This is a genomic window from Flavobacterium terrigena (assembly GCF_900108955.1).
GTDB lineage: Bacteria > Bacteroidota > Bacteroidia > Flavobacteriales > Flavobacteriaceae > Flavobacterium > Flavobacterium terrigena.
Genome location: NZ_FNYA01000007.1, coordinates 1 through 115,343 on the forward strand (window position 1 = coordinate 1; position 115,343 = coordinate 115,343).

Consider the following 115,343-nt stretch of genomic DNA (forward strand, 5'->3'; position numbering starts at 1 on the left):
GGGTGCAAAAGTAGAACCTTTTTTTTAATTACCAAAACTTTTTGAAACTTTTTTTTGAGAAAATTTTCATCCCGTTTTAATCAATCATTATTTGTAAGAACTCCCTCTCTTGCGGGGTGCAAAGATAACATCTTTATATTTTAATTTCCAAATCTTTTTTTATCTTTTTTCAAAAATATTTTTTCCGATTTGCTTATCATTATATAAAGAACTTCTCTCTCATTGCGGGTGCAAAACTAGCACTTTAATTCGAAATTCCTAACATAAACTTAATCTTTTTTTAAAGTATTTTGTTATCTTTTGTTTTACAGGAAGTTACAATCATCGATTTATTTTGCAGTTTATCGTTTACTTGGGGTTTTGGCGGTTGGTAGTCGTGATTTAAAGGAATGATGGTGTTTGAAATTATGTGGATTCTTTGAAAAATAGCTTGTCTTTCTTTGTTTTTCTGTTGCTACACTCTTTGTGAATCACTAAATTTCTTCTGAAAACAGGTTTCTAGCCCTGATAGGAGCGGCATCCTTTTATTTAATTCTTCAAAATTAAATAAAAGATATAGCAGATAGCAGGAAATAGCTTCTGAAAAATCACACCTATATATATAATAGTAGAAATATAATGTTTCAAATAAAAAACGGCTGATGTAACAAAACATCAACCGTATATATTATAGTGTAAAAAAACAGAATAAATTTCTAATCGAACTTCAACGCTTTGATTGGAGAAATTTTTGTGATTAGATAAGATGGAATTAACAATACCAGCACACATATTAATATAGTACCGATATTTAATAATAATATGTGTAGTAAATTTATATCTACAGGCGCTGAAGAGACATAATAACTTTCGGGATTCAGTTTAATGATTTCAAACTTCTTTTGTAATACCAATAATAAGATGGCGATTCCGTTACCCCAAAGTAATCCTCTTGAAATTAAATGAGCAGCATTATAAAGGAATATTTTACGTACCGACCAATTGCTCGCGCCCAATGCTTTTAACATACCTATTAATTGGGTGCGTTCTAATATTAAAACCAATAAAGCGACTACCATATTTATGGTTGCCACACCTATCATTATAATAAGGATGACCAAAATATTGAAATCGAAAAGTTTTAGCCATTCGAAAACACTGAAATACTTTTCAGAAATAGATGCACTATTAAATGTAGGCGGAATGGTTTTGTAAATTTCTTCAGCACGTTCATCTAGTTTAGAGAAATCGTCGATGAAAATTTCATAGGCTCCAATTTGGTTTGGCTGCCATTTATTGATTCGTTGTAAATGTTCTATGTTACCTATTATATAAGAGGAATCGAATTCTTGAAATCCAGAATTATAAATTCCGGCAATTTTAAACTTTCGCATACTTGGCAATTTGCCTTGCGTTTTCATAAAAAAGGTATTGAAAGAACTTCCGACTTTCAATTTTAATCGGTTTGCTAAAAACTGAGAAATCAATACTTCGTTAATATCACCTTCTTTATAGGTCGGGATTTTCCCTTCCACCAAAAACTCTTTTAAGTTTTTCCATTGATAAGAAGCATCGACACCTTTGAAAATAATTCCTTCTACATCTGTTTCAGTTCTTATTAATGCGCCTTTTGTAATTATGGGTTGCACATGTGTGATGAAACTGTTCTTTTTAAGTTGGGAAACTGGTAATAATTTTGAATCAATAGGTTCCGCTGTAACTTGGGATTGGTTGTCGTCGAAGTTGGAAACAATCACATGACCATTGAATGCAGAAATTTTTTCACGAATTTTTTCTTGCAAGCCAACACCTGTTGCCACAGACATAATCATCATAAGAATGCTTAAGGCAATAGCTAAAATTGCAATTTTTATAATTGGAGAAGAAACACTACTTTTATAACTTTTAGAAACAATAAGTCGTTTCGCAATAAAATATTCTAAATTCAAAATATACTTTTATATGAAATGAGCATAAGATTTAATTGGTCGCAAACACCATTGATGATATGCGAATAACATATGACAAATAAAAAACAAAAATTATAGACATATGACATTTGAGTTCAAAAATACGTTTTTATTTATTTCTACACTATTAATTTTAGTTGGATGTTCTACAACTAAAAACAATACAAGTGCAACTATTAATAACACGACCCAAACTACTAGTACACTTCCAAAAGCTGGAAAGTTTAAAACTGGTGCTGAAAACTATAACGCATACTTACCTTTATTAGCCAATAAGAAAGTTGGAATTGTTACGAATCCGACTGGAATAGTTGAAAATAAAAAACATCTGGTTGATTTCTTATTGGAAAAACAAATCAATCTTCAAAAAATATATGCTCCTGAACATGGTTTTAGAGGAATTGCCGATGCAGGTGAAATGATTAAAGACGGAAAAGATAGTAAAACGAACTTACCCATTATTTCCCTTTACGGAAACAACAAAAAACCAAAACCTGAGCAATTAGCTGATATTGATGTAATAATTTTCGACATTCAAGATGTGGGTGCGAGATTTTACACCTATATCTCTACGTTACATTATGTGATGGAAGCTTGCGCAGAAAACAACATTGAGCTAATAGTTTTAGATCGGCCGAATCCTAATGGAACTATTGTTGATGGTCCGATTTTAGAAATGGAACATAAAAGTTTTGTGGGCATGCACCCTATTCCCGTTTTACACGGAATGACAATTGGTGAATATGCCAAAATGATTAATGGTGAAAAATGGTTGACCCATTCGACAAGCTCAGGGCAAGCTATTCAATGTAAGTTGAAAGTTATTCCTTGTCAGCATTACAAAAGAGATATGGTTTATAGCTTACCTGTGAAGCCATCTCCTAATTTACCAAATGATCAAGCAATCAATTTATATGCGAGTTTGTGCTTTTTTGAAGGTACGAATGTAAGCGTAGGACGTGGAACTGAAAAACAATTTCAGATTTATGGCTCTCCTTTTTTAACTAATTTCAATTTTAGCTTCACTCCTATTTCTAATTTTGGCGCGAAAGATCCGATGCATAAAGATGTGTTGTGTACTGGAGAAGACTTAACCAAAATTGAAAAAGTAAAACGTTTAGAATTGAAATGGTTGTTGAAAGCCTATTCGGATACTTCTGATAAAGCGGTTTTCTTTAATGATTTTTTTACCAAATTGGCTGGAACTAAAAAACTACAAGAACAAATTGTTAGTGGAGTTTCAGAAAAAGAAATTAGAAAAAGCTGGGAAACTGGTTTGAATAGTTTTAAGGAAATGAGAAAAAAGTATCTTATATACTAATATCTTGTCCGAATTGTAGCGTATATCCGTTATTATCATAAATAGCGAATTCGCGCATTCCCCATGGGAAGTCGTCCATTTCATAACAGATTTTACATTTGTCTTTTAAATTGTTCCAAAGTTCTTCCACTTGGTCCACATTTATATAAAACGAACCAGTGAAAATTGGCTTTTCAAAAACCATATGTTCATTTGGAACTGCCATCATAATTTCGGCTTCCTCTTTATATAATGAGGCCCAGTTCCAATCTTTATTATATTCTCCACAAATAAAACCTAAAGTGTTTACATAAAACTCGATGGTTTCTTCCAGTTTATCGGTCCAAATCATTGGTCTGATGGGTTGAAATTTTGCCATAATTTATAATTTAAAGAACAATTTTTAATTTCATTTTTTCTACAATATTAAAAGCTGCTGGACAAATTGCTACGTTTAGCAAAGTTAAATCGGTAATTTGATTGAACTTTTTCCTGTCGGTGTGCGGAAATTCTCTACAAGCTTTCGGACGAACATCGTAAATAAAACATTTATTATCTGAATCTAAAAATGTACACGGAACCGATTTTAATACATAATCATTGTCTTCATCTATACGTAAAAACTGATTGATAAATTGTTGTGGTTTTTGTTTTAGATGTTTTGAAATTCGTTCGACATCGGCATCAGTAAATAATGGACCAGTTGTTTTACAGCAATTCGCGCATTCTAAACAATCGGTTTTCTTAAATTCGGCATCATGTAAATCTTGCATCACATAATCTAAATTTTTAGGCACACGTTTTTTTAGCTTATCGAAATATTTTTTGTTTTCAATATGCGTATCTTTGGCTAGTTTTTGAATTTCGTTTAATGCTGGTTTTAACATGTCGTATCAGAATGAACTGCAAAGCTACGATTTTGAATGCTGATTTAAGAATAACGAATGTTGAATTTTGAAATATAAAAAATGAAAGACCTTTTCGGAAAAGCTATATTAGATTACCAAACCGATAATACTCCTGAAGATTTAATTACGGAAACTTCTATTTCTGAAGCGGATGAAATGAGCGTTGCGTATTTATTTCGCACTTATAACGAAATGCCAAAGTTGGAACAAAAAGCGTTACAACTAGCAAAAGGTAAAGTTTTAGACGTGGGTTGTGGCGCTGGAAGTCATGCTTTAGAATTACAAAACGAAAGAAAATTAGAGGTTACTGCCATTGATATTTCTGAAAATGCTGTGAAAGCGTGTCAACTTCGTGGGATAAATAATGTGAAAGTTGAAAATATTTTAGATTTAGATACCGAAACCAAATATGATACGATTTTACTTTTAATGAATGGAACTGGAATTTTCGGAACTTTGAATGAAACGGCGAAATATTTGCAGAAATTAAAATCGTTATTAAATGAAGGTGGCCAAATTCTAATTGATTCTTCTGATTTAATTTATATGTTTGACCAGGATGAAGATGGTGCATATAGTATTCCTGCAGATGGCTATTATGGCGAATTGACTTTTAATGTTCAATATAAAGGAGAAACTGATGATACTTTCCCGTGGTTGTATTTAGACTACAACACACTTCAAAATGCAGCAATTGCAAATGGATTACAATGTGAATTAATTACTGAAGGTGAACATTTTGATTATTTAGCCAAGCTTTCAATTTAGAAACAATAAAAAAATCCAAATTCCAATGCAATAGATTGAAATTTGGATTTTTTATATTTGGTATATTTAGCTTTATTGTTTCATGTATTTTTGAACAATTGCTTGAAGCTCATCTTGTCCCCATTGAGATCCGATTGCCATAGATTTCTCCATTAGCAATCCAGTATTTGAAGACATTTTTTTTCCAATTGGTGTTTCATAGAATTTCAATAAATCTTTAATGTCTTGATGTGTGTATATTTCCATATAAACAACAGCTAATTTATCATACAATTTAGGTAAAGTAGCGTCAAAATCTTTAGAAAAAGCTGCCTGGCTTTCTTCAGGAATCATATTAAAAATTTGCTTTTTAGCAGAATCCATTGATCCATTCGCTCCAGATTTTTCAATTAATTTCATTACATCAGCTTTAAAAGCCTCATTTTGAGAAAACGAGAACTGAATTGAAAAAACAAGTGCGGCAATAATAAAAATCTTTTTCATTTTAAGGTATATTTAAATATTTATGTGTTTGTAAAGATACTCTCCATTTTGGATTATTCATTACATAGTCTACAATTAGTGGTGTCATTTCTTCTTTTTTACTCCATTCTGGTTGTAAAAATAAAATGGCATTTTTATTGGTTTTTTCTGCTTGTTCTTCAGCAAAAATGAAATCGTGTTTGTTATGAATGATAACTTTTAATTCGTTTGCAATGGCATAAGCAGATTCTACTGGCAATTTATTTTTCTTTGGAGACAAACAAAACCAATCCCAAGTTCCGGTTACGTCATAAGCACCAGAAGTTTCAATATGAACATGCAATCCAGCATTTTTCAATTGCTTTGTAATTGGGTTCATATCCCAAGTTAAGGGTTCACCACCAGTAATCACAATTGTTTTTGCGTATTTTTTTGCATTAGTAACAATGGTTTCAACAGAAGTTGGTGGATGCAAGTCAGCATTCCAGCTTTCTTTAACGTCACACCAATGGCAACCTACATCACAACCACCTACTCTAATGAAGTATGCAGCAGTTCCTGTGTGGTAACCTTCGCCTTGAATGGTGTAAAACTCTTCCATTAACGGAAGCATTTCGCCTTTGTTCACTAATATTTGAGTTTCTTTATTAAGCATATTTTATTTATTGGATGCAAAGGTAAGTATTTTTGTTTTGACACGAAGACACGAAGACACAAAGTTTTTTTTAAAACTGATTGCGTTGATTTGATTCTTGGAGTTGAGTTTGTACTTGATTAGCCCAGATTGCAATGGTAGCTTGTTTGAAATAAATGAGATAAAAACTTTTTTGGAAGAAGCGACCCACGGAAGCTTATTTCAAAATTTAGTTTTTACTTATTTAGGAGAACAACTATAATGGAAAGCTGGAAATGGCTTCAAACAAAAAAACCGATAACTTTCGCTATCGGTTTTTAAATTTTTATAGTTTTATTATTTATTTAAAGCGTTTAAAGATTCTCTAACGAAAGTATCGTTTGGATTAATCTCAGCTGCTTTTTTGAAATTTTCGATTGCTTTTGCTTTATCAGTTGTTGCATAATTTGCTCCAATGAAAGAATATGTTTCAAAAAGATTTTCTTTAACAGCAGGCTTTGAAAGCTCAGCATCACCTTTAGCAATAACTGTTTTTACATAACCTTCATAATCTAAAACCGCTTGCGCATTAGATTCTTTTGTCCCAATTACTCTGTTCAATTGTCCTTTGTAGAAATAAACATCTGCAACATTTGGAGATGCTTTAATTGCTTCAGCATACGCATTGTTTGCTTTTGCAAATTCAGCAGTTAAAGCTGCTTTTTGTGCTGCAGTTTTACTTTCCGCATAATACAAAATTGAATTTCCTAACAAATAGTTATCACGTGCATAACTTTTAGAGTTTGTGTTTTTAACTGCTAATTCAAATAATTTAGAAGCTTCTAAATACGCTTTTCCTGAATATAATTTAATACCAATTTCAGTAAATTCAGAATTTAAATTTGGATTTAATTCAGCAGCTTTAGTTAAATCTGCAATTGCTTCATTAAATTTGGCTTGATTCGTAACGATTCCTTTATCGTCCATAGAAGTTGCTAATTTAGCTTTTGCCAAATATAAATAGTCTTTACCGTTAATTTTTTTAGCATCAGCTTTAGACATGTAATCATTTAAAGATTTAATTGCTCCTTCTGGGTTTCCATTTTCAGAATATGCATATCCTAAATATTTATACACTTTTGGATTTACTTTATCTACTTTTTGAATAGCTAAAGCTTCTGTTTCTAATTCTTTCCATTTTTTAGATAAAATTAAGAAGTCGGCATATTTTATTCTTGCATCAGTAGAAACATCAGTTAAGCTCATGTATTTTTTATAGTCTTCTAAAGCTGCAGCAATTTTCTCCTCGAAAAGAGATTTTTTTGCATAAGCCCAAGCTAAGTTTGTTTCTGCTTTTTCTCTGTAAGCTGGACCATAACCTGGATTTGCTGCAAGAATATCATTGAATGCTTTCATTGCTTCCGGGAAAGCTTGAGCATTTCTAGTAATTACAGCCAATTGCATTGGTGCTTTTAATAATGTTTTGTCTAACTCACCCGCAGATCTGTAAGCAACGAATGCATCATTTACATTTCTATTTGCAACGAAAGCATCACCTAAAGCCACTTGAGCTAAAGCTGATTTTGGATCACTAGCAACAGCTGCTTTTGCAGCAACTAATGCTTTTGAATTATCAGGTGTAGCTGCTTTTAAGTAAGCTTGAGAAATAAAAATTTGCTCCTCAGTATTTTTCTTTTTGGCAAATGCTAATGCATTCGTAAAATGAGATTCTGCTGCAGATTTATTACCATCTAATAATTCTAACTGACCTAAACCAATTAAATTTAAATGTCCTGCATCTTTTGCAGTTTTACCTTTTTCAAAATACACTCTTGCAGAATCTTGTTTTTCTAAAGCAATGTACACTTGACCTAAATAAAAGTAATTTTTACCTTTATCTGGTGAAGAGGCAACCATAGATTTTAATGATTTTCTGGCATCAGAAAATTTTTCTGCATCGATTGTTTTTTTAACCTGCTCGATATCTTGAGCGTTTACTACTAGTGTAGTAAAAATAGTGGCAAAACTTGATAAAATAACTGTTTTCATTTCTACTTTTTTATTTCTTTTTATTATTTTTTACTATTCTGATTTCTCGTGTTGGAATTTTAACAGGCACTAATCCTGATTTAAGAATAATGCGTTGTCCAACTTCGCTTTTTATAAACGAAGCAAATCCCATGCCTAAACCTGTTCTTCCTTGATAATTTAACAAATAAATTTTTCTTACGAACGGATACTCCTGTGTTTCAATGTATTCCTGTGTTGGCTTTACAGCATTTTCAATTGTTGAACCAACGGCTAAAACATTTACTTTTTTAACGGTACTTTCTAATTCCAGCGATGGGTTCAACAACCAATTTACGCCTACAAAACCAATTGAATTACTATTTTCGGAAACAAATTTAATAACTTCTAAGTTATTTTTAAGTGCTGTCACACTTTTTGGTAAAGATTTAACACCTGCTTTATTCATTAAGTAACTTAAAGCGCTTGAGTTTTCATTATCAAAAACAAATTGATAGTCTGTTTTTTTGCCTTTTAATATTTCGAAGATTTCAGAAGTAGTAATAGCAACTTTTGAATTGGTTTGATTTACTATTAGTGCAATGGCATCAGAACCAAAAGGTGTATTTTTTCCAATTACATCTCTGTCTTTCAAAGTCTTTTCTTGGGTTGGAGTTAATTCGTGAGATAAAACGGCAATATCAATTTTTCTTTGAAGTAATAAATTCACAATATCTGAATCAGATTGAGGAATAAGCTTTATATCGGCTTTTTGATATTTATTTTCGAAAACCAATTCTTGATCTTCCACAATTGGCAATAACGATTCATCTACATAAATATCCGCTTTACCTTTTACGTAAGATTCGTCTTCAGTTGCGTTTTCCGATTTTTTACAAGCGAAAACTACTAAAAGAAGTACAACAAATATGGAAATTATTTTTTTCATGTCAGTCTTTTTTATTTATATCTGATTCAATTTCAGGTTCAATTTGTAAAGCAACAGGTAATATAAAATACGTTCTAACTTTTCTCCCGTTTTATTCGCTAGGAATCCAATTTTCTATACTTTTCAAATATCTGATTACATTTTGACCTAATCCAACACTCGATGGTGTTTCTTCTAAAATTTGAAAATCAGAAAGACTTCCATCTTGATTTACTACAAACTTTACTTTAGTTCTATATACTCCTGCAACTTCAACTTCTGGAACTATCATATTTGAAGATAATTGTGTGTAGAACTTCTTAATTCCTCCTATTGGCTCAGCTTTTTTCTCAACCAAAGTAGTATTACTATCTGCAACAATTGGCGCTTCTTTTGGCGCTGTACTATTCTGCCCAAAACCAAATGCGAAACTTAAAAAGAATATAACTAGAAAAGTTTTTTTCATATTACTCATCCTCTTTTTTAATTAATCTGTAAAATCTAAAGCTAGCATACAATACTAATAAACCACCCATTGTTCTTCTTCCTGTAGTAGTAATTTCTAATGGAAAGTCATCCCAGAAGGCAACTAAATAGGCTAAAAGCAAATAAAAACAAAATATTAAAAGCCCTAAAATAAACAGAAATCGCTGTTTGGGCGATTTCTGTTTTAAATTATTTAACCAATTCATATTATTCTGAAGCAGTAATTTGAATTGAAATAGGTAATGTATAGTATTGTTTTACACTTCTACCATTATATATACCTGGAGTCCATTTTGGAGATTTTGATAAAATTCTTGTTGCTTCTTTTCCTAAACCTAAACCGGCTGGACTTTCTTTAACAATTACAATATCTCTAATTGAACCATCATCCCATACTACGAATTTCGCAATAACTGTACCCGTTGTAGTTTCATCTACTTCTGGTAAACGGAATGAACTTCCAACTTGTTTTCTAAAAGCATTCATTCCACCAGGAGGTGAAGCTTGAACTTGTACAGATGTAAAAATTGCATTATAATCTGTATCATCTCCTTTTTGATCTTCTTCTGCTTGCTCTCCTTCTTTTTGTTTTTGAGCAGTAGCATCACCTTTTACATCATCAGAACCCGTTTTTTTATCTTTGAATTCGTCAGTTGGAGGAATTTCTTTATCTGTAGTTTTTTTAGCAACTACAACAGGAGGAACATTTTTAACAATGTCAACAACAGATTTTACCTTTTCGATAGGAATCTCTTTTTTAATTTCCTCAAGAATTTTCTTTTCCTCTTTTTTAAGTGGTGTATTAACTTTTTTAAGTTCCACTTTAGTGATTTTCTCTTCTACTTTTTCTTTACTTTTCATAGAAAGATACAAAGCAACAACCAATCCAATGAAAAATATAGAAGATAAAATTAAAGCTAAAACTGTTCTTTTAGAACTGTTAGTTCTTAATTCGTATGCACCATAACTTTTATTACGTCCTTCGAATATATTGTCTATTAAGCTAGCTTCGCTAAGGTTTGCGTTTACACTCATTTTTTATATTTAAAGTTATGTTATTTTATCTTTTTATCTTCAAGCATTTTGATATCGCCTGGAGTTACATCTACAATAGAGTATGAACGTGGCTTAATAATAGCCATTTCATCTAGTATATCAACAACATTTTTATAATTAGCAGATTTACTTGCTTTTATAAGAACTGTTAATCCTTCTTTATTTGGATCATCCACATGTTCTAACACATATTTGTTATGTGATAAAATTGCTTTTCTAATTCCTTTTCCACCATAATTTTCCAATTTTGGCTTTCCGTTAATTTCAGCATCAACATAAGGAGCATCCGTCAATCCAATATAATAAACCAATTTATCATTTTTACCCAAAACCACTGTTAGTGTTCTCCAAGCTGGAGCTTCAGGTGGAGTTGAATTTGGATCCGGCTTGTCATTATCTGGTAAAGACAAATCCATAGATTGTGGCTTAGACAATGTGGTTGTTAGGATAAAGAAAGTAATTAACAAGAAAGCTAAATCTACCATCGCTGTTAAATCAACTCCTGGATTCGATTTTTTACTTCTTACTTTACCGCCTTTACCGCCACCGCCACCGGTATTTAATTCTGCCATGTTATATTTTTATTTTAATTAAAAATCTTCACTTCTTAATGAAGTTACTAAATAAAAATTATTCACGTTTTGCTTTTGAAGAATATCAAATACTCTTTTTACAACTGGATATTTTTCTTTAGAACCACCTTTTATAGCAACTTCAATTTCTTTTAATTTTTCTACACCTCTACCTTGTTGTTCCAAGATAACCGCTTCACTTGCATAAAAAACCCAATCAGACAATTCGTTTTCAGAAATATCTCCTGCATAAGGAATTCCAGACTGTGTACCAGGTCTATTTCTTTGAGCATTTGGAAGCGCTAACAAAGACTTTAGTTGCTCTAAAGGCACACCAAATGAATCTAACAAAGAAAATTCATTTATTTCTTGAGGAGTAAAAGCAATATCATACTTTAAAGACATAGCTTCTAATGCTGCAATTCTGGTTTCTCTATCAGACATTCCTAAATATACTGCACTATCACCAATAGTAATAGTCAATAAATTTCTTTCTGGCAATTTTGCTTTAACGGTTGACGCAGGCGTATCTACTGGCTTTGGCTCAGGTACTTTTGCTGTTGCTGTCATAATAAAAAAGGACAATAACAAAAACGCAACGTCACACATGGCCGTCATGTCGATTCTTGTGCTTTTTTTAGATGTTTTTATATTTGCCATTTTACTTTATTTTAACTTTATAATTTATTTTTATGAAATCTTAGTTTCCTCCTTTAGCTCTTTTGTAAGCTTGAGAAATTGCGAAACCAGCTTCGTCAATAAAATAAGTTAATGTGTCAATTTTAGAAGTAAAATAGTTGTATGAAATAACCGCTAAAGTAGAAGTTGAAATACCAGTTGCAGTATTAATTAAGGCCTCAGAAATACCATTTGCTAATTCTGCTTGGTCTGGAGTACCTTCAGCTAATCCAGCGAATGCTTTAATCATACCAGATACTGTTCCTAATAATCCTAATAATGTACCAATAGATACTAAAGTAGAAATAATAGTTAAGTGTTTTTCTAACATTGGCATTTCTAATGAAGTTGCTTGTTCTACTTCCTTATTAATATTTTCAGTAGCTGTATCAACATCTAAACCGTCTTTTTTAACTTGCTCTGATTTTAATAAACCTGCTTTGATTACGTTTGCAACAGAACCTTCTTGAGTATCACATGCTGTAATTGCTCCTTGAACATCTCCACTTTTAATTTGAGATAATACATCTTTTACGAAGTTATCTAAATTTCCATTTCCAGCTGCTTTTTTCAAAACGATGAATCTTTCTACAGAAAAAACAATAGTCATTAATAATAATCCCATTAACACAGGAACGATGTATCCTCCTTTATAAACCATACCTAAGTAATTTCCTGGTAAAGGTTGTCCAGCTGGATCATTTTTAACGAAGTTTGCTGGTGCACCCATTACAAAATTCCATAATAAAGCTCCAATAACTATACAAATTACAATAGTTAAAGCTGCAAAAACACTACTCCCTTTGCTTCCTTTGTTCTCTACAGAAACGTTTAAATCCTGTTCCATTTTTTAAAATTTTAAGTTTGAATTGATTAATTATTTGATTTCAATTTTATTTTGATAGTCGCAAATTTATGTGAATTAGAATTTAAAAAAAAACTAATTTAATAAAAATTACATTTCAGGTTTGAAAATATGCAACAATCGTACCAAAAAACGAATATATTGAAATTATATTTAAAATTAACCACATTTGATTATTAATAATTCAATAAAAAAACATTATTTATCCCTTTTTAAATGTTAAGAAAATGTAAAGTCTTACAAAATTTGTTTTTGTTACATAAAATTTCATTGTTTTTAAAAAAAAATTCATCTTTGTATAAACAAAACTCATCAAAATGTCAAAAGAAAACTTTATTTCAGCATTACAAACCGGCTATACATCAAAAGGAGACTACATAACTCTTGGTGCTGGAATGTTAGATGGCGAAACTATTGCCGAAACGCCAATAAATATTCCTTTAAAAACATTAAACCGTCACGGATTAATTGCTGGTGCTACTGGAACTGGAAAAACCAAAACCATTCAAGTTTTATCTGAACAATTAGCTGCAAAAGGAATTCCGGTTTTAATGATGGATATTAAAGGTGATTTTTCTGGAATTGCACAATCTGGCGAAGAAAAAAGTTTTATAACAGAACGACATGCAAAACTAAATATCCCATTTTCACCAAAAGGATTTTCTACAGAATTATTAACGCTTTCTGAACAAGATGGTGTTCGATTGCGTGCAACGGTTTCCGAATTTGGCCCAGTTTTGTTTTCTCGAATTTTAGATTTAAACGACACACAAGCTGGAGTCATTTCAGTAATCTTTAAATATTGTGATGACAACAAAATGCCATTACTAGATTTAAAGGATATTAAAAAGGTAATGAATTATATTACTGAAGAAGGTAAAGATGAAATTTCGGAATCGTATGGAAAAATCTCAACAGCAACTACAGGAACGATTCTTAGAAAAATTATTGAATTAGAACAACAAGGCGCTGATATCTTTTTCGGAGAAACCTCTTTTGAAATTGATGATTTAATGCGAATTGATGAAGACGGAAAGGGTTACATTAATATAGTACGATTAAACGATATTCAGGATAAACCAAAGTTGTTCTCTACTTTTATGTTGAATTTATTAGCTGAAATTTACAACCAAATGCCAGAAAAAGGCGATGTAGAACAACCTGAATTGGTTATTTTTATTGATGAAGCACACCTTATATTTAATGAAGCTAGCAAAACGTTACTAGACCAAATTGAAACCATTATAAAATTAATTCGTTCAAAAGGTGTTGGAGTTTATTTCATTACACAAAACCCAATGGATATTCCGAGAGGTGTTTTGGCACAATTAGGATTGAAAATTCAACATGCCTTACGTGCTTTTACAGCGAATGACCGACAAGCCATCAATCAAACAGCTGATAATTATCCAACTTCTGAATTTTACAAGACAGAGGAGTTATTAACGTCATTAGGAATTGGTGAAGCTTTAGTTACAGCTTTAAACGAAAAAGGAATTCCAACGCCATTGGCAGCAACGATGATGCGCGCACCAGAAAGCAGAATGGACATTTTAACAGATGCTGAAATTGATACAATTAATTCGAAATCAAAATTAGTTAAAAAATATGCTGAAGAAATTGACAGAGAAAGTGCTTATGAAATCTTAACTAAAAAAATTGAAGAGATTTCTGCTGAAGTTGCCGAAGTGGAAGAAGAAAAACAAGAAAGTAAAGAACCTAGCACGGCTTCTGTAATTGGAAAATCAGTAGTAAAAGTAGTAACAAGTGCTAGCTTTATTCGTGGTGCATTTAGTGTTTTAATGAGAGTTTTAAAAGGGAAATAAAAAAATGAATAAAATTTACGTTTTAGCACTATTAATAGCCTCTACAAGTTTTAGTCAAATAACAAAACGTGTGTTATTTTTAGGAAACAGCTATACAGGAGTAAACGACTTACCTGGCTTAACACAACAAGTTACAGCTTCAACTGGTAATACTTTAATTATTGATAGTAACACGCCTGGCGGTTATACTTTTCAAGGACATTCTACTAACACCACATCATTACAAAAAATACAACAAGGCAACTGGGATTTTGTTGTTTTACAAGAACAAAGTCAGATTCCGTCGTTCCCGATAACTTATGTGACGGCAAATTGTTATCCATTTGCAACATCATTAAACAATACTATTTTACAAAATAATCCATGTGCAGAAACTGTTTTTTATATGACTTGGGGAAGACAAAATGGTGATAGCGAAAACTGTGCTGATTACCCACCAGTTTGCACTTATGAAGGAATGGACAACTTACTGAGTGAGCGTTATATTGAAATGGCCAATTCAAACAATGCAATTATAAGTCCAGTTGGCGCCGTTTGGAGACATTTACGAACCAATAACCCAACCTTAAATTTATATTCTGGTGATGAAAGTCATCCGTCTTTAGCGGGTTCTTATGTTGCAGCTTGTACATTTAATACCGTGTTATTTAGAAGTAATCCTCAATTAATTACTTTTAATTCTTCATTATCAGTAGCTGATGCAGATATAATAAAAAACGCTGTAAAAACAGTTGTTTATAATAATTTAAGCATATGGAATGTTGGAGATTTTGACACAACAGCATCATTTACTTCCAACTTAATTAACAATTTACAATTTCAGTTTACTAACACCTCAACATGCGGAACTTCTTATTTATGGGATTTTGGAGACGGCACAACCTCAACTGATACGAATCCAACACATACTTATTCTACAATCGATAATTTCAATGTTATATTAACAGTAACAAATTGTGGCGTAACCAAACAAACGAATCAATATATTAATTTATTAAGTATAGATGAGTTTGAAAGTAATCGTTTTGGCATCTATCCGAATCCAGTAACCGATTTTTTAAAAATAAAAACTAAAGACGAAACATTTTCGATTGAAATTTACAATTCCATTTCTCAATTAATTTTTCAAGATGAAAATATAAATGAAATTGATGTTTCTAAATATAATTCGGGAATTTATTTTATTAAAATTACAGAAAATTTAAAAACAGAAACGTATCAATTTATCAAAAACTAATTATAAAAATTAAAAAAGGCATTAAGCTTTTAGCAATTCTAGAATTTTATTTTCTACTTTTTCTGAGTTCCAATTTTCAACAATGTTTTCCATTTTCAACACTTCTTGCATAATTTCATTTTGCCTGTCGCCAATTGCTAATGCTTCCGCATAGGGTTGATGACTAAATGTTACACGAGAATATAATGGGACCCAAAGTTCTGGGTGTTTATCTGAAAACCATTTTTCAATTTTCTTTTGAAGCAAGAAATTGGCATCTGCAGTTTTAGAACTCATTTCTAAGAAATTTCTATACGAAAGTTCTGCGATAGCATCTGCATTTGGTTTTCTTGAATTTTCATAATCATTAAGCAAGTTTGCCCAATCGTCGCCATATTGTTCCATCATTTGTTCCAACACAGTAATATCTTCAAATCCGGCATTCATTCCATGTCCATAAAAAGGAACAATCGCGTGGCAAGCATCACCAATTAAGGCCACTTTATCGCTAAAAGTCCATGGAAAACATTTCATAGTTACTAAATAACTGGTTGGATTTTTAAAGAAATCTTCCACTAAATTTGGAATAACAGCTTCTGTATCTGGAAAATGATTTGCGAAAAAATCTACTAATTGTTCTTTCGTTTTTAAAGATTCGAAAGAGTTTTCACCATCGTGTGGCATGAATAAAGTACAAGTAAAACTTCCATCTAAATTTGCTAAAGCCATTAGCATGAAATTACCACGAGGCCAAATATGTAAAGAGTTTTTATCTAATTTATGAGTGCCGTCAGCGTTAGCAGGAATATTTAATTCTTTATAACCAATATTTAAAAATTCTTGAGAATAATTAAACATGCTTTGACGTTGCATTTTGTGTCGAATTCTAGAAAACGCTCCATCTGCACCAAAAGTTAAATCATAATCACGAGTTTTCCATTCTCCTCTTTCCGATTCACCAATTGAAATGGTAGCTGTAGTTAAATCTACATCCCAAACTTTTTCTTCAAAGAAAAATTCCACACCTGCTTTTTCAGCAAGGTCAACCATTTTTCTATTTAATAATCCTCTAGAAAGCGAATAAATAACTTCGCCATCTTTACCGTAAAATTGCTCATTAACGGTATCTACACCAGTATGAATCGCACGTTTTTCTACAGGAATACCAATACCTAAAACTTCTTCGTCTAAGCCCACATCACGTAATGCTTTTACGCCTCTGTCGGACAATACTAAATTAATAGAACGTCCTGTGAAATTAATCTTTCTTATATCTGGACTTCTATCGTAAACATGAACAGTATGACCTCTCTTTTTTAGATATATTGCTAATAAAGTTCCGACTAAACCAGAACCTACAACCGCAATTTTTTTAGGATTTTGCATGAATTTTACTTAATAAATAAGATTACAAAAATAAGGTTTATTCCTTAATTTAAAGTAATTATTACATTTTAATCGTTACCAAAACTTTATGAAAACAAAAAAAGCGCATGATTAAAAGTAAACCATGCGCTTTTTTTTATAATATTCTTTATTCTTTTTTCTTTTCGTCAATTATAGCTCCAGTTCCGGCACCAACTCCGGCACCAGCTAAACCTCCAATAATAGCACCTGTTCCTTTTTTCTTACTTACAATTGCTCCAGTTGCAGCACCTACACCAGCACCAATTAAAGCACCTTTAGCAGCATTACTCATACCTTTTCTTTTTGGAGCAGCTTGTGTAGTTGTATTGTTAACTACGACTGTTTTTGAATTTTGAACAGCTTCTTTTTCTTCATTAACTCTAGTTAATTCTGCTTGCATTGAATCTACAACTCTTTGTTGTTCCATTGCTGTTTTCATAGAATCGATACTAGCTTGTTTCGCCTTTTCAATTTCTTCTTTATTTTGAAATTGGCATGAAACAAGTAATAGACTGAATAATAATACACATGCGTTTTTCATAAAAAAGGGTTTAAAAATTAATATCTAACAAAGTAACGAAAAATTAACGCAATACGGTTTATATAATTCTTTAATAAAGTATTAGAATTTCAATTTTTGACCAACATCTAACTTTTGCGATTTTGCTAAAATTCCACACATATGGAATAACATTCTCGCACCCACATTTCCATCCCAATCGTCGTTTTCACCTGGAGCTACTTCTACTAAATCGAAACCTATGATTTCTTTACCCGAATTGGCTAACAAATTAAACAAATACGTTGCTTGTTCAAAAGAAAAACCACCTGGAACTGGAGTCCCTGTATTTGGACAATACCATGGATACATTCCGTCGATATCAAATGATATGGTAACTTTTTGTGGTAATTGAGATATAATTTCTTCACATTGTTGTTTCCAAGTTTGACCTTCAAAAGCTTTTGCTTTCATATCAGAATCTGTATGAACGACTACTCTACCTTTTGAATCTTTCACAACATCTACTTCTTGTTCACAGAAATCTCTAATTCCAACTTGAACAATTTTTGAAACTTGTGGAAGTTGCAAAGTGTTATACATAATTGAAGCGTGTGAATAGGTAAATCCTTCGTAGGCAATACGTAAATCCATATGTGCATCTAAATGTAGAATTCCGAAACTTTCGTGTTGTGTAGCTAATGCTTCATAATATCCAAGCGGTGTACTATGATCCCCACCTAAAAGAGCTACTTTCTTACCTTTATTTTGCCAGTATAAAACTTTGTCTTTTACTTCTGTATGCAAAGTTCTACACGCCTTATTTATTTTATGTAAGTCTTCTTGTAATGCAGGAAATGTTTCTAAATCCTCACCATTTTCCAAAGTCTCAATAATTGGTTGTGCTAAGTCTTTATACTTTTCTGAATTTTTCGCCCATTGTTCTGGTGCTTCATCCATATAAATTCCAAGTTTCCATAATTCTGGAAAATCTTGGTGTAATAAATCTACTTGAAAAGACGCATCAAAAACTGCATCTGGACCTTCAGATGCTCCAGCTCCATAACTTACAGTTACTTCCCATGGCACAGGAATGATAATAATTTCTGATTCTTCTGCTGTAAATGGTAATCCAAAAATGGTTGCGTCTGCCAAACCAGGTTGTGATGGATCGAAATTTTCTATTTTTTGTTGTTTGTTCATCTTGTTTATTTCTAAAACACAAAGGTAATTTATTTCATAAAAAAAGCCGAATAAAATTCGGCTTTAGTATATAGTATAATCTTAAAATTATTGTTTAATAATTTTTTGAGACATTTTTGAATTTACAAAGTATAATGTATATACACCATTTGCTAAGCTAGAAATATTAATTACCGATTCATTTGCAATTAATGAACGTTGTAATACTTTTTGTCCTAACATATTGTACATTTCAATTTCTTCATTTTCGATATTATCACCTTTTATAGTAATTGTCGTATTTGCTGGATTAGGATAAACGATGAAATTATTTTTCACCACTTCATCAACACCTAAATTAGCTTCAACGATTAAATTAAAACCACAATTTACTGAAGTTCCACTAGTGGCAGTCATTGTAACAGGATATGTCCCAGGAGCAAGTACAGCTCCAACAGCTGGACTTTGAGACACAACCGCAGTACATGTTTGACTAATAGCATTCGACAAACTTGTAAAACTAGGAACAACATAAGTATTGCCTGCACCTGCAGTTACTGTTTGATCAGAAGGACAACAAATTTTAAGTGGCACTGCAGACATTGTGTAACCTGCAGCAGTATACTTATCAGTCATTGCTTTAACTTCAACACAAGTATAGCACATATTAATTGCAGCTTGTCTAACAGCAATTGCAGCATTTTGTTGATTTGTAGAACTATTTGTTAATGCTAATCCCTCTAAAAATGCTCTATCCATTTTTTCACGACCTATAACATCCCAAATTTTCATATTAACTGTTGACCAAATTTGACCATCAGTATGAATACTACCAGTTAAACCACCTGGATAAAGCGCCGCAGAATTAGTTGTTCTTCCTCCCCAGCAAGGATTATGACCATCCCAACTGAACATATAATGATAAGCAGCATCAGCTGGAGTCCATTGATTTAAGGCTCTACTATGAGATTGTGCCCAATAATCACCAGAACCTTCACTTAATCCATTTACTTGAGATAATGAACCTCCAGTTAACCAATCATGTAAACCATGTCCTAATTCATGCCAAATAACATCTCCATCTTCTCCATCATCTACACAACCTTCTCCAAAAGTTAAGGTTCCGTTAGTATAGTATGAATTATCATCTCCATTAACTCCAGAAGGGTCAAACCATAAAACACCTGCATGTGAGGCTGCAACATTTTGAACACAATTTACACCAAGAGTTTGATTGATATATCTTAAACTATTATCTGTATGATAAAATACATTAGCCGCCTCAAAACCATCTTGATTACGAGTAAACGAAAAATTATTAGTTGCTTGTGTAAATAAACCTTTATTTGGATTTTCTAAGTTTTTAATTTCAACAAAAGAGCTTTTCAATTTGAATGTTCCAGCTACGTTATCAACTTCGGGTAAATTAACTAATGTTCTTTGTCCATTTAATTCAGCAGTATCTGTATCGTCAGCTCCGTCCACATAGTTTCCACCATAAGCAACATGAGCAGAAGAAAGAGGATCTGATAAAAACACCATTGCCGTTCCTGGTTGAAAAGCTAAAGTAGAACTAGCTTCTTTTGGCATAAAGTATTTTTGATTATTTGAAGTTTTTTCTGAATGTTTATGTGTATTAGTACATTCGGCACCACAATAAATTGCAATATCTTTCACACTTAACACATTTCCATTTTGAGCATCAATAAAAACTTCCCAGCTACCACTCTTTTCTTCAAAACTAGTTACAGTTCTATAAACTAATTGAGTTGTAGCTAATTTATTGTAAACAAATAATTTTGATTCTTGAAAAGTAACCATTCCTGAAACTCCGATTTCTTTATCTGAGATTAAAACAGCATTTTCTTTAGTTATTTGAGGAATAGTATTTATTTGAACTATCTCTTTTGTAATATTATGGTCTCCAAAAGAAACTTGACCATTAGGGTTGAAATGTACAACAATTTCAGTATCAAATACTGGAACGTTATTGACCATTTGTTGGAAACGTAAAGTTTCTCCAGATATACTTTTACGTACAAAACGTAAATTAATATCTGAATCAGAACTAATTTTCAATTCTTTTAAATTGGCTTTAATCCAATTTCTTGCTTCTTGCTCTCTTTCTGATGTTTGGCCAAAAGCAAAAATCGATATAAAAAGCAACATAATAAAAAGTAGGTTTTTTTTCATTTTTAGTAGTTTTGAGTGATTAATGTAACAAAATTATTAAAAAATGTGTAAAAACCTAACTTTAAGTCATTTATTTTGAATTATTTAATATTCCTTGCTTCAAAAATTGTTTAAAATTATTGTCATCACGAATTTATATTGTATGATAAAAATCATATAATATGATTTTTAAAATATTCAAATTTGTGAATTAAATTTTGAATTAAATGACAACTCAGAACACTCATACTTTTCACATCCCTGTTATGGGATTAGCATACACTATTGATAGTCCGATACGAGTGGCGCATTACGGAATTTCTTCAGTAGTTTCTATTACCGATGATGAAGTTATTGAAAAAATGCGCGCATTTTACAGCGAAAAATTCAGTATTCCGTATCAAGAAATTACACAAAAATTTCACGATTATAGAGCCGAAAGAATTACTCACTATTTGAATTTGATGGACACTATTGTGAAAGAAAAATTCGAAAACTTTAAAAACGAATTAGCCGAGAGTAAAACCTCTTTAGAAAACTATATTGGAATACTACCTAACAAATCTGATCTTAAAAAAGGATTACAAAGTTTTATTGAAGAAGGCATTACATTAAAAGAAACTATTAAAAACTATTTAGAACACCATCTTTCTTCTGGTGAAATTGATGTCAATATTATGACTAAAGTTGACAAGGACAATTTTAATAAAAAGGAACAATTACCTGTCGAATTTAATGATGCACATGCAGCACTTCGTGGTTTTGCCAAAAGCAATTTAAGTTCATCAGTTGTGCTTTCAGCAGGAATGAATCCTAGATTGTATAGTTATTTTGAAAATTTCAAAGACTTTTTCCCTGATTTTAATTCTCACTTGAAAAAGAAAATTATTTTAAAAGTAAGCGATTTTCGTTCTGCAATGATTCAAGGAAATTTTTTAGCAAAAAAAGGACTTTGGGTTTCGGAATACAGAATAGAATCTGGTTTAAATTGTGGCGGACATGCCTTTGCAACCGACGGTTTTCTTTTAGGTCCGATTTTACAAGAATTTAAAGAGAAGAAGGAACAATTAATTCAATCCGCACATGAATTATTGGTTAAAGCTTTAAAACAAAAAGAAATGTTTACTCCTGAAAAACCAATGGAATTAAAAATTACCGCCCAAGGCGGAGTTGGAACATCTGAAGAGCATGAATTTTTACTTCAACAATACAACTTAGATGCAATTGGCTGGGGTTCTCCTTTTTTATTAGTTCCTGAAGCAACTTCAGTGGATAATGAAACCCGAGCTTTATTAGCAAATGCAAAAGAAAATGATTTTTATTTAAGTAATATTTCTCCACTTGGTGTACCGTTTAATTCTGTTAGAGGAACTTCAAACGAATTTTGGAAACAAAAAAGAATTGACGAAAACAACGCTGGAAGTTCTTGTCCGAAACGATTATTGGCTTTGAGCAAAGAACATGACGATAAAGGCTTGTGTATGGCTTCAAAAAAATATCAAGATATTAAATTGCAAGAATTAGAAGTTATTAAAAATGAAATTTTAGAAACAGAATTTGAAAAATCAAAAGCTAAAATTACTGATAAAGCCTGCCTTTGTGTTGGTTTGGTAAATGCGGCTTATTTAGAAAACAACATCAAGATAAAAGGGCAGCAACAAGGAATTGTAATTTGTCCTGGGCCGAATTTAGCGTATTTCGACAAAGAAATTTCATTAAACAATATGGTGAAGCATATTTATGGAAATACAAATATAATGACAGATACAAATCGACCAAATGTATTTGTGAAAGAATTAAAAATGTATGTAGATTATTTGAAAAATGAAATTTCTGATTATAGTACTGAAATTTCCGCAGGACAAATTAAAAAATGGAATTCGTTTAAAAACAATTTATTAGAAGGAATTAATTACTATCAAGATTTATTTTCGAACATCGATTTCTTTAAAAATGAGAAAACTCAAATTCAAAAACAAATTGAGCAATATCAACTGCAATTGAATGAAATAGAAATTCCAACTTTAGTTTTGGCATAAAATTAAAAACCAGACAACTAATAATAATTTGTCTGGTTTTTTTTTGTTTTATTTTGTTTTATTTTGATAAAATTCCTTGCTTCAAAATTTGTCCAAAATTATAAATATCTTCGAAAGAAGTATAAAATGGAACTGGAGCTAAACGAATCACATTTGGTTCACGCCAATCTGTAATTACACCGTTTTGCATCAGATATGTAAACAATTCTTTACCTTGCCCATGTAAATAAACAGAAAGCTGACATCCTCTTTCTTCTTGATTTGATGGTGTGATTACTTCAAATTCGGTGCCATCAATTTCTTTATCAATTTCGTGAAGCACGAATTCTAAATAAGAAGTAATTACATTTCTTTTTGCAATTAATTTATCCATTCCTACTTCAGCAAACATTTCCACTGTTGCTAAATAGGGCGCTAAAGTTAAAATAGGTAAATTACTTACTTGCCAACCGTTTGCTCCTTCAACTGCATCAAAATTGGGTTCCATTAAGAAACGACGTTCTTTATTATGTCCGTACCAACCTGCAAAACGATTTAAATCTTTATTTGTATGATGTTTTTCGTGAACAAAATATCCTGAAGCATTTCCTGGTCCTGAGTTCATGTATTTATAACTACACCAAGCGGCAAAATCTACTTGCCAATCGTGTAAATTTAATTCGATATTTCCAGCAGCATGAGCTAGATCCCAACCCACAATCGCACCAGCTTTATGTCCGGCTGCCGTAATCGTTTTCATATCAAAAACTTGACCCGTATAATAATTTACACCACCAATAAAAACAAGTGCTAACTCGTCACCTAATTCTTCAATTTTCGCTAAAATATCTTCTTGTCTGGTTGTTAATTCACCATCTCTTCTTTTGATTTCAACAATAGCATCTTCTGGAGCAAAACCGTGAAATTTCACTTGACTTTGCAACATATATTGATCAGATGGAAATGCTTTTTCTTCACATAAAATTTTGATTCTTTTCCCTTTAGGTTGATAGAAAGAAACTAACAATAAGTGTAAATTTACCGTAAGCGTGTTCATCACACCCACTTCAGAAGCTTTTGCTCCAACTAATTTAGATAATGGATTACAAAATCTTTCGTGGTAATCCCACCAAGGTTTTTCAGAATAAAAATGACCTTCAACTGCCATATTAGCCCAGTCATCCATTACTTCATCTACATATTTTTTGGTAATTTTTGGCTGTAATCCTAAAGAGTTTCCTGTAAAATAAATTACATCTTTATTATTATGTTGCGGAAAATAGAATTCGTTTTTATAATTTTTTAATTCATCTTGAGCATCTAAGCTTTGAGCGAATTCTTTAGTATTTAAAAAGTTCATTGTTGTTAATTTAGTAGCGTAAAAGTAGAAAAAAATTAAGACATAAAAAAACCCAACAAAATGTTAGGTTTAGTTATTATTGTTAAATCTGATCTCGTTAAAAAACGAGACAGATTATAGAATTAACATCGCATCTCCGTAAGAGTAGAAATTATATTTTTCTTTAATAGCAATATCATATGCTTTTTTCATTAAATCGTGACCACAAAATGCTGAAACCATCATTAATAAAGTCGATTTTGGTGTGTGGAAATTTGAAACCATCGCATCAGCTAAACTAAAATCGTATGGTGGATAAATGAATTTATTTGTCCAACCTGTATATGGATTTAAAGTTCTCATTGAAGAAACTGTACTTTCCATGGCACGCATTGAAGTAGTACCAATACAACATACTTTTCTTTTCTTAGCTCTTGCTCCGTTGATGATATCACATGCTTCTTGTGTTACTACCATTTCTTCAGAATCCATTTTATGCTTAGATAAATCTTCAACTTCAACTGGATTAAAAGTTCCTAAACCAACATGTAATGTTACTTCTGCAAAGTTGATTCCTTTAATTTCTAAACGTTTCATTAAATGTTTAGAGAAGTGTAAACCAGCAGTTGGAGCTGCAACAGCACCTTCTTCTTTTGCATAAATAGTTTGGTAACGCTCAGCATCTTCTGGAGTTACTTCACGGTTGATGAATTTAGGGATTGGAGTTTCTCCTAATTCGATTAATTTTTCTCTAAATTCTTCGTAAGAACCGTCATATAAAAAACGTAAAGTTCTACCACGAGAAGTTGTATTATCAATAACTTCAGCAACTAATGAATCGTCATCACCAAAGTATAATTTATTTCCAATTCTGATTTTACGAGCTGGATCTACTAAAACATCCCATAAACGTTGCTCAGCATTTAATTCTCTTAATAAGAAAACTTCAATTCTTGCTCCTGTTTTTTCTTTATTACCGTATAAACGTGCTGGAAAAACTTTCGTGTTATTTAACACCATTACATCTCCATCATCGAAATAATCGATAATATCTTTAAACATTTTATGTTCTATTTCACCCGTTTTTCTATGTACAACCATCAAACGAGATTCGTCTCTGTTTTCTGAAGGAAATTCTGCTAATAATTCTTCTGGCAAGTTAAACTGGAAGTGAGATAATTTCATATGTAGATTTTTATTGTTTTTTAATTGTCATATGGTATCGCTTTTTTTTAAAGGAGTTTGTTTGAAACAAACTTTCAGTTAACGGCGATTTCATATAAATATATTAAGATTAATGAATTAAGCATGAAGACAAAGCCATGCTTAAATCGATTGCAAATATACGATTGTGAGATAGGCGTTGTCAAGTAAAAACGTATTTATTTTCGAATAAGCCACAAGAACGGGATGTCGCGAAGTAATTTTTTGTGAATTATTTAAGAGATTTTACAAAAATGACTATAATCTTCAATTTATAAAGCTATAAGTCAATTAGGTTTTTGTTTAAAAAACAAAAAAAATCCCGATAAATCGGGATTAGTTTAATTATTTTCTGTCTTCAAATTTTACGAAGTCTCTTAAAGGATGACCTGTATAAACTTGTCTTGGACGACCGATTGGTTCTTTGTTCACACGCATTTCTTTCCATTGTGCAATCCAACCTGGAAGACGACCAATTGCGAATAATACGGTAAACATATCAGTAGGAATTCCTAATGCGCGGTAAATAATACCAGAATAGAAATCTACGTTTGGATATAATTTTCTTTCTACGAAATAAGGATCAACTAAAGCGGCTTCTTCTAATCTTTTTGCGATAGCTAAGATTGGATCGTTCACCCCTAATTCAGCTAAAACTTCATCAGCTGCTTTTTTGATGATTTTCGCTCTTGGATCGAAATTTTTGTATACTCTATGTCCGAATCCCATTAAACGGAATTCATCATTTTTATCTTTTGCTTTTGCTAAATATTTGTCTGCATCTCCACCATCTTTTTGGATAGCTTCTAACATTTCCAATACTGCTTGATTTGCACCACCGTGTAATGGCCCCCAAAGTGCAGAAACTCCTGCAGAGATTGAAGCAAATAAACCAGCATGAGAAGAACCCACCATACGAACTGTAGATGTAGAACAGTTTTGTTCGTGATCTGCGTGTAAGATGAATAATTTATCTAATGCAGCTACAACTACTGGATTTGTAGCATAAGGTCCTGTAGGCAATTTAAACATTAATTGCATAAAGTTTTCTACATAACCAATTGTGTTATCATAATAATTCAAAGGATAACCCATGCTTTTTCTGTACGTCCAAGTTGCTAAAACAAGGAATTTACCCATTGTTTTACAGATACCTTCATACATTTCTTTTTCATTTTCAACATTTAAAACTTTTGGATTAAATGCTGTAAGTGCACTTGTTAACGCTGACAAAACGCCCATTGGGTGAGCCGTTTTTGGAAAACCATCAATGATGTTTTTCATTTCTTCGTTAACTAAAGTATATTTACGAATATTTTTTTCGAAATCTGCTAATTGTTCTTTTGTAGGTAATTCACCAAAGATAACTAAGTAAGAAACTTCTAAAAAATCTGCTTTATCAGCTAAATCTTCAATTGAATAACCACGATATCTTAAAATTCCTTCTTCTCCATCTAGGAAAGTGATGTCACTTTTACAAACTCCAGAGTTTTTATATCCTGGATCGTAAGTTATTGCTCCTGTTAAATCTCTTAATTTACTAATATCAATAGCTGTTTCATTTTCGCTTCCAACCATAACAGGAAGTTCGAATTTATTGCCATCAATTTCTATAATTGCATTTTTCGACATGATAATATATATGTTTTTTGTAAGTATAATTATGTTTGTTGCGAATTTAATAATTAATTCTTGAATTTTAAAATTAATATATAGATAAATTGCACAATAGGTATATATAAAATCTATTATCCTCATTTAAAACAAAAACACCCTTACCAAAATGAATCAGCAAAGGTGTTTTAAAAATAAACCAAGTAAAAATTATTCTCTAATCACTTTTTGGAAATTAGCTCCTTTATCAGTGATTATTTTCAACAAATAAACTCCGTGATTATACCTTGACAAGTCAACAGTAGCGTTAACATCATTATAGAACCCCGTTTCCAACAATCTTCCTTGCACATCGTAAACATGAATATTTTTGATATTTGAAGTTGCAGAAACATTAATTTTATCTTTTGTAGGATTTGGAAAAAGAGCGATAGAATTATCCAAAACAAAATCACCACTAGCTAACGATTGGAAAACCGTAGATTCTAAATTGGTTTGAATTGGCGCATTATAATCGAAATATATTTTAGCATTTTTCACTACTAAATCTCCCGTTACAAGATTATTTTTAGATTTTACTTTCAATAAAATATTTCCATGTCCACCACTTGAAAGCGCAATGTTTTCAAAAATAATTTCTACTACATTACCCGTTACTTTTACATATGAATTGTGTGATGTATTTAATAATCGTAATGAATTTACATCGAAATCAGCAGCGTTAACATCAACTCTAACAACAATATTTTCAGCTTCATAATTTCCTGTATTCTCGAAATTTATAGCATAATGTAAATACTCACCAATTAGTGAAGGCGACACTACATTTCCTTCTAAACAAGAAATATCATTTGGATCGAAAGCTCCAACAACTGTTTGATTTAATAAAAAGGTATTATCAGAAGTTGATTCATCACCTGCCATTGGCAAAATTGAAGTTGTAAACTGTAAGCCATCACCAATATTAACAGGAGGCGTATCTGTTGGCGTATTAATACTAAATGTTACCAGAATACTTCTGTTTTCAAATGGTAATAAATTTGTGTAACTCCAAGACAAACCACCCGAATTGATACTTGTTGGTACCACAGAAGCTGACACATAATCCATTACATTTTCGTTATAGAAGAAATTAACTCCATAAGCTTGAGATAGCGTTTGATTTCCTTTATTTTTATATACAATTTTGTAAACTGCATCAAAACCTGGACGAGCTGGCACTACTGGAAATACTACAATTTCTAAATCTGGATGAGTTCCAACAGGTGAAATACAAAAATCTTGAGTTGTTACTGTATTATTACTTGTTCCAAATGCAATATTTGCTGAAGCTGGAGAAATAGAAAACCAATTTGTATTTTCCATATTAGGAGTTATTGCAAAACTACCAGCATCCGTATAAAACTTATAATTTCCTGAATTGTTCGTAAAAGTTGAACCTTGATTTATACCGTTAGTAATATCAATTTTAATATTAGGCTGTGGTAAATCTGTAACTTCACAACCATTTCCATTTCCATCATAAGTTATTGAACCTTCTATAGTATTGTAGTTTCCACCTGGATTGAAAGAACAATAAGAGTTTAGTACTGAATTTGGAGTTGCAGTAAAATCACTAAAAACATCATTATCTTCCACACAAATGAACTGTGGTGTGTTATTCATATTCGCTGAAAAAAAGCTTATATTAGAATTATAAAATCCGTTTTTTAAATTCACTACATTCAAATTCAAATTGTTATTTAAAGCAATATCTAATTCATTATCATTCGGTAAATTATTTGGTTCCGTTTGAAAGGCAACACTCGATAAATCTACATTTGTTAAGTTATTATTTTGAGCCTTTATTCTATATAATAACGGCAAATTAATTAATTGAAGATTCGTTAATTGATTAAAACCAATTTCTAATGTTCTAAAAAAGTTTTTATTGCTAATTTGAAAATTAGTTAAATTATTATACACCAAATAAAGAAATTCTATATTATTGTTATTGTTAAAATTCACTGAACTCAATTGATTATTTCTCGCTTGAACACTTTCCAACTTAGCACAATCATTAGTATTCAAATTTGTCAACATATTATAACTACAATCAAGTATTTTTAGAGAAGATGCATTAGACAAATTTAAAGATGTCATATTATTGTAGGAACAATAAAAATTTTCTAACTTTTCAAAAACCCCAATACTAATAGAATTTAATTGATTATACTTACAATTCAACAAAACTAAATTCTTAAAATATTCTAATCCTTGTAAGCTCTGAATACCACCATTTGAAGACGAACTAAAACCACTTATATTTAAATGAACAATTTCATTTGCTTCTGAAAACTGTATTTCACCATCTAAATTTGTATCTATTTTTGTATATATATTCCAAGTTGCAGTACTATTTGGATTTACATTAGAGGCCATTGAATTGCTCTCATTTGCAGCTAGTAGTTTAGCCTTCAAGTTTTGATCTGTAAAATTTATTATTCCATCTGTTTCAACATAAAGTTTAAACCTTTCTACCGAAGCACAATTATAATATACAACATCTGGTCTTGCATATATATATTGAGGATTACTTGTATTCGTATAAGCCGTTGGGTTTAAAATTGGATTTACATTATTATTTGCATCAGATTCCGTTAGAAAATAAGAAAACGTTATATTTAAACCATTTGCCTGAAAAGAACTCGTTAAATTGAATACCGCTACGTTATCATTAGGAGTTTCATAAACCGTTAAATCTTTAAAAATAAAATTACTAGAAGTAAGTGTTGGAATCAAATACAAATATGTAAATCCAAAATTTTGGAGATTTTGATTTTCAAAAACTCTAACTTGAACATAACCTGGAGTACCCTTCACATAGTTAGTCGGGTTTTGAATTGAATTGACTGCATTTAAACAATCATCATAATCTTCGTAATAAGAAACCGAATATTGTGCCGGATCTAAACTTCCAAGAATTTCAGAATTTTTCGATGTTAAATCAAAAACGCCAAGATTTCCACTATTACAAGAACTCAAATCTGTAGGCTGATTTATTGTCAATTGCGCATTGGCAAACAAAGAAAACAGTAGTAGTAAATAGATAATTTTTTTCATAATTGTATTTTTTTTAGTTGTTTAGTTGTTTGGTTAGTATATTTTGTAATCGTTCTTTTTTTCTTTGCGAAATGGGTAAATGCGAATCGTCTTGCATTATAACATAACCGCCATCTTTTTTGATATAAGATTTCAAATAATTTAAATTAATTAAATGCGATTGGTGAATGCGTTCAAAACCATGTTCTGACAATAATTCTTCATATTCTTTTAAGGTTTTTGATATTAATACGGGTTTCGCATTTTTAATAAAAAACTTAGTATAATTATCTTCACTTTCACATCTTATAATATCGTTAACTTCAAACAGATGTATTCCATCAGAATTAGACAAAGCAATTCGTTTAAAATTATCTACTTTTTTTCTAATGTTTTCAAGTAGTAAATCGATATGCGAAAAACTATTATTCTTTTCAATCTCGGCATTAATCTTCGCTATTACTTTTTGTAAATCATCTGGATCAACAGGTTTTAGTAAAAAATCTAATGCACTAAATCGGAATGCTTTAATAGCGTATTGTTCGTGAGCCGTTATAAAAACAATATTGGTTTTAATTTCTCCATTCTTTTGTTTTAGTTTTTCTAGAATATCAAAACCAGTACCATCATTTAACTGAATATCTAAAAAAACAACTTGTGGCATTAGTGCATTAAGAATTTCATAGCCCGATTCTACGCTATCCGCTTCGCCCATAATTTTAATATTTGGCGCAAATCTTTCAAGCAAGGCTTTCATACCAATTCTTAAATTTTCATCATCGTCAATTAATACAGCTGTAATCATTTTAAATACTATTTATATATTGTAATGGCAATTGCAAAATTACTTTTGTTCCTGAAACCTCATTATTTTCATTAACTTCTTCAATTTTTATAGATGCACGTTTAGCGGTTGACGACGCAATTCTTTCTAAACGTTTCTTTATAATATCAATTGCCATTGATTTATGTGCCAAAACTGAATTTTCTTTATTTATTTTAGATTGATTAATTCCAATTCCATTATCTTGAATGGTGCATAAAAGCGATTCGTTTTGAATGGAGAAAGAAATAGAAATTTTCCCTTTATCTTTTTTAGGAATAACACCGTGAATAATGGCATTTTCAACAAAAGGCTGCAATAAAAGCGGCGGCAAAACCACATCGTCTTCAATGTCTTTACTTTTAACTATGGAGAAAATAAATTTATCATTAAAACGCAATTGTTCTAATTCTAGATAATTTTGCAAACTTTCTATTTCTTTATCGATTGGAATTAGTGATTCTTTCGAATATTCTAATGTTAATCGCATTAACTTTGAAAATTTCGCCAAGTATTTTATGGCAGAATCGGTTCCGTTTTGAACAATAAAGCTAGAAATCGAACCCAAACAATTGAATACAAAATGCGGATTCATTTGTAAGTGCAAGGCTTTTTGTTCGTATTCGGCTAATTCTTTTTGCAGCGTTAATGTTTTCTTTAGTTGATTTCTATTGTAGATTAGAAAAACGATTCCGAAAAGCAACAGTAAAATCAAAACTATAAAACCAGCTTTTAATTTGAAATTTTTAGTTTCTTCTTTTAATATTAATTCCTTTTTTTCGTTTTCTTCTTTTTGAACTAATTCTTTTTTATCAAATTCGTAGTTCATTGATAGTTCAACCGACTTTCTAATATTTTCTTCATTAATTAAACTGTCTTTAGTTGAAGTATATTTTTGCAGATAATTAAATGCTAAAGAGGTATTTCCTTTTTTACTATAAATATCACTTAACATTTTTTGACATTTCATTACTAACTCCAAAACATTTAATTCTGTTCCTAATTGCAATGATTTATTGATATTTAATAAGGCTTGATCGAAGTTATTCGCATCGTAATACAATTCTCCCAAATAGAAATAAGTATCAGACTTTCCGAATTTATCATCAATTTCACTAAACGCTTCAAGTGCTTTTTCCCAACTTTGGATTGCTTCAGTATTCTTTTTCTGCTTTTTAAAGAAAAGTCCTTTATTGTTATACCATTCACCTAAAGCGCGAGGATTTGGATATTTTTCTAAACTTGTTTTCGCTAAGTTATAATACGATTGCGCTTTGTCGGTATTGTTTTGATTTAAATAAATATTAGCGATATTGGTTTGAGTAATGGCAATATTCTCGTCTTTTAACGACAATTGAATTTTTTCTGCTTTACTAAAAAACTCCAATGCTTTAAAATCAGATTTTTCCGATTTATAAATCACACCAATGTTATTATATAATTTTGAGCAACGTAAATAATCTTTAAGTTTCTCGTAAATCTTAACCGATTTTAAGTAATAATGTAAAGCTTTAGAATAATTACTTTGTTCAGATAAAACGATTCCGATACTTCCATACGCTTTGGCCAAACCTAAATCGATATCTTTTTGGGTATTTGGAGTTGGAATTTCTTTTTCAAAAAGTTCTTGTGCCTTTTGAAAATGATCTAAAGCAAGTTTATAATCGCCTTCAATAATTTTTGAATTTCCAATATTTAAAAGTGCATTTCCTTCTGCAACTTTGAAATTTATTTTTTTGGCTAGTACTAATGCTTCATTTCCATAAAAAAACATTTTTTTAGCATCACTAACTTTATAATTATCAGATAATAAATTTAAAGTCGTTACTTTATCAATATCATTATTTGTTTTCTTAAGCTCAAGTAACAAACTATCAATTGTTTTATTTTGAGCAAATAAAGTAACTGAAGTAAAAAGTAAAAGGTAAATGATAGTAGTTTTTCTCATCTTAAATTTATTGTGAAACAAATATAAGATATCCTTTAAGAAAATATTTACTAAATGAGTATTCGGCGGGTTACAATTAGAATTTGAAGAAATAAGAAATTTTGCAATTATTTTATTTTTTTAGAAAAATCAACTTCGCCATTTAAAGCTTTAGTTTGTTTATAAAATTCTATACCTAAAAGATGCCAAACAACAACTCCGTTTACATTATAGTTTAGCTTAGAATTATCTTCCGATAGATTAGTTTCAATAGAAATAGTTTCCCATCTTGTACCACTTTCAAAACCAAATCTGTGAACTTCAGAATCAGTAATTGAAAATCTATTTTCTTTAGAATTAAATTCACTGCGAATTTTTAAATCGAATGAATTTGCAAATGTCTCTTCAATAGTAAAATGACTAACGTCATATGCCTGTTTTAAAACTTTCTCTTTAACATTTACAAAGCCATCAACATTCTTCCTATTATAATTCAAAATAGATAAAATTCCTAAAACAAAAATTCCAGATGCAAAATAACTAACATTATCTTTAATCAACTTGAATGCTCTAACACAGACATAGAAAAAATAAAATAATAGAATAATATTAAAAGCACCCCAAATTATTTGAAACATGATATCGTTTTTTTATGAAGCGTAAATTTAAGTTGAAAATTCTTATAAATAATTAAGAAAGACAAAAAAAACACCTGATAAGTATTAAAACCTATCAGGTGCATTATAAATTTATAACATTCTGAAACAAGTCCGGAATAACAAATATGTTTTACTTCACTTTAAAGGCATTTGCACCTGGAAAGTAAGCTACTTCGTTTAATTCTTCTTCAATACGTAATAATTGATTGTATTTTGCCATACGATCTGAACGAGAAGCTGAACCAGTTTTAATTTGTCCGCAGTTTAATGCGACAGCTAAATCAGCAATAGTATTATCTTCTGTTTCTCCAGAACGGTGAGACATTACTGAAGTATAACCTGCATTATGTGCCATATTTACCGCTGCAATCGTTTCAGATAAAGTTCCGATTTGGTTTACTTTAATTAAGATTGAGTTTGCAATTCCTTCGTTAATTCCACGAGATAATCTATCTACGTTTGTTACGAATAAATCGTCACCCACTAATTGTACTTTGTTTCCGATTTTCTCAGTTAAGTATTTCCAACCTTTCCAATCGTCTTCGTACATTCCGTCTTCGATAGAAATAATTGGGTATTTTGCTGTTAATTCAGCTAAATAATCTGCTTGTTCTTCTGAAGTTCTGATTTTTCCACCAGCACCTTCAAATTTAGAATAATCGTATTTTCCGTCTACATAAAATTCCGAAGCAGCACAATCTAAAGCAATCATGATATCATCACCAAAAGTGTAACCTGCATTCGTAACAGCCAATTTTATAGAATCTAACGCATCTTCAGTTCCACCAGCTAAGTTTGGTGCAAAACCACCTTCATCACCTACAGCAGTAGATAAATTACGATCGTGTAATACTTTTTTCAAGTTATGGAAAATTTCAGTTCCCATTTGCATTGCATGAGTAAAAGAAGTGGCTTTTACAGGCATAATCATAAATTCTTGAAACGCAATTGGCGCATCTGAATGTGAACCTCCATTGATAATATTCATCATTGGAACTGGTAATGTATTCGCAGAAACTCCACCAACATAACGATATAAAGGCATTCCTAATTCGTTAGCAGCCGCTTTCGCAACAGCTAAAGAAACCCCTAAAATTGCATTAGCTCCTAAGTTAGATTTATTTGGCGTGCCATCTAACTCAATCATCATTTTATCGATAGCATTTTGCTCGAAAACAGACATTCCAACTAATTCTGAAGCAATAGTAGAATTTACATTTTCAACCGCTTTTAAAACACCTTTACCCATGAAGGCTTTTCCACCATCACGTAATTCAACAGCTTCATGTTCTCCAGTTGAAGCTCCAGATGGAACTGCTGCTCTACCTAAAATGCCGTTTTCTGTAATTACATCAACTTCAACTGTTGGATTTCCTCTTGAATCTAATATTTGTCTTGCGTGAACTTTAATTATTATGCTCATATTTTATATTTTTAATTATCTCTATTATCTTTTTTAACAAAGTTAAATATATTTATTTTTAATGTCTGATTTAGCTTAAAACTTATAAACTGTAATGTTCTAGTTTTTTGAAGTTTTTATATTTTCAATAAATTCATCAAATAAATAGCTAGAATCGTGTGGTCCTGGACTTGCTTCTGGGTGATATTGCACTGAAAAACAATTTTTAGATTTCATTCTCATTCCTGCAACTGTTCCATCATTTAAATGTACGTGGGTTAATTCGAAATCTGGATGACTTTCTAATTGTTCTTTATTTACAGCAAATCCATGGTTTTGAGAAGTAATTTCACCTTTACCAGTTACTAAATTTTTAACAGGGTGATTGATTCCTCTGTGTCCGTTGAACATTTTGTATGTAGAAATTCCGTTTGCTAAAGCAATTACTTGGTGTCCTAAACAAATTCCAAATAAAGGTTTATTTTCTGCTAAAATATTTCTTGCTACTTCTTGAGCAGAAAATAATGGATCTGGGTCACCAGGTCCGTTTGATAAGAAATACCCATCAGGATTGAAAGCTTTCATATCTTCGAAAGTGGCATTGAAAGGATATACTTTGATGTAGCAATCGCGTTTTGCTAAGTTTCTTAAGATATTCGTTTTTATACCTAAATCTAAAGCAGCGATTTTATATGTTGCATTTTCATTTCCGAAGAAATAAGGTTCTTTAGTTGAAACTACCGAAGCTAAATCAAGACCTTCCATATCTGGAGCTTGGTTCAATTTAATTTTCAAATCTTCAACAGAAGTACCATCTGTAGAAATAATCGCGTTCATCGCTCCATTATCTCTAATATAACTTACTAATGCACGTGTATCAACATCAGAAATCACTATTAGATTTTGTCTTTCAAAATACTCATATAAACTTTCAGAAGCATCTTCACGAGAAAAATTCATACTGAAGTTTTTACATACTAATCCAGAAATTTTCACACCATCTGATTCTACTTCATTTGTGTTTACACCATAGTTTCCAATATGTGCATTGGTAGTCACCATAATTTGTCCGTAATATGACGGATCAGTAAATATTTCTTGATAACCAGTTGTTCCTGTATTAAAGGCAATTTCACCAAAAGTTGTTCCTGAAATTCCAATTGATTTCCCATGGAAAATAGTTCCATCTTTTAGAAGAAGAATAGCTTGTTGTTTGTCGTTGTATTTCATTAGTTGTTGTAGTTTTTAAATAAGAAGTAAAACAAGACTTCTTATTAATTGTATTTTTGATTTTGCAAAATTACGTTATAGTAATTATAAAAAAAAAGGATAAACAAAAATTTGTTTATCCTTTTTTATATTTAAATCAATTGATTCATAATTATTCAGCAGCATCTGTAGTATCAGTTGACTCAGCAGCTGGAGCTTCTCCAGTTGTTTCATCAGCCTTTTTAGACTTACCTCTACGAGTAGACGCTTTTTTAACTTCTTTTTTAGCAGTTGAATAAATTGTGTTGAAATCTACTAATTCAATCATAGCCATATCAGCGTTATCCCCTAAACGGTTTCCTAACTTGATGATACGAGTATAACCTCCTGGACGATCTCCAACTTTGTCAGCTACTTCTCTGAACAATTCAGTAACAGCATACTTACTTCTTAAGTAAGAAAAACAAATACGTCTGTTGTGAGTTGTATCTTCTTTTGATTTTGTTACTAGCGGCTCAATAAATTGTTTTAAAGCTTTAGCTTTAGCAACAGTTGTATTGATACGTTTGTGCTCAATAAGTGAACATGCCATGTTAGCAAGCATTGCTTTTCTATGACCTGTTTGTCTACTTAAATGATTGAATTTTTTTCCGTGTCTCATGACATTTTTATTTTAAACTTCATCTTGCATCAATCCGCTATGGAGAGCAAAATATGAAGCAATTATTCTTTATCTAACTTGTATTTTGCTAAGTCCATTCCGAAAGTAAGGTTTTTATTCGCCACTAACTCATCTAATTCAGTTAATGATTTTTTACCGAAGTTACGGAACTTCATTAAGTCGTTTTTATTGAAAGAAACTAAGTCTCCAAGTGTATCAACTTCAGCAGCTTTTAAGCAATTTAAAGCTCTTACTGATAAGTCCATATCAACTAATTTAGTTTTCAATAGTTGTCTCATGTGTAATGATTCCTCATCGTAAGACTCAGTTTGAGCAATTTCATCAGCCTCAAGAGTGATTCTTTCGTCAGAAAACAACATAAAATGATGAATCAACGTTTTAGCAGCTTCTGTCAATGCATCTTTTGGATTAATTGAACCGTCAGTCTTAATTTCGAAAACTAATTTTTCGTAATCTGTTTTTTGTTCAACACGGAAGTTTTCAATTGAATACTTCACATTTTTTACAGGCGTATAAATAGAGTCTGTAAAAATTGTTCCAATAGGAGCATTTGGTTTTTTATTTTCTTCAGCAGGAACATATCCTCTACCCTTTTCGATAGAAAGTTCCATGTTGATAGTTGTTTTGCTATCTAAGTTACAAATTACTAAGTCTGGGTTTAAAACTTGAAAACCAGAAATAAATTTTTGGAAATCACCAGCTGTAATTTGATCTTTACCAGAAAGTGAGATTGAAACTGATTCGTTATCAATATCTTCAATTTGACGTTTAAAACGCACTTGTTTAAGATTTAAGATAATTTCAGTTACATCTTCTACTACACCAGAAATTGTTGAAAATTCATGTTCAACCCCTTCGATTCTTACAGATGTAATAGCAAAACCTTCTAATGCAGAAAGTAGAACTCTTCTTAAAGCGTTACCAACTGTTAATCCATAACCAGGTTCTAAAGGTCTAAATTCGAATTTACCTTCAAAATCGGTAGAATCGATCATGATAACTTTATCGGGCTTTTGAAAATTAAATATTGCCATATCTTCGACTAATGTCAATTATTATTTGTTATACAACTCTACGATTAGTTGCTCTTTAATATTTTCTGGTATTTGAAGTCTTTGAGGAACTGTTACAAACGTACCTTGTTTAGTATCGTTGTTAAAAGTAATCCACTCATATACAGAAGAATTGTTTGCTAAAGAACGTTCAATAGCTTCAAGAGATTTAGATTTTTCACGAACTGCAACTACATCACCTGGTTTTAAGTGGTAAGATGGTACATTTACCAATTCACCATTTACAGTAACGTGTCTGTGAGAAACGATTTGACGCGCACCTCTACGAGTAGGAGCAATTCCCATTCTGTAAACTACGTTGTCTAAACGAGCTTCACAAAGTTGTAACAAGATTTCACCTGTTACACCTGAAGCAGCAGATGCTTTTTCAAATAAATTTCTGAATTGACGCTCTAAAATACCATAAGTATATTTAGCTTTTTGCTTTTCCATTAACTGGACAGCATATTCAGATTTTTTTCCTCTTCTTTTTGCCAAACCATGTTGACCAGGAGGATAATTTCTTCTTTCGAATGCTTTATCTTCTCCGAAAATTGCTTCACCAAACTTACGGGCGATTCTTGTTTTTGGACCAGTATATCTTGCCATTTTACAAATTTTAATTTAAGGTAGGGATTATGAATTAAGGTCTTTCCTTCGATAATCTAAATTCCTACCTTTGTTTTATACTAATTGTTATACTCTTCTTCTTTTTGGAGGACGACATCCATTGTGTGGCATCGGAGTAACATCGATAATCTCAGTTACTTCAATTCCGCTGTTATGGATAGATCTGATAGCAGATTCTCTACCGTTCCCTGGACCTTTTACGTAAACTTTTACTTTTTTAAGTCCAGCTTCAAGAGCTACTTTTCCACAATCTTCAGCAGCCATTTGGGCAGCGTACGGAGTGTTCTTTTTAGAACCTCTGAAACCCATCTTACCAGCTGATGACCAAGAAATAACTTCACCTTTTTTGTTTGTTAACGAAATGATGATGTTGTTAAAAGTAGCGCTAATATGTGCTTCTCCAGAAGACTCAACGATAACTTTACGTTTTTTTGCAGTTGCCTTAGCCATATTATTTACTATTTAGTTGCTTTTTTCTTGTTAGCAACAGTTTTTCTTTTACCTTTTCTTGTTCTCGAGTTGTTTTTCGTTCTTTGACCTCTTAAAGGTAATCCAGCTCTATGACGGATTCCTCTTTGACATCCAATATCCATTAAACGTTTGATGTTTAATGTAATTTCAGAACGTAATTCACCTTCGATTTTAAATGATGAAACCGCTTCACGAATTGCTCCGATCTCGTCATCATTCCAATCAAGTACTTTTTTATCTTGGCTTACTTTGGCTTTTTCTAAAACCTCAATAGCTCTACTTCTACCCATACCAAAAATGTATGTTAAAGCGATAACTCCTCTTTTGTTTTTTGGGATATCAACCCCTGCTATTCTTGCCATAATTATCCTTGTCTTTGTTTAAATCTAGGATTCTTTTTGTTAATAACGTATAATCTACCTTTTCTACGCACGATAATACATTCTGCGCTTCTTTTTTTAACTGATGCTCTTACTTTCATTGTAAATTGCTTTATGCTATATGCTTTATGCTTTAAGCGTATTGCTTACTACATATTGCCTATTGCTTATTTAATATCTATAAGTAATTCTAGCTTTAGACAAATCGTAAGGACTCATTTCAAGTTTAACCTTGTCTCCTGGTAACAACTTAATGTAATGCATACGCATTTTACCTGAGATATGAGCAATTACTACATGTCCGTTTTCTAATTCAACTCGAAACATTGCATTAGATAATGCTTCTACAATGCTTCCGTCTTGTTCTATTGCTGATTGTTTTGCCATAATTAATTAAGCGACAGCTTTTCTATTTTTACCACTTTTCATTAAACCATCATAATGTTTGTTTAACAAGTATGAATTGATTTGTTGAATCGTATCGATTGCAACTCCGACCATAATGATTAACGAAGTACCTCCATAAAAATATGCCCATGCCCCTTGAACGTCTAATAAACCATGAATAACTGCAGGGAACACTGCGATTAATGCTAAGAATAATGAACCCGGGAAGGTAATTAAAGACATTAACTTGTCTAAGAAATCGCCTGTTTCTGCTCCTGGCTTAATACCTGGAATGAAACCACCACTTCTCTTTAAGTCGTCTGCCATTTTATTTGTTGGTACCGTAATGGCGGTGTAAAAATACGTAAAAATTACAATTAATAAAGCAAAAACTACATTATATACTAAACCGAATGGATCCTTAAACATATTTGAAATGCTTAAAGCCGTGTCAGACTTAGATAATCCAGCTAGTGCAGCAGGTATAAACATAATTGCTTGCGCAAAAATAATTGGCATAACACCTGCAGAATTTAACTTTAATGGGATAAATTGTCTATTATCATCCATTGAATCCGATTCAAAATCACCAGAAACTGATCTTCTTGCGTATTGAACCTGAACTTTTCTCAAAGCCATTACTAATAATATTGTAGCTATAATTACTAATAACCAAATAATTACTTCGATAATGATTTTCATCGGTCCACCTTTTGTCATAGCAGATGCGAATTCTTGCATGAATGCTTCTGGCATTCTAGCTAAAATTCCAACCATAATCAATAAAGATATTCCGTTACCAATTCCTTTTTCTGTAATTCTTTCTCCTAACCACATTGCGAAAATTGTTCCCGAAACGATGATTAATACTGACCCGAATAAAGGGAAGAAAGTAAAGAAATCAGGATTTACAAATGCTTCAGCAGGTAAGGTTTGTTTTAAATTAAAAATATAACCTGGCCCTTGAACCAATGTAATTGCAATAGTTAACCAACGTGTAATTTGGTTAATAGTTTTTCTACCACTTTCACCATCTTTTTGTAATTTCTGTAAATAAGGAATAGCAATTCCCATTAACTGAACTACAATCGATGCAGAGATGTAAGGCATGATTCCTAATGCGAAGATTGAAGCTTCCGAAAAAGCACCACCTGTAAACACATTAATTAACCAACCAATACCACCTTCAGTTTGATTAGATAAACTTTGCAATTTAGTTGAATCAATACCTGGTAATGTTACTTGTGAACCGAAACGGTACACAAGTAAGATTCCAAGAGTAACTAAAATTTTATTTTTTAGTTCTTCTATTTTCCAAACATTGACAAATGATTCTATAAATTTCTTCATAGTGATGATGATTAAAGAATTACCACTTCTCCTCCAGCAGCTTCGATAGCAGCTTTTGCAGTAGCAGTAAATTTGTGAGCACTAACTTTTAATTTTGCTTTTAGCTCACCTCTTCCTAAAATCTTTACTAAGCTATTTTTTGTAGCTAAACGTGTATCAACAAATACTGTAAAATCTACAGCTTCAGTGATCACACCGTTTTCTACTAAACCTTGTAATGTATCAAGATTTATACCTTGATATTCTACTCTATTGATGTTTTTGAAACCAAATTTTGGTACTCTTCGTTGAAGAGGCATTTGACCTCCTTCAAAACCAATTTTCTTTGAATAACCAGAACGTGATTTGGCTCCTTTGTGACCTCTTGTCGAAGTACCACCTTTACCAGAACCTTCACCTCTACCTACTCTTTTGTTTTGGTTGTGAACAGAACCTTCTGCTGGCTGTAAGTTACTTAAATTCATAACATGTATATTGTTATTTAGTTTCTTCTACAGAAACTAAGTGTTTAACTTTATTTACCATTCCAAGGACAGCAGGACTTGCATCGTGCTCAACAACTTGACCCATTTTTCTAATACCAAGAGCAATTAATGTTCTTTTTTGGTCTAGTGGACAGTTGATTTTACTTCTAACTTGTTTTACTAAAATTTTCATATCTCCTTGATTTATCCTTTAAATACTTTATCTAAAGATACTCCTCTTTGTTTTGCAACAGTAAGAGCACTTCTCATTTGTAATAAAGCATCGAAAGTTGCTTTAACTACGTTGTGAGGATTTGATGACCCTTGAGATTTAGATAATACATCGTGTACACCAACTGATTCTAATACCGCACGTACAGCACCACCAGCGATAACTCCGGTACCGTGTGAAGCTGGCATTAAGAATACTCTAGCACCACCAAATTTACCTTTTTGCTCATGAGGAACAGATTGTCCACTTAAAGGAATTTTTACTAAATTTTTCTTAGCATCTTCTACTGCTTTCGCAATTGCTTCAGAAACATCTTTAGATTTTCCTAAACCGTGACCTACTACTCCATTTTCATCTCCAACTACAACAATAGCAGAAAAACCAAAAGCTCTACCACCTTTAGTAACTTTAGTAACACGATTAACACTTACCAAACGGTCTTTTAATTCAAGACCTGCTGGTTTCACTAATTCTACGTTTTTATAATTTTGATACATACCTTAGAATTTAAGTCCCGCTTCTCTAGCTCCTTCAGCTAACGATTTTACACGTCCATGGTATAAGTTTCCACCTCTATCAAAAGTGATAGTTGAAACACCAGCTTTAAGCGCTTTTTCAGCGATCAATTTACCAACTGCACTTGCAGTTTCGATTTTAGTACCTGTAGCTACTCCTTTATCTCTCGATGAAGCAGAAACTATAGTAACACCGTTTACGTCATCTATGATTTGCGCATAGATTTCTTTATTACTTCTAAAAACAGAAAGTCTAGGTTGAGCAGCAGTTCCGCTTACAGTCTTTCTGATTCTGAACTGTATTCTTTGTCTTCTTTCAGATTTTGTTAATGACATAACTTTATATTTTAAGCTGATTTACCTGCTTTTCTTCTTACTTCCTCACCAACAAACTTAACACCTTTTCCTTTGTACGGCTCAGGTTTACGGAAAGCTCTGATTTTAGCAGCAACCTGTCCTAATAATTGTTTGTCAAATGAAGTTAATTTCACTATCGGGTTTTTACCTTTTTCCGAGATCGTTTCAACATTTACTTCAGATACTACTTCTAGTACGATATTGTGTGAGAAACCTAAAGCTAAATCTAATTTTTGCCCTTGGTTTGAAGCTCTATATCCTACTCCAACTAATTCTAATTGTTTTGTGAAACCTTCTGCTACTCCAGTAATCATGTTATTGATTAATGAACGATATAGTCCGTGTTTCGCTCTCTCATTCTTATGATCTGTTGCACGCTCAACGATAACATTGTTATCTTCAATTTTGATCGTTACATCAGAATATTCCTGAGTAAGCTCGCCTAATTTTCCTTTTACTGTAACTACAGCGTCTTTCACTTCTACAGTTACTCCTGCTGGAATTGCAATTGGATTTTTACCTATTCTTGACATCTTATATGGTCTTTAAAATTAGTATACGTAACAAATTACTTCACCACCTACATTTAATTGCTTAGCCATTTTACCTGTCATAACTCCTTTAGAAGTTGACACGATAGCAATACCTAAACCATTTAAAATTCTTGGGATGTTAGTAGAACTTGCGTACTTACGTAAACCTGGTTTACTAATTCTTTGGATATCTTTAATTACTGACTCTTTAGTATCTTTATCATACTTCAAAGCGATTTTGATTGTACCTTGAACAGTAGAATCATCAAACTTGTAACTTAAGATATATCCTTGATCGAATAAAATCTTTGTGATTTCTTTTTTCAAGTTAGAAGCAGGAATTTCAACCACTTTGTGGTTTACTCTAGCTGCATTTCTTACTCTTGTAAGATAATCTGCAATTGGATCTGTATACATATGTATAAATTTGCGATTATGGTTTTCAGGAAGCACTCGCTTCCTGAACCTTTAATCAATTAAAAATTATTTTTGGTTTGCAAAAGTAATAACTTTTTGCGAGATTACCAAGAAGCTTTTTTAACTCCTGGGATTAACCCTTGATTAGCCATTTCACGGAATGTTACACGTGAAAGACCAAATTGACGCATGTAACCTCTTGGTCTACCAGTTAATTTACAACGATTGTGTAAACGAATTGGCGAAGCGTTTTTAGGTAATTTTTGTAATGCTTCATAATCTCCGGCTTTTTTCAAAGCTTTTCTTTTTTCAGCATACTTATCTACAACAGCTTGTCTTTTAACCTCACGGGCTTTCATTGATTCTTTAGCCATAACTTAGTTCTTTTTGAAAGGTAAACCTAATTCAGTTAATAATGATTTTGCTTCTTTATCTGTTTCAGCAGATGTAACAAAAGTAATATCCATCCCTGAAATTTTGTTTACTTTATCAATATCAATTTCTGGGAAAATGATTTGCTCAAGTACACCTAAGTTATAATTACCTCTTCCATCAAATCCAGTAGATTTAATTCCACCAAAATCTCTTACACGTGGTAAAGATGAAGTAATAAGTCTATCTAAAAACTCATACATTCTTTCTCCACGTAAAGTTACTTTAGCACCAATTGGCATACCTTTTCTTAGTTTGAATGAAGCAACGTCTTTCTTAGAAATAGTAGCTACAGCTTTTTGACCAGTAATTTTAGTTAACTCTTCAACAGCGTAATCTACTAATTTTTTGTCAGACACAGCAGCACCAACACCACGGCTAATAACAATTTTTTCCAATTTTGGAACTTGCATTACATTTTTGTAACCAAATTCTTCTTTCAAAGCAGCAACTATTCTGCTTTTATATTCTTCCTTTAGTCTTGGTAAGTATCCCATAACTATATAACTTGATTAGATTTTTTTGAAAATCTTACTTTTGTTTCCCCATCCATTCTAAAACCTACTTTAGAAGTCTCTTTAGTTTTAGAGTCAACTAACGCTAAGTTAGAAATATGAATTGGAGCTTCTTTTTTCACGATTCCACCTTGTGGGCTTTTTGCACTTGGCTTCGTATGTTTTGAAACCATGTTTAATCCTTCCACTACAGCTTTGTTTTTATCGCGAATAACACGTAAAACTTTACCTTCTTGTCCTTTATGATCACCAGCATTAACTCTTACTAGGTCTCCTGATTTTATTTTAATTTTCATCATTTCTTTGAGAATTAAAGCACCTCAGGTGCTAATGATACAATTTTCATGAATTGTTTTTCACGAAGTTCTCTAGCTACTGGACCAAAAACACGAGTACCTCTCATTTCACCACCTGCATTTAATAACACACATGCGTTGTCATCAAATCTAATGTATGAACCATCGGCTCTTCTCACTTCTTTTTTGGTACGTATTACAACTGCAGTTGATACAGATCCTTTTTTAACATTACTGTTAGGAGCTGCGTCTTTGATTGAAACTACAATTTTATCACCTACAGATGCGTAACGACGTTTCGTTCCACCTAGAACACGGATAGTTAAAACTTCTTTTGCTCCCGTGTTATCTGCTACTTTTAATCTTGATTCTTGTTGTACCATAATTACTTAGCTCTTTCAATGATTTCAACTAATCTCCAACATTTAGTTTTACTTAAAGGACGCGTTTCGCTAATTCTTACAGTATCACCAATATTACAGTTGTTTGTTTCGTCGTGTGCAACATATTTCTTAGTTTTTAACACGAACTTACCATACATAGGGTGTTTTACTCTTTTTGTTTCAGAAACAACGATAGATTTCTCCATTTTGTTACTAGTAACAACACCAACTCTTTCTTTTCTTAAATTTCTTTTTTCCATCTTTCAGCAGAATACAATTATTGTAACTCTCTTTTAGTAATTTCAGTTGCAATTCTTGCCACTGATCTTCTTAATGTTCTCATTTGAAGCGGATTCTCGATTGGAGAAATAGCATGAGCCATTTTAAGGTCGTTATACGTTTTCTTTAACTGAACAAGCTTAGCTTGTAAGTCAGCTGCAGATAGATTATTTATTTCAGATTGTTTCATAATTAATTTTTATTATGCTTCGAAATCTCTAGCAACGATAAACTTAGTTTTTACAGGAAGTTTTTGTGCTGCAAGACGTAAAGCCTCTTTAGCTACTGAGATAGGCACTCCACCTACTTCAAACATAATTTTTCCTGGTTTTACAACAGCAGCCCAATATTCGACTGCCCCTTTTCCTTTACCCATACGTACCTCAAGTGGTTTCTTTGTAATAGGCTTGTCTGGAAATATTTTAATCCATAATTGACCCTCTCTTTTCATGTAACGTGTTGCAGCAATACGAGATGCTTCAATTTGACGAGATGTGATGAAAGATGAATCTAAAGATTTAATACCAAACATACCGTTTGAAAGGATGTGCCCTCTTTGAGAGTTACCTTTCATTCTACCCTTTTGTACCTTACGATATTTTGTTCTTTTAGGTTGTAACATTTTGTCTTTTATTTAAAAAATTACTTTCTTTTGCGTGGGTTTGGTTTTCCTTTACTAGCTGGAGCAGATCCTGTAGATTTTGGACCTTTTTTGTCCATACCTACTAACGGAGAAAGATCTCTCTTACCATAAACTTCACCTTTCATTATCCATACCTTGATTCCCATTCTACCATAAGTAGTATGTGCTTCAGATAATGCATAATCAATATCAGCTCTGAAAGTTGATAATGGAATTCTTCCTTCTTTGAAGCCTTCTGAACGCGCCATCTCTGCACCATTTAAACGACCAGAAATAAGAACCTTGATTCCTTCTGCATTCATTCTCATAGCAGCTGCGATAGCCATCTTGATTGCTCTTCTGTAAGAAATACGACTTTCGATTTGACGAGCGATAGAGTTACCGACTAAGTAAGCATCTAATTCAGGTCTTTTGATTTCGAAAATGTTGATTTGAATTTCCTTATCAGTAATTTTCTTAAGTTCTTCTTTTAACTTGTCTACCTCTTGTCCACCTTTTCCGATAATGATACCAGGTCTAGCAGTAGTGATAGTAACGGTTACAAGTTTTAAAGTTCTCTCGATAATTATTTTTGATACACTAGCTTTCGTTAAACGCGCATGGATATACTTTCTGATTTTGTAATCTTCGGCGATTTTATCACCGTAATCATTTCCACCATACCAGTTTGAGTCCCATCCTCTGATGATACCAAGTCTGTTTCCAATTGGATTTGTCTTTTGTCCCATACTGTTAATTAATTACTTTGTGTGTTATTGATAGCTCCTAAAACCACTGTTACGTGATTAGAACGTTTTCTAATTCTGTGTGCTCTACCTTGAGGCGCAGGACGTAATCTTTTTAACATCATACCACCATCAACTCTAATCTCTTTAATAAATAAGCCAGCATCTTCCATACTAGATCCTTCATTTTTAGCTGACCAGTTTGCAATGGCAGATAAAACTAATTTCTCTAATTTTTTTGAAGCTTCTTTTGGACTGAATCTTAATATATTAAGAGCATTTTCTACCTTCTGACCTCTTACTTGATCCGCAACTAAGCGCATTTTTCTTGGTGAAGAAGGGCAGTTATTTAATTTAGCAAACGCAATCTGCTTGTTAGCTTCTTTTCTTGCGTCAGCTGCTTCTCTTTTACGAACTCCCATGACTTCTTATTTTTTACCTTTATTTTTTGCACCCGCGTGACCTCTAAAAGATCTTGTTGGTGAAAATTCTCCTAATTTATGACCAACCATATTCTCAGTTACATAAACTGGAACGAATTGACGGCCATTGTGAACAGCGATAGTTTGTCCTACAAAATCTGGAATAATCATAGATGCTCTAGACCAAGTCTTCACAACATTTTTATTACCACCTTCTATATTCTCTTGTACTTTCTTTTCTAATTTAAAGTGTACAAATGGTCCTTTTTTTAATGAACGTGCCATATCTTATTATTTCTTTCTACGTTCTACAATATACTTGTTACTCGGGTTAACCTTAGAACGAGTTCTATAACCTTTAGCTGGTAAACCTTTTCTTGAACGTGGATGACCTCCTGAAGAGCGTCCTTCACCACCTCCCATAGGGTGATCAACTGGGTTCATAGCTACTGGTCTTGTTCTAGGTCTTCTTCCTAACCATCTAGTTCTACCTGCTTTTCCAGATACTACTAATTGGTGGTCAGAGTTAGATACTGCTCCAATTGTAGCCGAACAAGTTAACAAGATTAATCTTGTTTCTCCTGATGGCATTTTAATTGTTGCATATTTTCCATCTCTAGCCATTAACTGAGCAAATGTACCTGCCGAACGAGCGATTACCGCACCTTGTCCAGGTCTTAATTCGATACAAGAAATAACTGTTCCTAATGGAATTTTACTTAAAGGTAAAGCATTACCGATTTCTGGAGAAGCATCTTCACCTGAAACTACAGTTTGCCCAACTTGTAAACCATTCTGTGCAATAACGTAAGTTTTTGCTCCATCTGCATAATATAATAATGAGATAAATGCTGAACGGTTTGGATCGTATTCGATTGTTTTAACATTAGCAGGAACTCCAGCTTTTGTTCTTTTGAAATCAATAATACGGTACTTTTGTTTATGACCACCACCTGTATAACGCATGGTCATTTTTCCTTGACTATTTCTACCTCCAGAGTTTTTTTTCGGTGCGATCAATGAACGCTCCGGCTTATCAGTCGTAATAGTGTCAAAGCTATTTACAACTCTAAAACGCTGACCTGGGGTAATAGGTTTTAATTTTCTAACTGACATTGTTGTATATTAGATATTAGTATAAAAATCTATCGATTCTCCTTCTTTAACTTGAACAACTGCTTTTTTGTAAGCATTTGTTTTTCCACTGATTAATCCGCTTTTAGTGTATTTTACACTTCTATCAGCTCTATAGTTCATTGTTCTTACAGCAACAACAGTAATTCCAAATGCAGCTTCAACAGCTTTTTTGATTTGTACTTTGTTTGCAGTTTTTTCAACTATAAAACCAAAACGGTTAAAAACTTCACCATCTTTAGTTAACTTTTCAGTTACAATTGGCTTAATAATAACACTCATGATCTGAATTATTTACTTAAATTAGCTTCTATCGTTTCAATTGAACCTTCTAAAAGAACTAAACTTTTCGCATTTAAAATAGCGTAAGTACTTAATTCAGTAGAGTTTACAACTGAAGTCGTTTTTAAATTACGAGACGACAAATATACATTTTTATTTGCATCACCTAATATAAATAGAGATTTTTTGTTTTCTAACCCTAAAGAACTCAATACGTTAATGAATTTTTTAGTGTTTGGTGTTTCAAATGTAAAATCTTCAACAACAATAATATTTGATTCTTGAGCCTTTAAAGAAAAAGCTGATTTACGAGCTAATCTTTTTAAGTTTTTATTCAATTTGAATGAATAACTTCTAGGTCTTGGACCAAACACAGTACCACCGCCTTTGAATAAAGGTGATTTTTTAGATCCTGCACGAGCAGTACCTGTACCTTTTTGTTTTTTAATTTTACGTGTACTACCTGCAACTTCTGCTCTTTCTTTAGCTTTGTGCGTTCCTTGTCTTTGGTTAGCCAAGTATTGCTTTACATCTAAATAAACAGCATGTTTGTTAGGCTCAATAGCGAAAACTGTATCGTCAAGATTTACTTTACGACCTGTTTCTTTTCCGTTGATATCTAAAACTTTTACTTCCATTACTTCTGAATGATTACATAAGAGTTTTTGCACCCTGGTACACACCCTTTAATTACTAAAAGATTTTTATCAGCAACAACTTTCAATACTTTTAAGTTTTGAACTGTTACATTATCTCCACCCATTCTTCCTGCCATTCTCATTCCTTTGAATACTCTAGAAGGATAAGATGACGCTCCAACAGATCCTGGCGCTCTTAAACGGTTATGTTGACCGTGAGTGGCTTGACCAACCCCACCGAAACCATGACGCTTTACAACACCTTGAAATCCTTTACCTTTTGAAGTTCCAACAACGTCAACAAATTCACCTTCTGTGAATAAGTTTACATCAATTGAATCTCCTAACTTAAACTCCTCATCAAAACCGTGGAATTCAACAACTTTCTTCTTAGCAGCAGTACCAGCTTTCTTGAAGTGACCTTCTTCAGCTTTAACTGTATGCTTTTCAGTTTTGTCATCGAAACCTAATTGAAGGGCTTCATACCCGTCAACTGCATTGGTTCTGACTTGGGTAACAACGCATGGCCCAGCTTCAATAACAGTACATGGAATGTTTTTTCCATTCTCGTCAAAGATGCTAGTCATACCGATTTTTCTTCCGATTAACCCAGACATAAATACATATTAATTAATTAAACATTGATTTTCAGCACACTTGCTGAATTTTTTCAAGGGTGCAAATATATAAATATTTTATTGTTCTCAAAAATAAATGTTAACTTATTTTCAAAAACAACAAAAATGACATATTTTTTCCCTTGAGGATATAAAAAAACCGAGTAGTATTTCAACTCGGTTTTTATTTATTATGAAATAAAGTTATACTTTAATTTCTACTTCAACACCACTTGGTAATTCTAATTTCATTAACGCATCAATCGTTTTTGAAGAAGAACTATAAATGTCTAGAAGTCTTTTGTATGACATTAATTCAAACTGCTCTCTAGATTTTTTGTTTACGTGTGGAGAACGTAATACTGTAAAAATTCTTTTGTGAGTTGGTAATGGAATTGGACCAGTTACAACAGCACCTGTGCTTTTTACAGTTTTTACAATCTTTTCAGCAGACTTGTCTACCAACATGTGATCGTAAGATTTCAATTTTATTCTGATTTTTTGACTCATTTTCTTAAGAATTAAGCGTTACCTTTTGCTTTTTTAATTACCGCTTCTGATATGTTAGAAGGTGTTTCAGCATAGTGTGAGAACTCCATAGTTGAAGTTGCTCTACCTGAAGACAATGTTCTTAATGTAGTAACATAACCGAACATTTCTGATAATGGCACATCTGCTTTGATAGTTTTAGCTCCGTTTCTGTCACCCATGTCATTCACCTGACCTCTACGACGGTTAATATCACCAACGATATCTCCCATGTTTTCTTCTGGCGTAATAACTTCCATTTTCATGATAGGCTCTAAAACGATAGCTCCAGCAGCTTTAGCTACTTCTCTATAACCCATTCTTGCAGCTAATTCGAAAGAAAGAGCATCAGAATCCACTGGATGGAAAGATCCATCCAATAAAGTTACCTTTAAACTATCTACTTGATAACCAGCCAAAGGACCTGTTTTCATAGCTTCACGGAAACCTTTTTCAACAGAAGGGATATATTCTTTAGGAACGTTACCACCTTTAACTTCATTAACAAATTGTAATCCTACAGGAACTTTACCGTCTACTTCATCAGCAGGCTCTAATCTAAATACGATATCACCGAATTTACCACGACCTCCAGATTGTTTCTTGTAAGTTTCTCTATGTGTAGCTGTTTTTGTGAAAGCTTCTTTGTATTCAACTTGAGGCTCACCTTGGTTAACTTCAACTTTGAATTCACGCTTCATTCTATCAACAAGAATATCTAAGTGTAACTCACCCATTCCTGAAATAATAGTTTGACCTGAAGCTTCATCAGTTCTCACTGTAAATGTTGGATCTTCTTCAGCTAATTTAGCTAAAGCCATACCCATTTTATCAACGTCTGCTTTAGTTTTTGGTTCGATAGCGATACCAATTACCGGCGCAGGGAATTTCATTGACTCAAGAATGATTGGGTGTTTTTCATCACACAATGTATCTCCGGTTTTGATATCTTTAAAACCAACTGCCGCTCCAATATCTCCAGCCTCAATATATTCGATTGGATTTTGTTTGTTAGCATGCATTTGATAGATACGAGAAATTCTTTCTTTAGAACCTGAACGAGTATTTAAAACATACGAACCTGCATCTAAACGACCAGAATAAGCACGGAAGAAAGCTAAACGACCTACGAATGGGTCAGTAGCAATTTTGAATGCTAAAGCAGCGAATGGCTCTTTAACATCTGGCTTACGTAATATTTTAGTTTGATCTTCTTCTAACAATTCAGCATCATCAGGGTGAATTCCTGTAATACCTTCTTTATCCATTGGAGATGGTAAGTATTTACATACTGCATCTAACATGAATTGAACTCCTTTGTTTTTGAAAGATGAACCAGCAATCATAGGAATGATAGCCATATCCATAGTAGCAGCTCTCAACGCATTGTTGATTTCTTCTTCTGTGATAGAATCTGGATCTTCCATGTACTTATCAAGTAAGTTTTCATCATAATCAGCAACTGCTTCGATAAGAATATCTCTGTATTCTTTTACTTCAGCAACCATATCAGCAGGAATATCAACAATATCAAAAGTTGCACCTTGAGTAGCATCATGCCAAACGATAGCTTGGTTTTTTACTAAATCAACAACACCTTTAAAGTCGTTTTCCTCACCAATTGGCAATGTAATTGCAACTGCATTTGATTTCAACATATCTCTAACTTGTTGACAAACTGCCAAGAAGTTAGAACCTTGACGGTCCATTTTGTTTACGAATCCCATTCTTGGAACTCTATATTGATCAGCTAATCTCCAGTTAGTTTCAGATTGTGGCTCAACACCATCAACTGCACTAAATAAGAAAACTAAACCATCCAATACACGTAAAGATCTATTTACCTCTACAGTAAAGTCAACGTGTCCAGGAGTATCAATAATATTAAAGTGGTAAGCTTGCGAAGTTGGCAATACTTTACCTTGTTCTGTTGGGAAATTCCATTCACAAGTAGTAGCAGCAGAAGTAATTGTAATACCTCTTTCTTGCTCTTGTGCCATCCAGTCCATTGTTGCAGCACCATCATGTACTTCACCAATTTTGTGTGATTTTCCTGTATAGAACAATATACGTTCTGTAGTTGTAGTCTTACCAGCATCAATGTGCGCGGCAATACCAATATTTCTCGTGAATTTTAAATCTCTAGCCATTTCTGTACGAATTAAAATCTAAAGTGAGAGAATGCTTTATTAGCATCTGCCATCTTGTGAGTATCCATTCTTTTCTTAACGGCAGCACCTTCTTCTTTTGCTGCTGCTAAAATCTCTGCTGCTAATTTACCAGCCATAGATTTTTCATTTCTTCTTCTAGTGTAAAGAATTAACCATTTAATTGCCATAGATACTTTTCTATCTGGGCGAATTTGCATTGGAATTTGGAATGTAGCTCCACCCACTCTACGTGAACGAACCTCTACGTGAGGCATAACGTTTGTTAATGCGTCTTTCCAAATTTCTAATGCTGATTTCTCTGCATCTTGTTTTTTTGTCTCAACTATATCTAAAGCATCATAAAATACTTTAAAAGCAACTGATTTTTTACCATCCCACATTAAGTTGTTTACGAAACGTGTTACCAACTGATCGTTGAATTTTGGATCTGGCAAAAGAGGTCTTTTTTTGGCCTGTCTTTTTCTCATGTCTTTTCTTTAAAAGTGTTAAATAATTACTTTTTAGCTGCTTCTTTAGGGCGTTTTGTACCGTATTTAGATCTACGTTGTGTTCTGTCTTTAACACCTGCTGTGTCTAAAGCACCACGCACAATGTGGTATCTAACTCCTGGTAAATCTTTTACCCTTCCACCTCTAACTAATACTATCGAGTGCTCTTGTAAATTATGCCCCTCTCCAGGAATGTATGCATTTACTTCGTTTCCGTTTGTTAAACGAACCCTAGCAACCTTTCTCATCGCTGAGTTTGGTTTTTTTGGAGTCGTAGTGTAAACACGAGTACATACACCTCTTCTTTGAGGACATGAATCTAAAGCCGCCGATTTACTCTTCTTAGTTATTTTGGTTCTTCCTGTTCTAACTAACTGCTGAATTGTTGGCATAATTAAATTTTAATTAAACTTGTTTATTGTTACCTTATTTTAAGGGATGCAAAGGTAGAAAATATTTTTTATTATCCAAACTCTATTATATTTATTTTTAATTTTCTAACTTTTTGATAACCAATTTATTGAAAATCTCCTTCGTGAAAGATTATTTTACTATCCAACAACAAAATAAATTCAAGAAAAATTGCGTTATATTTGGGCTATGAAATACTTGATATTCTTATTTTTATTTTCACCTTATATATATAGTCAGCAGTTTTATTTAAAAATTGAAGGAAGTTCTTCAACTGAAAATAAAATTATTGACAGCATTGGCTATATAAAAATTCATAAAGAAATCAAGAACTTATTAGAAACTCAAAATAATTTCAATCAGAATTTATTAAAAATAGGTTTTTTGGAAAACGAACTACTCGAAACCAAAAAAACTAACGACAGTAGTTTTACTTTCAAATACAGCTTAGGAAGTTTAACTCGAAATATCAAAATTAAAACCGACAGTTTATCAAAAGATGTAAAAGAAGTTTTGAACTTAAAACCTTCAGAAATAATACCACTTTCAAACTTAGAAAACTACATCAATGAAAAATTGAATATTCTGGAAAAGAAAGGTTTCGCACAATCGAAAATCAAATTAGATAATTTCAACAAAACCAACAACCAATTTCAAGCCGACTTAATTATAGAATTAAATCAAGTCAGAAAAATAAACAATTTAGTCTTTCAAGGTTACAGCCAATTTCCAGTCGGAATTAAAAAAGTGTTCTTGAGAAAATACCGATCGAAACCTTTCAATAAAGATGTAATTAAAAAAATTCATTCCGATTTTAATTCTTTACCTTTTGTAACTCAAATTAAATATCCAGAAGTTCTACTTACCATTGATTCTACAAAAGTGTATCTGTATTTAGAAAAAAGAAAAAACAATAGTTTCGATGGGTTTTTAGGTTTTGGAAACAATGAAGAAACTCAAAAATTACAATTCAATGGGTATTTAGATTTGAATTTATACAACAATTTGAATTCTGGTGAACGCTTCAATTTGTATTGGAAAAACGATGGAAACAAACAAAGCACCTTTAATGTAAATTTGGATTTGGCATATGTTTTCCAAAGTCCGCTAGCTTTAAAATCGAATTTAAGGATTTTCAAACAAGACACTATTTTCCAAAATAGTAGTTTCGATTTCGATTTGGGCTACATGATTAATTACAACACTAAAGCTTTTATTGGCTATAAAGACAACGTTTCCGAAGCCATTCAAAAAAACCCTTCTTCTTTTGTGAAAGATTTGAAATCGACTTTCTACACAGTTTCTTTCGAACATAAAAAAGTAGATTTTGACGACTCCATGTTTCCAGATAAATTTTCTGTTTTCACGAAATTTGGAACTGGAAACAGAACGGCAAGTTCCATAAAAACCAATCAGTTTTTTGCGCAATTTCAATTCCAGCAACTGCTCGAACTCAACAAAAAAAATTACATTCATTTAAAAAACGACACCTATTTTCTGCAAAGTGGCGATTATTACACGAATGAATTGTACCGCTTTGGAGGGATTCAATCGATTCGAGGTTTTAACGAAAATAGCTTACAAGGAAATGTGTTTAGCGGAATTTTTGCCGAATACCGTTATGTAGCTTCATCCAACTTGTACTTTTACACTATTACTGATTACGGTTATTACCAAGACAAGGCAAATAACAGCAAAGATCAACTTTATGGTTTAGGTTTCGGATTTGGATTATTAAGCAATGGCGGATTATTTAATTTAGTCTATGCGAATGGAAATGCAGGAAACCAAACCATCAAACTTTCTAATTCAATCGTACAAATTAGTTTTAAGACTTATTTTTAGACAAACTAATAAAAAAATAATCATACATTTGCACCTATGAAAAACGACAATCAGATTTTTGGAATTAGAGCCATTATTGAAGCTATACATTCAGGCGCAGTTATAGACAAAGTATTTATTCAGAAAGAAGCTCAGGGCGACTTAATGAAAGACTTAATGAAAGCTATAAAAGCGAATAATGTCAATTTTAGTTATGTTCCTGTTGAAAAACTGAATCGTTTTACTTCGTTAAATCATCAAGGTGCAGTGGCAACTATTTCGCCAATTGCGTTTCATGATTTAGATACTTTAATTGAGCAAACTTTAGAAAGTGGCAAAACACCTTTATTTTTAGTTTTAGATCAATTATCTGACGCAAGAAATTTTGGCGCGATTATCAGAACTGCAGAATGTGTAGGTGTAAACGGAATTATTGTTCAAAAACAAGGTTCAGCTCCTGTAAATGGTGACACTGTAAAAACAAGTGCTGGTGCTGTATTTAATATTCCGATTTGTAAAGTAGATCATATTAAAGATGCCGTTTTTCATTTACAAAGTTGCGATATCAAAACAGTTGCTGCGACAGAAAAAACAGAACATACTATTTACGACATCGACTTCAAAGTTCCTGTAGCAATTATTATGGGTAATGAAGAGCGCGGCGTGAATCCTTCAGTTTTAAAAGTGGTTGACGAAAAAGCAAAATTACCAATGTACGGAACTATTGAATCTTTAAATGTTTCTGTAGCTTGTGGTGCTTTCCTATACGAAGTAGTAAGACAAAGACTACTTTAATTCTCAATTTACCGATTTTCAATTCGTCAATTAATGAATGAAATAAAGAAACTTATTTTTTTATTATTTGCAATCTTTCTATTTTGCTATTTTTTTTATTTATTAGACTCCAATGAAATTTTAGAAATCAAACACGATGGTTTAAAATCTTTTGTATACTTTGGAATAATTATCTTCAGTTTCTTTTCTATACTTTTTGCTTTTTTATCCTTTGAAGGAATTAAATTAAAAGTCTTGTTTTCATTTATTCCCATAATTGCATTTATTCAAATTTTGAATTTCGGAATTATAAACACTTTACTTAATGCTTCATCATGGAAAACTCAAACTATAGTTTATCAAAACAAATTTGATGACAGTAAGAAAGTTGAATTTCAAATGTTGGATATTGGCTTTGCTGGCTATGACAAAAGAACTGTTGAAGTAAATTATATTACTGATTGGTTTTTTATTTCAAAAAATAAAGGAATTTACAATTCTGATTGGAAAAAAATCAACAAAGAAGTAAACGAATTAGAATTAGAATATTGATTACTTCATTTTCAAATACTCATAAATCACTCTAATTGAAGATTTAAAATACGAATCGACTTCTGTTTCTTCAATTATTTCAGGTTCAGGAGGTTCTGGTTTTGGTGGGTTGATAAAATTTCCATTTTCATCAAATTGTTTAAAGAAAGGTTTATCAGAAGGATCAAAATCTGGATGTTCCCAATCGTAAAAAATAGGTTTTTCAAACTGAGGTGTTTTTATAAAAATCCCCATCGTTAAACCCGTTACAAATCCAGCAAAATGCCCTTCCCAAGAAACGTTTCCTTTTAAAGTTTCGGCATTGGGAAACATATACCAAATAATTCCACCATACAATAATACAATAGTTAAAGACAAAGCAACCAATCGGTAATATTTGGATAAAATCCCTTTGAAGAAAATAAAACTCACTAAACAATATACCAAGCTGCTCGCACCAATATGATAAGAATTTCTACCAATTAACCACGTACCAATTCCAGAAAATAAAATTCCTAAAATCAAAACTTTCCAGAACTGTTGTCTGTAAAAATATTTTAGTGCCATTATCAAAAAGAAAATCGGAATGGAGTTATTCAGCAAATGTTTAAAACTTCCGTGAATGAAAACATGCAATGGAACACCTCGTAAACCTTTTAGAGTTTTGGGTAAAATTCCGTACTCATGCATTTCTGGAAAATAATGTAAGCCTGCATAAAAACAAACCCACATTACCATCACAAAAAGCAATGGGAAAAGAAATACCGAAGGCGAAAAATAAAAATTATTATCTATAGATGATTTTATCATACAGCATAAAAGTCAAAAATGAAGCCAAAGTAAAAGGTATGAAATTTTGGCATATCATATTAAAATTAAAAAAGATTGTTTGAAAAGATTTCATTGTTTAAATTTGCTTTATGACAACACCTTTAGCAGAAAGAATTCGCCCGAAAACATTATCGGAATACATTAGTCAATCACATTTGGTTGGTGAAAACGGCTCGTTAACACAACAGATTGCGAAAGGAATTATTCCAAGTTTAATTTTATGGGGACCACCTGGAACCGGTAAAACAACCTTGGCACAAATTATGGCACAAGAAAGCAAACGCCCATTTTACGAGTTGAGTGCGATTAATTCTGGTGTAAAAGACATTCGTGATGTCATAGAAAAAGCCAAACAAAGTGGCGGATTATTCACTGCTAAAAACCCGATTTTATTTATTGATGAGATTCACCGTTTTAGTAAATCGCAACAAGATTCCCTTTTAGCAGCGGTGGAAAAAGGCTGGGTAACATTAATTGGTGCTACAACCGAAAATCCGAGTTTTGAAGTCATCCCTGCACTTTTGTCAAGATGTCAGGTTTATGTTTTAAATGCGTTTACTAAAGAAGATTTAGAAAACATTTTACATAGAGCAATTGCATCTGACGATTATCTGAAAAGCAAAAAAATAGAATTAAAAGAAACCGAAGCTTTATTACGATTATCGGGTGGTGATGGAAGAAAATTACTAAATGTTTTCGAATTAGTTGTTAATGCAACTGAAAGTGATACGATTGAAATTACGAATGAAAAAGTCATGCAATTGGTTCAGAAAAACACGGTGTTGTATGACAAAACGGGTGAACAACATTATGATATTGTTTCGGCATTTATAAAATCGATTCGCGGAAGCGATCCAAATGGCGCTGTGTATTGGTTAGCTCGAATGATTGAAGGTGGTGAAGACGTAAAATTTATCGCTCGTAGGATGTTAATTTTATCTAGTGAAGATATTGGAAATGCCAATCCAACTGCGTTTATAATGGCAAATAATGCTTTTCAAGCGGTAAGTACAATTGGTTATCCAGAAAGCAGAATTATCTTAAGTCAATGTGCGATTTATTTGGCAACTTCAGCAAAAAGTAATGCCAGTTATATGGCTATTGGAAAAGCTCAACAAGTGGTAAAACAAACTGGTGATTTACCCGTTCCGATTCATTTACGAAATGCACCAACAAAATTAATGAAAGAATTGGGTTATGGAGAAGAATATAAATATTCTCACGATTTTGCGAATAATTTTGCTGAACAAGAATTTTTACCAACAGATATTTCTGAAACGACTTTTTTCGAACCCGGCGAAAATGCAAGAGAAAGAGAAATTCGTCAGTTTTTAAAAAACAGATGGAAGAATAAATACGGGTATTAGTTAAATGAAAACTCTTCAATCATATAATTATCACCTATATAATATTCAAATATTCCTTTATTTCCTGTTTTTGTAAAAACACCAGTTGCATTTTCTCTACTTGCAATAAAAATTACAGGGTTTTTGGTTTTTTGCATACTCAAAAGCACTAAGCCATTAGAATCTCTTACTTCAGTAACATGAAATCCATTAAAAACTTCTTTGAAACTGCAATTTAAATAGGTTTTGAATTCTGAAACTTTTGGTGTTTCAATAATTTCTGGAGGTGTTTCAATAACTACTTCTTTCTTTTGAATTAGAGAAGCTTTATATTTTTTTATTTCCGGACTTAACAACTTTACACATTCCATAAAACCTGTTTGAATATCTTTTTCTCGACTTTTAACTTCAGCAGATTCAAACAATAAATTATTCTGACAATCTTTAATTTGAAGCTTTATTTTAGTCAACAACAAATTACTATTATCAACCAAAATACCAGTTAAAGCATTACATCTATTTTGTGCAATTTCCATTGGTAAAATCTCATCATCAAAATAAACTTGGTAATTATTTGAAGTCAAAATAGCTTTCAACATATTATTGATATTATAAGAATTCTTCTCATTCTGAAAATCGTACTTACTAGAAATAAGAATAATTTGCTTTTTTTGAGCAAACGATACAATCGAAAATAAAGCAATTAGCAAAAATGAGATTTTCTTCATTATAATATATTTTTTAACTGAGTTAATTTTTGAATTTGAATGATTTCTTCATGGGAAACATGTTCATTTGCTGGATTAAAATAAACAGCTTTCATACCGAAATTGATAGCACCTAAAACATCTGCTTCGATACTATCACCAATCATAATACTTTGATTTTTTGAAGCATTAGCTAACGATAAAGCATATTGAAAAATATTTTCATGTGGTTTTTTATGACCCGCTAATTCCGAATTGGTAATAGTAATAAAATATTTATCCAAATTACTTTTTTGCAATTTCACTTCTTGTACAAATGAAAATCCGTTAGTAATAATATGCAATTTATAGTTGTCTTTTAAATATTCTAACGTTTCAATTGTACCATCAATCAAATGATTATTGGTAGTTAAATAAGCAATAAATAAATTGGAAATGGTATTAATTTGCTCTAAAGATATTGGATAATCAATTGCTTCAAAAGCATCTTTTAATCGGTTGACACGAAGTGATTCTTGATCAATCTCATTTCTTTCATACAACTTCCAATATGCTACATTTATAGGATTGTAAGTGGTAATAAATTCCTGAGAATCAATTTCAAAATCCAATTCTTCAAATATTTTTTCAAAAGCTAGTGCCGCATTTTTTTCAAAATCCCAAAGCGTGTGATCTAAATCGAAAAATATGTGTTTGATTTCGTTCAAGATTTATCTCCCTTTAACAATTTCGGCATTATCACAATTGTAAATCCAATCTTCTACATCGTCTTCATTTGGACGAAAAGTTCCTTTAATCGTAAGATAAGTATCTGTTTTCAGTTTCGGAGTTGCTCCTTTAAACTTAATTCCCATAATGGTTTCTGGACCCGATTTTCCACAGAAAAAACAAGATGCAAATACATTTTTACTCAACGCATAATTTTTATTATCAATTGGCACAATAAAACCGCTCATTACGATAGTTTTCTTTGCTAATTTTTTCAATTTCGTATTTATAATTGGAAAATCTACTTCGCCATACGACGCGTGTTTTTTCTTCATATATTTAATTTCACCTAACATCTTCCAAGTTAATGTATCGGCTGCAACAAACTTCTTTGAAGAATTATAAGTTACTGCTTCCTTTTGATTTTGAAAACCGAACAAGAAAACGCCTATAAATAAGGCCATCATTATTTTTACTGAATTACGCATTTGCTAATGTTTTTGATATGTTTAATGTATATGCTTTTATGGCAGGAATAAGTGCTGCAATTAATCCGACTAACAATGTTAAACCGAACAAAACGCCTTCTTTTTCCCAAATTATTTCCATCGGATTAAATCCTAATTTAAAATCTGATTCTGATGCTTGAGACAACAAAACTATTCCTACTCTACCCAAAATTGTGCCAAATAAATAACCAACTAAACAAAGTAAAATACTTTCATATAAAACTACCATAAGTAATTGACGTCTTTTGGCTCCGTTTACACGCATTAAAGCAAACTCTGCTTTTCTTTCTTTTAAGGTGTTGAATAAAGCAATGAAAATTGAAATTCCCGAAATTAACATGATTCCGAAAGCTAAATATTTCAAGGCGTTAATTCCAACTCCAAACATATCGAATACTCTGTTCATTTGATACGTTGGTAAAGCCGCTTGCATTTTAGTGTTTTGGGCAATTAATGTTGGCCACATAAACACACCCATTTTATTTTTAAATTCGATTAAAACCGAAGTAATTTCCATATTTGGTTCGTCAATTGTCATATCAGTTTCGTGTTCGTCGTGAACATGACCTTCCTCGCCATGAGCTGGGTTTTCTGCAGTTGCTTCATGTTCGTCATGAACATGTCCGGGTTCACCATGTGCAGGATTTTCAGCTACAGCTTCATCTTCATGATGCACGTGACCTTCTTCTCCGTGAGCAGGATTTTCTGAAACTTCTTCATGTCCTTCTTCATGACTTTCTACGTGATGCATTTGCCAAACTGTTGGAATGTTTGATAAAATTAAATTATCAATTACTTTTCCTGTTTTTGACGCAATTCCAACTACCACATATTCACCGTGTTCATGAACTTCTCCTTCTGCCGCACTTCCGTGAGTTCCCTTGAACCTATCACCTATATTCAAATTCAATTTTTCTGCTACATCTGCGCCAACTACGACTTCGAAATTATGTTCAAACACATTACCTTCAGCCATTGTTGCTTGATATTTTTCTATATAATCTGGTGTTGTCCCTACAATTTTAAAACCTACATAATTATCACCATACGCTAACGGAATCGCTTTTTTAACATACGGATGTTTCATCCAAACTTTTACAGAATCGTAGCTAATATTTCCAGTTGGATCATCTACTTGATAAACAGAAGATAAAACCAATTGCAAAGGACTTCCTTGTGCTCCCAAAACCAAATCTACACCATCTAAATTGCTTTGGTATTTTTCTTCGAATTGTTTTTCAACTAAAATTAAAACTGTTATAATCGCCACTGAAGCCGTTAATAACAAGATGCTTAAAATAGTATTTAATGGCTTAAACCAAATATTTTTCCATGCTAACTTTCCGATCATACCATTGTAATTTGATTGGTGAATTTTTCTTTAATACGACTGTCGTGTGTGACAATAATTAAAGCTGTTTTGTATTCTTTAGATAAGGTTTCTAAAAGTTCAATAACGTTATCTGCATTTTTATCATCTAAACTTGATGTTGGTTCATCAGCTAATAAAACTTTTGGTTCGTTAATTAATGCACGAGCAATAGAAACACGTTGTTGTTGTCCAACACTCAACTGATTTGGCAATTTATGAGCTTGTTCGGAAATGTCTAATTTGTGTAATAATTCCTTAGCTCGTTTAGTGTGCTTTTTTCCAGATGCTAACCAACTTGCCATTTCTAAATTTTCCAAAACAGAAAGCGAAGCAATAAAATGTGATTTCTGAAAAACTACACCAATATTTTTTCCTCTAAACTTATCGGCTTTGCTTCCTTTTAGATGGGTAATTTCTTTATTATCAATCATAATTTCACCAGAATTGGGTTGCAATAATCCGGCTAAAATATGTAAGTAAGTCGTTTTTCCTTTACCAGAATTTCCTGTAACCAAAATCGTATTTCCAGCCTGACAAAATAAATCGGGCATTATGAAAGTCTGATCTTTGTTATAAGAAAACGTAATGTTTTTTGTGCTTATCATTTCTCTTTATATTATGTTGCAAGATAACAATATTGCCTAAGATTGAAAATCTATTAACAAAATTTTTAATTTTCTGAAATTAAGCGAATTTAGAATTCATAATCTTCTACTTGCAAACCTTTTTCTTCGTCATGATAAATCGCTAACGAACCATCAATAAAATCGAAATGAATAAAATTTTCGTTTCTATTTTCGTAATCAACTACTGTATTTACTGATAATAAAGGCGTTTTTATTTTCTCTTTCCAAATCGTAGCTTCACTAACATTAATTCTTTTTAGAGAAAGTACATCTTGAAACTTAGCAGCCAAAGCTTTTTGTTCTTCTTCAAAATTATAGTTTGCAGAAATGGTATAACCGTTATCTTCTTCATTAATTTTAAAAAAATAAGTGGCCGTTTTATCAAAAACAATTTCGATAGTATCTACAAAAACAAATTTCTCTTCTGGATTTACTAAATTGATCCAAAAATGATAAAATATTGCCGTTATGTTTTGATGTTTTTTTATTTGTGAAACCAATTCTAAATCTTGATTGGTAAATTGATATAATTCGTTCATTTTATTAATCTCTAAAATATATTTGCAAAAGTAGGTTTTCTATTTTTCTTTTTTAAACACATAGGCACATAGTTTCTTTTTTATTTATATTCTGAATAAGAAAATATAGAATTTGTTTCACAAATTAAAACACATAGCAATTGATTTGTTTATTTTTCTTCTTTTATTTTAACTTACTATAAATTTCATTAACAAAAGTTTTTTGACCATCTCTAAATATATTATTTGAATTGAAGTTAATTAAAATTCCTTTTGGCACTTTTAACAAATTCATATAAGTTAAAACTTGAGATTCAAAAACTGGATGCACTTCAACTACAGATTTCAATTCTACAACAATACAATTTTCAACCAATAAATCACATCTAAAATTTGAACTCAACTTTTTATCTCTATAAATTATTGGAATACTTTTTTTGGTTTCAAAATTCAGTTTTCTATACTTTAATTCTTCTTTTAAACATTCATGATAAACGGATTCTAATAAACCTTTCCTTAAAAATTTATGCACTTCAATTGCTGCCCCAATAATATCAAAGCTCAATTCTTCTATATATTCTTTATTCATTTTTCTTTTCTATGTTAACTTTTAAAATTCCAGAACTAATCAAACCTATGTGCCTATGTGTTTTTCAAAAAATCCCGGCATCTCTAAAACTTAAATATCCAAATTCAGTAATAATTATATGATCTTGTACAACAACATCTAAAGTTTGTCCGGCTTGTTTTATTCTTTTGGTAAGAAACAAATCGGATTCACTGGCTTGTAATTTTCCAGAAGGATGATTGTGACATAAAATTATAGAAGTTGCATGATATTCGAAAGCAGTTTTAAAAACCATCCTGTTATCTACAATTGTTCCCGTAATTCCGCCTTTGCTGATTTGCGATTTATGAATCACTTTATTCGAATTATTTAAATACAACACCCAAAATTCTTCGTGTGGTAATTCACCAATAATGGGCTGCATAATTTCGAACGTTTTTTTGCTTGAAGTAATGTGAGGTAATTCGGTAGCGTCTTCTAATCTTCTTCTTCGACCTAATTCTAAAGCAGCAACGATTGTGATGGCTTTTGCTTCGCCAATTCCTTTAAATTGCGTCAATTGATTGATAGAAAGTTTACTGAGTTGATTGAGATTATTATTGGAAGCTGCTAAAATGCGCTGACACAATTGCACAGCACTTTCGTTTCTGGAGCCAGAGCCGATTAATATTGCTAATAATTCGGAATCGGATAAGGTAGATTTACCTTTAAGTTGTAGTTTTTCACGTGGACGATCATCTTCAGCCCACTGATTAATTGGCGTATACATAAAATTTATTTTGGCGTTTATAAAAACCAAATCTAAAATTATTTTTAAATCTTTCAAAATAAAATGGTTAGAAATACGTTTCATTATTAAAATCACATCGCTATGAATTACATTTTAATTTTCGTCTTTTTATTGAGTTTTACTTCTTGCAAAAAACAAGAAAAGCTTTCAGATAACAACATTTTAATTTCTAAAAATCAAGAAATTGCTCCAATTGAAAACCCAACTTCTTTCGCAGAAAAACTATCAAATGCGGCTATTTCAATTATTGATGCAACTGTGGTTTATACTCCAGATTATGTAAAATTAAAATATCCGAATGGCGATGTGCCTGCAAAAACTGGTGTTTGCACAGATGTGATTATTCGTGCGTATAGAAAACTGAATATCGATTTACAGAAAGAAGTTCACGAAGATATGGTGGCAAATTTCACCAAATATCCGAATTTAGAAAAATGGGGTTTGAAAACAACCGACAAAAATATTGATCACAGAAGAGTACCGAATTTGGAAGTTTTCTTTGGTAGAAAAGGAAAACCATTACCAATTTCTCAAAACGCAAGTGATTACAAAACAGGAGAAATTGTAACTTGGATGATTAATGATAAATTACCACATATTGGAATTGTCACACATTTAAAATCGGAAGATGGTAAACGCAATTTAATTGTCCACAATGTTGGTGGCGGACAAGTTTTAGAAGATTGCTTGTTTAGTTATACGATTGTTGGCCATTTTAGTTATGAGAAATAAAAAACAAACCCTCCAAGAGTTCAAAACTCTTGGAGGGTTTAAAATATTAGCAAATTGACTAATCGTTAATTGACTAATTTTTTCACATCATCAAAATTCAATCCGCCATAATTTCCTGAACTCATTAAAAGTAAAGCAGAATTATTAAAATCTTGAGCAAATAAATAATCCTTAAATTCTGTTGAATTTGTATAAATGATTAAATCTTTTCTATTAAATGATTGTGCAATTTGTTCGTAAGAAACTTCATCTAATTGTTTAATTTTTACCGCGTCTGGCGAATAAAATACTACTGCAACATCGGCTGCGTCTAAAGCACCTTCGTATTCTTTTAAGAATTCTGCATTTAAACTACTATACGTGTGCAATTCTAAACAAGCAATTAATTTTCTATCTGGATATTGCGATTTCACAGCTTTTGTAGTCGCAGAAACTTTACTTGGCGAATGTGCAAAATCTTTATAAGCTACTTTATTATTTCCTTCAGCAATTTTTTCTAAACGTTTGCTTGCACCTTTGAAACTCGCAATTGCTTCGTAAAAATCAACTTCATCTACGCCCATACATTGGCAAATCCATTTCGCTCCAGCTAAATTATTTAAATTATGAGCTCCAAAAACCTCAATTGGCATTGGTCCTTCTGGTGTGTCTAATAAAGTTGTTCCGTTTTCTACCGAATAACTTGGTGTTTGATACGCAATTTTACGAATTGGATTCGTAGTTTCTTCAGCAACTTGTTTTACAGTTGGGTCTTCTTCATTATAAATTAAAACTCCACCATTTGTAATTTGTGAAGTGAAAATACTAAATTGTTCTACATAGTTTTCAAACGTTGGAAACACGTTAATATGATCCCAAGCAATTCCTGAAAGTAAAGCAATATTTGGTTGATACAAATGGAATTTTGGTCGTCTATCCATCGGAGATGATAAATATTCGTCACCTTCTAAAACAATAAAATCGTTCGTTTCTGTTAAGTGAACCATCGTATCGAAACCTTCTAATTGTGCGCCAACCATATAATCCACTTCAATATTATGATAATGCATTACGTGTAAAATCATAGAAGTAATTGTTGTTTTTCCGTGCGAACCACCAATAACTACTCGCGTTTTATTTTTAGATTGTTCGTATAAAAATTCTGGATACGAATAAATTTTCAAACCTAATTCCTGAGCTTTCAATAATTCTGGATTATCCGCTTTGGCGTGCATTCCTAAAATAATTGCTTCAATATCTGACGTGATTTTTTCTGGAAACCAACCCATTTCAACAGGCAATAATCCTTTTTTTTCTAATCGAGATTTTGAAGGTTCAAAAATAGCATCATCGCTACCTGTAACTTGATATCCTTTATTGTGTAAGGCTAATGCTAAATTGTGCATGGCTGCTCCGCCAATGGCTATGAAATGTGTTCTCATTGTATGTTGAATTGTTAGGTTGTTAAGTTGTTTTTTCGAAAAACGAATCAACAATTAAACCTTAATATTTACTTTTTAATACTTAATGCTTTTGTTTTGTCTTTTAGTTTATTCAAATATAAATCGTAAAGCTTAGCATACGTTGTTGCCGATTTCCCAATTTGATGCGCTTTTAGTAAATTCACTTCAGCGGCTTTATATCTTTTGTAATATATGTCAATATATCCTTTGGCTAAATAACCGTCAACTTTTGAAATAGCTAAAAGTTCATCGGCGTATTTAGTTCCTTTTTTTTCACTTCCTCCAACAATTCCAGGCAATTCAATATAAAAAATCACTAACGCCCAACGAGTTTCAATGTGTTTTTTATCTAAAGTTGCAGCTGTAAGAAAAGCAGTCTCAATATCGTCAATCATACCAAAAGCAGTAAATTTATTGACTGATTTTGCTTTCATTCCCAGAGCAGCTCCATATTTAAACCAATAATTAGCGCTATTTGGATTTTGGTTTTTTAACATCTTATAATGGTCAATTGCAACATTCCATTTTTTAGAATTCCCAGCAATATCACCTAAATATTCAATTGTTTTTTGATGATTAGGAACAGATTTCAAATAACTTTCAAATAAACCTTTCGCTTCCATATATTTTTTTTCTTTAAATAGCTTTTCAGCTTTCTCAAACAAAGTCTGAGAAAACAAGCATTGGGAAAATAATATAAAAAGAAAAGTGATTTTTTTCATGAGTTTAAAATGTTCCCAAAAATAAGAAAAACAATTAGTTTATTTCAATAAAAAAATCCGTTCTAAATATCAGAACGGATTTTTTTTATATTTATTTAAAAGGATGGCGTTGTTGCCAAACGGCTTCTGGTTCTAAGTTTTTGAAAATTTTACCTAAAAACTTATTGACTACTTTATTTCTGTGGTAAATAAAACCCGACATCATTACAGGCGTCGCTCCTATTGAACTTTTAATTTCTAAAGCCGTTCTTCCGAAAATGATTTTCTTAAATTGATGTGTAATTCCGAATTCGGTCATATTATACAACATATTCAAATACAACATTTTTTCTTTTTGAACATGGTCGTCATAACCTAAAAAATAAGTTTCTAAAACGGTATCATTCAATAAAACAGAATGAAATCCAATTAGTTTATCTTCTAAAAAGTAACCGAAAATTTTAAAACCATTTCCACATTCTTTTTTAAACGTAGAGAAATGATTTTCGGCTAAGAAAAAAGTATTGAAAGGTGCGTTTTTAGCCACGTGATGATACAATTCATTTATTCTTTTTTCATGAAAAACAACTTCTTCAACTTCTAATTCTTTTACTAAAATGCCATCAAATTTTTTGTGAGATCTTTTGTATTGATCTCTGTATTTTTTCGAAAATGAATTATAATAATCTTCAACAGAAAGCCAAGTAGAAGTCAATTCAAAAATCATATTCGGTTGTGTATTGAATTCGTACACATCGGCAAAAGCGTGATTTTTAAATTCGATAGCGCAATCCTGATAAAAATCTTTAAAGGAAACCAAATGAATTTTTATTCCTTTTTGTTTGAAATACGCTACTAATTCCTGAGAACATTGCATCAAAACGGTACTCACTTCTTGAAAATTAATTTCTTTATTGAAAGTGAAACTATTTTGGCCCGTAATCATATTGTTTCCTAGAAACAACGTATGAGAAGCAAAGTTTCTGAAAATAAAATTTCGAATATAGGTTTTAAAACAATTGTCTCTTTCTCCAAAAGATTCTAGCTTATTTAAATCTAAATATTGAGCCAATGACACACCAATTAATTCGGAATTTTCATAAAAACCAATATAAAAGCATTGCATATTAGTTGGAGCAGAAAGTTCCAAAACCTTTAAATACGGAAGTTGTAGAAAATGGTTGGCAGATGCTACTGCGTTCCAATTTTCTGGCAAGTCATTAATCGTATCGAATATTTTTATAGTAATTTTTTCCAAGGCATAAAAAAGTCCTACAAATGTAGGACTTCTATTTTATAATAAAATGTTAATTATTTCCATCCACAAATAATTGCACCCATGATTGTTAATGTTACCATCCAAAATCCGCTTGTAACTAGAATATACTTCCAAGATTTTTGCTCAAACAAACTATTGATGGCTGTGATTGGCATAACAAATAATAATCCAGTGATAAATCCGTGAAGTGCTCCATGTTGAAAACTTCTAAATGCATCCCCGTATTCAGTCATAAAAGCAAAATAAGATGATGCAGGATCAATTTTTGATGGATCGCCACCAATCATTCCCATAGCCCCGAATTGATGAATCACCATTCCTGACAACATGAATGAAATTAAAAATGAATAAACAATAGTCAATCCGAAGATTTTAATCATATTTCCTTGTTGGGCTTTTTCCTCGGTCATTCCGGTTTCGTTCATCCAAATGGTTCCAAAAACTTTCGGATTATACCAAATAAAACCTACAACTAATGATACTAATGTTGCTGCTAAAATTGCGTAAAAGTTAAAATCCATAATAAATAATTTAATTGTTAGTTAAACCAAATATAATAAATTATTTTAAATTACATCAATTAGTGTCCTTCTTGGGTTCTGTATTTACAACATCCGTGAACTTTATCATATTCAGCATCAGTTGCTTTTACGTCTTGCGTATCATGACCTGCTTTTGCAATTGCTTTTTCCACATCTAAAATTGTACATTTGGTTTCATCAATAATTAAATGTAAATCTTGATGATCTGCATGCCATTCTGCACTTTTAACTCCTTTTACAGAATAGGCAGCTTTTTCAATACGTTTTTCGCACATATCACAAACTCCAGAAACGGCAACTTCAACTTTTTTGTTTTTATTCGGTTTGTCTTGTGCGTTTGCATTCATTCCTAAAACGGCGAACAATGCTACTAATACTAATTTTCTCATGCTTTATATTTTTTTAATTATGATTAAGATTTTCTCCTTCTTTATGTTCGTGATTTTCCACTACTTCTTTTTTTGCTTTGATTTTAAAACGTAATCCAGCATAAAACATATTACCAAAAACTGGACCATTAATCATTGTACTATCAAAATATGGACTGTTTGGATTTTCAGATGCAATAATAGCATTTTTCTGTTTAAAGTTTCCTAAGTTTTCTGCACCAACATACATTTCAAAAGTACTTGAAAAAGTTCTAGTAACCTGCGCGTTAATCAATTGATAATTTGGCGAATATGCAGGTAATTGATATTGAGCTGGATTTGCTAACGTACTTGGTAAACGTTGTTCGCCAATCCAGTTGAAAGTGGCATCAAATTTCCATTGTTGCCCTTTATCTAAGATGTGTGTTTCGTAAGCAATATTTGCAAAAAATCTGTTTTTAGCTTGTAAAGGTTTGTCTAATAATCCTGATGCGTAATCGGTTTTAACATTCAAATATTTATAAGCTGTTCTTAAATTCAAATGTTTCATTAAAGTAATATTCCATTCAATTTGGAATGATTCAGCATAACTTTTTCCTTTTAAATTAGAGAAAGTTACTTGTCTCGGGTTTTCCAAATCAACTACAATTTGGTTACTGAAATCTGTTTTATAATAATCCACAACAATTTCATTTTCTTTTCCAAAAAGGAAAAATTTCTGAATTAAACTTGTTCCGTAATTCCAAGCAATTTCTGGATTTAAACCATACAATTTACCGTTTTCATCATTAACAATAACATCTCTAGAACTTGCCAAAACATTGATGTTTTCTACAAAAATATTAGAAGCTCTTTTTCCTCTTCCAGCAGAAAGACGCAAAGTTGTGTTTTTAAACGGATTGTATTTTACGTGAGCTCTTGGCGTGAAAAACAAACCTAATCTATTATGTTTGTCTGCTCTAGCTCCTAAAACGAAGCTGAAATTATTCAAATTATCATAAGAGTATTCAAAAAACGAGCCTATTGAAGTGTCAATTCTGTCGTAATTTCTATTGAAATTAACTTGTAAGTTTTCTTGAAAACCATCGTAATTAAAATTAATTCCTGTAATAAATTTGTGTTTTGTATTGTTGATTATAGAATTGAACATCAAATTTGAAAAGTAACTTTTATGATTAATTTGATGATTGCTAGTTCCAAATTGCGAATTCATTTTATTGTACTGAAAAGCTTGTTGAAGTCCAATACTTTGAAAAGGCATATCTGGAAAAAGGTATCCAATTTTATGTGACAATTCTACTTTATCTGTATTGACATTACTTATCCAAGACAACGGATTTGAAACATCTTGATTTAAAGTTCCACCCGTTTTTTCATCTTTAAAATATTTAATGTTTAAGAATGAAACAATTCCTTTTTCCGTATTATTATATTGCCAACGGTTTAAAATATTGACTTGTTTTCCTAACGGATTGTCTAAAAATCCATCATTATTCATATCGTTTTTAATTGTTCTGGTATTCCCATGCAACAAAACTAAAGAACTTAGTTTATCAGAATATTTATTAGCGAAATGCGTATTCATCTCATATCTTCCATCATTTGAAGCATAAACATTGGCAAAAAACGGATCTTCTTTTTGAGGTTTTAATAACTCATAATTAATTTGCCCTGAAATACTTTCGTATCCGTTAGTGACACTTCCAGCACCTTTTGTAATTTGTATACTTTCTGCCCAAGTTCCTGGAATAAAATTTAAACCAGTCGCTTGTAAAGCACCACGAATAGCTGGAATATTTTCTTCACTCATTAAAATATACGGACTTGTTAATCCAAGCATTTTAATTTGTTTGTTTCCTGTAACGGCATCTGAAAAATTAACATCAATTGACGGATTGGTTTCAAAACTTTCAGATAAATTACAACAAGCAGCCTTTTGTAATTCTCCTTGCGATAAATTTTGAGTATTGGTAACTGCCTTTTGCTTTCTACCTAAAGTCTTTTGATTTTTAACCACTTTAACTGTTTCAATATTACTTTCCACAATGGTTTTTTCTAATTGAATGGTAAAATCTGCAGCGGCACTTTGTTGAATTTCCAATTTCTGAAAACCTTCTTTTTCTAAAATAAGTGAAACGCTTCCATTTCCTTGAATTAGACTAAAAGTACCGCTTTCATCAGAAAAAAAAGTTGAATTCAATTCTGGAATAGTAATTTTCACATTCGAGATAGGATTGTTTTCCTTATCTGTTATTTTTCCTAACACACTACTTTGTGCGAAAGAAAATATTGGTAATAAAACCAATAATAGTATTCTATACATAATTATTTTAATAAAGTTTATAAATTTTAAAATCTAACTCAAAATGAGCCAAGTAAAACTAAAAAACGATAGTAATTATGCGTAAAAAATAAGTTGAGAATAGAGTTTGTAAAATGGCGGCGCATTAGAATCACAGTAGTAATCTAATATTTTTTTGTTTGCAGATAAATCATCAACTTCACTAAAGAAAGAAGGCATTTCATTTTCGAAAGTAACAGCTAAAACATTAAATTGAAATCCTTTTAGAATAGAATAATCAATTTTTTTATCCACTTTAATTTCTTCGTTAGAGCAGCAGCTTTTATCATCTGATTTATCATCAGCTACACAACAAGAATCTTCTTCAGCAGAAGTTGTTACTTTATTTTCTTGATAGACTAAAGATATAGAAGCAATTTGGTCGTGGCAATAATGCAACACCAAACTAGCACTACTATTTACTAATAAAATAAATAATGCTAAGAAAATACTTATATGTCTTTTGAAATTCATTGACGCAAATATATAAAAATATTTATCTAAAATAATGTTAACACTTAAATTTCAATTACTTGATTTAAAATAGGGATTTGACACTCATATTTATAACGCTCTACTATTTTGATTCGTAATGCATCAAGCGCCGAATTTTCACCATGAATTAAAAATATTTTTGTTGGAGGTTTTTCTAATTCGCTAATCCAGTTTAATAAATCATTTTGATCACCATGAGCAGACAATCCTTCAATTGACATAATATTTGCTTGAACTGGATAAAATTTTCCATGAAATTTAATTTCTTTTTCCCCTTCTAATAATCTTCTACCGCGTGTTCCTTCTGCTTGAAAACCAACTAAGATTACAGTATTTTCTGGTTCTGTAATATATTTTTCCAAATACGAAAGTACTCTTCCACCTGTTACCATTCCACTTGCTGCAATAACAACTTTTGGGTTTTCATCATAAATGGCAGCAATTGTATCTTGATAATCAGAAACTAAAGTAAATATATCGCACATTTCTTCGCAATCATTTGCTGTTAATTTATGCCATTTTAAATTATCTCTAAAGATATCTAAAACACTAATTCCCATTGGTGTATCAATAATATATTTGATATTTGGAATACGATCTTGTTTTCTTAATTGCCAAATTAAGTACATCATAGTTTGTACTCTTTCTACCGCGAAACTTGGAATTATCACATTTCCATTTCTTTTAATGGTATTATTAATTATGGATTCTAATTCGAACAAAACATCTTCTTGTGGATGAATTCTGTTTCCATAGGTGCTTTCCATAAAAATAAAATCTGCCTTTTTTGGTTTTACTGGCGGAAACATTAATACATCGTCATCTTGACCAAGATCCCCAGAAAAAACTAAAATTTTATCTTCTACATGTAATTCTAAAGAACAAGCACCTAAAACATGCCCTGCATAAAACAACTTAAACCAACAATTTTCATCCAATTTCACATCTAAATTTGGTTCTACTACTCTAATCATAGGTAGTACTTTTTTAGCTTCTTCTAAAGTATACAAAGGTGTTGCTGGATTGTGTTTAGAATACTTATTTTTATTTGCCATTTCAGCTTCTTCTTCTTGTATTTTCGCACTATCTTGTAAAATCAAACGCGTAATTTCTTTAGTTGGATGCGAACAGAAAATTTTACCATTAAAACCATCGCTTACTAATTTTGGCAACCAACCACAATGATCTAAATGTCCATGTGTAAGAATTACAAAATCAATTGTATTAGGGAGAACTGCTAAAGGTTCTCTATTTAACTCGCGTAAAGCTTTTAAACCTTGAAACATTCCGCAATCTACTAAAATCCTTAACTCATTTGTTTCGATTAGAAATTTAGAACCTGTAACCGTACTTGCTGCGCCTAAAAAATGAATTTTCATAACTATTGTATTTATAATTGATTGGCTTCCGTTAATACTCTTTTTATTCTTATTTTACTTAGCTCTAAATTATCGAGCCAGTTTTTTTCTGCTAATAAATCTTTAACAGTTATTATGTTTGCGACTAACAATTGCTCTTTTTCATTTAAAGTTAGCGTTGTTAGACAAGTAATTGGATAAATTTTTAATCTATCAATAATCTCTCTCAAACCGTTATGTGGAGGATAATCCCAACTTAGCATTTTTAAATTGGAACATTTTGCAAAAGTTAAAGCGTCTTCTGTAAATTTATTATTGGTAACGATTAAACAAAAATCAATAGTTCTGAATTGTCCAAAGAGGTTATATTTTCTGCCCTTCAAATCATTGAATCGAGACAAAATATACATTGGGACTTTCACATCCGTTTTAGCTTCAGTTCCCGAATGAAATTTACATTCAATCATAGTCACTAAATCATCTTTAAAAAGCAACACATCCACTTCATGCGACACACATTTCCCATCAAAAGTTAAATTAATTTGGGTTGTATAGTCTAAAAGTTCATGAATTTTAGAAATATATTTTTCGAAATAAAAACCAGCTGGACCAAGTTCAATCATACTCGATTTAAGATTATACCTTGCCGCATTCGCATTGGAATAATTTTTTAAATATTGAAAAGCGAGTTTGTATATTTTTTTAGAGGAAATTCCGTCATACAATTGAGGCTCTATCTTTTGGAGAATTTCAGATACCTTATAATCCTCAGCTCCTGACTTCTTTAAAGAACGAATTAATTTTTCTTGCTGATAATCAACTTGTTCTCCTGAAAACTTTGTAACTTTCATTTCATAAAACTTTATATAAAGCTACGAAATTTTATTGAACTTTTTTCTGATAATAAAAAGCTGGAACAAACAAAATCAAAAACAAGGGCTGAATTAGAAATCTTCGGATATAAAAAATAAATAAATAGTCGGGATGTGTTGAAAAATTTAAAGACAGAAACAAAGCTGCCATTAAAACAACAAAAAATCCCAGTAATAAAAATGAAGTTAATTTTACGATTGAAATTTCTTTAAATAGTAAATAAATAATGGAAACAGTAATAACACTATTGATTAAATATCTGAAAAACAACCCTATAAATAATTTAAAACCATCAAATTCTGGCAAAGGTTTATTTTGAATTTCTCCGTGAAAAAATTCTAAAAATGGGTCGTAAAATAATTTACTTTCAAACGCTCTTACCAATATTAATGCAATAACTAATACACCAACTGCAACTAAATTTTTCTTGTTACTTATCACGTTTTGCATACGTTGAAAATTTAATTACCCAAACAATCCACAGAGCGAAAACAACTCCATAAATCATCACTGGAAAAACAATATTATGTAAAAACTCTTTGTATTCTGGATATTTATACAATCCGACTGTGAGTAATGCAATTCTGAAAATATTTAATTGAAAAACTAAAGCCGAACCAAACAAAATAAACAAAAAAGTGTTTTTAAACTTCGCAGAAAAAGCAAACACAAAAGATGCGAATAAAATTATCACACTAATCGCATTACAACCTTCAATTATTCTAGCTAAATATTTATCGTAATATAAAACTTTATAAGACGCTTCTAATTCGTGTTTTTTGATGACACAATCTTTACCAAAAAAAACCAATGTATTTTTTGTTTTATTTGCCACAAACTCAGTAATACCGTCTACTTCATTCTTTTCCGCATTAAACTGATTCAAATAGAATTTATAAATCAATGTAAAAACCAAATAGAATAAAATGAACTTTACTAAGAAAAGAAAAAAGGGTTTATGCTGATTTATAGTGTTTTTCAAAATGTGCGATTTTTAACAAAAATATAATTTTTACTGTCGCAATAATACATAAATTTGTAAAAAAATTAAAAAATGCAATTCGAAAACTTAAAACCTCAAGTAACAAGCATTGTAAATAGTGAGATTACTAGAGATGAAAAACTTGCAACTATTTGTCAATTATTGCAAGACAATATTTCATATTACAACTGGGTTGGTTTCTATTTTGCCAATCACGAAGCTAAAACATTACACCTTGGACCATATGTTGGTGCAGAAACAGATCACACTGTAATTCCTTTTGGAAAAGGCATTTGCGGACAAGTAGCAGAAAGTAATGCGAACTTTGTAGTTCCTGATGTTGCGGCTCAAGACAATTATATCGCTTGTAGTTTTACAGTGAAATCGGAAATTGTGGTGCCATTGTTTGTAAATGGTGTAAACATTGGACAAATTGACATTGATAGTCACGTTATTGATCCGTTTACAGAAAAAGACGAACGTTTTTTAGAGTTTGTAAATGAGCAAGTTGCAATACTTTTTTAGAATTGTTTTGGTAGAATAAAAATATATCCCTACTTTTGCACCCGTATTGAGACAATCTCAATCTACATAATAATCATTTAAATAATATTAGCATGTATTTGACTAAAGAAACAAAAGCAGAAATCTTCGCTAAACACGGAGGAAAAGCAGAAAACACAGGTTCAGCAGAAGGACAAATTGCGTTATTCACATTCAGAATTTCTCACTTAACTGAGCACTTGAAAAAAAATCGTCACGATTATAATACTGAAAGATCATTAGTACTTTTAGTAGGTAAAAGAAGAAGTCTTTTAGATTACTTAAAAAAGAAAGATATCTTAAGATACCGTGAGATTATTAAAGAATTAGGAATTAGAAAATAATATACTAAAGGGGCTTTGTGCCCCTTTTTGTTTACAAAAAAAGCACAAAAAGTTTGGTTTTTCATTGGGTTAGACACAACTACAACAACTACACAACAACAAACAACACAACTAACCCTTTGTATAACCTTTGAGAATTAAATTTATGATTCCACAATTATTTGTAGAAAAGATCGATTTAGGTGATGGCAGAAGCATCACAATCGAGACAGGTCGTTTAGCAAAACAAGCTGACGGTTCTGTAGTAGTTAGAATGGGTGATACGATGATCCTTGCAACAGCTGTAGCATCTCGTAACATCAATCCAAGTGTAGATTTTTTACCTTTAACGGTAGATTATCGCGAAAAATTTGCAGCCGCTGGTCGTTTTCCAGGAGGTTTCTTTAAAAGAGAAGCTCGTCCTAGTGATAGCGAAGTATTAACAATGAGATTAGTTGACCGTGTTTTACGTCCACTTTTCCCAGATGATTACCACGCGGAAGTACAAGTTATGATTCAGTTAATGTCTCACGACGAAGAAGTTATGCCTGATTCATTAGCAGGTTTAGCCGCTTCAGCAGCATTAGCCGTTTCAGATATTCCTTTTCACAACTTAATTTCTGAAGTACGTGTTGCACGTATTGATGGAAAATTCGTTATTAACCCAAGTAGAGAAGACTTAGCAAAATCTGACATCGACATGATGATTGGAGCATCTTTGGATTCTGTAGCGATGGTTGAAGGAGAAATGAAAGAAATTTCAGAAGCAGAAATGGTAGAAGCTATCAAGTTTGCTCACGAAGCTATTAAAGTTCAAATTCAAGCGCAATTGCGTTTACAAGCTGCTTTTGGTAAAAAAGAAATTCGTACTTACGAAGGTGAGAAAGAAAATGAAGAAATTTACAAAAAAGTAAAAGCTGCTGCATACGATAAAATTTATAATATCGCTAAAGTTGGTTCAGCTAAGCATGAAAGAAGTGCTGCATTCGCTGAACTAAAAGAAGAAGTTAAAGCTTTATTTACTGAAGAAGAATTAGCTGCTGATGGAGATTTAGTTTCTAAATATTTCTACAAAACAAACAAAGAAGCTGTTCGTAATGTAGTATTAGAATTAGGTGTTCGTTTAGATGGTAGAAAAACAACTGATATCAGACCAATCTGGTGTGAAATTGATTATTTACCAAGAGTTCACGGTTCTTCATTATTTACACGTGGAGAAACTCAAGCTTTAGCTACAGTAACTTTAGGAACTTCAAGAGAAGCAAATCAAATTGATTCTCCATCTGAACAAGGTGAAGAGAAATTCTATTTACATTATAACTTCCCTCCTTTCTCAACTGGAGAAGCAAAACCTTTAAGAGGAACTTCAAGAAGAGAAGTTGGACACGGAAACTTAGCTCAAAGAGCTTTAAAAAATATGATTCCTGCTGATTGTCCTTACACAATTCGTATTGTATCTGAAGTATTAGAATCTAACGGTTCTTCTTCTATGGCTACAGTTTGTGCTGGAACAATGGCATTAATGGATGCTGGAGTTCAAATGGTAAAACCAGTTTCTGGAATTGCTATGGGATTGATTACTGACGGTGAAAAATTTGCTGTATTGTCTGATATTTTAGGTGATGAAGATCACTTAGGAGATATGGACTTTAAAGTAACTGGAACTGCTGACGGTATTACAGCTTGTCAAATGGATATTAAAATTGATGGTTTACGTTACGATATTATGGAGCAAGCTTTAGGGCAAGCACGTGATGGACGTTTACATATTTTAGGAAAATTAACTGAAACTATTGCTGCGCCAAGAGTTGATGTTAAAGCGCATTCTCCAAAAATTATCACAAGAACTATTCCTGGAAACTTTATTGGAGCATTAATTGGACCTGGTGGAAAAGTAATTCAAGAATTACAAAAAGCTACTGGAACAACTATTGTAATCAACGAGGTTGACGAACAAGGTGTAGTTGAAATTTTAGGAACTGACCCAGATGGAATTGCAGCAGTTTTAGCTAAAATTGACTCAATTATCTTCAAACCAACAATGGGTGAGGCTTATGAAGTGAAAGTAATTAAAATGTTAGATTTCGGTGCGGTTGTAGAATATACTGCTGCTCCAGGAAACGAAGTTTTATTACACGTATCTGAATTAGCTTGGGAAAGAACTGAAAATGTTACTGATGTAGTAAACATGGGTGATGTATTTATGGTAAAATACTTAGGTGTTGATCCAAAAACTAGAAAAGAAAAAGTTTCTAGAAAAGCATTAATGCCAAGACCTCCAAGAGAAGAGAAAAAAGATGATGCTCCAAAAGCATAATCTTTAAGAACTCATAAATATTTAAAAAATCCCGATAATGTTAAAGTTATCGGGATTTTTTGCGTTGTAAGAATTTTTATATAATTTCACAAAAAATATAAAAAATGTTACTCCAAAAAAAACTACTACTACTTATTTTGATTTCCAGCTTAAGCTGCTTCTCTCAAAATAAAAATTTCATAAAACACAACGACAGTTTAGTCGGCTTTGAAAATTTAGCTTACAATAATGGACTAGTCTATTACAACAAGTACAAGACAACTTCCAATAACACTTCACAGTTTCTTGAAAACAAATACAGTAATGGAATTTTACAATATAACAATCAAACATATACTGATCTAAGCTTAAAGTATGATGTTTTTGAAGATTTGCTTTTATTTAAACCTGCTTCACAATTGGTTTTAGAAACAAGTTTAATAACCAAACAAGTTGACTATTTTATACTTAAAAACAAAAAATTCAGAAAAATAGAAACTATTTCAAGTGACAAAACAACTAGCTCAGGTTTTTTTGAAGAAGTTGAAATTAATGAAAAGTGTACTTTATACATTAAGCATAAAAAAACATTAAAATCAGATTTTCAATCCGTTAAATTATCATATATTTTTTACGATTATAATGTATACTATATTTTTTACAACAATAAACTTGAAGAAATTTCGTCTAAAAAAAGTATCATTAATTTGTTTCCAACATTAAAAAAAGAAATTAAACAATTTTACAATACAAATCGAAATCAAAGGGAAAACAACATTCAACTTTTTTACCAAAATTTATTTAAAACTATAATTTAATGAAAAATACACTTTTACTATTTTTGTTTATTTTTCAAGTTACAGCTTTTTCTCAAACAAAAAATGATAGCATAACTATTTCTTTTAATAATGAAACCATTTCTCAATCATTAAAAAAATTAGAAGAAAAACAGTCTATATCTTTCTATTATGACACAAAATGGTTAGAATCTGAAAAAAAGACAATTACCGAAAATTTCAATAATTCAAGTTTAGAAAACATTTTAAGTGCATTGTTTGCAAATACTTCATTAAATTATTTTGTAGATAACAACAAAGTAATTTTATCACAGAACAGAATTGTTTATGATTATTTTGTGGACAATTATTTCAAACCTGAAAGTAGCAAAAACACAAATGCTACTGATAATTCGAGTATTCAACAAAAAAACGACATCTCAAATTTTGACAACGATATCATTTATATCGGAAAACAAAAAAGAGGAAATACTTCATCTAAGCACACATTATCTGGTTATATCAAAAACATTGAAACCAACGAACCGCTAAAGAACGTTAAAATAAAAGTAAACAACAAGAATATTGAAACATCAACTGACGACAATGGTTTTTATAGTTTAGAAGTCCCAACTGGAACACACATAATTGTTGTTCAAACCATAAACGCAAAAGGAAATAATAAAAAAATATTTATCAGTGAAAATGGAACTTTAGATTTCAATATAAGTCAGAAAACTATTGGAATTAAAGAAATTATAATCACTAATAAAATTCAAACAAAAATAAAAACATCAGTTGTTGGTGCCACATCAATTGATTTAGAAAACATGAAAAACGTACCTGTTTTATTAGGTGAACAAGATGTTTTCAAAATTGCAACTATAATGCCTGGAATTAAAACAACAGGTGAAGGTTCTAGCGGATTAAATGTTCGAGGAGGAAATGCAGATCAGAATTTAATTTTAGTAGACGACATCTCATTATATAACCCGTTTCACTTTTTAGGCTTTTTCTCATCTATTAATCCATATAGTTTAAAAAGTGTTACCATTTATAAAGGAAGTATTCCTGTTGAATATGGTGGTCGTTTGTCATCTGTTATAGATTTAAAAACCAAAAAACCAACTAACACAAAATTATCAGGTGAAGGCGGAATTGGCCCAGTTACGAGTAATTTATTTGTAAACGTTCCGGTTGTAAAAAATAAATCTGCAATTATTGCTGGTTTTAGAGCAACGTATTCAGATTGGATTTTAAAAAGCTTAAAAGACGAACAACTTAAAAAAAGTAGTGCATCTTTTTATGATTTTTTCACAAAATACAGTCATGAAATAAACGAAAACAACACCATTAATGCCTCATTATATTATAGTGATGATAAGTTTAAAATAACATCAGATTCATTATTCAACTATAACAATCGTCTTTTAGGAATCAATTGGGAACATAAATTTTCTAAAAAAATGAGTTCTCAATTATTATTGAATAATAGTGACTATAAATATGGCGTTAATTATTCGAACCAAAATGATAATAGGAAGTCGTTTGAATCTGGTTTTAACATTAATGAAAGTAATGCTCAGTTAAAATTTGAAAACAAATTGAATGGTAAATTCACGGTAAATTATGGTTTATCTGCCAAATTATATAAAATAAATCCAGGTTTCTTAAATCCAAAAGAAGCTACAAGTTTAATTGTACCAGTAAACTTAATTAATGAGAAAGCTTTAGAAGCTTCAGCCTATTTAAAAACCGAAGCAAAACTTACTGAAAAACTATTAATAAATGTTGGTGGAAGATATACCACATTTAATTATCTAGGGGAAAATACACAACGAATTTACGAAGAAGGTTTACCAAGAAATGAAGCCACACTTATTGAAACCAAACAATACAAACACAATGAAGTGATAAAACAATATGGCGGATTTGAACCGAGAGTTTCAGCTCGATATATGTTAACTAATAGTTTGTCTACTAAAATTGGTTATGACAAAACATATCAGTACATACATTTATTAAGTACGAACACTACTCAATCGCCAACAGATATATGGAAACTTTCAGATATCAATGTAAAACCACAAATTGGAGAACAATTTTCTATTGGGTTCTATAAAAACTTAAATGAAACTTATGAAATTAGTTTAGAAGGTTATACCAAAAAATCTAAAAACATCTTAGATTATAAAACTGGTGCTAATATTGTTTTAAGTAATAAAATAGAAACTGAATTATTGCAAGGTGAAGGAAAATCGTACGGAGTTGAACTTTTAATTAAGAAAAACATAGGGAAATTAAATGGATGGATTGCTTACACCTATTCTAGAAGTTTCTTAAAACTAGATAGTCAATTTAGAGATGAACGCGTGAATGATGGCGAATATTTTGCATCAAATTTTGACAAACCGCATGACTTTAATTCTGTTTTAAACTACAAAATAACTAAAAGGTATAGTTTTTCATTAAACTTTGTGTACCAAACCGGAAGACCAATTACGTATCCAATTGGAAAATATACTTATGCCAATTCAGAATACACGCTATACAGTGATAGAAATAAATTTAGAATTCCAGATTATTACAGAGTTGACGTAAGTTTCAATATTGAAGGAAGTCATAAAATAAAAAAACTAGCACACAGTTTTTGGAACATTTCAATTTATAATGTATTAGGACGAAACAATCCATATTCTATTTATTTCATATCAAATGACGGACAGGTAAAAGGGTATAAAACATCAATTTTTGCTATTCCAATTCCAACAATAACATATAACTTTAAATTTTAAGGTATGAAAAAAATTAGCTTACTAATAGTGATGATACTTTTGTTTGGTTGTACTGAACCTTATCTTTTACAGACTTCTAATTTTGAAGAAGCTCTTGTTATTGAAGCAACTATAACTAACGAATTAAAAACACAACAAATTAGGCTTACTAAAACGTATCGTTTAGAAGAAAATGGTCCTGAATTTGTTGAAAATGCAAATATTTCTGTAGAAGATGATTTTGGAAATGTCTATAACTTTACTGAAGGCAATGAAGTTTACGAATCGCAAAATCCGTTTCAAGCTATTGCTGGTAGAAGATACAAATTAAGAATTATTGTAAACGGAAAAACATACACTTCAACACCTGAAGTTTTAAGCGCCGTTAATCCAATTCAAAATGTAGAAGTACATGATGTTACTATAGCTGGTGATCGAGGTGCTGAAATAAAAGTAAAATCATTTGATCCTACAGGAAATTCAAAATATTACAGATATGAGTTTGAAGAAACCTATAAAGTAATTGCTCCAAAATGGAAACCAAACACAGTGACAATTAACCCAAATTTCAATGCATTGGGATCGAAAGATTTGATTTTTACACCAAGAACTTATGAAGCGCAAACTTGTTATTCTACATTCAAATCAAATGAATTATTATTACATTCTACTTCAAACTTATCTGAAGATCGTGTAGATTATATGGTACGATTTATTCATGTAACCAATCCAATCATCAAACATAGATACAGCATTTTAGTTAACCAATATGTTCAGAATTTAGAATCATATACGTATTACAGTACTTTAAAAAGTATTTCTGGAAGTGGTAGCATACTTTCTCAAAATCAACCTGGATTTTTCAGAGGAAACATCACTTGCGAATCAAATCCGAATGAAAAAGTGATTGGCTTTTTTGATGTGTCTAGCAAAAGTTCACAAAGAATATTTTTCAACTTTGCAGATGTTTTTCCTGGCACTACAGCTCCAGGATATTTTTACGATTGTTATGATAATTGCGTAGACGAACCTGGCGAATATAATTGTCCTGGAGTTTATAATTTTTGTTTTGAAATTGGTAATCCTAACTCAACATGCGAGGGTGAAAATGTAGAGGCACAATTAAATACTGGTAATTTATTATATTATTCTGGCCCTAACCCAATATACTTAGTTCCACTTCCATGTGGAGATTGCACACAATTCTCTTCTAACGTAGTACCAACATTTTGGCAATGATAAAACATAACTCCAAATTTAAAAGTATGAAAAGAATTAGCTGTCTAATAGTAATGATACTCTTGTTTAGTTGTACTGAACCTTATCTTTTACAGACTTCTAATTTTGAAGAAGCTCTTGTTATTGAGGCAACTATAACTAACGAATTAAAAACACAACAAATTAGACTTACTAAAACGTATCGTTTAGAAGAAAATGGTCCTGAATTTGTTGAAAATGCAAATGTTTCAGTTGAAGATGATTCTGGAAATGTCTATAACTTTATTGAAAGCAATGAAGTTTACGAATCGCAAAATCCGTTTCAAGCAATTGCTGGTAGAAAATACAAATTAAGAATTATTGCAAACGGTAGAACATACACTTCAACACCAGAAGTTTTAAGCGCCATTAATCCAATTCAAAATGTAGAAGTACGTGATGTTACTTTAGCAGGTAATCGAGGGGCAGAAATAAAAGTTAAATCATTTGATCCAACTGGAAATTCAAAATATTACAGATATGAGTTTGAAGAAACCTATAAAATAATTGCTCCAAAATGGAAACCAAACACGGCAACAGTTGATCCAAATTTTAATGCATTGGGATCGAAAGATTTGATTTTTACACCAAGAACTTATGAAGCACAAACCTGTTATTCTACATTCAAATCAAATGAATTATTATTACATTCTACTTCAAACTTATCTGAAGATCGTGTAAATTTCATGGTGCGATTTATTCATGTAACCAATCCAATCATCAAACATAGATATAGTATTTTAGTTAACCAATATGTTCAAAATTTAGAAGCTTATACGTATTATAGCACTTTAAAAAGTATTTCTGGAAGCGGAAGTATCTTATCACAAAGTCAACCTGGTTTTTTTAGAAGTAACATCACTTGCGAATCAAACCCGAATGAAAAAGTGATTGGCTTTTTTGATGTGTCTAGCAAAAGTTCACAAAGAATATTTTTCAACTTTGCAGATGTTTTTCCTGGCACTACAGCTCCAGGATATTTTTACGATTGTTATGATAATTGCGTAGACGAACCTGGCGAATTTAATTGCCCCGGAGCCTACGACTATTGTTTTGCAACTGGAAATGGCACAACATGTGAAGGCTATGACGTAGAGCATCTATTAAATACAGGTTTAAAATTATATTATTCTGGCCCAAACCCAGTAAATTTAGTTCCACTTCCATGTGGAGATTGCACTCAATTTTCATCTAACATAGTACCAACATTTTGGCAATGATAAAACAAACATTAATAATCGTATTTTTCCTTTTCAATTCATCTTTGTTTGCACAACAAGCAAATTCGAATTATAAAACAACACCTATAAAAGAACAGATTGTGCTTCAAACCAATACTGATTTCTACTTATCCGGTGAAAGTATTTTATACAAAACTATAAGTATAAACAATACAACTAAAGAAGCTATTTCATATAGTAAAATTGCTTATGTAGAATTAATTAATGACGAAAACAAGTCCATATTAAAACACAAACAAGTAATTAGTAATGGTATTTCTTATAACGATTTTTTTATTCCAACTAATATTGAAACAGGAAATTATAAAATTATTGCTTATACTAATTTAACACAAAACAATAATGAATATGCTTCTAAAGAAATCTTTATAATAAATCCATATATTTCATTTCCAGAAAAATTCAAGGAAAAAAATAAGACTTCAGAACTTACCAATTTCTCAAATTCAATTCAACAAAATGACATCAATTCTAAAATTGAAACAAGTAAAAAAGAATTTCAAAAAAGAGAAAAAGCTATTATTACAGTTAAAGACAATTTACAAGGTAACTTTGTGTTAAATGTTATTAAAATTGATAGTATTCCAACTCTAAACCACACGAATAATAATTTACTTACTCGAATTGAAAGTTCAAATTTAGATAACACTGAAAATATTGTATCTATTCCTGAAACTAGAGGTGAAATTTTTTCTGGAAAAATAACTTCAAAAAGTGGTTCTGATTTATTAGAAAATAAAAAAATAGCACTATCTATTCCTGGTGAAAATTTCGATTTTAAAATTACAACAACTGACACCAATGGAAATTTTAAATTTCTAATGGAAGGCTTTAATGGTGATGAAGCTTATTTTCAAGTGTACGAAAAAGATAAAGAAAAATACAAAATCGAAATTATTGATAACCCAAGTATAAAAACAAAAAAAACAGAAAGAGACATCCAAATTAATCCAAATTTTGCCGATGCCTTCTTGAAACGTTCTATTGCGAATCAAATTCAAAACATATATTATCACACGAAAAGCGATACTGTTTTTACTTATAAAAAGAATAAACCATTTTATTATGGTAGCGATAAAGAATATTATTTAAAAGATTACAACGTTCAAAACACAATTAAAGAAGTTTTTATTGAAATTGTACCAGAAGTTTACATTAATAAAAAAGATGGAAAACAAGTATTTAATGTAAACGATTATGAAGTTAATAGCAGTGATTTATACTTAAATACTTTAGTTTTAGTTGATGGCTTTTTGTTACAAGATGTTGATGAAATACTAACTTTCGACCCAGCCTTTTTCACAAAAATAAACTTTGTAAATAAAGGATATTTATATAACAAATATTTATTCAATGGCGTGGTTAATTTAACAACGAAAGATTTTAATTATGTTCCAAAAGTGGAGGATGATTATATCATTATGAAAAAATTAGAACGCCCAGAACTTAACAAAAGATATTATGCAATAGATTATTCTAAAAACAATTTTGAGAAAATTCCGGACTATAGATATCAATTATGTTGGGAACCAAATATTACAGAAATTTCACCTCAAAAAACTTTTGAATTTTATACTTCAGATATCTCAGGAAATTACAAAATAACAATTGAAGGAATTACTAAAAATGGCGAACCAATTCTAATGGAAAACTATATCAAAGTAAAATAAAAAAAGAAGCCTTGAAAAAATCAAGGCTTCTTTTTTGTTAAAAAACAAACAAAACTTTTCATATATTTGAGAAACCAAATCAAAAAATTATGAAAACCTACTTAAAACTTTCCCTAAGAGTTTCCCTACTGCTCTTTGGACAAACGATTGCATTTTCACAATCCTACATTCAAGGCTATCAAGATGTTGTGAATCAAGTTTCCCAAACCAACACTACAACAAACCTTACTGACTTTGAAAATTTAGGAATAAAAATCAGAGGAAGCGCCGCCCAAACAAATACTTTAAATTGGTTAAAGAATAAGTATTTAAGTTATGGCTTTACAGCTGGACAAATGGTTGAAGATCCGTTTACATATACTGGTTCAACAGCAGTTTGTAAAAATTTAATTGTAACCAAAACAGGAACTTTATACCCAAACACCTATGTCATTATTTGCGCACATTATGACACCATTAATGGAAATGGAACAAATGACAATGGAAGCGGTACAAACATTTTATTAGAAACTGCACGTCTTTTGCAAAGCATCCCTACTGAATATTCTATAAAATTTATTCATTTTAGTGGTGAAGAAGCTGGTTTATATGGTAGTCAACATTATGTTTCTAACGTAGTGAATGGCACTACTCCAAAATTAGATATAAGATTGGTTTTTAATATCGATCAAGTTGGTGGTGTTGCCGGACAAACCAATAACACTATTACTTGCGAAAGAGACATGAGTAATACGCCATCAACCAACAATGCGGCTTCAAACACTAAAACAAACGAACTAATAAATTGTGTGGAACTATATACAAACTTAAATACTTTATTAGCCAACGCCTATTCTTCAGATTATGTTCCATTTGAAGATAACAATGAAGTTATTACCGGATTTTACGAAACCAATGAATCAAATGTAACACATACCGCAAATGATTTATTGATTAATATGGATCCAACTTACGCGTATAATGTGACAAAAGCTGCCGTTGGTGCCATGCTTCATTTTGCGGTAGCAAATACATCAGTTATGTCTAACGAAACTTTCAATTCAGATAATCAAGTTACGGTTTACCCGAATCCTGCAAAAAATAATTTATTCATCAATAAAGGAACTTTAGATGCTAAAAATTATACTGTAAAAATTGTAGATATTAATGGTAAAACCGTTTCTGAAAAAGAATTTAATAATTCGCAATTAACAGAACAATTTCCAGTTTCGCAATTGTCGTCTGGAATTTATATGTGTGTGGTTTCAACTGAAAGCAAACAAATTTTCAAAAAAATAATTATTGAATAAAAACTTACTTCATAAATACAAAAAACCGCGACTTAAAAACTAAGTTGCGGTTTTTTTGTTTTTAATCTGGCTTACCCATTTTATTAAGATGTCTAAAATGTGAAAACATCATTTCAAATAAGGTTTTATGATGATATGGAAAATTATATTCTTCTGTAGTTTCTTTAATTATCTGGTTAATTTCACTGTAATTGGTATGACAAATATTTGGGAACAAATGATGCGCAGCATGACAATTAGAACCACCACTTAAAAAACGTGCCCAACTTTTATTTGCATCCCAATCACAACTTGTATAAAGTTGGTGAACAGCCCAAGTATGCTCAAGAAACTCACCTTCAGGTTGAGGGTAATCAGCACCATCAAAAAAATGGGTGCCTACTAACATTATTATAAAAACTAAAGATGTAAATGCACTAGCTGTAAAATAAGTTAAAATAATAAAACTCCATGAATAATCAGTAAACAATAGAGGAAACACAAGAACAATTGAAAAATATACTACTTTATACAATACAAATCTTATATATAATTCTGTTTTAGAAACACCTTTTTTCATCCAATGATATTCCTGAGAAAACAAGTAAACCCAATCGCTCATAAAAACGGAATGCAGCAATGTGAACATGTAAACAAAAGGTGCATAATATGCCTGATATCTATGTTTTGGTTTCCAAGGATGAGTTGGACTTAATCGTAAAAATGGATTTTTGTCAATATCAATATCACTTCCTTCCACATTAGCATATAAATGATGAGAACGAATATGTCTTAATCCCCAAAGTAAAGGATCTATACCAACAGTAAGAAAACTAAAGAAATGTAAAACTCCATTCCATTTTTTATTTTTAAATGCCGTATTATGCGAAGCATCATGTCCAAAACTAAAACCAATTAACAATCCAGCAAGTTGAAAAACAACATACAACAACCAAAAATTGATTTTACTTAGCGAATTGAAAAACAATAAACTATAAGAAAAATAACAAACTGCAATCCAAAACACACCTTTAAACCAAAATTTAAAATCACCATGAGACGTTGATTTACCTTCCAGTTTTTCATAAACTCTTTTTCTGAGATGTAAAAAAAATGCTCTTTCTGCTTCCGATTTTTTAAAATACTTTGTTTTCATTTATTGTAATTGGTTTAAAATATGAAATAAAAATCCTGTTTTTCATTTGAATTCGATTAATCACAGCTGAATAGTGAATCAAATCTTTCGCCGTAACTTTTTCTAAATTGTCGGCTATTTTTGCGATTTTAAGTTTGAAGTTCCTCATAATTTATGATTTATTTACACTTCAAAAGTATTTTAATAATCACAAAACAAATTGCAGTAAATAATAATATGTATATTTGGTTTTGCGAAAATCACAAATATGAACCCTCAAGAAATCCTTTTAAAAGAAATCCGACAAATTATTGGAAACGAAACTTCTATAAACGAAGCCATTTCTAATGTGTTACAAATAAGTTATGATGCGTCGCACCGAAGAATTTCGATGAAGAGTAAATTTTCTATTGAAGAAACAGTAGCTTTATGTCAGGAATACGGGATTTCTATGGACAATTTGTTTCAGCAAAATGACAGCTTAATAGTCGAGAAAACAAAAAGTATAAAAACCCAAGCCGATTTTAAAAATTATTTCGAAAAATCAAAACAATTTTTATCCGATTTCAATCCAGCCGAAACGATATTATATTATTCCGCGAAAGACATTCCGATGAATTATACGGTTGCTGGAACTTTGTTTTCTAAATTTAAATTTTTTATTTGGTTCAATTTATTAACAAATAAGACCGCCACACATTTTGAAGATTTTGTATTTGACACGGCTATTTTAAATGACACTTCCGCATTAAAGCAGTTTTTCGAACATTCCAAACGAGTAGAAATTTGGAACGACACCACAATAAATAGTTCTTTACAACAAATTTATTATTTTTTCGAATCGGGATTATTGCAGTATTCAAATGCGAAATTACTACTTCAAGATGTAACTGAAATTATTGATACTATAGAACAAAAATGCCAAACCAATACACCAGATTTTCAATTGTATCATAATGAATTGCTGATTTTAAACAATTCGGTTTTATTTACATCGCATCAAAAATTGAAATTCTTTTTGCCCTATAATGCATTAGGTTATTATGCTACTTCGGACAAAAACGCCTGTTTAGAACAAAAAGAATACATTGCTAATCAGCTTTCCAATTCTAAATCGTTAAACCAATCGGGCAAAAAAGATCAAAAAATATTTTTCAATAAAATGCGTCAAAAAATTGATTTCTATAGTTCGAAAATTGATAATTATGTGGTGGAATAGTTTATTCTTTATGCACATCTTTAAACTTAAACATATCTAATAATCGTTGTTCTTTTTCGTTATTGAAACCACAAGTTGACTTAAATTCTTTTGGATTTTCGTACGTTCCAAATAACATATCCCACCAAACAATATCACCATAATTATTAGTGTGTTTGTCATATTCATGATGAATTCTGTGCATTTCCGGACGTTGAAAAATATAACCAATCCATCTCGGTGTTTTCACATTCGTGTGATAGAAAAATTCACCTAAAGCTGTAAACAAAGTATACACCGCACCAGCTTCCACACTTAAACCTAAAGTTGAAAATACCAAAAGACTACCAATTATAGAATTCACAGTCATTTCTAACGGATGTTTGTAAAACGAAGTAATGACTTCCAAACGTTGCGGACTGTGGTGAATTTGATGAAAACGCGTCCATAGAAAATCAAATTGATGTCTCCATCTGTGCCACCAATAAAAAATAAAAGTGGCAATAAAATAAGCAATTAATCCGCCAAAAAATGGATTTACATGTTCCGATAAATTAAATATTGAATATTGAGAAAGCCAAATTTCCCAAGTATAACCAGCAAGTGTTACTACGCCTAGTTGCAAAAAATTTACGGCTAAAACTCTGATGGTCCAAGTGGGCACTTCGGGTAATTTCCAACCAGGAATCGTTCGTTCCAACAAAAAACAAAACGCGAAAACGATAAAAATAATAGTAAGTGTCATTTCAATTTAGTTTTACAATTAATACTAAATCAAAATTACTAGCAATGCAACTAAAATTGATGCACCTAAGTTAACAAATAACTAAACGATACGTTTTCTAATTCTACTTAACGATTGCGGTTTTACACCAACATAAGAAGCAATAAGATATTGTGGAATTCGTTGCACCAAATCTTTATAATGTTCTAAAAAATAGCGATATCTGTCTTCTGGATTGTATTGATGAACGGTTAAAAGTTGGTTCACCATGATGATAAAACGATGTTCAATAATTATTCTACCGAGTAAATTAGCGTTTTTGGAAACCTTATATAGCTTTTGCAATTCGTCATAATCAATGACTAAAAATTCACAATCTTCTAAAGCTTGAATATTTTGAATAGAAGGTTGTTTTGAAATAAAACTTCCATAATCGGCAACAAACTCACCTTCTTTGGTGAATTCTAAAGTCGCTTCTTCCTCATTCTTAAAAACGAAATAACGCACCAATCCTTTACACAGAAATCCTAATTTTGTATTCACTTCAGTGGATTGCAAAAAGTATTCGTTTTTTTGTAACGAAAAAGGTTTAAATGCCTTTTGAAACAACACTTCTTCATCAGGTTCTAAAGTGGTAATATGTTTTAAGGTTTGTAAAAGTATCTGGAAAGCTTCCATACAAATATATTTTACTACAATACTAGTGAAAAAATAATTAATAGACTCTTTGCTAATTTCGATAACAGAAACCGTTATTTATTTTTCACTTCAAATAAAAAATAACAAAAACCGTTATTTAAATTTCGTTTTAAAAATAAAATAACAAAAGTTGTTGCAAAAAAAATATTTTCTAAAAAATTGCAACAAAAGTTGTTGCAAAAAAAATGAATTGAAAAAATTTGCAACAGAAACGGTACAATTCTTGAGTTGGTAAATTTACTAACTAAACTACTCCATCATGTACACTAGCAAACATACTTACGGCAAAAAAAGCATTACTCCAAAAGCTAAAAAGCTACATCCTTTTATAGATTTAACTGCTATGGTCAATTTATCTTTTCTATTAATGATGTTTTTTATGTTGCAAAGTTTCATGAAGAAACCTTATTCTATGGATCTGCGTTTGCCTCAGCAATATAACGATCCTTATGGCTGGAGTACTGGTGGTTGTGGTGGCGAATGGAAAACGTTTACCATTTTATTAGGCGCAAACAATAAAGTAGTTACTTACATGGGGTTAGTTGATTTTCCAGTTGAAAAGCCAAAAGCATTTACTTCGGGTTCAAAAGCGCTAAGAAATAATATTATTGCGGTTAATGAATATGTAAAAGAACATGTTAATGATCCAAAAAAAGAAGGATTATTTGTCATTATAAAACCTAGTGCAGCTTGTGTGTTTGAAAACTTAGTAGAAACTATGGATGAAATGCATATCAATAAAGTTAGAGGCTTCGTTGTGGATGACCGACTTAACGAATCAGAACAAAAACTATTAGAAAAATAATTTATAGAATTAAATTCAAATTTTTCTAAATTTACAGAAAACTAACCACAATGAAATTAATCACCGACAGAACCATAATTATAAAATCATTAATTGCTGCATTGCTAATTCTAATAATTAAAAACTTTGTTTTCAAATACTTATCATTATACGGACAAGATTTTCACGATCTAATTGAACTATCAGATATTACCATCATTTTCTCAGGTGCTTTTTTCGTTTTCGGATTGTTATTAGCCGCAACAATGAGCGATTTTAAAGAAAGTGAAAGAATTCCGGGTGAAGTCGCATCCAATTTAGAAGCCATAAAAGATTGGATTTATTTAGCTATACGAGCACCAAGAACAGGCACTTCCGATTTATGTAAAGAAGAATTAGATCAACCTCACTTACGCAACGAGTTACTTGGCATGACAGACGGAATTATCGCGTGGATATATTCTAAAGAAAAAGATTCAAACGTAATTTTTCCTTTAATTAGAAAGTCAAATGAAATTGCGTATTACTTCGCAGAACGCGGCGTGGACAAAGAAGCTATAAAAGGGATTCAAGAAAATACCAATGCGATGAGAAAACAACTAACTCGAGCCTACTCTATTTCCCGAAATAATTTTATAAAACCAGCTTACACTTTATTGCAAAGTATCTTGTTTATTGTGATGTCGTTGTTGCTAATTACTAAATTCAAATCTAATTCTGCAGATTATTTAGTTACATCAGCCATTACCTTTTTGTTTTGTTATTTGTATTTATTAATTAGTGGTTTAGATGACCCTTTCGACATTACAAACGATGAAATTGATGTCGATTTAAAACCAATTGATAGGTTAAGACATCGTTTAGATAGCGATTTTTTGGTTTAAATTATTAGGTCTCACCTTTTTCATTTTAGCCACGAATGCACGAATTTTAAAATAAAAATGCTAAAATTTGTTCATCTTCAATGATCCCGATGTATCGGGACCAATTAAATCGAAAATTTAAATAAAAATTAGTGAATTCATGGCGAAAAAAAATATTCAAAATCACGTTAACTGTTAGCAAAAAAAACACTCAATTATGAGTGTTTTCTTATTTTATATCAATTTTTATATCAATAATTTATTTTTTCTTCCTTTCTTCAACAATGGCTATTGTAGTGGAGTTTGGAGTGGGTAAACCTTTCAGTAAAGCGTCAAAAACATGACTCAAATCACCTGGTTCTAATCCTTCTTCATGAGAATGGCAAAAAAAACAGGTGCCTTGAGCGTTGTATTTATCTCCATGTTGTTTATAAGTTTCCATAGTAGAATTTGCCAACTGACTCGTCCCAATTGCCACACCTGCAACACGTAATGAATCTACTTTTGGATTATAACTATATCCGTTTGGTGCTGCTCCGCTATCCGTCCATGTTGCACCAATAAAAATATAATTCTTACGAACATCATTGCCTTTCAATTTAGAAATGATAGCATTATTAATAGCAATAATTTCACTATTTGAAGCTGCCGGCGAAGCATCTTCTGCGTTTGGTTTGACATCAACTGCACTTCCCCAAGGTTTTGTTCTAAGTGTATTACTTGGTGAAATGGTATGTCCTTTTTTTGCTTTTATAGAATCCGAAGCAAAAACCATATGTGAAATATTTGTAGAATCTTTCAGATTAGCATTTAATAACCAATCACCTTTTTCATCCGCTAACACTGTTTCTGTTTTTCCATCTGTAGTAAGATATTGATAAGCAGCATTAGGCGCGTTGCGTTTGTGTTCAAATGTTGCCCAAATCATTTCTGGATGTCCATTTGCGCTACCTACAATATGCATTCCAACTAGTGCTAGTTTTACTTTTCGTTCACCTTTTATCAACCATAACTTATCATTTTGTTTTTTATAAACGGGAATAGTAGCATCAATAATAATAAAGTCTTCTCTATTTTCAAGAGATTCTGCCACTATCCATGATGTTTTAATCTCTATAGCTAATGCATTTGGATTTTTTAAAACCACACCATTTTGTTTGGCAAAATTAAAGATGCTATCTTTTTCGGCTTTTGTAGTTGGAAAAGTAGCTCCAGACATTTTCTTTTGGTTAACGGCATTTAAAAATTCTGCATAAACGTCATTAACCATAGAAATATAATATATTAAATTTCCATTTGCATCCATTAATACATCATCAGTTGCCTGACCTTCTTCACTTACGATTTTTCCAGTTTTGTCAACATTAGCTATTGCTCTTAACAATTGACCAGGTTTATTCGGAATTAAATCTCTTTGCTGATTACTATTTTTAGGCGTTACAGTATAAAATTCAGGAGATTGAAATACAAGATCACCAGCACTATCATCTTTTGAGGTCATCCAAAGAAACATTCTTTCAGACCATTTATAAAAGTCACAATTATTATCGTGTATAAAATCTACACTATTAGCAGGAGTAACTTCTCCATTTTCGGTTACCTCACCACTTTTAAACCAAGTTGCAAAATCCTTATCAGTTAAATCACATAATGGTTTTACATTTTGAGGTAATTTCCCGTTTTCAATAACACAAGAAACAACCAATGCTCCTATTAAAATTACTAAAAATGATTTTTTAAAAATATTTTTTCTCATAATATATAGTTTTTAAGTCTTCAAATTAATTTAGCTGCTTTTTTAAACAAAAAAAGAGGTTAACAATTAAAATGCAACCTCTCGTTTATAATTTAAAATATGCTAAAACATCTAACTGGATAAGGTATTCCCCGCTTCTTCCTCTTAAAGCAACAATGCTGCTTTGAAGCGAGTTTTATGAATCTCCTCCCCAAGAGATTTATTTCCTTTACTAGTTTTAAATTCTAGCCAATCAAATTATTTAATAGTTTTATTTTTTTGAAACTACTGGTACATTTTCAATATGAGTATTTGCATAAGCGAATCCTCCTGTTCCATTCCAAGAACCATCTATAGCTAAATGTGCTTCAAAAGGAATTTCAATTGGCATATCTCCATCTGAATGAATCATTCCTTTTATTGCTACAACTTGAGTAACAGATCCAAAACCTGTTGCATAAATTGTTCCTGTAACTTGTCCACTATAATTTCCGTTTTGGATAGCTTGAGTAACATGCACAGAACCAGTTACTTTGTGTTGAGATGGTACTACAACAAATGAAAAATTAACAACAGGCGCTCCTGACATTCCTACATTTCCTATTGTACCTTGAGCTAAATAAGCTCCTTCTAAATTAGATTGTGTTGACATAATATTTTTTTATATGGTTTTTGTCCTACTCTACTGGCTTTTCGGTTCCGCCTTTTTAATTTAAGAATCTTACTAGTATTAATTCCTGAGGTGAAATTAACTCGAATCATAAAACGATTTTTAAATATTGTGATGAAACAGGTTTTTTGATGTATGAGCAGAGAATTTAACCGGAATAAAAACATTAGTTTAAATGATTCTTTCAATATATCTAATGATTAAACGGATGTCGATTTAAAACCAGTAGACAGCTTAAAAACATCGCTTATAGACTGATTTTACTGTCTAAAAGCTTGACATATCAATAAATTTAACATTTAAAAATATAGTTTATAAATTTTTCTTAAAAGACGGTTTGTCATCCAAATGAATATTCCGTACATCGATTATAAAGTTAAATACCAAAAAGGTTAAAACACATATAATTACCTTTGGATTAGAAATTTAAAGTCAAAATTTGATACAGAAATTTCAACTAAAAAATGTTTAACTAACACATCATTAATCATGAAAAATTTTTTTACACTTTTATTTTTTTGTTGCTTATTTTCAAACTGCTCTGACGACGACCAAGCAACGACGACAACTCCATCAAGTTCATTAGCTACCAGACCAGATGCTAATTCGTCATTTGATGATTCATTCAAAGGGATTTACAAAGGGATAGTAATGGGTGATGTTTCAGGTACTGTATATGTTGACCTACTCAATGACGGCGAAATTTGGGCAAAGCTACGTACCAATAATCATGAAACGTATGTTTTACAAAACATTCCTCTTGAAATAGACAAAAACAGCATACCTTCTCCGTTAAAAAAATTTCGCTTTGCAAATGAAAACATATCATTTGATATGAAAGTAGACGAACTTGGAAATAACATTTCCGTTTCGAATTTAATGTTCTTTTCAGATGAAACTTCAAAAATTTGTCTTACGAAAGAAAGATCAACCTCATTAGTTAAGTGCTATAGCGGTAAATTTATTGGCGACGAAGAATCTGGTGACATTAACTTTACAACTGACGGACAATCAAATGTAAAAGGTTTTTCAAAAAATTTAAACTCAGCAAGTATTACAAGTGTTAGTGGTTATCTAAATGCAACACTTGCAATAGATGGAAAAACAACTCCAACTGAAGACAATCCAAATTATAGCTACTATCAATTAAATGCGAATTTACATATTGGTGAAATTTCAGGATATTTAGAAGGCTACAAATTTGACGGAAAATGGATGGCTGAAGGTAGTGAATTAGGCAGTTGGAATGCGACTAGAATACTATAAAAATAACGTTATTTTATTTAAAATGTTCATTTATTAATTTAGGTGAACATTTTTTTATAAACTTTTGTAACTTTTTACAAACTTCTTACGTATAACAATAAGAACTTTTAAAGTTAGGAGAAAACCCAATGAGACAACTTAAAATAACCAAGCAGGTTACTAATCGTGAAACTGCTTCCCTAGACAAATATTTACAAGAAATTGGTAAGGTAGATTTAATTACTGCCGATGAAGAAGTTGAGTTAGCACAACGTATAAAAGCGGGAGATCAACGCGCTTTAGAAAAATTAACAAAAGCAAATTTACGTTTCGTAGTTTCGGTTGCGAAGCAATATCAAAATCAAGGTTTAACTTTACCCGATTTAATTAATGAAGGAAACTTAGGTTTAATTAAAGCAGCACAACGTTTTGATGAAACTCGTGGTTTCAAATTCATTTCTTATGCAGTATGGTGGATTCGTCAATCGATTCTTCAAGCATTAGCTGAACAATCTCGTATTGTACGTTTACCATTAAACAAAATTGGTTCTATCAATAAAATCAACAAAATGTACGCTTTATTAGAGCAATCTAACGAACGTCCACCAAGTGCTGAGGAAATTGCAAAAGAACTAGATATGACAGTGAATGATGTAAAAGAGTCAATGAAAAACTCTGGTCGTCATTTATCAATGGATGCGCCACTTGTGGAAGGTGAAGATTCTAACTTATATGACGTTTTACGTTCAGGTGAATCTCCAAATCCAGATAGAGAATTAATTCACGAATCTCTTCAAACTGAAATTGAAAGAGCATTAGAAACGTTAACTCCTAGAGAAGCGGATGTAGTTCGTTTGTATTTTGGATTAAGCGACCAACACCCAATGACATTAGAAGAAATTGGAGAAACTTTCGATTTAACTCGTGAGCGTGTGCGTCAAATTAAAGAAAAAGCAATTAGAAGATTGAAACATACTTCTAGAAGTAAAATATTAAAAACGTATTTAGGATAATACGTTTTTATAAAGTAAACAACAGTGTAAACTGTTCGTTTTTTGATTGATGATTGAAACTCCGGCTGATTACCGGAGTTTTGTTTTTTTAGTAAACAAATCTCCAGTCTGTTCGCTTCGCTCGGGTTTCCGGAGTTTTGTTTTTTTAGTAAACAAATCTCCAGTCTGTTCGCTTCGCTCGGGTTTCCGGAGTTTTGTTTTTAAAGAAACTTCAAAATTCATCATTCGTTATTCATCGTTCAACATTTTTTAACTTGGAATATTCAACTTGGAATTTTGAATGTTGAAATATTTTAATTTATTGTACCTTTGCCAAAATAACACAAAAACAAATAATTCGAATATTCAATTTTGAATGTTGAATAACGAATTTTGAATTAACTACTATGACTAAAAACACACTTATTGCGCCATCAGTTTTAGCTGCTGATTTTGCAAACTTACAACGCGACATCGAAATGATTAACAATTCTGAAGCGGATTGGTTTCATATTGATATTATGGATGGCGTTTTTGTGCCAAACATTTCTTTTGGGATGCCAGTTTTACAAGCCATTTCAAAACATGCAACGAAAACTATTGATGTGCATTTAATGATTGTTGATCCAGACAGATACATTTCTACGTTTGCCAAATTAGGTGCTAATGTTTTAACCGTTCATTATGAAGCTTGCAATCATTTACATAGAACACTACAAGCCATAAAAGCGGAAGGTATGAAAGCTGGAGTAGCAATTAATCCTCACACTAGTGTTAAAGTTTTGGAAGATATTATTCAAGACATCGACTTAGTTTGTATTATGAGTGTGAATCCAGGTTTTGGTGGACAAAGCTTTATTGAAAAAACATACGACAAAGTATATCAATTGAAAGAGATGATCAAAAGATGTAAATCGAATACATTGATTGAAATTGATGGTGGTGTAACCAACAAAAACGCAAAACAATTAGTAGATGCTGGCGCAGATGTTTTAGTGGCTGGAAGCTATGTTTTTGGCGCTGAAAACCCAACTGCAACTATTGCCGATCTAAAACAAATTACCAAATAAGTTTATCTTAATTTGAAATAAAAACGGCTTCGTTATAATTCAACATTTCCTTCACTTTTATATAAATTGAAGGAAATTTTTGTTTTAATTCTTCTGGTGATTCGAAAAAGTGTTCCAATAAAACGGCTACAAATTCAAATTGATTTTCGAAAGCATACTGCCGTAAAAACCCGGAATTTAATAATTCTAGTCGTAGACTTTCATCGGAAAATGATAAAAATAAATTTCGAAGTGTTTCATTAAACAACACATGAGTGGGTTTATCGCTTTTTAATGTTGCAAAATGCAAAGCATGTGTAAATTCGTGTAAACCTAAATTCAAATTGTCGTTTTCAATATCAATTCCTTCTTTAAAATCTGACCAAGAAAAAACAACTGTTTTTAATCGCGGATTAAATTCCCCTTTATAATATTCATCGGTGTGCGTAGACAAATAAATATTCGGATAAATAATAATCTGCTGAATTAATCTGTTCAAATAATTTTTCATTCCGAAAGTCAACTGAATATAAACCGCTGCAATAGAAAGTTTCATTTCTCGAGTAATAGAAATATCACGAGTAGAAAATTGTGTTCTCTCAATAAAAGTTGCCACTCTGTGCTCAAAATACACTTTATACTTTGGTTTTAATTTGCGATAAAACCGACTATTATTTCGCAAAATCATTTTATCTGTTTCCGATATTTTTTTATTGAATACATGTCCGAAAACAATCAATGGTTTTTTGAAGTTGCGTTGATAAATAATCTCAACAATATATAACATGATGTAGCAGTAGCCGATAATTATTGGAGACAATAACAAAAACATGACAAAAAATTCGGCAAAAGTATATTCTCTTTCTAGTACAGGAATTTCTTGCATTTTGTAAAAAAGTATTTAAATTTTAAAGTGATTGGTGGTTATGACAAACTTATGAATTTTATTCCGATAATTTAACAAAGTTTTTTTTATAAGAGTTTATTAGTAAATTTGATTATTAACCAATGTTATACATTTCTTCAAGTATATAATTTATAATCAAGATGATAAAATACTTTTTAATCCTATCAACACTTTTAGTTTTAGGGTGTGATAAAACCGTAGAAAAAAAGAAAATTAGCGTTCCAGTAAACAAGGAAAAAGAAGCCTTTTTAAAATCTGCATATTTTGATGAAGCACGAATAAAAAATGACAAATATGAAGTCAAGTCTAATGGCGATTCGAGGTCATATTCTGAACTAGAATTATATTATAGCTACAATAAATCAAAAAAACATGAACTGATTCCTTATTCATTGATTATGGTTGAAAAACATAAAAATTATGATTATTGTGATAATCTTTTTAACAATCTTTTAGAGTTTTATAGTGAAATTGAGCTAAGTGATTTTTATAATGGTGAAAAAAGTAGTTTAATAAAATATCTTAAAAACATTGAGTTGCTCAATAAATACCAACGTGATTATGCTATTTATTTTTTAGAACTTGGCGCAAAAAATAAAAATATAGGCTGCATATCAGATTTAGAAATGATAAACCGTTATGGCTTAGGAGTAAATAAAAATTTAAAGAAAGCAGATTCATTAAAAATAGTTTATGAAAAAATAACAGATTTAGAATCCAAAAACATAAAGTAGTATTTAGCTTTTATAGAATTAACTCCAAAAAAACCTTTGTCAAATTATATCTGACAAAGGTTTTTTTTTATTTTGAGACATGACCTCGACAGGATTGACTTCGTCTATCTGCTTTAAAAATAAAATTAAAACAAAAATTCATTCAAACAAGTTTCTGAATTTTCTTTTTTTTAATTTTATTCATTCGTGACCTCGGCAGGGTTCGAACCTGCAACCAACGGAGCCGAAATCCGTCATTCTATCCAGTTGAACTACGAAGCCATTTGAAGTCTGAAGTTGGAAGTTGGAAGTTGGAAGATTAAACTTCGTACTTCCAGCTTCCTACTTCTAACTTTTAAACTAATAATTTCTTAACAATAGTAGAAATCGTTTTTCCTTCTGCTTGTCCGCCAATTTGTGCTGACGCTAAGCCCATAACTTTTCCCATTGAAGCAATTCCAGATGCACCAGTTTCTGCAATGATTTTAGCAATAATTGCTTCCACTTCAGCTTCTGATAATTGAGCAGGTAAGAATTTCTCGATAACGGCAATTTGAGCTAATTCTGGTTCAGCTAAATCGGCACGGTTTTGTTCTGTAAAAATTGACGCGCTGTCTTTACGCATTTTTACTAATTTTTGTAGAATTTTAATTTCATCAGCTTCAGAAATTTCTTCTTTAGAACCTGAAGCAGTTTGTGCTAATAATATTTCCGATTTGATAGCACGTAAAGCTTCAAGCGCCACAGTATCTTTGGCTCTCATTGCTTCTTTCATACTATCCATAATTTGTGCAGATAAGCTCATATATTTCGATTTTAAGTATTTGAATAAATGTTATGCGAAAGTAATAAAAAATCCCGACTCGTTAATAACAAGTCGGGAGTTAGTTTCTTATAACTTAAAAAATCACATTCAATCTAAACTTCTCATTATGCCTCTATACAACTTAAATATAAAGTACATGATAGCTATGATTAAAATAAACAAAAATGCTTGCCAAAAGATTAATCCATAACTTAAATTTTCTACCGATTGTTCCATAAAATAAAATTGTAATTTAATATTTAATTTTACATATTCACAAAACTAACTAACCCGAAACAACAAATTTTACGGCTTTGCCGTAAAAATGCAAATTAATTAAAAAAATCCCGACTTGTTTAACAAATCGGGATTTAAAGTATTGGTTAGTTTTATTTGAGATTTAATCTACATTGTCATGTAAAAAAGAATTGTTAGAACGCAACTGAATGTCGTCATTACTATCCATTCCTAATGACATACGAGATTGATTATTCTGGTTTGGCATACTCGTTACATCTAATCCTTGACGACGAAAAGCTGGTTCTTTTTCTAAATCGTCAATTCTGTTTGGATTATTAAACTTGTGATTGAAACTTTTTAATTTATTTTTTCTTTCTTCAGCTCTTGATTTTAAAATTTCTTCAATAGACATTTCTACTGGTGAAACTGCATCAAAACTGAAGTTGTTTTCAGAAGTTACATTAGTTGCAACAGTTTGTTTTACTGTGAAATTTACTTCTTCGTCAATTGGTTCTGCTGCTTGTTGAATTGTAGCTGCAGGTTCAAAAGTTTCTTCAATTTCTTCTTCCAATGTATATTTAATAATTCCTTCTTGACCTAATTCTGTTACAGGAAAAAATTGAACTGCTTCATTAACTTTAATCTCTTTTGTTTCTTCGCTTAATTCAAAAACAATTGTATTTTGATTTACTTCTGCTTTTGTTTCGAATAAATCTAATGAAAAGTTGAAATCATCATTTGCTACAACAAATTCTGGTTCAATTACTTCAATTTCTCTAACTGAATTAGAAATAATTTCAAATTCTTGAACTGGTCGAACTGCTTCTACAACCGATGGAGCAACATAAGCGATTGGCTCAATGTGCTGAATAGTTTGCACTGGAATTTCCACTTGGAAAGTTGGTTGTTCCACTACGGCAACTGGTTGTTGAAATTCTGCTGAAACGTTTTCAAAAAACACATCTAAATTTTTAATATAATCCGATGTAGGAATTAAATCTGAAACAGGTGCTTGAACTGCTTGTGGCTGTTCAATTTCGAAATCATTTAATTCAAAAACAATTTTTGCTTCTGTTTCAGCTACCACTTCCTTTGGTGCTTCCACTTCAAAAGTTACGTTATTCACAATTGGCTCATTAACAGAAACAACTGGAGTTGAAACGGTATTTGGCGTTAAATTGTGTTGAATTTTTTGCTCACCATCTAAAGAATGAATAATCTTTTGTGGTTCTGCATTTATAATCTCTTTTTGTTGTTCTATGTTAAATCCTGTTGCAATAACAGTCACCGAAATAGATTCTTCTAGCTTTTCATCTTCACCAATACCCATAATGATGTTGGCGTTATGACCTGCTTCGTTTTGAATGTATTCGTTAATTTCACTAATTTCATCGATAGTAATTTCATCTGAACCAAACGTAATAAGCAACAACACGTTTTTAGCACCAGTAATTTTATTATCATTTAATAATGGAGAATCTAATGCAGATTGGATAGCAACCTTAGCTCTATCCGCACCTGAAGCAACAAAAGATCCCATTATAGCTGTTCCACTATCACTTAAAACTGTTTTAGCATCTTTAAGGTCAATATTCATTGTTAAGTGATTGGTAATCACTTCTGCAATACCTTTAGAAGCTGTAGCTAACACTTCATCGGCTTTTGAGAAACCTGCTTTAAAACCAAGATTCCCGTACACTTCTCTTAATTTGTTATTGTTGATAACAATTAATGAGTCTACTTGTTTTCTTAATCTTTCCACACCTTCCATAGCTTGCTCTGAACGGTTTTTCCCTTCGAACTGAAATGGAATCGTAACAATACCTACTGTTAAAATTCCTCTTTCTTTAGCTAATTGTGCAATTACTGGCGCAGCACCAGTTCCTGTACCACCACCCATTCCGGCAGTAATAAAAACCATTTTAGTATTCGCATCCAGCATTTTTTCAATTTCCTCGATACTTTCTAAAGCTGCTTGTTGCCCGATTTCTGGTTTTGCTCCAGCACCTAAACCTTCAGTAAGACTTACACCTAACTGAATTTTATTTGGTACAGGACTTGTTTGTAATGCCTGAGAATCAGTATTACAAACTACGAAATCCACTCCAATAATTCCTTGTCTAAACATGTGGTTGATGGCATTGCTTCCTCCGCCTCCAACTCCAATAACTTTTATTACGTTAGATTGATTTTTTGGTAAATCAAATGTAATGTTTCCAAATTCGTTGTTGCTCTCCATATATTTGGCTTTTTATTTTTTTGTTATTTGCTACTAATAACTCTTTATTCTACATTGTCTAAAAACTCTTTAATTTTCCCTAAAAGGTTATTAAAGTCGTATTTTTTCTTTCTCTCCTGTGATTCTTTCAATACTGTCGGTGTTGGTGTTGGTTTTAAATCTTCAACAACAACATCTTCAACTGGATTTTCAACAACTGGTTCTGGAGCAATTACCGCAACAGGCTCTGGTGTTTTCATTTCAATAAAAGGGGTTGCACTGTTGGTTTGATTACGTAAACTTTCCATCACTAAACCTACAGAAGTTGCATATAACGGGCTTGATAATTCTTCGCTAGAATTTCCTGCTAAATGCTCGTTCGGATAACCAATTCTGGTATCCATACCGGTAATATATTCTACTAATTGCTTAATGTGTTGTAGTTGCGAACCACCACCTGTTAAAACAATTCCTGCAATTAATTTTTTCTTCGACTCGTCATGTCCGTATAATTTAATTTCAGCATACACTTGCTCAATAATTTCCACTACTCTCGCGTGAATAATTTTTGATAAGTTCTTTAAAGAAATCTCTTTTGGTTCACGACCTCTTAATCCAGGAATAGAAACAATTTCATTGTCTTTATTTTCACCCGGCCATGCAGATCCGAAACGTGTTTTTAATAATTCCGCTTGTTTTTCAATAATTGAACAACCTTCTTTAATATCTTCAGTAATCACATTTCCACCGAAAGGAATTACCGCAGTATGACGAATTACTCCGTTTTTAAACACGGCTAAATCTGTAGTTCCACCACCGATATCGATAAGTGCAACTCCAGCTTCTTTTTCTTCTTCACTTAAAACTGCATCCGAAGAAGCTAAGGGTTCTAAAGTCAATCCTGTTAATTCTAATCCAGCGTTTTTCACACAACGACCTAAATTTCTGATAGACGCTGCTTGACCCACTACGATATGAAAACTAGATTCTACTCTAGCACCATACATACCAACTGGTTCTAAAATTTCCGATTGCCCGTCAATTTTAAATTCTTGTGGTAATGCGTGAATAATTTCTTCACCTGGAAGCATTGATAAATTCTGAACTTGACAAGTTAATTGCTCAATATCATATTCTCCAATTACTTCTTCTGGATTTTTTCTACTGATGTAATCGCTATGTTGAATGCTACGAATGTGTTGTCCGGCAATACCAACTACTACATCATTTATTTTGTAACCTGAATTATTTTCTGCTTCTAAAATTGCTTGTTGAATAGATTGAATAGTTTGCGTGATATTATTTACCACACCTCTATGCACGCCCAAACTCTTAGATTTTCCTACACCTAGAATTTCTAATTTCCCGTACTCATTTTTCTTTCCGATCATTGCCACAATCTTAGTTGTACCAATATCTAATCCTACTCCAATACTTTCTTTGTTCATCATCTATTCTTTATTTTGAACACACTACCTGCTGTGTGAAAATTAAATTTATTGATTTGTACTTCCCAATTAGCGAATCTTTCGATGCGTATTGATAAAAAGCTTTATAATTCTTAAACTTTTTTTCAATTGAAACGGGTTTGCCAAAATTAATTTCGTAATCATATTCTCTAGAAAGCATTGTCATACTCCCGTTTTTCTGAATTGTGATTGCGATGATATTCTTTTTTAAAAAATCATCTTTCTCAATAGCGCTAAAAGTTTCAATGAAACCCTTCTTAAATTCTCCTTCAATATTTCCTTGAACAATAGGAACTCTTGACGAAAAATTATTTGACAATTGAAAAATACTGCCGTTTTTATCTACGTAAAAATTACGGTTTCCGTTAACAACTCTCGCTACAGGGGACTTTTGTAAAACTTTGGTTATTAACACTCCGTCTTCCGAGGTAAAAACCTCCGCGTTCTCGATAAAAGGCTGTCTCTTCAAGACACTTTCCAAATCTTTCAAATCTACTTTTTCTTTTTGGATTGACGAAGTGCCTCCCAAATTTTGTATTAACAAGTTATTAACCATTTCATTTGTTAAAAACATTTTGTTATCGCCCTGAAATTCAACTTGCACCTTGCTTATCTTCCTATTCTCGTTTCTGTTCTGTGTAAAAGAATACAAAAATACCACTAAGAAAAGCATCAATACTAGACGAATATTTTGCCAATTAAACTTTTTCATTTAGCATTTTTTTAATGTCTTTCACCATTTCTCCAATATCACCTGCGCCTATTGTTACGAACACATTAGCATCAGAATCCCTAAAGTTTGTTAATAACTCTTCTTTGGTCACCAAACGCTTATTTGGGTTATTAATTTTATTCAACAACCAAGTTGAATTTACACCTTCCATTGGCAATTCGCGAGCTGGATAAATTTCCAATAAAAGTATCTCATCAAATTGCGATAAACTTTCTGCAAAACCGTCAATAAAATCTTTTGTTCTACTAAATAAGTGTGGTTGAAAACAAGCGATTATTTTTTTGTTTGGATACAATTCTCGAACGGCTTGATGCACGGCATTTATTTCTGTTGGATGATGTGCATAATCATCAATATATACTAATTTTTCTTCTCTAATTTGGAATGAAAAACGACGGCGAACCCCTTTGAAAGTAGCCAATGCGTTACTTATTTTTTCATTTTCTACACCGTAAGATTTCGCCATAGCGAAAGCCAATAAAGCATTCGTTAAATTATGATGTCCAGGCAATCCGAATTTTATATTTTCGATTAGTTCGTCTTTCGTTTTCACATCAAAAACATAAAAACCATTTTCTATTCTGATATTTTGAGCAACGTAATCAGCATCAACATTTACCGCAATTGTATTTCCTTCTAAAGGCAAACCTTTGATGATAAATAAATTTTCTGCTGGCACTTTGTTTGCAAATTCTCTGAACGATTCTTCAATAGCCGCCACATCACCATAAATATCTAAATGATCTGCATCCATTGATGTAACACAAGATAAATTTGGATGTAAATGCAAGAATGAACGATCAAATTCGTCAGCTTCAACTACTGTAACTGTTTTTCCTGAACCAATTAAATTCGTATTATAACCTTCAACAATTCCGCCTAAAAATGCCGTAACATCTACACCGCTTTCATACAAAACATGACCTAAAATACTAGAAGTTGTAGTTTTTCCGTGTGTTCCAGCAACTGCGAAACAGAAAGTATCTTTTGTGATAATACCTAAAACTTCGGCACGTTTTTTAACTGTAAAACCTTCGTTTAGAAAGTAATTCCATTCCGAATGATTTTTAGGAACTGCAGGCGTAATAACCACTAAAGTATTCTCTGTATTTTTAAAACTATCATCAATCAAATTCACATCATCTTCAAAATGAATTTTGATTCCATTTTCTTGTAACTCGGCCGTTAATTGCGTTTCAGTTTTATCGTAACCTGCTACGTTTTTTCCAATGTATTGAAAATAACGCGCCAAAGCACTCATCCCGATTCCTCCGATGCCAATAAAATAGACGTTATGTATTTGATTTAGGTTCATTTTTAAGTCAGTATTTTCGCCATGAAGACGCTAAGTCACTAAGAACTTTATATTATTTTATTAACTTTTTTATTTCTTCTACGATATCTTTTGTAGCATTTGGTAAGGCTAACTTTTTGATATTCTCTATTAAGCTTTCTTGTTTTCCATTGTCTTTTGCTAAAGCTTCAAAAACAAGATTAAATTCTGATTCTAAGTCGGATTCTTTAATCATAACAGCACCACCTTTATCAACAATTGCTTTGGCGTTTTTAGCTTGATGATCATCAGAAACATTTGGCGATGGAATAAAAATAACAGGTTTACCCACGATACATAATTCGGAAACAGAAGAAGCTCCTGAACGAGAAATTACGATATCTGCAGCGGCATAAACCAAATCCATTCTATCAATAAATGCGGTAACTTGAACATTCTCTTTTTCGCTATATTTCGAATAATCAATTAAATAATGTTTTCCACATTGCCAAATAATTTGAAACCCAAGTCCGGTTAAAAAATCTAAATCTTTTTCAATTAATTGATTTAATCTTCTAGCACCTAAACTTCCACCTAAAATTAAAAGTGTTTTTTTATTGGCATCTAAATTAAAATGCGAAATGGCTTCGTCTTTTTTACTGGTAACATCAATTAAATCTTGGCGAACAGGATTTCCTGTTAACACCATTTTATTTTTAGGAAAAAAGCGTTCTAAATTTTCATAAGCCACACAAATGACATTGGCTTTTTTAGCTAATAATTTATTCGTAATTCCAGGAAATGAATTTTGCTCTTGAATTACCGTTGGAATTTTTAACATTGCAGCCACTTTAAGCACAGCTCCACTTGCAAAACCACCAGTCCCGATAACTGCATCTGGTCTGAATTTTTGCAGAATTGAATATGACTTCATCAGACTTGACAAAAGTTTTACTGGAAACATAGCATTTTGAAGCGTTACTTTTCGGTGTAAACCAGAAATCCAAAGCCCTTCAATTTTATAACCTGCTAGTGGTACTTTTTGCATTTCCATTTTATCTTTTGCACCTACAAATAAAAATTCAGCGTCAGGAAATTGCGCTTTCAATTCGTTTGCAATAGCAATTGCTGGATAAATATGTCCACCTGTTCCACCTCCACTAATTATAAATCGTTTTCCCATTACTTTTTATTTAAAACCGCGTTCATTGGGTTTTGCCCATTTACTAAACTATCACCTTCGTTATCCAATTCGTTCTCTTGTTTTAAAGATTCACGAATGGAGTATTTCATATCATTAACTTTCTGTTCTTCTTCTGAAATTGATTCTGTTGCATGTTCTGCATTCATTACAGAAACCTCTCTTTCAATAATTCGTTGTAAAGCCGCTTCTCTATCTTGTAAATCTTTTAAATCGGCAGCAATTTCATCTTCTCTTTTCGTTACACTTAGAATAATTCCTAGCGATAAACATGTCATCCAAACGGAAGTTCCTCCACTACTAATTAACGGCAATGGCTGACCTGTAACTGGAAGCAATTCTACTGCAACACCCATATTAATTAAGGCTTGAATGATTATTGGAAAACCGAGACCAATGATGAGTAATTTTCCAAACATGTTTGTTGTTTTGTTCGCTCGTATTAGAAACCTAAAAAACAACAACATGTAGAAAAAAACTAAAAGATATCCACCAATTAGTCCGTATTCTTCAATGATAATAGCAAAAATAAAATCGGAAGAAGATTGTGGCAAAAAGTTTTTCTGAATACTTTTCCCTGGTCCAACTCCATTAATTTTTCCAACAGCGATAGCAATTTTCGCATTTTCAATTTGGTATTTATCTTCGTCTGGTTTATCCGTTGTAAAATTTTCAATTCGGCTTACCCAAGTATTTACACGGCTAAATGCTTTTTTCTCAGGAAAAGCTTTTGCTAATAAAAAGAATAAGGCTAAAAACGCAAATCCGCTGGCTAATATTATCGCTAAATATTTTAATGGATATTGTCCGATAAATAACAACATACAAACCATTGCAAACATTAATGCTGTAGTTGAAAAGTTGGATGGTAACACACAAACCAAAACAGCGCCAACTGGAATCCAAATTTTCACAAATGAATCTTGAAAAGTATACGTTCCTTCATTCAATTTCGTAAGTGTTCTTGCTACATAAACCATTAACACTGTAAATGCCAATGTTGATGGCTGAAATGATAAATTCACAAAAGGAATAGTTAACCATCGACTCGCATTCGCTCCACCAATTGTTTTCCCTTGTAACAAAGTAAAAAGTAGCGCTGGGATAATTAACCAAATAGCAAAAATGGAATATTTTTTAAATCTTTCGAAAGGTAATTTATGTACAAAATACACGATAACCATTCCGATAGAAAGATGCGTTAAATGCTTCAATAAAAGTTTAAAAGTAGAACCAGTTCCATTTCCAACGGTGTACACTAAATTTGTAGCTGCACTATACACCGGCAAAAAAGAAGCTAAGGCTAGTAAAAAAATTACCGCCCATATTGTTTTGTCTCCTTTAAGATACTTTAGTTTGTTCATTTTTTATTAATTGTTCTCGATACATTCCGAATCATAAATTCATCGAAACACTCGAACTGACGTTTTTATAAATTTTGTACGGCTTGTTTGAACTGACGACCTCTGTCTTCATAATTTTCAAACAAATCAAAACTGGCACAAGCAGGAGAAAGCAGAACTGTATCACCTTTTTCAGCCATTTTACTTGCGATTTTTACTGCTTCAGACATAGAAGTTGTTTCTACAAACATTTCCACTAAACCTTCGAATTTTTCTGCTAACTTTTTATTATCAACCCCTAAACAGATAATTCCTTTAACTTTTTCGCGAACCAAAGCCATTAATTCATCATAATCATTTCCTTTATCAACACCTCCAACAATCCAAACAGTTGGCGTATTCATACTATCTAAAGCAAAGAATGTAGCATTTACATTTGTTGCTTTTGAATCATTAATATACTGAACGTTGTTAATTTTCAATACTTTTTCTAATCTATGCTCTGCACCTTGAAAATTAGTTAAGCTTTCTCTGATAGTCGCTTTTCTAATATTCATTAATTGTGCTACTGTTGTTGCAGCCATAGCGTTCTTAACGTTATGTTTTCCTTCTAAAGCAAGTTGATTGATTGGCATAATAAAATTTTCGTCGTTTAGGTTGATATTGATTTCGTTGTTGTCTGTAATACTTCCGCCTTCATCTAATTTTTTCGTAATTGAAAAAGGCACTTTGTTTGCTTTTATTTTATTGTTGGCTAACCAATTTGTTATGGCTTCGTCATCATCATCGTATATTAAATAATCATCTTCTGTTTGATTCATTGTTACTCTGAACTTTGAATCTATATATAAATTGTAATCGTAATTATATCGGTCTAAATGATCTGGGCTGATATTCGTAATTATGGCAATATCTGGCTTGTAATTTATGATTCCGTCTAACTGAAAACTACTTAATTCTAAGACATAGCAATCGTGCTTATTTTCGGCCACTTGCCAAGCAAAACTTTTACCAATATTTCCTGCTAAGCCTACATTTAAACCACCTTGTTTTAGTAAATGATAGGTTAACAAAGTGGTAGTCGTTTTTCCGTTACTTCCTGTAATTCCGATTGTTGTTGCAGTTGTGAAAGGCGCCGCAAATTCAATTTCTGAAATCACTGGAATCTTTTTTTCAATTAACTTCTGAACAATTGGCGATTTCTCTGGAATACCTGGACTTTTCATTACCACATCGGCATTCAGAATTAATTCTTCTGTATGCTTTTGATCTTCCCAATCAATTTTATTTATCGTAAGAACTTCTTTATAATTTTCTTTAATTTTACCGAAATCAGACACAAAAACATCGTATCCTTTTTTCTTTCCAAGAATAGCGGTTCCTACACCACTTTCTCCTCCGCCTAATACTACTAACCTCATTTTCTATTTACGATTTACGATTAATGATTTACGATTAATGATTTCCATTAACGTAGTTTTAATGATACTAGTGAGAAAATTGCCAAAATAATTGCTACAATCCAGAAACGGGTTACGATTTTACTTTCGTGATATCCTTTTTTCTGGTAATGATGATGTAATGGCGACATTAAGAAAATACGACGCCCTTCACCGAATTTCTTTTTCGTATATTTAAAATAAGCGACTTGTAAAACCACAGAAAAGTTTTCCGCTAAGAAAATTCCACATAAAACAGGAATCATTAATTCTTTACGAACTGCGATGGCGATTACTGCGATAATTCCACCAATAGTTAAACTTCCAGTATCACCCATAAAAACCGTCGCTGGATATGTGTTGTACCACAAGAAACCGATTAATGCTCCTACGAAAGCTGCAATATAAATGGTCATTTCTCCCGAATTTGGGATATACATAATATTCAAATAGTTTGAAAAAATGATGTTACCAGAAACGAATGTAAAAATACCTAAAACCAAAACCGATATGGCTGAAGTTCCTGCGGCTAAACCATCAATACCGTCAGTTAAATTCGCACCATTTGAAACCGCTGTTATAATAAAAATTACAACTGGAATAAAAATTAACCAAGCCCAATTTTTGTAATCGTCACCCATGAATGATAACAATTCAGCATAATCGAAAGTATTATTTTTTACGAATGGAATTGTTGTTTCCATTGATTTCACTTCTTGAGAAGTAGACTTAACAACCGTTTCAATTCCTTGTTTTTTAAGAACCACATCTTCTTTTATTGTTACACTTGGACTGAAATATAAAGTCGCACCAACAATAATTCCTAAACCAATTTGCCCAATAACTTTGAATCTTCCTTTTAAACCATCTTTATCTTTTTTGAAAATTTTGATATAATCATCTAAGAAACCAATACTTCCCATCCAAACCGTAGTTACCAAAAGTAAAATGATGTAAATATTATCCAACTTCGCCAATAATAACACTGGAACTAACGTAGCCAAAATAATAATTAATCCACCCATTGTTGGTGTTCCTGCTTTTTGTACTTGACCATCTAAACCTAACTCACGAACTGTTTCACCAACTTGTTTGTTTCTTAAATAAGCGATGATTCTTTTACCATAAATTGTAGAAATTAGCAACGATAATATAACTGCCATTCCCGAACGGAAAGTGATATATTGAAACAAACCTGCTCCTGGCAAATTGTACGCTTCGTCTAGGTATTTAAAAATGTAGTATAACATAGTCTAATGGTTTATAATTATAGAAAACTGTAAACTGATTACTTTTCTAATTGTTTTAATAATTCTTGTACGATTTGCATGTCATCAAAATCATGACGCACTCCGTTTATTTCTTGATAGGTTTCATGACCTTTTCCTGCAATCAAAATAATATCACCAGGATTTGCCATTTGACACGCTGTTTTTATCGCTTGTTTTCTATCTAAAATTGAAATTGTTTTTTTAAAATTCTGACCTTCCACTCCAGCTTCCATTTCTTCAATAATCGTTTGAGGATTTTCAGTTCTTGGATTGTCTGCTGTAAAAATGGCTTTGTCGCTTAATGAAGCTGCGATGTTTGCCATAATTGGTCTTTTTGTTTTATCTCTATCGCCACCACAACCTACAATTGTAATTAATTGTTCATTTTTAGTACGAATATCTTCAATCGTTTTTAGTACATTTTCTAAAGCATCTGGTGTGTGTGCATAATCTACAATAGCAGTAATTTTAGAATCGGAAATGATAAATTGAAAACGTCCTGAAACACTTTCTAATTCTGATAATAAGCGTAAAGCTTCATTGCTTTCAATTCCTAATTCTAAAGCTACTCCATAAATTGCTAATAAATTGTACGCGTTGAATGAACCGATTAATTTCGTCCAAACCTCATCATTATTAATTTTCAGCACCAATCCTGATAATTGATTTTCTAAAACTTGTGCTTTAAAATCGGCATATGTTTTTAAAGCATACGTTCTTTTTCTGGCAACTGTATTTTGAAGCATTACTACTCCATTTTTATCATCAACATTTGTAATTGCAAAAGCCGATTTTGGTAAATTATCGAAAAATGATTTTTTTACATCTCGGTATTCCGCAAACGTATCATGATAATCTAAATGATCATGCGACAAATTGGTAAACACACCGCCTTCAAAATGTAACGATTCTATTCTCTTTTGGTGAATTCCATGTGAAGAAACTTCCATAAAACAGAATTCGCAACCAACCTCAACCATCTCATCTAAATACTGATTGATTGTTAATGAATCTGGAGTTGTGTGAGTCGCTTTATATTCGGTTTCATCAACCATGATTTTCACGGTAGATAATAAACCAACTTTATAACCTGCTTTTTTGAACATTTGGAACAACAACGAAGCAATTGTAGTTTTTCCGTTCGTTCCGGTAATCCCAATTAATTTTAATTTTTGAGAAGGATTGTTATAATAATTTGCTGCTAAATACGATAAAGCTTGATTTGAATTCTGAACTTTTACGTAAGTGATATTTTCTAATAAAGTGGCTGGTAAATCTTCACAAACCACAACGGAAGCTCCTAACGAAATGGCTTTATCAATAAATTGATGACCATCAGAAAGCGAACCTTTTATAGCTACAAAAACATCGTTATTAGAAACTTTTCTAGAATCAAACTCAATTTTATTAATAGCCAAATCGGTTGAACCGTGAACCGCTTCAATAGTAACTTTATATAATATGTCTTTTAATATGCTCACGATAATTCTATAGTTATAGTTTGATTTTTCTTAAAAACTTCGCCTGGATTAATGGATTGTTTTTTCACTTTTCCAACACCAATAAACTTCACTTTCAATCCTAAATTCTCTAATAATGAAACGGCATCCATTCCTGCCATTCCTTTTACATTTGGAACTTTATTTGTATTTCCTTGCGATTTTTTTTCATACTCAGCATACAAAACGTCTTGCTTTGCATTTTTTAATTTGATGCTTTTAAACTTATTTGTGTTTGGCACATCTGTAAATATTTTTTGTGCGATACGTTTGAAAACTGGTCCAGCCACATCTGCTCCATAATAATTATTTAAAGATGTATTGGGTTTGTGAACCACAATGATGCAAGAATATTTAGGATTGTCAGCAGGGAAATAGCCTACGAAAGAAGAAGCATAATACATGTTCTCTTTTCCTTTGTTGTAATTCACTTGCGCTGTTCCTGTTTTTCCAGCCATTGAAAAATCTTTAGAATACAATTTACTTCCAGTTCCTTTTTTTACCACATTTGCCAAAACTGCTTTCACTTTAGCTAAAGCTTCATCCGAGCACATTTTTTCGTTAATGACTTCAGCTTCGTATTTTTTAATACTTTTATTCCATTCTTTAATTTCTTTAACGAAAATTGGTTTAATCATTTTTCCGTTATTGGCAATTCCGTTGTATAAAGTCAACGTTTGTAAAGGTGTCATAGAAACTCCGTAACCATATGCCATCCAAGGCAAAGAAAGCGCGTTCCAATCATCCGTTCCTGGTTGAGGAATGTATGATTTCCCTTCACCTAACAACTGAATTCCAATTTTTTTATTTAATCCGTAACTGTTTAATCTATCTGTGAATTGTTTTGGATTATTTTTATAATTTTCTTGAATAGCTTGTACTAAAACCGTGTTAGAAGAAACTTCAAAACCACGTGCTAGAGAAATACTTCCGTAGCCACCATCATGAGAATCTTTTACTTTTTTATTTCTGATTGTAATTACTCCACCGTTTGTATTGTATACTTTAGAAGTATCTATTTTTTTATCATCAAGAAGGGCGATTAAATCTAATAATTTGAAAGTTGAACCTGGTTCATGTGATTCGGCAACTGCATAATTCTGCGTTTCATAATACGAACCATCTTCTGCTCTTCCTAAATTTGAAATCGCTTTAACTTCTCCGGTTTTA

121 protein-coding genes and 1 tRNA gene (1 of these 122 running past the window's edge) are annotated in these 115,343 nt (G+C 31.5%); 26 read left to right on the forward strand and 96 right to left on the reverse strand.

The genetic code is table 11. The features are described 5' to 3' along the window. Nucleotides 1–695: 695 nt before the first annotated feature. Nucleotides 696–1,928, reverse strand: coding sequence for an ABC transporter permease (locus BMX42_RS11380; protein WP_091314164.1), 1,233 nt, complete (start codon nt 1,926–1,928; stop codon nt 696–698). Nucleotides 1,929–2,031: 103 nt separating this feature from the next. Between BMX42_RS11380 and BMX42_RS11385 the strand changes: the two genes are divergently transcribed. Further along, nucleotides 2,032–3,270, forward strand: a complete 1,239-nt coding sequence (locus BMX42_RS11385) for an exo-beta-N-acetylmuramidase NamZ family protein (protein ID WP_091314165.1) — start codon at nt 2,032–2,034, stop codon at nt 3,268–3,270. Here BMX42_RS11385 and BMX42_RS11390 read toward each other — a convergent pair. Continuing rightward, a complete protein-coding gene (locus tag BMX42_RS11390; RefSeq protein ID WP_177169166.1) occupies nt 3,260–3,628 on the reverse strand; it encodes a VOC family protein in 369 nt (122 codons plus the stop codon). The two genes, BMX42_RS11385 and BMX42_RS11390, sit on opposite strands and share 11 nt — an antisense overlap. Nucleotides 3,629–3,638: 10 nt before the next feature. Beyond that, on the reverse strand, nt 3,639–4,136 hold the full coding sequence (locus BMX42_RS11395; RefSeq protein ID WP_091314172.1) for a YkgJ family cysteine cluster protein: 498 nt from the start codon (nt 4,134–4,136) through the stop codon (nt 3,639–3,641). 81 nt (nt 4,137–4,217) lie between these two features. On the opposite strand from BMX42_RS11395, the gene BMX42_RS11400 reads away from it, so the two are divergent. Next, nucleotides 4,218–4,925, forward strand: a complete 708-nt coding sequence (locus tag BMX42_RS11400; RefSeq protein WP_091314175.1) for a class I SAM-dependent methyltransferase — start codon at nt 4,218–4,220, stop codon at nt 4,923–4,925. 72 nt (nt 4,926–4,997) lie between these two features. Here the strand turns inward: BMX42_RS11400 and BMX42_RS11405 are convergent, their stop codons facing one another. The 10 genes from BMX42_RS11405 to BMX42_RS11450 form a co-directional block, all read right to left on the reverse strand. Next, on the reverse strand, nt 4,998–5,408 hold the full coding sequence (locus BMX42_RS11405) for a DUF2059 domain-containing protein (RefSeq protein WP_091314179.1): 411 nt from the start codon (nt 5,406–5,408) through the stop codon (nt 4,998–5,000). Between the two features lies 1 nt (nt 5,409). After that, nucleotides 5,410–6,042, reverse strand: coding sequence for a 7-carboxy-7-deazaguanine synthase QueE (locus BMX42_RS11410; RefSeq protein ID WP_091314182.1), 633 nt, complete (start codon nt 6,040–6,042; stop codon nt 5,410–5,412). Nucleotides 6,043–6,357: 315 nt separating this feature from the next. After that, nucleotides 6,358–8,049, reverse strand: coding sequence for a tetratricopeptide repeat protein (locus tag BMX42_RS11415; RefSeq protein ID WP_091314186.1), 1,692 nt, complete (start codon nt 8,047–8,049; stop codon nt 6,358–6,360). 10 nt (nt 8,050–8,059) lie between these two features. Further along, nucleotides 8,060–8,956 carry a PstS family phosphate ABC transporter substrate-binding protein gene (locus tag BMX42_RS11420; protein WP_091314189.1) on the reverse strand — a complete coding sequence of 299 codons (897 nt, stop codon included), beginning with the start codon at nt 8,954–8,956 and terminating at the stop codon, nt 8,060–8,062. Between the two features lie 91 nt (nt 8,957–9,047). Then, nucleotides 9,048–9,401: a hypothetical protein gene (locus BMX42_RS11425; protein ID WP_143055645.1), complete on the reverse strand. Its 354-nt coding sequence runs from the start codon at nt 9,399–9,401 to the stop codon at nt 9,048–9,050. A 1-nt stretch (nt 9,402) separates the two neighbouring features. Then, on the reverse strand, nt 9,403–9,543 hold the full coding sequence (locus tag BMX42_RS14585; protein ID WP_218141447.1) for a hypothetical protein: 141 nt from the start codon (nt 9,541–9,543) through the stop codon (nt 9,403–9,405). Between the two features lie 85 nt (nt 9,544–9,628). Then, nucleotides 9,629–10,456, reverse strand: a complete 828-nt coding sequence (locus BMX42_RS11435) for an energy transducer TonB (RefSeq protein WP_091314200.1) — start codon at nt 10,454–10,456, stop codon at nt 9,629–9,631. Nucleotides 10,457–10,476: 20 nt separating this feature from the next. Then, on the reverse strand, nt 10,477–11,049 hold the full coding sequence (locus tag BMX42_RS11440) for an ExbD/TolR family protein (protein WP_091314204.1): 573 nt from the start codon (nt 11,047–11,049) through the stop codon (nt 10,477–10,479). A gap of 18 nt (nt 11,050–11,067) precedes the next feature. Further along, nucleotides 11,068–11,709 carry an ExbD/TolR family protein gene (locus BMX42_RS11445; protein ID WP_091314207.1) on the reverse strand — a complete coding sequence of 214 codons (642 nt, stop codon included), beginning with the start codon at nt 11,707–11,709 and terminating at the stop codon, nt 11,068–11,070. A 40-nt stretch (nt 11,710–11,749) separates the two neighbouring features. Beyond that, nucleotides 11,750–12,574, reverse strand: coding sequence for a MotA/TolQ/ExbB proton channel family protein (locus BMX42_RS11450; protein WP_091314211.1), 825 nt, complete (start codon nt 12,572–12,574; stop codon nt 11,750–11,752). Between the two features lie 335 nt (nt 12,575–12,909). Between BMX42_RS11450 and BMX42_RS11455 the strand changes: the two genes are divergently transcribed. Further along, complete coding sequence (locus BMX42_RS11455) at nt 12,910–14,418, forward strand: helicase HerA-like domain-containing protein (RefSeq protein WP_091314213.1); 1,509 nt, start codon at nt 12,910–12,912, stop codon at nt 14,416–14,418. Between the two features lie 4 nt (nt 14,419–14,422). Beyond that, nucleotides 14,423–15,655 carry a T9SS type A sorting domain-containing protein gene (locus tag BMX42_RS11460; protein WP_091314216.1) on the forward strand — a complete coding sequence of 411 codons (1,233 nt, stop codon included), beginning with the start codon at nt 14,423–14,425 and terminating at the stop codon, nt 15,653–15,655. A 21-nt stretch (nt 15,656–15,676) separates the two neighbouring features. On the opposite strand, the gene BMX42_RS11465 is transcribed toward BMX42_RS11460, so the two are convergent. The 4 genes from BMX42_RS11465 to BMX42_RS11480 form a co-directional block, all read right to left on the reverse strand. Continuing rightward, nucleotides 15,677–17,020, reverse strand: coding sequence for an FAD-dependent oxidoreductase (locus BMX42_RS11465; RefSeq protein ID WP_091314219.1), 1,344 nt, complete (start codon nt 17,018–17,020; stop codon nt 15,677–15,679). A gap of 148 nt (nt 17,021–17,168) precedes the next feature. Continuing rightward, complete coding sequence (locus BMX42_RS11470) at nt 17,169–17,582, reverse strand: YMGG-like glycine zipper-containing protein (RefSeq protein WP_091314223.1); 414 nt, start codon at nt 17,580–17,582, stop codon at nt 17,169–17,171. Nucleotides 17,583–17,663: 81 nt separating this feature from the next. Then, nucleotides 17,664–18,743 carry an agmatinase family protein gene (locus tag BMX42_RS11475; protein ID WP_091314227.1) on the reverse strand — a complete coding sequence of 360 codons (1,080 nt, stop codon included), beginning with the start codon at nt 18,741–18,743 and terminating at the stop codon, nt 17,664–17,666. 87 nt (nt 18,744–18,830) lie between these two features. Continuing rightward, on the reverse strand, nt 18,831–20,915 hold the full coding sequence (locus BMX42_RS11480) for a T9SS type A sorting domain-containing protein (protein ID WP_091314232.1): 2,085 nt from the start codon (nt 20,913–20,915) through the stop codon (nt 18,831–18,833). Between the two features lie 206 nt (nt 20,916–21,121). Here BMX42_RS11480 and BMX42_RS11485 point away from each other — a divergent pair, with 206 nt between their 5' ends. Then, nucleotides 21,122–22,933 (forward strand): hypothetical protein, encoded by a 1,812-nt coding sequence (locus tag BMX42_RS11485; protein WP_091314235.1) that lies wholly within the window; start codon nt 21,122–21,124, stop codon nt 22,931–22,933. A 58-nt stretch (nt 22,934–22,991) separates the two neighbouring features. Here the strand turns inward: BMX42_RS11485 and kynU are convergent, their stop codons facing one another. From kynU to rpsL, 41 genes are all read right to left on the reverse strand, one after another. Beyond that, nucleotides 22,992–24,272, reverse strand: coding sequence for a kynureninase (gene kynU / locus BMX42_RS11490; RefSeq protein WP_091314239.1), 1,281 nt, complete (start codon nt 24,270–24,272; stop codon nt 22,992–22,994). A 114-nt stretch (nt 24,273–24,386) separates the two neighbouring features. Then, complete coding sequence (gene queA / locus BMX42_RS11495) at nt 24,387–25,436, reverse strand: tRNA preQ1(34) S-adenosylmethionine ribosyltransferase-isomerase QueA (protein ID WP_091314242.1); 1,050 nt, start codon at nt 25,434–25,436, stop codon at nt 24,387–24,389. Between the two features lie 363 nt (nt 25,437–25,799). Continuing rightward, nucleotides 25,800–27,086, reverse strand: a complete 1,287-nt coding sequence (locus tag BMX42_RS11500; protein WP_091314246.1) for a citrate synthase — start codon at nt 27,084–27,086, stop codon at nt 25,800–25,802. A 192-nt stretch (nt 27,087–27,278) separates the two neighbouring features. After that, nucleotides 27,279–30,170, reverse strand: a complete 2,892-nt coding sequence (locus tag BMX42_RS11505) for a DUF7619 domain-containing protein (protein ID WP_091314250.1) — start codon at nt 30,168–30,170, stop codon at nt 27,279–27,281. Nucleotides 30,171–30,183: 13 nt separating this feature from the next. Next, nucleotides 30,184–30,954 carry a LytR/AlgR family response regulator transcription factor gene (locus BMX42_RS11510; RefSeq protein ID WP_091314254.1) on the reverse strand — a complete coding sequence of 257 codons (771 nt, stop codon included), beginning with the start codon at nt 30,952–30,954 and terminating at the stop codon, nt 30,184–30,186. 1 nt (nt 30,955) lies between these two features. Next, nucleotides 30,956–32,920 (reverse strand): tetratricopeptide repeat-containing sensor histidine kinase, encoded by a 1,965-nt coding sequence (locus BMX42_RS11515; RefSeq protein WP_091314258.1) that lies wholly within the window; start codon nt 32,918–32,920, stop codon nt 30,956–30,958. A 107-nt stretch (nt 32,921–33,027) separates the two neighbouring features. Continuing rightward, nucleotides 33,028–33,537 (reverse strand): hypothetical protein, encoded by a 510-nt coding sequence (locus BMX42_RS11520; RefSeq protein WP_091314261.1) that lies wholly within the window; start codon nt 33,535–33,537, stop codon nt 33,028–33,030. 151 nt (nt 33,538–33,688) lie between these two features. Further along, nucleotides 33,689–34,981: a phosphopyruvate hydratase gene (gene eno, locus BMX42_RS11525; protein ID WP_091314265.1), complete on the reverse strand. Its 1,293-nt coding sequence runs from the start codon at nt 34,979–34,981 to the stop codon at nt 33,689–33,691. A 99-nt stretch (nt 34,982–35,080) separates the two neighbouring features. After that, a complete protein-coding gene (gene carA / locus BMX42_RS11530; protein ID WP_091314268.1) occupies nt 35,081–36,190 on the reverse strand; it encodes a glutamine-hydrolyzing carbamoyl-phosphate synthase small subunit in 1,110 nt (369 codons plus the stop codon). 151 nt (nt 36,191–36,341) lie between these two features. Beyond that, the gene (gene rplQ / locus BMX42_RS11535) at nt 36,342–36,830 is read right to left on the reverse strand and encodes a 50S ribosomal protein L17 (RefSeq protein ID WP_091314271.1); all 489 of its coding nucleotides are present in this window, start codon (nt 36,828–36,830) and stop codon (nt 36,342–36,344) included. Nucleotides 36,831–36,892: 62 nt separating this feature from the next. Next, complete coding sequence (locus BMX42_RS11540; protein ID WP_091314275.1) at nt 36,893–37,885, reverse strand: DNA-directed RNA polymerase subunit alpha; 993 nt, start codon at nt 37,883–37,885, stop codon at nt 36,893–36,895. Nucleotides 37,886–37,906: 21 nt separating this feature from the next. Then, a complete protein-coding gene (gene rpsD, locus BMX42_RS11545) occupies nt 37,907–38,512 on the reverse strand; it encodes a 30S ribosomal protein S4 (protein ID WP_091314278.1) in 606 nt (201 codons plus the stop codon). An 87-nt stretch (nt 38,513–38,599) separates the two neighbouring features. Then, nucleotides 38,600–38,983 carry a 30S ribosomal protein S11 gene (rpsK, locus tag BMX42_RS11550; protein ID WP_091314282.1) on the reverse strand — a complete coding sequence of 128 codons (384 nt, stop codon included), beginning with the start codon at nt 38,981–38,983 and terminating at the stop codon, nt 38,600–38,602. Between the two features lie 8 nt (nt 38,984–38,991). Next, entirely contained in the window at nt 38,992–39,366 is a 375-nt protein-coding gene (gene rpsM / locus BMX42_RS11555) for a 30S ribosomal protein S13 (protein ID WP_091314289.1), read from the reverse strand. A gap of 2 nt (nt 39,367–39,368) precedes the next feature. Further along, entirely contained in the window at nt 39,369–39,485 is a 117-nt protein-coding gene (ykgO, locus tag BMX42_RS11560) for a type B 50S ribosomal protein L36 (protein WP_002987490.1), read from the reverse strand. A gap of 70 nt (nt 39,486–39,555) precedes the next feature. Beyond that, nucleotides 39,556–39,771 carry a translation initiation factor IF-1 gene (infA, locus tag BMX42_RS11565; protein WP_091314296.1) on the reverse strand — a complete coding sequence of 72 codons (216 nt, stop codon included), beginning with the start codon at nt 39,769–39,771 and terminating at the stop codon, nt 39,556–39,558. Between the two features lie 6 nt (nt 39,772–39,777). Continuing rightward, the gene (gene secY / locus BMX42_RS11570; RefSeq protein ID WP_091314298.1) at nt 39,778–41,121 is read right to left on the reverse strand and encodes a preprotein translocase subunit SecY; all 1,344 of its coding nucleotides are present in this window, start codon (nt 41,119–41,121) and stop codon (nt 39,778–39,780) included. Nucleotides 41,122–41,132: 11 nt separating this feature from the next. After that, complete coding sequence (gene rplO / locus BMX42_RS11575) at nt 41,133–41,585, reverse strand: 50S ribosomal protein L15 (RefSeq protein WP_091314302.1); 453 nt, start codon at nt 41,583–41,585, stop codon at nt 41,133–41,135. 13 nt (nt 41,586–41,598) lie between these two features. Then, nucleotides 41,599–41,778, reverse strand: a complete 180-nt coding sequence (gene rpmD / locus BMX42_RS11580) for a 50S ribosomal protein L30 (RefSeq protein WP_091314305.1) — start codon at nt 41,776–41,778, stop codon at nt 41,599–41,601. 11 nt (nt 41,779–41,789) lie between these two features. Then, the gene (gene rpsE / locus BMX42_RS11585; protein ID WP_091314308.1) at nt 41,790–42,314 is read right to left on the reverse strand and encodes a 30S ribosomal protein S5; all 525 of its coding nucleotides are present in this window, start codon (nt 42,312–42,314) and stop codon (nt 41,790–41,792) included. Between the two features lie 3 nt (nt 42,315–42,317). Further along, nucleotides 42,318–42,668, reverse strand: a complete 351-nt coding sequence (gene rplR / locus BMX42_RS11590) for a 50S ribosomal protein L18 (RefSeq protein WP_091314311.1) — start codon at nt 42,666–42,668, stop codon at nt 42,318–42,320. Between the two features lie 11 nt (nt 42,669–42,679). Next, a complete protein-coding gene (gene rplF, locus BMX42_RS11595) occupies nt 42,680–43,222 on the reverse strand; it encodes a 50S ribosomal protein L6 (RefSeq protein WP_091314314.1) in 543 nt (180 codons plus the stop codon). 18 nt (nt 43,223–43,240) lie between these two features. Next, nucleotides 43,241–43,639, reverse strand: a complete 399-nt coding sequence (rpsH, locus tag BMX42_RS11600) for a 30S ribosomal protein S8 (RefSeq protein ID WP_091314318.1) — start codon at nt 43,637–43,639, stop codon at nt 43,241–43,243. A gap of 104 nt (nt 43,640–43,743) precedes the next feature. Further along, nucleotides 43,744–44,013, reverse strand: coding sequence for a 30S ribosomal protein S14 (gene rpsN, locus BMX42_RS11605; RefSeq protein ID WP_091314321.1), 270 nt, complete (start codon nt 44,011–44,013; stop codon nt 43,744–43,746). A gap of 3 nt (nt 44,014–44,016) precedes the next feature. Continuing rightward, nucleotides 44,017–44,568, reverse strand: a complete 552-nt coding sequence (gene rplE / locus BMX42_RS11610) for a 50S ribosomal protein L5 (protein ID WP_091314324.1) — start codon at nt 44,566–44,568, stop codon at nt 44,017–44,019. A 2-nt stretch (nt 44,569–44,570) separates the two neighbouring features. Continuing rightward, nucleotides 44,571–44,885, reverse strand: coding sequence for a 50S ribosomal protein L24 (gene rplX / locus BMX42_RS11615; protein WP_091314328.1), 315 nt, complete (start codon nt 44,883–44,885; stop codon nt 44,571–44,573). 11 nt (nt 44,886–44,896) lie between these two features. After that, complete coding sequence (rplN, locus tag BMX42_RS11620; RefSeq protein WP_091314332.1) at nt 44,897–45,265, reverse strand: 50S ribosomal protein L14; 369 nt, start codon at nt 45,263–45,265, stop codon at nt 44,897–44,899. A gap of 2 nt (nt 45,266–45,267) precedes the next feature. Further along, nucleotides 45,268–45,525 carry a 30S ribosomal protein S17 gene (gene rpsQ / locus BMX42_RS11625; RefSeq protein WP_091314337.1) on the reverse strand — a complete coding sequence of 86 codons (258 nt, stop codon included), beginning with the start codon at nt 45,523–45,525 and terminating at the stop codon, nt 45,268–45,270. Between the two features lie 17 nt (nt 45,526–45,542). Continuing rightward, on the reverse strand, nt 45,543–45,734 hold the full coding sequence (rpmC, locus tag BMX42_RS11630; protein ID WP_091314340.1) for a 50S ribosomal protein L29: 192 nt from the start codon (nt 45,732–45,734) through the stop codon (nt 45,543–45,545). 12 nt (nt 45,735–45,746) lie between these two features. Beyond that, the gene (gene rplP, locus BMX42_RS11635; protein WP_091314344.1) at nt 45,747–46,166 is read right to left on the reverse strand and encodes a 50S ribosomal protein L16; all 420 of its coding nucleotides are present in this window, start codon (nt 46,164–46,166) and stop codon (nt 45,747–45,749) included. Between the two features lie 20 nt (nt 46,167–46,186). Then, complete coding sequence (gene rpsC / locus BMX42_RS11640; RefSeq protein ID WP_091314349.1) at nt 46,187–46,915, reverse strand: 30S ribosomal protein S3; 729 nt, start codon at nt 46,913–46,915, stop codon at nt 46,187–46,189. An 8-nt stretch (nt 46,916–46,923) separates the two neighbouring features. Further along, a complete protein-coding gene (gene rplV, locus BMX42_RS11645) occupies nt 46,924–47,334 on the reverse strand; it encodes a 50S ribosomal protein L22 (RefSeq protein ID WP_091314353.1) in 411 nt (136 codons plus the stop codon). Between the two features lie 6 nt (nt 47,335–47,340). Beyond that, complete coding sequence (rpsS, locus tag BMX42_RS11650) at nt 47,341–47,619, reverse strand: 30S ribosomal protein S19 (protein ID WP_091314356.1); 279 nt, start codon at nt 47,617–47,619, stop codon at nt 47,341–47,343. 6 nt (nt 47,620–47,625) lie between these two features. Beyond that, entirely contained in the window at nt 47,626–48,450 is an 825-nt protein-coding gene (gene rplB, locus BMX42_RS11655; protein ID WP_091314358.1) for a 50S ribosomal protein L2, read from the reverse strand. Between the two features lie 9 nt (nt 48,451–48,459). Further along, nucleotides 48,460–48,750, reverse strand: a complete 291-nt coding sequence (gene rplW, locus BMX42_RS11660) for a 50S ribosomal protein L23 (protein ID WP_091314362.1) — start codon at nt 48,748–48,750, stop codon at nt 48,460–48,462. Between the two features lie 8 nt (nt 48,751–48,758). Further along, complete coding sequence (gene rplD / locus BMX42_RS11665; RefSeq protein WP_091314366.1) at nt 48,759–49,388, reverse strand: 50S ribosomal protein L4; 630 nt, start codon at nt 49,386–49,388, stop codon at nt 48,759–48,761. Beyond that, nucleotides 49,388–50,005 carry a 50S ribosomal protein L3 gene (rplC, locus tag BMX42_RS11670; protein WP_091314369.1) on the reverse strand — a complete coding sequence of 206 codons (618 nt, stop codon included), beginning with the start codon at nt 50,003–50,005 and terminating at the stop codon, nt 49,388–49,390. The genes rplD and rplC overlap by 1 nt, the downstream gene beginning before the upstream one ends. A 204-nt stretch (nt 50,006–50,209) precedes the next feature. Then, nucleotides 50,210–50,515, reverse strand: coding sequence for a 30S ribosomal protein S10 (rpsJ, locus tag BMX42_RS11675; RefSeq protein WP_091314374.1), 306 nt, complete (start codon nt 50,513–50,515; stop codon nt 50,210–50,212). 11 nt (nt 50,516–50,526) lie between these two features. After that, nucleotides 50,527–52,683 carry an elongation factor G gene (gene fusA / locus BMX42_RS11680; RefSeq protein WP_091314376.1) on the reverse strand — a complete coding sequence of 719 codons (2,157 nt, stop codon included), beginning with the start codon at nt 52,681–52,683 and terminating at the stop codon, nt 50,527–50,529. Nucleotides 52,684–52,694: 11 nt separating this feature from the next. Next, complete coding sequence (gene rpsG, locus BMX42_RS11685; RefSeq protein WP_091314380.1) at nt 52,695–53,171, reverse strand: 30S ribosomal protein S7; 477 nt, start codon at nt 53,169–53,171, stop codon at nt 52,695–52,697. Between the two features lie 26 nt (nt 53,172–53,197). Then, a complete protein-coding gene (rpsL, locus tag BMX42_RS11690) occupies nt 53,198–53,584 on the reverse strand; it encodes a 30S ribosomal protein S12 (protein ID WP_091314384.1) in 387 nt (128 codons plus the stop codon). 208 nt (nt 53,585–53,792) lie between these two features. Here rpsL and BMX42_RS11695 point away from each other — a divergent pair, with 208 nt between their 5' ends. The 3 genes from BMX42_RS11695 to BMX42_RS14480 all read left to right on the forward strand — a co-directional run bounded on the left by BMX42_RS11695 (nt 53,793) and on the right by BMX42_RS14480 (nt 56,753). Beyond that, a complete protein-coding gene (locus BMX42_RS11695; RefSeq protein WP_091314387.1) occupies nt 53,793–55,448 on the forward strand; it encodes a BamA/TamA family outer membrane protein in 1,656 nt (551 codons plus the stop codon). A 36-nt stretch (nt 55,449–55,484) separates the two neighbouring features. After that, nucleotides 55,485–56,222, forward strand: a complete 738-nt coding sequence (gene rlmB, locus BMX42_RS11700) for a 23S rRNA (guanosine(2251)-2'-O)-methyltransferase RlmB (protein ID WP_091314390.1) — start codon at nt 55,485–55,487, stop codon at nt 56,220–56,222. A 234-nt stretch (nt 56,223–56,456) separates the two neighbouring features. Further along, nucleotides 56,457–56,753 (forward strand): hypothetical protein, encoded by a 297-nt coding sequence (locus BMX42_RS14480; RefSeq protein ID WP_143055646.1) that lies wholly within the window; start codon nt 56,457–56,459, stop codon nt 56,751–56,753. Here BMX42_RS14480 and BMX42_RS11710 read toward each other — a convergent pair whose 3' ends face one another. Next, nucleotides 56,754–57,542 (reverse strand): rhomboid family intramembrane serine protease, encoded by a 789-nt coding sequence (locus tag BMX42_RS11710; protein ID WP_091314398.1) that lies wholly within the window; start codon nt 57,540–57,542, stop codon nt 56,754–56,756. 110 nt (nt 57,543–57,652) lie between these two features. Here BMX42_RS11710 and BMX42_RS11715 point away from each other — a divergent pair, with 110 nt between their 5' ends. Continuing rightward, complete coding sequence (locus BMX42_RS11715; RefSeq protein ID WP_091314400.1) at nt 57,653–58,930, forward strand: replication-associated recombination protein A; 1,278 nt, start codon at nt 57,653–57,655, stop codon at nt 58,928–58,930. Here BMX42_RS11715 and BMX42_RS11720 read toward each other — a convergent pair. The 8 genes from BMX42_RS11720 to radC all read right to left on the reverse strand — a co-directional run bounded on the left by BMX42_RS11720 (nt 58,927) and on the right by radC (nt 64,686). Further along, complete coding sequence (locus tag BMX42_RS11720) at nt 58,927–59,637, reverse strand: hypothetical protein (RefSeq protein WP_143055647.1); 711 nt, start codon at nt 59,635–59,637, stop codon at nt 58,927–58,929. The two genes, BMX42_RS11715 and BMX42_RS11720, sit on opposite strands and share 4 nt — an antisense overlap. Then, the gene (locus tag BMX42_RS11725; RefSeq protein ID WP_245748288.1) at nt 59,637–60,323 is read right to left on the reverse strand and encodes a YjjG family noncanonical pyrimidine nucleotidase; all 687 of its coding nucleotides are present in this window, start codon (nt 60,321–60,323) and stop codon (nt 59,637–59,639) included. The genes BMX42_RS11720 and BMX42_RS11725 overlap by 1 nt, the downstream gene beginning before the upstream one ends. A 3-nt stretch (nt 60,324–60,326) precedes the next feature. Continuing rightward, nucleotides 60,327–60,812, reverse strand: a complete 486-nt coding sequence (locus tag BMX42_RS11730; protein ID WP_091314410.1) for a hypothetical protein — start codon at nt 60,810–60,812, stop codon at nt 60,327–60,329. Then, on the reverse strand, nt 60,805–62,184 hold the full coding sequence (locus tag BMX42_RS11735) for an ABC transporter permease (protein WP_091314414.1): 1,380 nt from the start codon (nt 62,182–62,184) through the stop codon (nt 60,805–60,807). Before BMX42_RS11735 ends, BMX42_RS11730 begins: the two co-directional genes overlap by 8 nt. Beyond that, on the reverse strand, nt 62,181–62,810 hold the full coding sequence (locus BMX42_RS11740) for an ABC transporter ATP-binding protein (protein ID WP_091314418.1): 630 nt from the start codon (nt 62,808–62,810) through the stop codon (nt 62,181–62,183). Before BMX42_RS11740 ends, BMX42_RS11735 begins: the two co-directional genes overlap by 4 nt. Before the next feature lie 89 nt (nt 62,811–62,899). Further along, nucleotides 62,900–63,370, reverse strand: a complete 471-nt coding sequence (locus BMX42_RS11745; RefSeq protein ID WP_091314421.1) for a hypothetical protein — start codon at nt 63,368–63,370, stop codon at nt 62,900–62,902. Nucleotides 63,371–63,533: 163 nt separating this feature from the next. Then, complete coding sequence (locus tag BMX42_RS11750; protein WP_091314425.1) at nt 63,534–63,938, reverse strand: GxxExxY protein; 405 nt, start codon at nt 63,936–63,938, stop codon at nt 63,534–63,536. Nucleotides 63,939–64,002: 64 nt separating this feature from the next. Then, complete coding sequence (radC, locus tag BMX42_RS11755) at nt 64,003–64,686, reverse strand: RadC family protein (protein ID WP_091314852.1); 684 nt, start codon at nt 64,684–64,686, stop codon at nt 64,003–64,005. Between the two features lie 102 nt (nt 64,687–64,788). Between radC and BMX42_RS11760 the strand changes: the two genes are divergently transcribed. Next, entirely contained in the window at nt 64,789–65,439 is a 651-nt protein-coding gene (locus BMX42_RS11760; RefSeq protein WP_091314428.1) for a DUF1287 domain-containing protein, read from the forward strand. Nucleotides 65,440–65,504: 65 nt separating this feature from the next. Here the strand turns inward: BMX42_RS11760 and BMX42_RS11765 are convergent, their stop codons facing one another. From BMX42_RS11765 to xrtF, 11 genes are all read right to left on the reverse strand, one after another. After that, nucleotides 65,505–66,860 carry a UDP-N-acetylmuramate--L-alanine ligase gene (locus tag BMX42_RS11765; RefSeq protein WP_091314432.1) on the reverse strand — a complete coding sequence of 452 codons (1,356 nt, stop codon included), beginning with the start codon at nt 66,858–66,860 and terminating at the stop codon, nt 65,505–65,507. Between the two features lie 68 nt (nt 66,861–66,928). Further along, on the reverse strand, nt 66,929–67,603 hold the full coding sequence (locus BMX42_RS11770) for a tetratricopeptide repeat protein (protein WP_091314435.1): 675 nt from the start codon (nt 67,601–67,603) through the stop codon (nt 66,929–66,931). A 91-nt stretch (nt 67,604–67,694) separates the two neighbouring features. Beyond that, entirely contained in the window at nt 67,695–68,840 is a 1,146-nt protein-coding gene (locus BMX42_RS11775) for an 8-amino-7-oxononanoate synthase (protein WP_091314438.1), read from the reverse strand. 53 nt (nt 68,841–68,893) lie between these two features. Continuing rightward, nucleotides 68,894–69,382, reverse strand: a complete 489-nt coding sequence (locus BMX42_RS11780) for a DUF1761 domain-containing protein (protein ID WP_091314442.1) — start codon at nt 69,380–69,382, stop codon at nt 68,894–68,896. A gap of 59 nt (nt 69,383–69,441) precedes the next feature. After that, nucleotides 69,442–69,792 (reverse strand): heavy-metal-associated domain-containing protein, encoded by a 351-nt coding sequence (locus BMX42_RS11785; RefSeq protein ID WP_091314445.1) that lies wholly within the window; start codon nt 69,790–69,792, stop codon nt 69,442–69,444. 13 nt (nt 69,793–69,805) lie between these two features. Beyond that, a complete protein-coding gene (locus tag BMX42_RS11790; RefSeq protein WP_091314449.1) occupies nt 69,806–72,094 on the reverse strand; it encodes a TonB-dependent receptor in 2,289 nt (762 codons plus the stop codon). Nucleotides 72,095–72,169: 75 nt separating this feature from the next. Beyond that, nucleotides 72,170–72,586, reverse strand: a complete 417-nt coding sequence (locus tag BMX42_RS11795) for an HYC_CC_PP family protein (RefSeq protein WP_091314452.1) — start codon at nt 72,584–72,586, stop codon at nt 72,170–72,172. A 44-nt stretch (nt 72,587–72,630) separates the two neighbouring features. Continuing rightward, nucleotides 72,631–73,986 carry an MBL fold metallo-hydrolase gene (locus BMX42_RS11800; RefSeq protein ID WP_177169167.1) on the reverse strand — a complete coding sequence of 452 codons (1,356 nt, stop codon included), beginning with the start codon at nt 73,984–73,986 and terminating at the stop codon, nt 72,631–72,633. Nucleotides 73,987–73,997: 11 nt separating this feature from the next. Then, nucleotides 73,998–74,816 (reverse strand): ATP cone domain-containing protein, encoded by an 819-nt coding sequence (locus tag BMX42_RS11805; protein ID WP_091314460.1) that lies wholly within the window; start codon nt 74,814–74,816, stop codon nt 73,998–74,000. A gap of 31 nt (nt 74,817–74,847) precedes the next feature. Further along, nucleotides 74,848–75,288, reverse strand: a complete 441-nt coding sequence (locus BMX42_RS11810) for an exosortase F system-associated membrane protein (protein WP_091314463.1) — start codon at nt 75,286–75,288, stop codon at nt 74,848–74,850. After that, on the reverse strand, nt 75,269–75,820 hold the full coding sequence (gene xrtF / locus BMX42_RS11815) for an exosortase family protein XrtF (RefSeq protein ID WP_091314467.1): 552 nt from the start codon (nt 75,818–75,820) through the stop codon (nt 75,269–75,271). The genes BMX42_RS11810 and xrtF overlap by 20 nt, the downstream gene beginning before the upstream one ends. A gap of 72 nt (nt 75,821–75,892) precedes the next feature. Here xrtF and BMX42_RS11820 point away from each other — a divergent pair, with 72 nt between their 5' ends. The 9 genes from BMX42_RS11820 to BMX42_RS11860 all read left to right on the forward strand — a co-directional run bounded on the left by BMX42_RS11820 (nt 75,893) and on the right by BMX42_RS11860 (nt 87,989). Next, nucleotides 75,893–76,345 (forward strand): GAF domain-containing protein, encoded by a 453-nt coding sequence (locus BMX42_RS11820; RefSeq protein WP_091314471.1) that lies wholly within the window; start codon nt 75,893–75,895, stop codon nt 76,343–76,345. A gap of 92 nt (nt 76,346–76,437) precedes the next feature. Beyond that, nucleotides 76,438–76,707: a 30S ribosomal protein S15 gene (rpsO, locus tag BMX42_RS11825; RefSeq protein WP_091314476.1), complete on the forward strand. Its 270-nt coding sequence runs from the start codon at nt 76,438–76,440 to the stop codon at nt 76,705–76,707. 145 nt (nt 76,708–76,852) lie between these two features. Next, complete coding sequence (locus BMX42_RS11830; RefSeq protein ID WP_091314481.1) at nt 76,853–79,003, forward strand: polyribonucleotide nucleotidyltransferase; 2,151 nt, start codon at nt 76,853–76,855, stop codon at nt 79,001–79,003. Nucleotides 79,004–79,107: 104 nt separating this feature from the next. Then, nucleotides 79,108–79,800 carry a hypothetical protein gene (locus BMX42_RS11835; protein ID WP_091314487.1) on the forward strand — a complete coding sequence of 231 codons (693 nt, stop codon included), beginning with the start codon at nt 79,108–79,110 and terminating at the stop codon, nt 79,798–79,800. Next, the gene (locus tag BMX42_RS11840; RefSeq protein WP_091314491.1) at nt 79,800–82,553 is read left to right on the forward strand and encodes a TonB-dependent receptor; all 2,754 of its coding nucleotides are present in this window, start codon (nt 79,800–79,802) and stop codon (nt 82,551–82,553) included. The genes BMX42_RS11835 and BMX42_RS11840 overlap by 1 nt, the downstream gene beginning before the upstream one ends. Before the next feature lie 3 nt (nt 82,554–82,556). Further along, nucleotides 82,557–83,771, forward strand: coding sequence for a DUF4249 domain-containing protein (locus BMX42_RS11845; RefSeq protein ID WP_091314495.1), 1,215 nt, complete (start codon nt 82,557–82,559; stop codon nt 83,769–83,771). 26 nt (nt 83,772–83,797) lie between these two features. Continuing rightward, nucleotides 83,798–85,009: a DUF4249 domain-containing protein gene (locus BMX42_RS11850; protein ID WP_177169168.1), complete on the forward strand. Its 1,212-nt coding sequence runs from the start codon at nt 83,798–83,800 to the stop codon at nt 85,007–85,009. Continuing rightward, on the forward strand, nt 85,006–86,700 hold the full coding sequence (locus tag BMX42_RS11855) for a hypothetical protein (protein ID WP_091314504.1): 1,695 nt from the start codon (nt 85,006–85,008) through the stop codon (nt 86,698–86,700). Before BMX42_RS11850 ends, BMX42_RS11855 begins: the two co-directional genes overlap by 4 nt. An 89-nt stretch (nt 86,701–86,789) precedes the next feature. Then, the gene (locus BMX42_RS11860; RefSeq protein ID WP_091314508.1) at nt 86,790–87,989 is read left to right on the forward strand and encodes a M28 family peptidase; all 1,200 of its coding nucleotides are present in this window, start codon (nt 86,790–86,792) and stop codon (nt 87,987–87,989) included. Between the two features lie 61 nt (nt 87,990–88,050). Here the strand turns inward: BMX42_RS11860 and BMX42_RS11865 are convergent, their stop codons facing one another. Then, nucleotides 88,051–89,124, reverse strand: coding sequence for a fatty acid desaturase family protein (locus tag BMX42_RS11865; RefSeq protein WP_091314511.1), 1,074 nt, complete (start codon nt 89,122–89,124; stop codon nt 88,051–88,053). A gap of 247 nt (nt 89,125–89,371) precedes the next feature. Here BMX42_RS11865 and BMX42_RS11870 point away from each other — a divergent pair, with 247 nt between their 5' ends. Further along, entirely contained in the window at nt 89,372–90,322 is a 951-nt protein-coding gene (locus tag BMX42_RS11870; RefSeq protein ID WP_245748289.1) for a hypothetical protein, read from the forward strand. Nucleotide 90,323: 1 nt separating this feature from the next. Here BMX42_RS11870 and BMX42_RS11875 read toward each other — a convergent pair whose 3' ends face one another. Then, nucleotides 90,324–91,046, reverse strand: coding sequence for a sterol desaturase family protein (locus tag BMX42_RS11875; RefSeq protein ID WP_091314514.1), 723 nt, complete (start codon nt 91,044–91,046; stop codon nt 90,324–90,326). Between the two features lie 81 nt (nt 91,047–91,127). Next, a complete protein-coding gene (locus BMX42_RS11880) occupies nt 91,128–91,703 on the reverse strand; it encodes a Crp/Fnr family transcriptional regulator (RefSeq protein WP_091314516.1) in 576 nt (191 codons plus the stop codon). 280 nt (nt 91,704–91,983) lie between these two features. On the opposite strand from BMX42_RS11880, the gene BMX42_RS11885 reads away from it, so the two are divergent. Both BMX42_RS11885 and BMX42_RS11890 read left to right on the forward strand, forming a co-directional pair. Then, entirely contained in the window at nt 91,984–92,529 is a 546-nt protein-coding gene (locus tag BMX42_RS11885) for an ExbD/TolR family protein (RefSeq protein WP_091314519.1), read from the forward strand. Nucleotides 92,530–92,579: 50 nt separating this feature from the next. Continuing rightward, nucleotides 92,580–93,392 (forward strand): hypothetical protein, encoded by an 813-nt coding sequence (locus BMX42_RS11890; protein WP_091314522.1) that lies wholly within the window; start codon nt 92,580–92,582, stop codon nt 93,390–93,392. A gap of 238 nt (nt 93,393–93,630) precedes the next feature. On the opposite strand, the gene BMX42_RS11895 is transcribed toward BMX42_RS11890, so the two are convergent. Further along, nucleotides 93,631–95,127 carry a hypothetical protein gene (locus BMX42_RS11895; RefSeq protein ID WP_091314525.1) on the reverse strand — a complete coding sequence of 499 codons (1,497 nt, stop codon included), beginning with the start codon at nt 95,125–95,127 and terminating at the stop codon, nt 93,631–93,633. 250 nt (nt 95,128–95,377) lie between these two features. After that, nucleotides 95,378–95,758: a DUF1842 domain-containing protein gene (locus BMX42_RS11900; protein WP_091314527.1), complete on the reverse strand. Its 381-nt coding sequence runs from the start codon at nt 95,756–95,758 to the stop codon at nt 95,378–95,380. A 507-nt stretch (nt 95,759–96,265) separates the two neighbouring features. Here BMX42_RS11900 and BMX42_RS11910 point away from each other — a divergent pair. The 3 genes from BMX42_RS11910 to rpe all read left to right on the forward strand — a co-directional run bounded on the left by BMX42_RS11910 (nt 96,266) and on the right by rpe (nt 99,083). Beyond that, complete coding sequence (locus tag BMX42_RS11910) at nt 96,266–97,042, forward strand: hypothetical protein (RefSeq protein WP_143055648.1); 777 nt, start codon at nt 96,266–96,268, stop codon at nt 97,040–97,042. Nucleotides 97,043–97,170: 128 nt separating this feature from the next. Next, nucleotides 97,171–98,034, forward strand: a complete 864-nt coding sequence (locus BMX42_RS11915) for a sigma-70 family RNA polymerase sigma factor (protein WP_026718320.1) — start codon at nt 97,171–97,173, stop codon at nt 98,032–98,034. A gap of 386 nt (nt 98,035–98,420) precedes the next feature. After that, on the forward strand, nt 98,421–99,083 hold the full coding sequence (rpe, locus tag BMX42_RS11920; RefSeq protein ID WP_091314537.1) for a ribulose-phosphate 3-epimerase: 663 nt from the start codon (nt 98,421–98,423) through the stop codon (nt 99,081–99,083). Nucleotides 99,084–99,090: 7 nt separating this feature from the next. Here the strand turns inward: rpe and BMX42_RS11925 are convergent, their stop codons facing one another. Further along, nucleotides 99,091–99,948 carry a zinc-dependent peptidase gene (locus tag BMX42_RS11925; protein WP_091314540.1) on the reverse strand — a complete coding sequence of 286 codons (858 nt, stop codon included), beginning with the start codon at nt 99,946–99,948 and terminating at the stop codon, nt 99,091–99,093. A gap of 161 nt (nt 99,949–100,109) precedes the next feature. Here BMX42_RS11925 and BMX42_RS11930 point away from each other — a divergent pair, with 161 nt between their 5' ends. Then, complete coding sequence (locus BMX42_RS11930; protein ID WP_091314544.1) at nt 100,110–100,703, forward strand: hypothetical protein; 594 nt, start codon at nt 100,110–100,112, stop codon at nt 100,701–100,703. Nucleotides 100,704–100,890: 187 nt separating this feature from the next. Here the strand turns inward: BMX42_RS11930 and BMX42_RS11935 are convergent. The 12 genes from BMX42_RS11935 to BMX42_RS11990 form a co-directional block, all read right to left on the reverse strand. Next, nucleotides 100,891–100,964, reverse strand: a tRNA-Arg gene (locus BMX42_RS11935). Between the two features lie 73 nt (nt 100,965–101,037). Continuing rightward, nucleotides 101,038–101,487 (reverse strand): GatB/YqeY domain-containing protein, encoded by a 450-nt coding sequence (locus tag BMX42_RS11940; RefSeq protein WP_091314548.1) that lies wholly within the window; start codon nt 101,485–101,487, stop codon nt 101,038–101,040. A 400-nt stretch (nt 101,488–101,887) separates the two neighbouring features. Then, nucleotides 101,888–103,966 carry a cell division protein FtsZ gene (gene ftsZ / locus BMX42_RS11945; RefSeq protein WP_091314551.1) on the reverse strand — a complete coding sequence of 693 codons (2,079 nt, stop codon included), beginning with the start codon at nt 103,964–103,966 and terminating at the stop codon, nt 101,888–101,890. Between the two features lie 44 nt (nt 103,967–104,010). Beyond that, complete coding sequence (ftsA, locus tag BMX42_RS11950) at nt 104,011–105,393, reverse strand: cell division protein FtsA (RefSeq protein ID WP_091314859.1); 1,383 nt, start codon at nt 105,391–105,393, stop codon at nt 104,011–104,013. A gap of 10 nt (nt 105,394–105,403) precedes the next feature. Continuing rightward, nucleotides 105,404–106,126, reverse strand: a complete 723-nt coding sequence (locus BMX42_RS11955; protein WP_091314555.1) for a cell division protein FtsQ/DivIB — start codon at nt 106,124–106,126, stop codon at nt 105,404–105,406. Next, the gene (gene murC, locus BMX42_RS11960) at nt 106,113–107,462 is read right to left on the reverse strand and encodes a UDP-N-acetylmuramate--L-alanine ligase (protein WP_091314558.1); all 1,350 of its coding nucleotides are present in this window, start codon (nt 107,460–107,462) and stop codon (nt 106,113–106,115) included. The genes BMX42_RS11955 and murC overlap by 14 nt, the downstream gene beginning before the upstream one ends. Nucleotides 107,463–107,514: 52 nt before the next feature. Further along, the gene (gene murG / locus BMX42_RS11965) at nt 107,515–108,603 is read right to left on the reverse strand and encodes an undecaprenyldiphospho-muramoylpentapeptide beta-N-acetylglucosaminyltransferase (protein WP_091314562.1); all 1,089 of its coding nucleotides are present in this window, start codon (nt 108,601–108,603) and stop codon (nt 107,515–107,517) included. Further along, nucleotides 108,603–109,985, reverse strand: a complete 1,383-nt coding sequence (locus BMX42_RS11970; RefSeq protein WP_091314567.1) for an FtsW/RodA/SpoVE family cell cycle protein — start codon at nt 109,983–109,985, stop codon at nt 108,603–108,605. The genes murG and BMX42_RS11970 overlap by 1 nt, the downstream gene beginning before the upstream one ends. 65 nt (nt 109,986–110,050) lie before the next feature. Next, nucleotides 110,051–111,385 (reverse strand): UDP-N-acetylmuramoyl-L-alanine--D-glutamate ligase, encoded by a 1,335-nt coding sequence (gene murD, locus BMX42_RS11975; RefSeq protein ID WP_091314571.1) that lies wholly within the window; start codon nt 111,383–111,385, stop codon nt 110,051–110,053. Between the two features lie 47 nt (nt 111,386–111,432). Beyond that, entirely contained in the window at nt 111,433–112,653 is a 1,221-nt protein-coding gene (gene mraY / locus BMX42_RS11980; protein WP_091314574.1) for a phospho-N-acetylmuramoyl-pentapeptide-transferase, read from the reverse strand. A gap of 38 nt (nt 112,654–112,691) precedes the next feature. Continuing rightward, complete coding sequence (locus BMX42_RS11985; RefSeq protein WP_091314579.1) at nt 112,692–114,155, reverse strand: UDP-N-acetylmuramoyl-L-alanyl-D-glutamate--2,6-diaminopimelate ligase; 1,464 nt, start codon at nt 114,153–114,155, stop codon at nt 112,692–112,694. Further along, on the reverse strand, nt 114,152–115,343 hold the 3' portion of the coding sequence (locus BMX42_RS11990) for a penicillin-binding protein (RefSeq protein WP_091314583.1). 800 nt of this gene lie beyond the right edge of the window; only the last 1,192 of its 1,992 coding nucleotides appear in the window; its start codon lies beyond the right edge, outside the window; it ends in the stop codon at nt 114,152–114,154. Before BMX42_RS11990 ends, BMX42_RS11985 begins: the two co-directional genes overlap by 4 nt.

Coding starts and splice junctions, on each gene's coding strand:
- BMX42_RS11385 (WP_091314165.1), top strand. CDS start 2,032: ATGACATTTGAGTTCAAAAATACGTTTTTATTTATTTCTACACTATTA.
- BMX42_RS11390 (WP_177169166.1), bottom strand. CDS start 3,628: ATGGCAAAATTTCAACCCATCAGACCAATGATTTGGACCGATAAACTG.
- BMX42_RS11395 (WP_091314172.1), bottom strand. CDS start 4,136: ATGTTAAAACCAGCATTAAACGAAATTCAAAAACTAGCCAAAGATACG.
- BMX42_RS11400 (WP_091314175.1), top strand. CDS start 4,218: ATGAAAGACCTTTTCGGAAAAGCTATATTAGATTACCAAACCGATAAT.
- BMX42_RS11405 (WP_091314179.1), bottom strand. CDS start 5,408: ATGAAAAAGATTTTTATTATTGCCGCACTTGTTTTTTCAATTCAGTTC.
- BMX42_RS11410 (WP_091314182.1), bottom strand. CDS start 6,042: ATGCTTAATAAAGAAACTCAAATATTAGTGAACAAAGGCGAAATGCTT.
- BMX42_RS11415 (WP_091314186.1), bottom strand. CDS start 8,049: ATGAAAACAGTTATTTTATCAAGTTTTGCCACTATTTTTACTACACTA.
- BMX42_RS11420 (WP_091314189.1), bottom strand. CDS start 8,956: ATGAAAAAAATAATTTCCATATTTGTTGTACTTCTTTTAGTAGTTTTC.
- BMX42_RS11425 (WP_143055645.1), bottom strand. CDS start 9,401: ATGAAAAAAACTTTTCTAGTTATATTCTTTTTAAGTTTCGCATTTGGT.
- BMX42_RS11435 (WP_091314200.1), bottom strand. CDS start 10,456: ATGAGTGTAAACGCAAACCTTAGCGAAGCTAGCTTAATAGACAATATA.
- BMX42_RS11440 (WP_091314204.1), bottom strand. CDS start 11,049: ATGGCAGAATTAAATACCGGTGGCGGTGGCGGTAAAGGCGGTAAAGTA.
- BMX42_RS11445 (WP_091314207.1), bottom strand. CDS start 11,709: ATGGCAAATATAAAAACATCTAAAAAAAGCACAAGAATCGACATGACG.
- BMX42_RS11450 (WP_091314211.1), bottom strand. CDS start 12,574: ATGGAACAGGATTTAAACGTTTCTGTAGAGAACAAAGGAAGCAAAGGG.
- BMX42_RS11455 (WP_091314213.1), top strand. CDS start 12,910: ATGTCAAAAGAAAACTTTATTTCAGCATTACAAACCGGCTATACATCA.
- BMX42_RS11460 (WP_091314216.1), top strand. CDS start 14,423: ATGAATAAAATTTACGTTTTAGCACTATTAATAGCCTCTACAAGTTTT.
- BMX42_RS11465 (WP_091314219.1), bottom strand. CDS start 17,020: ATGCAAAATCCTAAAAAAATTGCGGTTGTAGGTTCTGGTTTAGTCGGA.
- BMX42_RS11470 (WP_091314223.1), bottom strand. CDS start 17,582: ATGAAAAACGCATGTGTATTATTATTCAGTCTATTACTTGTTTCATGC.
- BMX42_RS11475 (WP_091314227.1), bottom strand. CDS start 18,743: ATGAACAAACAACAAAAAATAGAAAATTTCGATCCATCACAACCTGGT.
- BMX42_RS11480 (WP_091314232.1), bottom strand. CDS start 20,915: ATGAAAAAAAACCTACTTTTTATTATGTTGCTTTTTATATCGATTTTT.
- BMX42_RS11485 (WP_091314235.1), top strand. CDS start 21,122: ATGACAACTCAGAACACTCATACTTTTCACATCCCTGTTATGGGATTA.
- kynU (WP_091314239.1), bottom strand. CDS start 24,272: ATGAACTTTTTAAATACTAAAGAATTCGCTCAAAGCTTAGATGCTCAA.
- queA (WP_091314242.1), bottom strand. CDS start 25,436: ATGAAATTATCTCACTTCCAGTTTAACTTGCCAGAAGAATTATTAGCA.
- BMX42_RS11500 (WP_091314246.1), bottom strand. CDS start 27,086: ATGTCGAAAAATGCAATTATAGAAATTGATGGCAATAAATTCGAACTT.
- BMX42_RS11505 (WP_091314250.1), bottom strand. CDS start 30,170: ATGAAAAAAATTATCTATTTACTACTACTGTTTTCTTTGTTTGCCAAT.
- BMX42_RS11510 (WP_091314254.1), bottom strand. CDS start 30,954: ATGATTACAGCTGTATTAATTGACGATGATGAAAATTTAAGAATTGGT.
- BMX42_RS11515 (WP_091314258.1), bottom strand. CDS start 32,920: ATGAGAAAAACTACTATCATTTACCTTTTACTTTTTACTTCAGTTACT.
- BMX42_RS11520 (WP_091314261.1), bottom strand. CDS start 33,537: ATGTTTCAAATAATTTGGGGTGCTTTTAATATTATTCTATTATTTTAT.
- eno (WP_091314265.1), bottom strand. CDS start 34,981: ATGAGCATAATAATTAAAGTTCACGCAAGACAAATATTAGATTCAAGA.
- carA (WP_091314268.1), bottom strand. CDS start 36,190: ATGAAATACAACGACAAACAACAAGCTATTCTTCTTCTAAAAGATGGA.
- rplQ (WP_091314271.1), bottom strand. CDS start 36,830: ATGAGACACGGAAAAAAATTCAATCATTTAAGTAGACAAACAGGTCAT.
- BMX42_RS11540 (WP_091314275.1), bottom strand. CDS start 37,885: ATGGCAATATTTAATTTTCAAAAGCCCGATAAAGTTATCATGATCGAT.
- rpsD (WP_091314278.1), bottom strand. CDS start 38,512: ATGGCAAGATATACTGGTCCAAAAACAAGAATCGCCCGTAAGTTTGGT.
- rpsK (WP_091314282.1), bottom strand. CDS start 38,983: ATGGCTAAGGCAACTGCAAAAAAACGTAAAGTTATCGTTGAGTCTTCT.
- rpsM (WP_091314289.1), bottom strand. CDS start 39,366: ATGGCAAGAATAGCAGGGGTTGATATCCCAAAAAACAAAAGAGGAGTT.
- ykgO (WP_002987490.1), bottom strand. CDS start 39,485: ATGAAAGTAAGAGCATCAGTTAAAAAAAGAAGCGCAGAATGTATTATC.
- infA (WP_091314296.1), bottom strand. CDS start 39,771: ATGGCAAAACAATCAGCAATAGAACAAGACGGAAGCATTGTAGAAGCA.
- secY (WP_091314298.1), bottom strand. CDS start 41,121: ATGAAGAAATTTATAGAATCATTTGTCAATGTTTGGAAAATAGAAGAA.
- rplO (WP_091314302.1), bottom strand. CDS start 41,585: ATGAATTTAAGTAACTTACAGCCAGCAGAAGGTTCTGTTCACAACCAA.
- rpmD (WP_091314305.1), bottom strand. CDS start 41,778: ATGAAAATTTTAGTAAAACAAGTTAGAAGTAAAATCAACTGTCCACTA.
- rpsE (WP_091314308.1), bottom strand. CDS start 42,314: ATGTATCAAAATTATAAAAACGTAGAATTAGTGAAACCAGCAGGTCTT.
- rplR (WP_091314311.1), bottom strand. CDS start 42,668: ATGTCATTAACAAAATCTGAAAGAAGACAAAGAATACAGTTCAGAATC.
- rplF (WP_091314314.1), bottom strand. CDS start 43,222: ATGTCAAGAATAGGTAAAAATCCAATTGCAATTCCAGCAGGAGTAACT.
- rpsH (WP_091314318.1), bottom strand. CDS start 43,639: ATGTATACAGATCCAATTGCAGATTATCTTACAAGAGTAAGAAATGCA.
- rpsN (WP_091314321.1), bottom strand. CDS start 44,013: ATGGCTAAAGAATCAATGAAAGCCCGTGAGGTTAAAAGACAAGCTGTT.
- rplE (WP_091314324.1), bottom strand. CDS start 44,568: ATGGGATACTTACCAAGACTAAAGGAAGAATATAAAAGCAGAATAGTT.
- rplX (WP_091314328.1), bottom strand. CDS start 44,885: ATGATGAAAATTAAAATAAAATCAGGAGACCTAGTAAGAGTTAATGCT.
- rplN (WP_091314332.1), bottom strand. CDS start 45,265: ATGGTACAACAAGAATCAAGATTAAAAGTAGCAGATAACACGGGAGCA.
- rpsQ (WP_091314337.1), bottom strand. CDS start 45,525: ATGGAAAAAAGAAATTTAAGAAAAGAAAGAGTTGGTGTTGTTACTAGT.
- rpmC (WP_091314340.1), bottom strand. CDS start 45,734: ATGAAACAATCTGAAATAAATAATCTATCTGCAGCTGACTTACAAGCT.
- rplP (WP_091314344.1), bottom strand. CDS start 46,166: ATGTTACAACCTAAAAGAACAAAATATCGTAAGGTACAAAAGGGTAGA.
- rpsC (WP_091314349.1), bottom strand. CDS start 46,915: ATGGGACAAAAGACAAATCCAATTGGAAACAGACTTGGTATCATCAGA.
- rplV (WP_091314353.1), bottom strand. CDS start 47,334: ATGGGAGTTCGTAAAAGAGAAGCAGCTGACGCAAGAAAAGAAGCTAAC.
- rpsS (WP_091314356.1), bottom strand. CDS start 47,619: ATGGCACGTTCATTAAAAAAAGGACCATTTGTACACTTTAAATTAGAA.
- rplB (WP_091314358.1), bottom strand. CDS start 48,450: ATGTCAGTTAGAAAATTAAAACCTATTACCCCAGGTCAGCGTTTTAGA.
- rplW (WP_091314362.1), bottom strand. CDS start 48,750: ATGAGTGTTATTATTAAGCCAATTGTAACTGAAAAGTTAACTAAAGAT.
- rplD (WP_091314366.1), bottom strand. CDS start 49,388: ATGGAAGTAAAAGTTTTAGATATCAACGGAAAAGAAACAGGTCGTAAA.
- rplC (WP_091314369.1), bottom strand. CDS start 50,005: ATGTCTGGGTTAATCGGAAGAAAAATCGGTATGACTAGCATCTTTGAC.
- rpsJ (WP_091314374.1), bottom strand. CDS start 50,515: ATGAGTCAAAAAATCAGAATAAAATTGAAATCTTACGATCACATGTTG.
- fusA (WP_091314376.1), bottom strand. CDS start 52,683: ATGGCTAGAGATTTAAAATTCACGAGAAATATTGGTATTGCCGCGCAC.
- rpsG (WP_091314380.1), bottom strand. CDS start 53,171: ATGAGAAAAAGACAGGCCAAAAAAAGACCTCTTTTGCCAGATCCAAAA.
- rpsL (WP_091314384.1), bottom strand. CDS start 53,584: ATGCCAACAATTCAGCAGTTAGTTAGAACAGGAAGAACCAAAATAACT.
- BMX42_RS11695 (WP_091314387.1), top strand. CDS start 53,793: ATGAAATACTTGATATTCTTATTTTTATTTTCACCTTATATATATAGT.
- rlmB (WP_091314390.1), top strand. CDS start 55,485: ATGAAAAACGACAATCAGATTTTTGGAATTAGAGCCATTATTGAAGCT.
- BMX42_RS11710 (WP_091314398.1), bottom strand. CDS start 57,542: ATGATAAAATCATCTATAGATAATAATTTTTATTTTTCGCCTTCGGTA.
- BMX42_RS11715 (WP_091314400.1), top strand. CDS start 57,653: ATGACAACACCTTTAGCAGAAAGAATTCGCCCGAAAACATTATCGGAA.
- BMX42_RS11720 (WP_143055647.1), bottom strand. CDS start 59,637: ATGAAGAAAATCTCATTTTTGCTAATTGCTTTATTTTCGATTGTATCG.
- BMX42_RS11730 (WP_091314410.1), bottom strand. CDS start 60,812: ATGCGTAATTCAGTAAAAATAATGATGGCCTTATTTATAGGCGTTTTC.
- BMX42_RS11735 (WP_091314414.1), bottom strand. CDS start 62,184: ATGATCGGAAAGTTAGCATGGAAAAATATTTGGTTTAAGCCATTAAAT.
- BMX42_RS11740 (WP_091314418.1), bottom strand. CDS start 62,810: ATGATAAGCACAAAAAACATTACGTTTTCTTATAACAAAGATCAGACT.
- BMX42_RS11745 (WP_091314421.1), bottom strand. CDS start 63,370: ATGAACGAATTATATCAATTTACCAATCAAGATTTAGAATTGGTTTCA.
- BMX42_RS11750 (WP_091314425.1), bottom strand. CDS start 63,938: ATGAATAAAGAATATATAGAAGAATTGAGCTTTGATATTATTGGGGCA.
- radC (WP_091314852.1), bottom strand. CDS start 64,686: ATGTATACGCCAATTAATCAGTGGGCTGAAGATGATCGTCCACGTGAA.
- BMX42_RS11760 (WP_091314428.1), top strand. CDS start 64,789: ATGAATTACATTTTAATTTTCGTCTTTTTATTGAGTTTTACTTCTTGC.
- BMX42_RS11765 (WP_091314432.1), bottom strand. CDS start 66,860: ATGAGAACACATTTCATAGCCATTGGCGGAGCAGCCATGCACAATTTA.
- BMX42_RS11770 (WP_091314435.1), bottom strand. CDS start 67,603: ATGAAAAAAATCACTTTTCTTTTTATATTATTTTCCCAATGCTTGTTT.
- BMX42_RS11780 (WP_091314442.1), bottom strand. CDS start 69,382: ATGGATTTTAACTTTTACGCAATTTTAGCAGCAACATTAGTATCATTA.
- BMX42_RS11785 (WP_091314445.1), bottom strand. CDS start 69,792: ATGAGAAAATTAGTATTAGTAGCATTGTTCGCCGTTTTAGGAATGAAT.
- BMX42_RS11790 (WP_091314449.1), bottom strand. CDS start 72,094: ATGTATAGAATACTATTATTGGTTTTATTACCAATATTTTCTTTCGCA.
- BMX42_RS11795 (WP_091314452.1), bottom strand. CDS start 72,586: ATGAATTTCAAAAGACATATAAGTATTTTCTTAGCATTATTTATTTTA.
- BMX42_RS11800 (WP_177169167.1), bottom strand. CDS start 73,986: ATGAAAATTCATTTTTTAGGCGCAGCAAGTACGGTTACAGGTTCTAAA.
- BMX42_RS11805 (WP_091314460.1), bottom strand. CDS start 74,816: ATGAAAGTTACAAAGTTTTCAGGAGAACAAGTTGATTATCAGCAAGAA.
- BMX42_RS11810 (WP_091314463.1), bottom strand. CDS start 75,288: ATGCAAAACGTGATAAGTAACAAGAAAAATTTAGTTGCAGTTGGTGTA.
- BMX42_RS11820 (WP_091314471.1), top strand. CDS start 75,893: ATGCAATTCGAAAACTTAAAACCTCAAGTAACAAGCATTGTAAATAGT.
- rpsO (WP_091314476.1), top strand. CDS start 76,438: ATGTATTTGACTAAAGAAACAAAAGCAGAAATCTTCGCTAAACACGGA.
- BMX42_RS11830 (WP_091314481.1), top strand. CDS start 76,853: ATGATTCCACAATTATTTGTAGAAAAGATCGATTTAGGTGATGGCAGA.
- BMX42_RS11835 (WP_091314487.1), top strand. CDS start 79,108: ATGTTACTCCAAAAAAAACTACTACTACTTATTTTGATTTCCAGCTTA.
- BMX42_RS11840 (WP_091314491.1), top strand. CDS start 79,800: ATGAAAAATACACTTTTACTATTTTTGTTTATTTTTCAAGTTACAGCT.
- BMX42_RS11845 (WP_091314495.1), top strand. CDS start 82,557: ATGAAAAAAATTAGCTTACTAATAGTGATGATACTTTTGTTTGGTTGT.
- BMX42_RS11850 (WP_177169168.1), top strand. CDS start 83,798: ATGAAAAGAATTAGCTGTCTAATAGTAATGATACTCTTGTTTAGTTGT.
- BMX42_RS11855 (WP_091314504.1), top strand. CDS start 85,006: ATGATAAAACAAACATTAATAATCGTATTTTTCCTTTTCAATTCATCT.
- BMX42_RS11860 (WP_091314508.1), top strand. CDS start 86,790: ATGAAAACCTACTTAAAACTTTCCCTAAGAGTTTCCCTACTGCTCTTT.
- BMX42_RS11865 (WP_091314511.1), bottom strand. CDS start 89,124: ATGAAAACAAAGTATTTTAAAAAATCGGAAGCAGAAAGAGCATTTTTT.
- BMX42_RS11870 (WP_245748289.1), top strand. CDS start 89,372: ATGAACCCTCAAGAAATCCTTTTAAAAGAAATCCGACAAATTATTGGA.
- BMX42_RS11875 (WP_091314514.1), bottom strand. CDS start 91,046: ATGACACTTACTATTATTTTTATCGTTTTCGCGTTTTGTTTTTTGTTG.
- BMX42_RS11880 (WP_091314516.1), bottom strand. CDS start 91,703: ATGGAAGCTTTCCAGATACTTTTACAAACCTTAAAACATATTACCACT.
- BMX42_RS11885 (WP_091314519.1), top strand. CDS start 91,984: ATGTACACTAGCAAACATACTTACGGCAAAAAAAGCATTACTCCAAAA.
- BMX42_RS11890 (WP_091314522.1), top strand. CDS start 92,580: ATGAAATTAATCACCGACAGAACCATAATTATAAAATCATTAATTGCT.
- BMX42_RS11895 (WP_091314525.1), bottom strand. CDS start 95,127: ATGAGAAAAAATATTTTTAAAAAATCATTTTTAGTAATTTTAATAGGA.
- BMX42_RS11900 (WP_091314527.1), bottom strand. CDS start 95,758: ATGTCAACACAATCTAATTTAGAAGGAGCTTATTTAGCTCAAGGTACA.
- BMX42_RS11910 (WP_143055648.1), top strand. CDS start 96,266: ATGAAAAATTTTTTTACACTTTTATTTTTTTGTTGCTTATTTTCAAAC.
- BMX42_RS11915 (WP_026718320.1), top strand. CDS start 97,171: ATGAGACAACTTAAAATAACCAAGCAGGTTACTAATCGTGAAACTGCT.
- rpe (WP_091314537.1), top strand. CDS start 98,421: ATGACTAAAAACACACTTATTGCGCCATCAGTTTTAGCTGCTGATTTT.
- BMX42_RS11925 (WP_091314540.1), bottom strand. CDS start 99,948: ATGCAAGAAATTCCTGTACTAGAAAGAGAATATACTTTTGCCGAATTT.
- BMX42_RS11930 (WP_091314544.1), top strand. CDS start 100,110: ATGATAAAATACTTTTTAATCCTATCAACACTTTTAGTTTTAGGGTGT.
- BMX42_RS11940 (WP_091314548.1), bottom strand. CDS start 101,487: ATGAGCTTATCTGCACAAATTATGGATAGTATGAAAGAAGCAATGAGA.
- ftsZ (WP_091314551.1), bottom strand. CDS start 103,966: ATGGAGAGCAACAACGAATTTGGAAACATTACATTTGATTTACCAAAA.
- ftsA (WP_091314859.1), bottom strand. CDS start 105,393: ATGAACAAAGAAAGTATTGGAGTAGGATTAGATATTGGTACAACTAAG.
- BMX42_RS11955 (WP_091314555.1), bottom strand. CDS start 106,126: ATGAAAAAGTTTAATTGGCAAAATATTCGTCTAGTATTGATGCTTTTC.
- murC (WP_091314558.1), bottom strand. CDS start 107,462: ATGAACCTAAATCAAATACATAACGTCTATTTTATTGGCATCGGAGGA.
- murG (WP_091314562.1), bottom strand. CDS start 108,603: ATGGGAAAACGATTTATAATTAGTGGAGGTGGAACAGGTGGACATATT.
- BMX42_RS11970 (WP_091314567.1), bottom strand. CDS start 109,985: ATGAACAAACTAAAGTATCTTAAAGGAGACAAAACAATATGGGCGGTA.
- murD (WP_091314571.1), bottom strand. CDS start 111,385: ATGAGGTTAGTAGTATTAGGCGGAGGAGAAAGTGGTGTAGGAACCGCT.
- mraY (WP_091314574.1), bottom strand. CDS start 112,653: ATGTTATACTACATTTTTAAATACCTAGACGAAGCGTACAATTTGCCA.